We start from the raw sequence: 115,343 nt of genomic DNA on the forward strand, positions 1-115,343 counted from the left end.
TGGTCAGTCGACCCAGGTTGATCTCTTCAACCATCTGACGCATCTTGAGCTCATGCGCCTGAGTACGAAGCAAAAATAAGTGGTCCATCTGCTTAAAGTGATGGTAAACTTATTTTAGGACAAGACACTACTCTGGGTGGAAAGCGTATTTTTCGCATTTAGTCCGGATTTTTGTCGCATTTACTTCGGAAACTGACAGGTATAAAAGGGCGTTACTGCTTTCTATTTATGAAAATGTAAGCAGCATATGATTGAGGCCACCCGTAATACGGATTTGCTGAGTCCTATTCAGCGCATCAACTGCGATCGATTATCTAGCCAAATGGCCCGGCTCCTGAAATATAAAACTGGTATAAGGCGCAGGGTTTAGTCTTTGGAGTTGGCAAGCACCCAACCGCTCGCCCTCGGCGTTTAAACTTACCGCTACCACTATGTTTACTTTCGATTTAGTTGTCAACTTAGCCAGCCTCAGCTTTGATGACATTCGCTATGAGAGCGAAAACTTGCTGAGCTATTTGGGAGCGAATGGACAGATCATTAGCCAGGACTACCAATTCATCCAGGAGGGCAATCAATTAAAAATGCCGGTCATCTGTCCTCAAGCCAATTCATTGGCCACTCACTACAGCCATCCATTTGCCCTTCACTTTCAGCAGCAGTTGCAGGCCAAAACGCAGACCCCTTTGGAAATTCGGCCGACGGGCAGAGCTGCCGATTACTTAACCTATCAGGTTCCTGTTGGCTCGAGTAGTTATATTCTTTATGGGAAGGGATTTTCACCGGTTATATGCGGTGATACTTATCAGCAAATTCCACTTTATCTGTTACCGCCTTTAAATCCGGAGATGAACTCTTATCAGGACCTGAACCTATGGCATTATACCTTTCAGGCTCTTGATGACTTATGGTTGGTCAGTGATTATGGTGAGCGGTTTGCCTTGAGGCAACTTCAACAGATCGGATCACCTTTCTCTAAGCAAGGTCGAAGTTTGTGTCAGCGAATAGAAGAACTCACGGACATACCGACCTATTACTTTTTGGAGAATCGGCGTAGCTGGAGCGAAAAAAAGGATAGAGATCGAAAATGCCCCTTAACAGGCTATAACTGGTTGATTAAAGGCAGTACCTTTAATGACCTCATTAGTTTTAAGTGTGAAGCGTCCCGCCTTGTTTCTCAATTGTCCAGTATGGTGCGAACTCATCACGTTCGCAGCGTGAAGTGATTTCGTATCCGACGATCACAAGCTATTCGTCTGTAGCAAAGGAACTTCATCCCATTGGCGAGACGGGTTTTGCCCTTAAGAAAGCCTGAAACGCCAATCTGGAGAATCGCCGGGATTAACAAAGAGATCTGGCACCGGGCTTGCCCGACTAGCAGTATAGACCAACCCGGCGGCTGCGGTTACACAAAAAAATCGCCCCCGGCCGATCCTACAATAAAGCGAGATGTCGGAATAGCACTGTCAAAGCCGATGTCCGCCATGAAGAGAAAGGAAATTCCAATGCCAAAAGCCACCACATGGGGTATCGACAGATCGAAGGTGTTCCTGGCATCGAGACTAACCCGATGTTCGCCCGTTAGCATTAAGTTATTGAACTCCTGAATTTTCGCGGAGCCATCATAGATGTGGCCATTGCCTAGTACAACATTGTTGTTTCAGCGCGATTTTGCCCGAATGGAAGCAAATTTCTAATCGCACCAGGCAAAGCGGTTAAGCTATGATACAAAACCGATGGTGCATTACAGTGGCTAAAGAAAACCAATGATAAGGTGACCCCGCTCCTGCAGTACAATAAACTGCGTTACGGTGTGAGCGACTAATAAACAGAATCCGTTGATTACAGATGCGGATGCTCAAACGCCGATGCATAAGGAGGACTTATAGCAGCCAGTAAAGGTAAGTCTAACCAGTAAACCAGATAGGCTTAAGCCGCCATCATTCCATCAAACTCATGTACTTCAACCTGATCGAATAGCAGATCAGCAGGCATACGTTTAGGTTTTTTTACACTGACCAAACGGGGAAGCATACATTCCAGAAAGTACAGAAGCGGTGATTGCCCCTCCAGTTGAACCATGCGCACCGTTTCGAACCAGCTAACCGGAATCAACTGAGCCGCTTTCTTAAAGGGATGATGGGGGAAAGTAACAAAGGCCTGCTCCTGATCGGGCGTAATAAAATGAACGTAAATGTGCTGAGGCTTATCGTCGAAGGTGGGATAAGCATATTCGAACAAGCCTGACTGTGGGAAAGTAGTTGGGGTTAGCATCTTTGTTTCTGGCTTAAACCTTTAAGGGTGAAAAATTTAAAAAGAATGATACGTATACAAGTGCGAGTTACGGGAGAAAATCAACGACCAAGCTTCTTTAAGTAGGCAAACAAACAATCGTAAATGGCGGTATAAATCAGCTTGGTCATTGATTTCTATACAAAAATAATCAGGCCTTTATCCTTGCTCTATGATATCCATCAGGCAACTGTATGAGGAAAATCATAGAGCTGTGTTTACCTGGTGCCGTTGCCATCGTTTGCTCCTAACGGTAAACCTAACGAACAGCCTTTACATGTGATATAGCCTGTTCCGAAACGGAAAATCGATACCAATAAAAAGTTTAAACAGCATCCCGTTTATTAAGTAGTTAGCTGCAATTAAGTCTTTTTTGTCATGTTGGTGCAGCTGGACGACCGGTGCGGAAGCAGTCATAAAAGCCTCGATCGACTTTCGGTACCGTTACCTGCTTTGCATTTTTCGATAAAACCCACTCGTTTACACGCCTGGTTTGCTGGCACTTGCTATCAATCAGTCCTATTTAACTCGTAAAACCAATGACAAAAAAAACCGTTATTCGCTCGTTACTGGGCACGACTGCTGTGGCTTTACTACTGGCTATACCCGGTTATACGCCTATTCCACCGGATGAACCTCAACGAGATCGTTCGGCGCAACAGCGGCCCAATATTATTTTTATTATTTCCGACGACCACACCTCTCAGGCCATCAGTGCGTATGGAAGCAAGCTGGCCAAAACCCCCAATATTGACCGGATTGTCCGTGAAGGCGCAATTCTGTATAACAACGTGGTGGCAAACTCCATCTGCGGCCCCAGCCGCGCAACCTTGCTGACTGGTCAATTTTCGCACCGGAACGGCTATAAATTCAATGAGAAAGTATTCGATATTAGCCAGCCGGTATTCACCGAAGAGTTGCAGAAGAACGGTTATCAAACTGCCTGGATTGGCAAAATGCACCTGGGTAGCCTACCACACGGGTTCGACTACCTGAATATACTACCGGGACATGGGAGTTATTATAATTCGGACTTTGTCGATTCCAATAACAAGACAACCCGCCACATGGGCTACGTTACCGACGTTGTAACGAGCTTGTCCACCGACTGGCTTGATCGCCGGGATACCTCGAAACCTTTCTTTCTGGTGGTAGGCCACAAAGCGACCCACCGCGAGTGGTTGCCAGCCACCGAAGATTTGGGCGCTTACGATGATGTTACGTTTCCGTTGCCACCTACGTTCTATGATAACTACGAGGGGCGTACCGCGGCCCAGAAACAGGATATGAGTATCGATAAAACCATGGTGCTGAGCACAGATTTGAAAGTGCATGCCAATTACGACGCCAAAGGGCCCTATTCGTCCTATAACCGGTTCACCCCTGAGCAGAAAAAGCCATTTTACGACTATTACGAGAATAAAGTCAGTAAGGAGTTTGACGAAAAGAAACTGAGTGGCAAGGCTTTGGTCGAATGGAAGTACCAGCGATACATGAAAGATTACCTGTCGGTAGCGAACTCACTCGACCGCAATATTGGCAAACTGCTCGATTACATCGACAAAAGCGGACTAGCCAAAAACACGGTTGTAGTCTATACCTCCGATCAGGGCTTTTATCTGGGCGAACACGGCTGGTTCGATAAGCGGTGGATTTACGAAGAATCGCTAAAAACACCGTTTGTCATTCGGTATCCGGGCGTTATTAAACCCGGCACCCAGGTCCGCAATGTCGTGTCGAATGTCGATTGGGCACCCACGTTGCTCAACCTGACCGGTACCCGTGTTCCGGATTATGTGCAGGGCGAATCGTTCCTACCCCTGCTGACCGGCAACAAAAACACCTGGCGGAATCAGGCGTATTATCACTATTACGAATACCCGCAGCCGCACCATGTGTCGCCCCATTTTGGCTTACGCACGGCTCAGTATACACTGGCTCGGTTTTATGGCCCCGACAATTTCTGGGAACTCTATGACATTCAGAAGGACCCCAACAACCTTAAGAACCTGTACGGTCAGAAAGGATACGAGAAAGTAACGACCCTGCTCAAGAAACAGTTGAAAGAGCAAATCGTCAGGTATAAAGATAACGAAGCCCTGAAGCTGATGGACGAAATTCCGCAGTAACTGTTTCCGTAGCCAACCCGCGGAAAACCATGCAATTGCGGGTATTTCACCTAATACCTTTCAAGAAACAATAACCATAGGCTTCAGCGGACGAGTAAGTTGACTCGTCCGCTGAAGCTTACAATCAGTCTTGATCCGACCAAGGCGAGGGTAATAAGGGTTGGATACGCAGTCCCTTTTATATAGTAATTCCTGGGATGAATCCAGCCTCATGTGTATCCCGTTCCTTTAATTCAGAAGATGGTTGGCTTGGAGTGTAAAAAAACATAAAGCATCAAAGCAGAGTGTAGTTGCCTGTCAACCAGAATCATAAAGTTGTCCTTATAGACGGAAAGCACCTGTAAGTTATATCAGTATATTTACCCAAATACATATAACTAAATTTATATTTTTCGATAACTTGAGACACCGTGCATTTTACGCTAATGCATAGAATACTGGTAGATAAAACTCTTGAAACCAGCACCGATAAGAACCAGTCAACCCTCAAATTCGTATTGTTATTATTTTTTCATAACCTACTAATATACAGTTTTTTAATCAAATTTTAATCAATATTATACGTGTGGCCCTTCGTCAAACGAAGCCCCATCAAATGACGAATTACCAGCTAGTCAATTTATATATACCGCTTAATTAATTCAGATTTTACAAGAAAAAAAAACCTGTAAAATTCCAATTACGAACTAATCACGCACTAAGTATAAGCAACATAAGGGTATTTTATGGTAACTCTATGTACACAAAGTCTATATATAATTTAGTTTAAGTAGTTTTCCTAAGTTAACCGGCAGTATATTTCACTTTACTCACTTTAATCCAGACAAGAGCAGTGAAACATCCAGCACTCTGCTAATGAAATTAAATTTTCCGTTTACTATAAACACCTGGTCCCATGAAAAAAAATTACTTCCTCTTCTGTATCTTATTGCTGCTTCCCTTTTGGGTAAGTAGTCAGAACGTCACGTTCTCCTCAAGTCGGGGACTTTATGAGTCTCCCTTTCAACTCACGCTGTCCACTACATTGGCTGGCGGTACAATACGGTATACGACAGATGGTTCTGCGCCAACCCCCGCCACGGGTACCATCTACGCCGGAGCCATACCCATTACCACCACCAGCGTGGTCCGGGCAGTTGCGTATAATGGTGTAACCAGCACGAAGGTCGCTACGAATTCCTACCTGTTTTTGGCTGATGTATTAAAACAGCCGGCTACGATTAGTGGATGGCCTAACCATACTTATGCGCTTGGCTCCGGCTCGGCCACGGCGGTCCACGATTATCAAATGGACCCGACGGTTGTCAATAACCCGGCTTATAGTACGGCCATAAAAAGCGGTTTGACGTCTATTCCTACGATGTCGCTGGTGCTCAATAAGGATGACTTCTGGGACCTTTATGAAGGCGAGACGTCGCACCCTACTTCGGTAGAAATTTTCTATCCATCCGGTGCAAAGGAGCAGTTCGATTGCGAGCTGGAACCACACAGCCATAACCGGCTCAAACGCTCGCTGAAGCTCAATATAAGTTCGAGTGTTACCAGTAACTTATTGAAGGAGGCTCCGTACAACAATGCCGCTACGACTAACAAGTTCAAGGACACTAAAATTGTACTGCGCAGCGGAAACAACCGGTCCTGGGCCCGTAATTGGAATCCCGACCGGACCTGTTACACTCGTGATGAATGGTACCGGTCATCGCAACAGGTCATTTCAGCAACAGGCGGGCGGGGCACCTTTGTCCATCTGTATGTCAATGGCTTATACTGGGGGCTTTACAATCCCGTAGAGCGCACCGATAACGGCATGCTGTCTACCTATTTTGGCGGTGATTTTGCCGACTGGATGTCACTGGATCACGACGGCATCAGAGATGGCGATCCCACCCGCTTTACGTACCTCACGACTACCCTCGTCAATCAGGACATGACGGTAGCGGCTAATTACGCTAAGCTCAAGGAATACCTGGATGTCGAAAAATTCTGCGATTATTTGATTCTTACCTGGATGATGGGCATGACAGACTGGCCCGGCAACAACTTCCACGGCGGCAACCGAAACAATCCGCCCAGCCCTTTTTTCTACAACGCCTGGGACGCTGAATGGTCTTTCGACGTAACGAATGGCTCCAACGAGGGAGCCTGGGTACATCCGGAATTCAGAAATACAACGACGGGCTCGGCAACCATTGCTAAACTCTGGCATGCAGCCCGAACCAACCGGTCGTTCATGCAACTATTCGCCGACCGGGTGTATAAGCACTGCTTTAACAACGGAGGGCTCACCGATGCGGCTTCCCGGTCTCGCTGGCAGCTTATTAACCAGTACATTAACACCGCAATTATTGCCGAATCGGCCCGCTGGGGAGATGCCCTCAACGACGGAGTAACACGCACCCGCGATACCCACTGGACACCCGAAATAAACCGGGTAGACGGGCTCATGAACGGTAACGTGAACAGGCTCATTAATGCCCTTGTTGCCCAGGGCTACTACCCAACGGTTGATGCGCCGGGTTTTAACCAGGAAGGTGGTAGCATTGCGGCTGGTTTCCAGTTGGCCATGACCAACACGAACCCATCGGGTACGATCTATTATACCACCGATGGCACCGATCCCCAAACAGCCGATGGGAGCGTTGCGGCCAGCGCCAAGACGTATACCGGGCCAGTGGTGCTCAATGCCAATCTGACGATCAAAGCCAGAGTTCAAATGGGTAGTTCCTGGAGTGCGCTACACGAGGCCTCTTTTACAGTACCGGGCTTGATTACGGGCTTGTACATTAATGAATTCATGGCCAGCAACACCAAGAAGCCCGACGAGTTTGGTGAGTTTGACGACTGGATTGAAATTTATAACGCAACGGCTCAGCCGATCAACATCGGGGGTCTTTACATCACCGACGCACTGAACAACCTGACTCAGTGTCAAATCCCCACCACCAATCCGGCGCTGACAACTGTTCCAGCTAACGGATATCTGCTTTTGTGGGCAGATGGACAGCCTAGTCAGGGGCCTTTGCACGTGAACCTTAAGCTAAGTAAAGGCGGAGAAGCCATCGGGTTATCGCAAATGCTGGGCTCCACGCCCACGCTGCTGGACTCGTATACGTTCGGGGCTCAGCAGGACGATGTATCGACGGGTAGATTCCCCGATGGCAGCCCTACATTCAGGACGTTTGTTTCCCCAACGCCAGGGAGCAAAAATATGATCCCTTTCCGGTCTAATCTGTTCATCAATGAGTTCGCTGCCGTGAATCAGACCGGCGGTGCGGACGAAGCCGGAGAGCGCGATGCCTGGCTGGAGATATACAATAATAATAGCGATCCCGTTAACATTGGGGGGATGTACCTTACCAACACCTTCGGCACACCTTCCCTTTGGAAAATACCGACGACCAATGCGGCCCTGACAACCATTCCGGGCAAAGGCTTTCTAAGACTATGGGCCGATAACCAACCGGCTCAAGGTGTCTTGCATCTGGGCTTCAATCTAAGCCCAGCAGGTGGTCAACTGGCCTTAACGGATATTGTTGGCCCCGACGCTTCGCTGGTCGATTCCTTGAGTTATGGCCCCCAAACGGCGGATGTATCGAGAGGAAGGTACCCGGATGGCAGCAAACAGTTCAAGTTTTTTCCGACCCCATCGCCCGGCGCTACCAATACACTTCCTCTGTTATCCGGTATTTTTATCAATGAATTTATGGCCAGCAATTCCAGACTGGCAGACGGGTTTGGTGAATTCGATGACTGGATCGAACTGTATAATAGCGGCACTCAGGCCGTCGATATTGGCGGAATGTATATTACCGACGACCTCACAAAACCGCTAAAGTACCAGATTCCTTCGTCCCAACCGGGTCAAACGACTATTCCTCCGAAAGGCTTCCTGTTGCTTTGGGCCGATGAGCAGCCTGCGCAGGGTGTGCTGCATGTAGGCATTAAACTGAGCGCGGGTGGCGAACAGATTGGTCTCTTCCAGCCAAATGGACTGAATGTAGCCGTCCTGGATTCGCTAACCTTTGGCGCGCAGACGATAGATGTATCGAATGGGCGACAATTGGACGGGGCTACTCCTTTCGTAAGTTTTACCGCTTCTACCCCGAACGCTACCAACAATCCGGTGCCCGTAGGTCCGCAGGTTACGACGTTAACCCTTATTAATGCCGATTCGGATCTGCCAATCCGGGAATTGGTGGCCAATGATGTACTGAATCTGGCAACCCTACCCACCCGCAACCTCAACATCCGGGCCAACACCAACCCTACTACGGTGGGCAGTGTTAAGCTCAGTCTTAGCGGTAGTCAGAACCAGAACGTCACTGAGACCGTCGCCCCTTACTCCCTGTTCGGCGATGTGGCGGGTAACTTTAACGCCTGGGTGCCGCCGGTAGGCAGCTACACCCTGACAGCCACCCCCTACACCGGCCCGGCAGCGACCGGCACAGCAGGTACCCCGCTCACGATGAGCTTCTCCGTAGTTGACCAAACGCCAATAACACCCGGTCAGCTAGCACTCGTCAGTTTTAGTTTGATGAACGCCGACACCGAGCAGGAAATTAAACTACTCACGCCCGATGAACAGCTTAACCTGGCAACCCTACCTACCCGCAACCTCAACATCCGGGCCAACACCAACCCCGCTACGGTGGGCAGTGTTAAGCTCAGTCTTAGCGGTAGTCAGAACCAGAATGTCACTGAGACCGTCGCCCCTTACTCCCTGTTCGGCGATGTGGCGGGCAACTTTAACGCCTGGGTGCCGCCGGTAGGCAGCTACACCCTGACAGCCACCCCCTACACCGGTGCTGGAGGCACCGGCACGGCAGGCACTCCGCTCACGATGAGCTTCTCCGTAGTTGACCAAACGCCAACAACGCCCGGTCAGCTAACACTCGTCAGTTTTAGTTTGATGAACGCCGACACCGAGCAGGAAATTAAACTACTCACGCCCGATGAACAGCTTAACCTGGCGACCTTGCCCACCCGCAACCTCAACATCCGGGCCAACACCAACCCCGCTACGGTGGGCAGCGTTAAGTTCAGTCTTAGCGGTAGTCAGAACCAGAACGTCACTGAGACCGTCGCCCCCTATGCCCTGTTCGGCGATGTGGCGGGCAACTTTAACGCCTGGGTGCCGCCGGTAGGCAGCTATACCCTGACAGCCACCCCCTATACCGGCCCGGCAGCGACCGGCACGGCAGGCACTCCGCTCACGATGAGCTTCTCCGTAGTTGACCAAACGCCAACAACGCCCGGTCAGCTAACACTCGTCAGTTTTAGTTTGATGAACGCCGACACCGAGCAGGAAATTAAACTACTCACGCCCGATGAACAGCTTAACCTGGCGACCTTGCCCACCCGCAACCTCAACATCCGGGCCAACACCAACCCCGCTACGGTGGGCAGCGTTAAGTTCAGTCTTAGCGGTAGTCAGAACCAGAACGTCACTGAGACCGTCGCCCCCTATGCCCTGTTCGGCGATGTGGCGGGCAACTTTAACGCCTGGGTGCCGCAGGTAGGCAGCTATACCCTGACAGCCACCCCCTACACCGGTGCTGGAGGCACCGGCACAGCAGGCACTCCACTCACGATGAGCTTTTCGGTTGCGGACCAGGCTCCAACAGGACGTTTAGCCGCAGTGGGTCAGGAACTCTCGCAGGATATACAGGTCAGGTACTACCCGAATCCTTTTTCAGAATCGTTTACTGTGCTATTGCTGGGTCAGTCATCGGCTAAAGTACCCCTGCTTATTTATGATGCGTACGGTCGTGTGGTCTTGCAAAAGGAAGATACCGACTCCGAGCAGGTGCTTCGTCTGAGCAGCGGTTTTGCACCCGGTTTATACCTGCTGCAGGTAGGAACAGGGGCGCGGGCCAAACGCTATAAACTGATCAAAACCCAGTAAAGAGTAACCTGTTAATACCTGTACCAGGAATAGCGTTTGACAGATAGCCCGAGAGATTGTTCCGTCAAAAAAGTTTTTTCTGAACGGTTCGTCTCGCTATCTGTCAAACGCTTTCCGTAGTAGTCGGAATCTGCCGATCTGCTTTTTTATTCGCTCTTTAGAATTTTTGCCGGGTTACTCTTCGCGGCCTTTATCGTCTGCGATCCGATCATAACAAAGGCGATTAACAAGACCACCAGCAGGCCCACGAACAACTCAATAAACCGCACAGGCGTGTGATACGGAAACCGGGCGAGTACAACATTCTCGAAGAATAGATATGTGACAGGCAGTGCGAGGAATGCTGCTAGCGAAAGCTGTACGAGAAAACCGCGGCTCAACAAGTAGATCAAATTGGCCGGGCTTGCGCCCATCACTTTGCGGATGCTGATTTCTTTTAGTCTTGTCTGGGTGGTAAATACCACCATGCCGAACAAGCCCATCGATGCGATCGAAATGGCGAGAAAGGAAAGGAAACCAACAATCTTGATCATAGCGGAAAATTCGCTGTAGGCGTCTTCAATTTCCTGTTCATAGAATTTAGCCTGAAAAGGATGCACTCGATCGATTTTCTTCCATACAGCTTCGATCCGGGCTCTGGTTGCCAACAGGTCTTTGCTTTGTATTTTGGCGTTGATGATAGCCCTGTCTTCCGGTGTCCAGAACATGAAGGCTACGGGCTCAATGAGGTTGTCGACCTTGCCATAGTGAAAGTCTTTTATGACACCAACAATGGTCATCCGGCGGGTTCCGTGGAAGCTTGTGAAGGTGATCTCCTCCCCGATGGCTTTCTGGGGGTCATTGGTGCCAATGTTAAACCGTTTTAAGACTTGCTGGTTCACGATCACTTCGGTGGCGGCTGCGGTTGTTGTGGGCCGTGCCTTGAAATTACCCCCGGCTATGAGTTTGTATTCATGCAGAGGCAGGTAGTTCTCATCGACGTGGTTGGTCAGGACCAGCGCAGAATCGCGTGACTCCCTGTATTTCATATAGCCACCCCAGGCATTCCCAACGCTGGTGATTATCAGCGACCGTGACAGTCCCGTCACTTCCGGTATCGCGCTAAGTTCCTTAAGAAGCACATCGGGTTTGTTCCCCTGCATATTGATGTTCAGGATGTTTTCCGTGTTGAATCCCAAATCGAAGGCCAGTATGTTTTTGTATTGCACATAGCCAACGGCAGTTGTTGTAATAAAGAGCAGCGTGAGTGTGTATTGAATGACCACCAGAGAGCGTCGGAGCGCTCCGTATCTAAATGATTTCACCGATCGCCCTCCCGGACCGGACACGTTGCGTAGCGCATTAATTGCACTGATTTTCGAGAAGTATAAGGCGGGCATGAAGCCGGCAATCACCCCAACAGTGACTGAAAAGACGACAAAAGCTACCACCATCGAGGGCGTGAGCTCGAGCTTCACCATGCGCTGCATCTCCGGAGCCAGGTTGATCAGCAACGGCCGAAGGAAGAGAAAGATAACACAGGAAAGAACGAGGGCGGCCAGTGAAATCATGACGGCCTCCACTAAAAACTGGTGCCATACCTGACTTTTTTCGGCACCAATCGCTTTCCGAAGGCCTACTTCCTTGAAGCGACGTATGGCGCGTGCCATTGAAAGATTGGCGTAATTGAAACAGGCCGACAGGATCACAACGAGCGCAAGCCCGCCGAGCAGCCAAAGCACAACTGGAGGCATGTGAGGGCCAACAGAACCGGAACCACCCTCAGAACGACGCAACGTTTCTCCCACCACGATCTTGTGTAATGGAAGAAGTTCAAGTTCAATTTTCGTATCTTCTTTAGCAAGATTTTCTTCGCTGGCCAGGGCGTTGAGCTGCAACTGGATAGACGCCATATCCGCATCTTCCGGTAACAGGAGGTATACGTAGTTGGACGACATGCTTGTCCAGTTTTCGAAATTCCGGTCGTTCCGGTTGAGTTGTGCCGCTGTCGAGAGCGACACAAGCGCTTCGAAGTTGATGTGCGAAAAGAAGGGAACGTCCTTCATGACACCAGTCACCTGGTACTGGAGGGTATCGAATTTGATCGCTTTGCCGAGCGCCGATTCGTTGCCGAATAGTTTTTGAGCCGCCGTTTCCGTAAGCACAATCGAATAGGGGTCTTTCAAGGCCGTTTCGGGGTTGCCTTCCAGCATCTGAAAAGAAAAAACCCGAAACAGCGACGGTTCCGCCCAGAAGCCTTTGATAGGGAGGATTTTGTCGTCAACCCTGGCATCCTGCGAAAAGTCGGTGCGGAGAATAGCCACTTCCTCAATGCCGTTCACTTTCTGCCGGATCAGCTTTCCGGTCTTTATCGATGTTGTTGCGAACTTGCCTGTAGAAGGTGATCGACTTTGTTGACGATTAGCCGTCAGTACATTGGTAATGCGATAGATGCGTTCACCATTTTTGTGAAACCTGTCGTACGAATGCAGGTCGAGCACAAACGCGATCAGCAGTAACCCAACGGACATGCTAATGGCAAGGCCTATTATATTGATGAACGAGAACAGCTTGTTGCGCAGTAAATTACGTCTCGATGTTTTGATGTAGCTTCCAATCATGATCCAGTTAGTAGAAAGGGTTACAGACGATGGTCTTCGTACCGTATGCCTGCAAGAGAGACTCACAGTACCTATACTGTAAATCAATTTCCTACGCTGCGGCTCGATGAATTAGACATTCCTCCCGACGTATTCGCTTTAAATGCCTAAGTGACCTGAAGCAAAAGTACCGGGCTGCTATACGTAATGTGAAAAAATGGGATGAATTGACCTAAAAATGGGACGAAGAGCCGAAAGTGTCCCGCTGTGTGATCATGCAATTAAGTTACCTGACGTAACCTTACCTAACCAAGGCAGGTTACGCCAGGCAATTTGATTAAGCAGGCTGGGAACGCTTGCTGGTCATGCGTGCAGAAGCGGCTTGCTGCATCATGGTAATCATGGTATCCTGTTCGAGTTTATGTGTTCCTCCAACCTGTTGTACCATTTTCGGCAATTTGATCTGGCTGGCCTTGCCGATCGAGCCGTTCTGGCCCGTCACGAAAGGAGCCATCTGGTAGTTGTTAAAGAGATCTGTTGTTCCCCAATCGTGGGCCTGTGCAACGCCCATGACGCTGGCTGGGTCTACTTCCCACCAATTGCCTTGCCCATCGATATTCCGCAACCAGTCGGTCTTCACATCACTCTGACCAACACTGTTACAGGCAATAACATAGCCAAAGTCTCCGGAACCGAACTCAAAGCTGGTCGAGTGACTGGGCAGCCAGCCCCCTTTGGCTCCTCTAAAGTTACCGGCCGCAAGAATAGGCTGTGACCCATCGACCTGGCTCCCCCAATCGAACCCGTGGTAGCCGTGGACCTGCGCATCGGGATCCGGGTTGGTGTTGGTCTGGGTTGCCTTGATAGTTTGCTCAAACCACTGCTTTAACGTCGTTTCAGAGAAGACGGCATTGGGGTTGCGTACGCCAAGGGCAGACAGTAACCGGGCTATGTCGGTAACAGCGGCAGAAAGCCCTCCGCAACCGTCAAAAACTTCATAGTTATCACCCCCGTACTGCTGGGGAACCAGGGGGTGGTCATCGGACATCGAACTTTTCGTGAACCAGAGTGAGGGCGGGTAATCATTGTATTTGCCGGGTTGATCCGCTTTTGGAGTCGGATCAAGGTTGACGACGTGGTACCGGGCTTCATCCAGAGCCTGAGCAGTCTGCAAACTGCGCGAGCCCCGCACACGAGTGATCTGCAAAGGTGTCAGAACCAGTTTGGTCAATGCGTCTTCAAACGTATTGGTATTGGCCAGTGCCGCAACAACCTGACTCAACATGAAATAATCCACGTTACCATAGTTCACGTTTGTTGTATCGCCGGGGTCTTTTTTACCTAACTTCTGGGCGGCAATAAACGACGCGAGCTGGGCCGGTTTGCCAGGCAACGGGCTCTTGAACGCTGCCGCAGCCTCCTGATGCCACCAAAGCCACCCCTGATTGATAGACGATATACTTTCCAGCAAATGCCGGATGGTGATGTCCTTAAACCGATCGTCGGCAGGTGCTTTGCCATCCGGTGTTTTCAGATTCAGGACGGCCTGCATGGTTGTATCCAGCGAGAAACTACTTCCATTGGGTAACTTGGTCCCCAGTTGAATCAGGCGATAAATAGCGGCTGCAACAAAGAGTTTGGAAACACTCGCCTGACGAAACAAGGTAGTTTCTTTGTGGATCGGGTAACCAGGTTCGGCCAAGGTGTAGCCTCGCGCGTACACTAATCGTGTTCCTTTTGTAATAGCTAATGAACATCCCCGCATAGCGTGATCCTTCATGAACTTAAGCACAGCGTCGTCAATGCCTTTTACCGTCGGCGATCCCTGAATCGTTGTCGTCACGGTAGGTACCCGTTCAATAGGTTGTTCGCGATCGGCGAAAATGGCGGAGTAACGGACATTGGAACCACTACCTTCCGCAGTTACGCAGATGGGGCACCGTCCGGCCGCTACCTGCTGGTTAAACTCCTGTTGGTACCCATCTCCGGTCAGGTTAGTCCGCGAAGCCCAGCTCCCTACCACATTGTCAACAAATAAGCCGAAAAACCGGCTACCGGGGGCCATTGCGACCACAGTGGGACGGGCACCCTGAGCAGTGATGGCGTTAAAGATTGCCTGTCGGGTAGGCAGATCGCTTAGACGGCTGGCGGCTTCGATGTTCCAGGCAAGCCTTGCGGTATTGCGGTGCCATACGGTCACGATCTGTGTATTGGCGGGGATACCATAAGCATCCATCCAAACCGGATAGTAGCCGTCGCGCCAAAAATCGTAATGTAGGTTTAGTAACTGATCGCCCGTTCCTAAGATGCCGTATCGAACAATCGGTTTTTCGGACATGGGCCGAAAGGAAGCCGCAAATACCGGATTGTCAACGGTACCGGTAGCCGTTACCAGATACGCCCCCAGCCCTTGCTTCCACATGGAATCAATCGTTTCGGAAAACTGCGTTTTGTTCATGGTAAAGAACTGCCGGTCGGTATGAACAGCCGGTCGCTTAACCATTACGGCCGCAAAAAGAGGGTTGTTGGCATCGCCATAAATACATAACGACGAGGTGCGGTAGCCAGCTGCAGCCGCTTTGTCGGTTTCTGACTTGTGGTTGTTCAGGTCACGACCATGCCAGGCAATGAAATCAAAAGCCATAAAGAGAAAAGGTAAGGAATTGATGAGTAACTGAAAATAGTAAGTCCATCAAGGTAATCATTACCTTTCTCCGGCGTAAACACCTGTTCGATTGCGGTCATGCTCTTTATTAACCGGTCGTGCCGGTGCCGGGTTGAGCAAATCCGCTACCTATGACTCGCCCTATCAAGTTACGAACGGCCATCTATCCCTTCATAAACCGCACGAGTCCAACCTCCAGCAACATGAACGCGAGTGCTGCTATGAGAAAATACTTCCATAGACTTTTGCCCAGATTTTCCTGTTCAAGTACCTGAACAAAATCACCGTCCTGTATGCTATCGAATATTTCGACGTTCGATTGGCTGGCAAAAACTTTACGCAGTTCGTCAGCCGAGTAAAAACTCATCGTCGACTCCTGATTGCCGTGATTAAAGGCTAGTAATCGTTCAGTTTTGTCATTCAGGCGCAGTTCATAGTAACCCGCTTCAACCTCCTGGCCAGCCGCTAGCTCGTTGCTTTTTGGCATTTCGAGCTGAAGTTGATTACCAACGATCCGCTGTATCGGAATAATTTCCAGCTTATCATGTTTCAGTTTATAAACAGCTTTTTCGGATGGATTGCTAACCGAAATAGTAACCAAATTATCGTCGAACGAGTAGGCCGTACGTTGAGCCCGGACGCTCAGGGCCGCCATTTTATACATAATTGGCACGAATAAGGCGTGTTCAGCCAGATTCCCATACGTCGAGGCTAATGGACTGGCCAGCATATAGACATTTCCCTGCCGGGAGGTTGTTCCGCCACTTAACTTTGTTTGGGTAAGTAATGGGCTTCCATCACGCAGACTCAGCAACCGCTGTCCTGAACTCCACCGCCAAACGGGCGCAGCCGTGGGCATGTTCAATGGCTCAGACTGATAACTCTGCTGGAAAACATCCTGAAAAAATGGATTGCGTCGATCGGGATCAGCCACAGGAAGTGTCGTTGGTGTGGTGCCCGGTGCACCGGCTACCTGAACTGTACCAACTCCCAGCGCCTGTAAAAAAGGATTGTATGTAGTACTGTTAGGATTAGCAGGAGGAATGATAGCCAAGCTTCCACCCTGCCGTACAAAACGCTCCAGTTCCGTACGCAGCGTACCATTTACGTCCGCCACCCCTTCCAGCACAACCAGATCCGTTTCCTTCAACTGGCCGACGTCAAAATTTTGTACGCTGAAACTCTGCCGGATAAACAAACTGTCGTTCGAATAAACGGCATTGATGTAGTCCGATGTTCGATCTGCCGGTCCTGACTTCTGCTCATACAGATGTAATATCCGTACGGCTGGAGACGCTTCGATAACGAAGAAATACTGATTGTCGAACGTGATCGGGTAATCTTCAAAAACAATACGCCCCCGGTGATACCCTTTTGATGTTACATTGAAATTGAGCGCAACCGTTGCCGATCCATCAGGTGCCAGCGTCGCCGTGGCGGTCGACGTCTGCGTATCATCAAGATATAGGCGTACGGGTAAATTTTTGACGTTTTCCCGGCCAGCGTTGTTCAATTTTACATTCAGGCTGTTATTCTGCATCTCCCGAATAAACGGTGTACTGAGCCAGACCGAGTCGACATACACGTTCTTGGTAGGCTGTGCATCGAGCGGTACAATGAACAGTCGGTCGGTCGTGTCAATTTTCAGTTTGGATAAATCCCCCGCAGTGCTTTTTTGAAAGTCGGAAAACCAGAACAACTGGTTACGACCACCGGGATTAAGGGAACTGAGCAAGTTACGCTGCCGTCGATAAACGGTTTCGAGGTTACGTGGTGTATGCGCAAATCGAATAGATGTTACGCGGTCGCGAACGGCCTCGGCGGTTCCGGCCTGCTGTTCAGCCACGGAAAAATCGTTGGTTAGTAGCTGGAGTGATGTCGCATTCCTGAATAACGTCAGCAACTCATCCAGTTTACTTATGGCAATATCGAGGTATCGCTTCGTATTGCGTTCATTCTGCATACTGAATGAATTATCGACATATAAGCTTGTTACGCCCTGACGCGACAGACCTAACTTATTTTTACTGGGAATAAATGGTTGTGCAAACGCCAGCACCAGACAGGCCAGGAACAGACAACGGCAGGCCAGGATGAGCCAGTGCTTCAACCGTCGAAACGACTTCGTTTCTGTTTGAACTGTACGCAGCAAGGCCACATTCGAGAAGAAAACCCGCCTTGTCCGTCTAAAATTAAACAGGTGAATGGCAATCGGGACGGAGACCGACAACAAACCAAGCAGAAAAGAAGGATAGAGAAAATTCATTCAGGGTATTTGCGGGGCAGTTTTCTTAATAACGGCCTTATACGGCCCTTTCGTTTCTTCAGTCCCTAAGTTAGTCAGGGATTATGACTTCATAAAATGCCGTTTTCGATTGTAAAATATCAGTATAAGTAATAGAGCCGCTTTCCCCATATATTGTTGAGAAATTGGAAACGGGTGTATGGCCCACCACCTGCTGCAACCCCATCAGGAAATCAACAGACGTTTCGGTACGGTCCGCCCAAATCGGCCCTCCATAAGCATTCGCCCCCCCCCGTTTCGGTCCAACTTCAAAAAGCAGGTTTCGAAAAGGCATTTCATGTCTGTGAGCTTCATTCAATAATCCGGCCAGATTACAAGCCGATGTACATTCATTTGACCTGCTACCTGTTTTTACAAGAAAATGCGCCAGCCATTTTTTGGTTACGCCAGCGTGCGAGAACAGATAATCCCTTTCCTGGTGAGCAATTTGGAAGAAGCTGGCATTCATCCTAAACAATGAACTTAATTGAGGCTGCGCCCGCTCTCGAAAGCCAGAACATCGATAATGTGGAAAATGCAGGTATTGCGCATCGTGGTTACCAAGTAGTAAAACAACCTTATCTGGGTTTTGGTGTTTGAGCCAGATAAGGTCAAGAAGATTTCCGTAGATCGTCTCGTCATCAAAGACATGACTATCGGTGTAATCGCCAAGGAAAATAACCCGATCATATTGGTCAATGTTAGCTTCCTTCCATACTGATCGCCCGTGAAGATCACTAATGGTGAGTAATTTCATACAATTGATTTCAGGTTGAAAAGGTACAAAAAAGCCCTAACAGGAAACCTGTCAGGGCTAATAACTAACCAAGATTTTAATTGAATTTAAGCGATTGGGATTACTGAGACTAGTTCCTGAATATTACTTAAATCCGGTTAAAATTAAAGTGTGCGCTTCACTTCTTTCAATTCGAAGCTTTCGATCACGTCACCAACTTCGATGTCGTTGAAGTTTCTAATACTCAGACCACATTCGTAGCCGAACTTCACTTCACTAACATCTTCCTTGAAACGCTTCAGTGCGCTGATTTCACCTGTATGCACGACAATGAAATCGCGGATGATTCGAATTTTGTTGTTCCGCTTAATATTTCCTTCGGTCACGTAACAACCTGCTACCGTACCCACTTTACTAATCTTGAAGACATCACGAACCTCAATATTACCAACGATAACTTCTTCTACAGTTGGTGCAAGCAGCCCTTCCATAGCGTCTTTAACTTCGTTGATCGCATCGTAGATGATGGAGTAGAGACGAATCTCAATTTGCTCCTGTTCCGCTAACTTCCGGGCACTTGCCGATGGTCTCACCTGGAAACCAACGATAACCGCATCCGAAGCCGATGCCAGCAGAACGTCCGATTCGGAGATCTGACCAACGGCCTTGTGAATGATATTCACTTGAACCTCCTCTGTAGAGAGATTTAACAGCGAATCTGACAAGGCTTCTACTGAACCATCTACGTCACCTTTCACAATCACGTTCAACTCTTTGAAGGTACCGATTGCTTTCCGGCGACCGATTTCTTCGAGAGTAATGTGTTTACGGGTACGTAATGTCTGCTCACGCAGCAATTGCTCCCGTTTGTTTGCAATTTCGCGGGCCTCACGGTCCGTTTCCATTACATTGAACTTGTCACCAGCTTGTGGTGCACCAGGCAGACCTAAAATCTGTACCGGTGTTGATGGGCCAGCCTCTTTGATTCGTTCACCACGGTCATTCGTCATTGCCCGGATGCGACCGTAATGGGCACCCACCAGCATGATATCACCCTGATGCAGTGTACCATTCTCGACCAGTACCGTAGAAACATAGCCACGGCCTTTATCAAGAGACGCTTCAATAACCGTACCCAATGCCCGGCGCGATGGGTTGGCTTTCAGTTCAAGCAGCTCGGCTTCGAGCAGTACTTTTTCGAGCAGATCGTCAACGCCCATTCCCGATTTAGACGAAATTTCCTGTGCCTGGTATTTACCACCCCATTCTTCAACGAGCATGTTCATAGCGGCCAGTTCAGTCCGAATCTTCTCGGAATCAGCACCCGGTTTGTCTACCTTCGAGAAAGCAAAGACAATCGGTACACCAGCTACCTGAGCATGATTGATAGCCTCACGCGTTTGGGGCATGATGCTGTCGTCGGCAGCAATTACGATAATAACAACGTCCGTTACCTTTGCTCCCCGTGCACGCATGGCCGTAAAGGCTTCGTGACCCGGTGTATCCAGGAACGTAATCATCCGATCGTCGCTGTGTTTAACACTATAAGCACCAATGTGCTGTGTAATACCACCAGCTTCACCTGCCGCAACCTTAGCACGACGGATGTAGTCAAGTAACGATGTTTTACCATGGTCAACGTGACCCATAATGGTCACAATTGGTGCCCTTGGCTGTAAATCGTCCGGTGCATCAACTTCCACATCAATACCAGCCTCGGTTTCATCTTCAGCCGATATAAATTGGACATCGTAGCCAAATTCGTCGGCAATAACCGTAATCGCTTCAGCGTCTAACCGTTGGTTGATCGATACGAACATACCCAAGTTCAAACAAACCGAGATAACTTCATTGATCGACACGTCCATCAGCGAGGCCAGGTCATTGGCTGATACAAATTCGGTAACCTTCAGAATTTTTGCTTCCAGTTCCTCCTGTTCGTTCAGCAAACGACGATCTTCTTCGCGCTGGCTCCGGCGATCACGTCGACGGTCGGCACCACGGTTTGGCGTGTTACCCCGCATCCGGGCGTTCGTCTGCTGAATAGCCTTTTGAACGTCGGCCTGAGTTGGCGCTTCACGACGACCACTACCGCCACGGTTGGCATTATTGCCAGTTCCACCGCGATTGGCATTGCCGCTGCCACCTCGATTTGCGTTGTTGCTGCCACCACCCGAACGGTTATTGGCATTGGTATTTGTATTTGACTGTCCAGATCGGTTGGCATTATTAGTACCTCCCTGATTCTGACCAGTGCCACCCGCACGGTTAGCTGGTGCTGCCGTACGATCGTTTTGACCTTGCCCCTGCGGACGATTACCATCACGTGGCGTAGCTTCTCGCTGACCGTTTACCTGATTGCGGTCGCCTTGTGGACGATCGCCCTGGGCACGATTTGCGGGACCGCGGTCGCCCTCACGCGGAGGCCGGTTGCCGCCCTGACCCTGTGGTTGCCCACTAGCCTGGTTTGGCTGGTTAGGATTGCTTCCTCCCTCGCGACCACCACGAATGCGCTTACGTTTTCCTTTCTTGTCGGCGTTATTGTTACCACCCTGACGCGGGTTATTAACTGGCAACTCAATCTTACCCAGAATTTTCAATCCGCCTAACTGGTGGCTACCAGCCGCCCGGATTGTTTCCGTAGACGCGTCTGGTTCGTCAGCAGAAGCAGCCGGTGCTGGTTTAACGGGCTGGGCTTCCTGTTTCGGTGGATTAGCCTGATTAGCTGGCCGGTTTTCCTTTTGTTTCTCTTTAAAAGCGGGCTTAGAGGCTTCCACAGGAGTTGAAACGGGTGTGGGCGCTGGTTGTTGTGGTGCAACTACCGGAGCCACTGGCGCAGTTTGAACAGGCGCAGGCTTAGGTTCAACTGCAACTGGTTTAGGGGCTTCTACTGGTGCAGTATCTTCCTTAACAACTGCAACTGGCGGTGCCGTAACCACAGGGGCGGATGCCGGGGTTGGTTTTACCTCAGCAGGCGGTGCCTGTACTGCTTTAGGCACTTCAGCAACAGGCGGTGCAGGTTGTGCAACAACAGGTTTGGGCGCTTCTACAGAAGCAGGCACCGATGCACGTTCTTCCGGCTGTTTTGATTCAACCGGCGGAGCTGCAACAGGCTTGGCAACTTGTGGCTCCGGGGCTTTCGCCTGTGGAACAGGCTGGGGCTGCGGAGTTGAAGGCTTTGCGTTCAAATCAATTTTACCCAGTACTTTCAGGCCTGGCAAACCGGTCTGAGCGGTTTGTGGTGCTGGCTCCACCGGAGCTGTCTTGGGTAAATCAGCCGGAGCTGACTCTGGTTTGTTTTCAACAATCGGACGTCTCGCGTCATCACGACGGTACAGAACGACATCCTCCTCCTGACGACGCGGTGGCTCGGCGGCTACAACCGGCGGTTCAGCCCGGCGAGTTCCGTTCAGGAGTTCCGTAGATTTATACTCCTTCGCTAACACCTCCAACTGTTCTGTGTTGATTTTGGTGTTAGGATTAATCTCAACCTTAAACCCTTTGGCAGACAGACTACTCGCAACAGAGGAAAGCCCTTTGTTGAGAATTTTTGCCACTTGGCTCAGGCGCATTGACTTTTCTTCTGCCATACTTCGGTTTATATTCGGCAAATTTAATAGGTGTTGGTAAGGTATGAACACCAGTTCCAACAATAAAAATCCCTCATTCTTATAATGAAGAGTGAAAAGTTGAGAATGAGTGCTAAAAGATCCTTAAAGCCCTTCTCATTCTTACCATTCACCACACGGGTAACCCCGTCTTCATTACTTACTTATTCAAACTCTTGTTTCAGGATATTCAAAATTTCTTCGACGGTATCTTCTTCAAGATCTGTCCGGCGAACCAGTTCCTCTTTGTTCAGGGCCAGTACGCTTTTAGCCGTATCCAGACCTACTTTCCGAAGTTCCTGAATCATCCACTCGTCAATCTCATCCGAGAACTCCATCAGGTCGACGTCTTCATCGTCTTCCTGACCTTCGTTGTCCCGGAATACGTCGATTTCCATGTCTACCAACCGTCCGGCAAGCTTAATGTTCTGACCACCTTTACCAATGGCCAGCGAAACCTGATCTGGTTTCAAGAAAACAGATACGCGTTTGGTTTCCCGGTCAATCTGCATTGAGCTGATTTTAGCCGGACTCAATGCCCGACTGATGAGCAGTTCAAGATTCTCCGTGTAATTGATAACGTCGATGTTCTCGTTACCCAGTTCACGTACGATACCATGGATCCGCGACCCTTTCATACCTACGCAGGCACCAACGGGGTCAATCCGGTCGTCGTACGATTCAACGGCAACTTTTGCCCGTTCGCCCGGCTCCCGCACAATTTTACGAATGGATATCAGGCCATCGTATATTTCGGGCACTTCAATCTCAAACAGGCGCTCTAAAAAGACAGGCGACGTACGTGACAGCACAATTTTAGGCGTGCCGTTCAGCATATCCACCCGGCTGATAACCGCTTTGACCGGCTCGCCCTTGCGATACCGATCCTTGGAAATCTGCTCGGTGCGGGGCAAGCTCAATTCGTTGCTCTCTCCATCGACCAGAATAATTTCGTGCTTCAGCAACTGATACACTTCCGCAGTCACCAAATCACCAACCTGGTCTTTATACTTCTGATAAAGGAGTTCTTTCTCCATGTCCTTTATCTTCTGGATGAGTGTTTGGCGGGCGGTTTGAACTACCCGACGACCAAAATCATCCAGCTTTACTTCTTCGGCAACCTGTTCGCCTACCTCAAAGTCGTCCTGAATTTTACGAGCTTCGGCCAGGGGGATTTTATCATAATCCCAAATGTCTTCCGAATTATCATCAACAATTTCGCGCGTCCGCCACATTTCGAGATCACCACTTTCAGCGTTGATGATCACGTCGAAATTTTCGTCGGTACCATATTTCTTGCGAATCATGGTCCGAAAAACATCTTCCAGAATAGCGATCATGGTAGGCCGATCAATGTTCTTCGACCGGGCAAAATCAGCAAACGATTCAATTAATAGTCCACTGGTCATTTTCGTGTTTTGTCAATAGTCGACAGTCGATGTTAGTAATCGTTCGTGAATGTACGTCCAACTATCGGCCAGCAACCTTATTTAAATGATACTTCCACTTGCGCTTTTTTTATCTGCCCGAACGAAATCGGCGTTGGGCCAACGGGTGGAACGTCGGCAGATAATTCAGCTTCCTTTTTCTTTTTACTCTTCGATTTTTTTTCGGCTTCCACATCCAGCACAATATGCTCTTCGGCTACCGATTCCAACACCCCTTTCCGGATGGCCCCATCGGTGAGTGTTACGATCAGTTGACGGCCCACATTGCGGATAAACTGACGTGGAAAAGTCAATGGATAATCAACGCCGGGGGATGAAACCTCCAGCGTAAAAGGCGAATCTCCGAAAAAATTCATTTCGTCCATCTGCCCTCCCAGCCTACGGCTAATATCGGCGCAGTCATCGATCGTGATGCCTGCATCGCTATCCAACAGAATCGTGACCTTCAGTCGGCCACCTTGCCTCCCAGCTACCTGAATATCAACGATATAGAACTGATCGTTTTTTAGGTACGGCTGTAGCAGTTCAGTGATTTTCGCTTTGTCGTCCATAAGGTATGGCTAACAAAAAAGGGAGTGCGACTCCCTTTTTTGATCAATGCCATATAGTTTTTGTGCCACAAAGATAATGCATTTATGCGTCCATCGCAAGCCCCTGTGTGGGCTCAATTGCAGGCATTACGGTCATTATACCTTATTTTTGACGCCAAAAGAGAATTCCCCTCGCTCAACAACGACGCCATGACGCTAAGAATACGGGTTGGACAGATCATCGCCTATTTTTTTCGGTCGTTGCTTTGGTCATTTAATTTACTACTGGTTCTATACACCTGCCTGGGTTATTGGCTCCTGTATAGTTTGCCAACTGAGCATTGGTCGGCCAGCATGATCATGATTAGCTTACCGGTTGTCTGGGTATTGAACCTTGTCGCCGTTTTTTGCTGGCTCACCTCACGTCCCTGGCGAAGCTGGCTTTCGGGAATTGTGCTGATCATTGGTTTGGCTTTATTCGGATCGCGCACCTTTGTCTGGCATACGCCGGTTGAACTAACCAGTAAGGGCAAACCGATAAAAGTATTCAGCTATAATGTTCAATCGTTTGATCTGAACGACACCTGGTCATTTTATACAAGTTCGCCCCGCGTTCGCCGAACGGATAACTATGTGTTGCGCTACGATGCGCCCATTAAATGCTTCCAGGAGTTTTACAATTCCACGTCGATACCCGATTATAACGTTGTGCTTCGGTTTAAAAAGGCCGGGTACCGTTATTCTGTGTTATTGTATCCGGAGAATGCATTAGTACCCGAAGGTGATGTGGGAGCCGCTATTTTTTCTATCTACCCAATTATTGACTCAGGGCGAGAACCATTTGGAGGGTCAAACGGAGTCGTTTGGGCAAACATCAAAATAGGAAATGATACCATCCGTATCATTAATGTTCACCTTCGCTCAATGGGTATCCGCGTTGGCAAGGTTCTGAAGCAAAAAGAGATTAAAGGTGTAAAGCGCGAAACGCATGGGGTGCTTAAGGCGCTGCATAATGGCTTTACGGATCGCAGAGAGGAAGTATATAAAGTCATCGATTATATCCGGGAAAGCCCTTATCCCGTTATCGTCACCGGCGACCATAACGATACCCCGTATAGTGTCGTTTACGAACGGCTGCGCCGGGTGTTGCCAAACAGTTTTGAAGATGCAGGTCGTGGTTTTGGGTTTACCTACAACCGTCTGCCGGGCTTTATCCGGATCGATCACCAGTTTCATGACCCGAAACTGCCGGTCCTGAACTTTGAAACCCTCAATTACATCGGGTATTCGGACCACTACCCAATCGTGGGAACGTATTTGATTAAGTAATTAGGAGACAGGAGATAGAAGTGAGGAGGGCTGACGATTGCTTTTTTACTGACGCGTCAGCCCTCCTCACTTCTACCTCCTGTCTCCTCGCTACTACTAAGGATGGGCATTTACCCAGGACTCTCCATCGGTAAAGACTTCTTTTTTCCAGATGGGCACCGTTTGTTTAATAGTGTCGATGATGTAGCGGCAGGCCTCAAAGGCGGCCGCTCGATGAGCCGTAGCTACTCCAATTAAGACAGCAATCTCACCGATTTGCAGGGTCCCTTTTCGGTGAATGATCGTGTAGCGAAGTATAGGCCATTGCTCCTGAGCAGTATCAGCAATCTTTTGCATTTCGCTAATGGCCATGCGATCGTAAGCTTCGTATTCGAGCCGGTCTACCGGGCGCTCCTGGGTGTTATCCCGCACTACGCCAAGAAAAAAGTCAATGGCTCCTGCCTGTTCCGACTGAAGAAACTGGAGAGCAGCCGGAACGTCAATAGGGTCTGAAGTAAGGGCAATCATAAACGGATAAGCAAAGAGATTAACCTCCGCTAACGGGAGGAATTAGGGCCACTTCGTCGTGCTGAGTCAGGATTTGTTCAGGTTCGGCATATTCACCGTTAACTGCAATCAACAATGAACGTATGCCCGCTAAAGCAGGATACTCCCGATGTATTTGGGTAAGCAAGTCGCCAACACTAGCCCCCTCAGACAAAGGTACCGACACCGCTGACTGGCCTGTCAAATCGCGGGTGATCCCAAATAAAAGCACCGAAACTGATGAATTCATACGCGTGCGTAATGCAGTAAAAAAGCAATTATCTGACCGAAGAACGCAGTATGGTCTACCTGAAGTTCGTCGGCTACTAATAAAAAAACGGCATCACTACGCCTGAGTAGGATGCCGTTCAACTACTATGTGTTTCACTTATTTCGAGTTATCTAATTTGCGCTCCGCTTTCTTCATCTTACGATCAGCTTTGTTGAGCGCCTTATTAGTCCCGTCTTTAACGTCATCTTTTGTGTTTTTAGCCGCTGTCGAAATTTTATCTCCGGCCTTATCGGCTTCACGGCCTACCTTCCGGCCAGCAGCTTTAGTTGTTTCTTTAGCTTGGTGAGCCGTTTCTTTCGCATTCTGTTTTGTATCCTGGGCGGACACAACGGCTGCTGAGAAAAGGAAGGCAACAGCCAGTGTCATGAGCTTTTTCATCGTTGCTGAGTTTAAATTTTTTCCAGAGAACGTGGCAATGGCGCCAATTGTTTGGTAGAAACTCAGCTTACTGATAAACTTTAATCTTTGTGTTTAAAGACCTTCACCTGGTATACATAGTCCTGCATCCGCTTAATCTGCTGTTTGCGAGACAGGTTAGCTAATGTGTTGCGCCGGTTCAACTTCAGCGGCTGCCCTTTGAGGGAATCGACTGGAATATTGTTGAGTGCTTCGAGCAGATAGTTGGTCTTCACGGCAAAGCTAACCCCTTCTGATGTTGTCTGCTTACCGCTGATAATACCGATGACGTTACCTTTCTCATCGAGGAGCGGCCCGCCGGAATTACCCGGATTCACGCCAATCGCTACCTGATAGGCCGTAGAATCGCCCCGGTAGCCCGTACCCGAACTCAGGTAGCCTTCGCCGTAAACAATCTCTTCGCGCGGGTATCCAAGCGTGTACACCCGCTCACCCAAGTCAGATGGACGAGCATCGAAACTATAAGGAACCGTTGGCATCGTCCGGAAGGCATTATCGTCGCAAAGCTGAAGGAAGGCCAGATCATGCTGCTGATCGGTATACACAACTCTGGCTTTATAAACTTCGCCTTTGGCGCTTTGTACATATACCGAATCGGCATCCCGAACGATGTGGTTGTTCGTAACAAAATATCCATCGCCCGTTAGCAGAAAGCCGGAACCAGCCACTTGGGCGGGGTTGGTACTCAGCCCGCGGCCACGCCCGTTATAATCGTTTAGCAACCTCCGCTGCGACGATTTAACGGCCTGGATTTCTTTGCTCAGCAAACTGTACTGCTGTTCCTGTTTATGGCTCTGCTGGTAGGTTTGATAGAGGAATATAGAACCGAAGGTTGTGATAATGGCAGCTGATGCCGCTACAGCCAACGTTGTTCGGTACATCTGCCAGAGCGACCGAATCGGTCCGGTCGATTCTGACCGGTATGATTTGGCATCCTGACGCATAGCGTTCATATCAGCCCCTGCCTGAATGGCCTGAAGCTGTTGCTTAAACCGAACCCGCTCACCGTACGCCAGTAAGATGTTTTCAATATCTTTTTCTTCGTTCGTGTCCATTGCTGTAAACCGACCTCCTCATCGGCAAAACCTTAATTGATCGCCAACTCCGGAAAGTTGGCACTTATGACTTATATTCTGAAAAGAATAACCGCTTTAGCCGCATCAGGCATTTGTACTTCTGCGTCTTGGCGTTATCGGTGTTCGTGTACCCAAACTTTTCAGTAATCTCCTGCATGCTTAGGTGCTGAATATAAAAATCGTCCAGCAGGGTTCGACAGGGTTCACCGAGCCGGGTGAGCGAATCAGCCATCAAATCGAATTGCCGGTCGCGTTCTTCATGTACCGACAGATCTTCATCAATCTGCCCCGCAACAAATTCATCTGAAGCGGGGGTTTCTACATCGCGCACCATAAAGCGGCTGCGTTGGGCTAGCTGCTTCAGCCATAATCGGCGACCAACGGAATAGAGATACGTTTTGAGCTGGCAATGCAATTCCAGCGAACCATTCCTCACCTTCTCATACAACACGATCAGTGCTTCCTGATAGATATCCTTCGCATCGTCTTCGCTCCCACTATTTGTGGTTACGAAGTGGAGTACCATTGGGAAATACCGTCGATACAAATGCGTCAATGCGTCATCGGTGCCCTCGGCCAACCCCACCAGCAACTCTTCATCAGTTAATATGGGCGACCTACTTTCCTTCATTGAGCTGAGTCATTACTTAATACTGAAACGCCGAAGACGTAACCCAAAAAAAATAAAAAAAATAATGGGTTACCTTTTTCTCTATCGGGTATTAACGTTGACATTAATTATTAATCACTAAACAAAAACATTCCCAAAACTATGAAAGCAATCACGAAATCTGCCTTCTTTTTCATGGCTATGATCGCCCTGGCTACGTCTTGCAGCTCGAAGAAAACCGAAACGACCGAAACCACTACGACTACCACTGCTGATTCATCTTCGATGATGGCTACGGATTCGACCATGGCTACGGATTCGGCTTCGACGATGTCTGCTGATAGCGCGAAGTAATTTTTGCTAAGGCACAACTGCCGGTAAACCTTACCGACATCGCTATAAACGGTATAGGAGCCCTCTGACGGATCAGGGGGCTCTTATTTTTGCCCCGTATCAGCGTGTTATACCAGTACCCCTTTCAACGAATTCATTTCGCTGGTTGGTGCCGCCTTGTCGTACAAAATATTATATACAGCATTCGTGATGGGCATCTCCACCGCATACCGACGGTTAATTTCATAAATACTTTTTACCGCATAGTATCCCTCGGCAATCATATTCATTTCTGCCTGCGCCGACTGAATAGTATATCCCCGTCCAATCAGTGTACCAAATGTACGATTTCGACTAAAGGGAGAGTAGGCGGTCACCAGCAAATCGCCCAGGTAAGCCGACCCGCTCAAGTCCCGGTGTTTAGGGTATACAGCATCTACGAACCGTTTTATTTCCTGCATGGCGTTCGAAACCAGTACCGCCTGAAAATTATCGCCATAGCCCAGCCCTCTTGTAATACCGCAGGCTAAAGCAATGATGTTCTTCATCACAGCACTGTATTCAATACCGTATAGATCATCAACTGGGGTTGTCTGCACAAAGCGACACCGCAGTAAGTCGGCAACCGATTGGGCACAAACGGGGTTCTGTGAAGCAATTGTCAGGTACGAATGTTTTTCGAGGGCTACTTCTTCGGCATGGCAGGGTCCCGCTATCACCGAAATCCGTTCCATTGGAACTCCATACTGTTCACTAACCCAGTCGGTAACGAGTTGATTTGCGCCCGGCACCATGCCTTTTATAGCCGATACGACCGATTTCCCTTTAAAATGTTCTGATTTTAAGCCGGTCAGCGCATCGCTGATGAAAGCAGCCGGTACAGCCAGTATGATGTAGTCGCTGTCTTTAAATGAATCTCTGATCTTGGTACAGACTTTTACTTTACGGGTGTTGATCTGCACATCGCTGAGGTAACTTGGGTTATGACCAAACTTTTTAATGTGATCGGCATCAGACGTTTTGCGAAGCCACCATTTGACATTGACATTATTTTCGGAGAGGATTTTCACGAGAGCGGTTGCCCAACTGCCCCCGCCTACCATCGTCACCCGAACGGGTTGCGTTACTTTCATGGGGTAAAGTAAGGAAGAAAGCCGGAAAGGACACAAATCAACGCCTACAAGGTTTCTGAATGGGCTTGTAAGGCTTACTCTAAATTGGCCGGATACCAGTTCGCAGATCTAGTGGTGTCAAAACGGTTATGTCTTTACCAAACAACAACAGGGCTTCCAGCCTCCGGTTGATGTCGACAAATAGTTCAATGTCCAATACCTCACTTAAAAAGCATCTTTAAACCCGCAGCCATGACGGATTCGTAGAAGATGGTTTGAAACTTTCCAGACTATAAGGCTTCAAGTTAACAAAAACGCCCGGCGATAAGACCAGGCGTAATTTGATGCCGACTAAATAGCCGTGATGTATGATTTAAGCGGGCGACTTACCAGCCGAGTTACATTAGTCCGCTTTCTCCTCTTCTTTCTTTTTATTCTTATTGGGGTCGCGCTTGATGACCAGTTCGCCGTCTTTAAGCTTTTTGGAGACGGCGATGAATGGCCCTGAAATGATCTGCTCACCCGGTTTCAAACCTGATACAACTTCAATGTTCTCGAAGTCGCTGATACCGGTTTTCACTTCCCGTTGCGTAGCCTTACCCCCTACATTGACAAAGACAATCTCTTTGGGCTTGTCTTTCTTTTCAATTTGGGTTGCTGGTTTTTCATCGACAGTCCCATTAGAATTGTCTGCAAGCTTTTCTGTATCGATGGCGGAAGAGTCGGCCGCACGCGTTGTGACGGCCGCAATCGGAACGGCCAGTACACCCGACTTCCGGTCGGTTATGATTTCCACCGAGGCTGTCATTCCGGGTTTAAAAGGATACCCTTTCTTATCCTTTTCGGCCAGTAGATCGGCGTATGAATTGTTCAGTATCTTCACTTTTATCTCGAATTCCGTAACCGCATCGGCGGAGAGGGAAGCAGCCGCACCGGACGCACTCGTTAGGCCGTTGGCGGTATTGGCAATCTCATAAACTACCCCTTTAAATTTCCGTCCGGCAGTCGTGTAGGAATCGACTTCAATATCAGCCGTATCACCAAGGTTCACGCGGACAATATCATTTTCGTTGACATTGACCCGTACTTCCATGTTTTGCAGGTTCGCAATCCGCATAATTTCGGTACCTGCCATTTGCGAGGTACCTACCACGCGCTCGCCCAACTCGATGTTCAGTTTAGAAACTGTGCCATTCACCGGGCAATAGATGCTTGTCTTACGGAGGTTTTCGTTGGCATCGCGCAGGCTGGCTTCCGCACTTTGGATGTTAAACTGCGATGCGCGAACGTTGGCATTAGCAGCCTCAACTTCCTGCTTGGCCACGTTATAGTTCGCTTCGCTGGTTTCCAGATCGGCAGCCGATATTACTTTATCTGAAAATAATTTTTTGTTACGCTCATAGTCCGATTTCGCCCGGATCAGTCGTGCGCTCGATTGAGCTACCGACGCCTTTGATTGCTCTAACTGCGCCCGGCTCTGGTTGACAGCAGCCCGTGCCCGTGCCAGCAGCGACTCGTAGTTGTCGGGCCGGATCCGACACAAAAGCTGACCCGCCTTAACAGGGTCGCCTTCGTTCACGTACAAGCCAATGATTTCGCCCGATACGTCGGGACTGATTTTCACTTCTACCTGTGGCTGTACACGACCAGACGCGCTCACCCGCTCGGTAATATCAAGCCGTTTAACCGTGGCAAAATCGACCTCTGTCGACTTCGGTTTACCAATCATTCCCGTTTGTTTTGCGGCTACTAAACCACCGACGAGCAGGACAACCAGTCCGCCTAATATCCACCAAATTCGACTCGATTTCTTCTTCATGACTTATGAATTAGTGAATGAGTAAATGAGTGAGCGGCTTGTGCAAGTTCACCCATTCACTAATTCACTAACTTAATTAAAACTAAGCGGTTTGTTCTGATAGTAATCCAAAATTTTCGTCCGGAACACGTAATCGTACTTTGCCTGTACCAGACTGGCCCTTGCCCGGTCCAGATTCGTTTTGGCGATGCTATAATCTGTTGCGTTGATAGCGCCTGCATTTAATCGGCTTTCAGCGACCTGAAACGCCTTTTCCAGCGAAGCAACCTGCGCCTGTGTTGCCCGGTACCGATTAGCCCCGGCTTTTACCTGCGTATAGGCAGTTTCGATCTGCTGACGCAGCGTCAGACGGGTGTTCAGAGCTGTTAATTCGGCGGTCTGCTGCTGAATTTTAGCCGTTGTAATTCGGTTTCGCGACAAATTTCCCTGAAAGATTGGTACCCGCAGGAACAGCGAAACAGACTGGCTAAAGTTATTGCTTAACTGAGTACCATAAGAAATGCCGGTGCGGTCATAACCGGGCACTGAGGTATTAATTGGTATCTGAGTTCCGGTAACGGGGTCAGTAACAAAACCAATAGTTTGTTGCGTTGACTGGCCATTAGGAATAGCCGTTTTAGCTGCACTGGAATAAATAGTACTCAGGTTCCCATTTAATGATAGGGTCGGGTACAGCCCGCCTTTAGCCACCTGTACTCCTAAATTGGCGCTTTTAACCCGTAAGTCAGCTCCTTTAATTTCAGGCAGATTTACAGAAGCCACATCATAAAGCTGCTGTACCGTGGCGGTATAAGGGTCTAAACCGGGATCGGGAACGACAATTGGCTCTACCTCAAAATCCTGATTGATCGGGACATTCATGGCTTGTAGCAAAGCAACTTTGGCCAGATCAAGGGTATTCTGGGCGTTTATGATCTCCAGTTCGTTACTGGCTAACGTAGCCCGTAGTTCAAACAGGTTGGCTTCCGGAGCAGAACCCGCATTGACCAGTCGTTGCGTACGTTCGAGTTGCGCCCGCGTTACATCAGCCTGGCGTTGCGCCACCGCCAGTTGCTCTGTGCCCGTCAGCACGTTCAGGTAGTTTTGAGCAATGGTTAGCGAGACATTATTTTGAGTAGCATTTAACTCCTGCTGCCCCGCCTGAAGGGCCAGTTCATTTTGCCTGACTGTGCTGCGCAATACGCCACCGTTGTAAAGCGTTGCTGACGAGTTAAGCTGAAAACTGCTGGAGTTGATCGTTTGCTGGACGAATTCGTTGGATTGAGGGTTAATACTGCGCCCCCCGTTTAACGATTGGTTACCTTGAAAAACGGCGGTGGGCAATTGGTTTAGCCGCGCCTGATGCAATTGCAACTCACTATTGGCAATCGTTAACCGCCCCTGCCGAATCTGAATGTTGTTCTGCTGGGCAATATCAATGCATTGCTGTAGATTAACCCGGGCCGGTGCCGTTACGCCCGTACCCGGCGATACGGCCGAGCCTGTACTCTGTGCGTATGTTGCCGACAAATTTGCCGTTACTAATAGGGCTACTACAACCCGCATCTGTTTCCACGCCACTTGCATACACATACTATTTGATGGTTCAATGTTACAAACTTACCTTCGGCGCGGCTATCGTTTTAGGATAAACGGCGCAAACTAAGCATGTTTCTGGTTTATAATTCGGATATACTTCACGAAAGCGATTTTCGCCTTTCGGTAAACGACCGCGCTTTTAGTTATGGCGACGGAATTTTCGAAACAATTCGGTACGAATCGAACCGGGTCTGGTTCTGGAGCGACCACTTCGCCCGGCTTGCTGCGGGCATGGCTGCATTACACCTAACGCCCCCGAAAAATTTCACGGCGGATGCGCTTCATCATACGCTGTTGCGGCTTCTTGATGCCAACGAGCTCGCCAATCAACCCGCCCGGATTAAGCTTCAGGTCTGGCGACAGCCGGGTGGATTGTATACACCCGCAACAAATAACGTAAACGTCCTGCTATCGGCCAGACGAGGTAACCCATTCTTAGTTTCGGAAAAAGCGCAAACCGGCATGTACGACGAATTTCGATTAGCGCCCACCCCACTTTCGGCCTATAAAACCCTGAACGCGCTTCCTTACGTATTGGCGGGTTTGTATAAAGAGCAGCACACACTCGACGACGTGCTGCTGCTCGATATGGACGGCCACGTAGCCGAGTGTCTGGCATCCACCTTGTTCTGGTACGCCGACGATGCACTCTATACACCAGCTCTGCAAACGGGTTGCATTGATGGAATTATCCGCCGACAACTCCTTCGCCTTGCGCCAGCAATGGGAATTCCTGTTTATGAAGGCCTGTACAAGCCGGACGTACTTCAACGGGCGGAGGCCGTGTTCTGTGCCAATGTTATGGGGATTCAATGGTTGAATCAGGTAAACAACTATACCATAAAGGCAACTGTTGATGTTCGACACCGACTCACTACCTTATTGGACCAGCTTCACATCTGAAGGCTCCAGCCAACCGTCTTTCAGTCTAATCACCCGCGACCCGTATTCGGCGTTCAGTTCGGAATGTGTGACCTGTACGATGGTTACACCATCTTTCTGGTTCAGTTCGCGAAAAAGTTCCATAATATCACGGGCCTGGTCGGAGTGCAGATTACCCGTTGGTTCATCGGCGAAGATAACGGCTGGTTCTGTAGCCAGTGCCCGGGCAATACCTACCAACTGCTGCTGTCCGCCCGATAACTGTGACGGAAATAAGTCTTTCCGGGCAACGATGTTGAACCGGTCGAGCAGTTCGGCCACACGGCTTCTACGCTCCGATCCACTCAGACCTTTGTACAGCAATGGCGTTTCGATGTTTTCATACACGGTTAATTCATCGATCAGGTGGTACGCCTGAAACACAAAGCCAATCTGCGTTCGGTGAAGTTCCGTTCGTTTTTTCTCGGAAAGCTTTTGAACCGGCTGGTCGTCGAGCAGGTATTCACCTTCGGAGGGTTCTTCCAGCAAACCCAAAATATGCAACAGCGTTGATTTGCCGGAACCCGACGGCCCCATGATGGACACAAACTCCCCCTGGGCAATTTCCAGGCTGATATTTCGTAACACATACACCCGACCGAAGCCCGCGGGGTAGTATTTAGAGACGTTGTTAAGTTGAATCATAATTGGTTACTTTTGAAAAGGTTTTTTCACCCTGGCTAATTCGTTATTTCATGGATAATCTCCGAAGAATTGATTCGTCTGTTCATGATAATCGGGACGTTTATGCTCCCTTATACCATCAGCTGCTATACTTCCTGATCTGGATTTGACTTCTTTTCTCAAGTGGCTCAAGTGACGTGCCAGAATCACAAGCAACTAACTGACAATTACTTACCAATAAATACATCAACTACAACGTCCGCTTACGGACAAAGATACCGTTGAAACCGGACACCTGCTTTTGTTCATGATGCAACGAAACTGCCCTTTTTAACATCTTCCTCTAAATCTAAAACCATTCTTCCTATGAAAGCAATCGCTTTAGTCGTTTTCATGTTCACGGTGGGTATGCACGCCACCACTTCCGATTGGAAAAAAGAGCGTACAGTTTCAAATTTTAAAGGGGTAAGCGTCAACAGTGGCATTGATGTGTTTCTGACCCAGGGCAATTCAGAAAAATTGGTCCTTGAGGTAAAAGGGTATGATGAAGACCAGGTTATTTCCAGAGTAAAGAACGGCGTTCTGGAACTCAATATCGACAGGAAAGGCCTGAACTGGAATATAGGTAATAACAAATACGTAAAGGCTTACCTGACCTTCAAGCAGTTAGATAATTTACAGGCGGGTGGCGGCTCGGATATCACAGGTCAGGGAACGCTGGTCTTCAACGATTTAAACCTCGAAGCATCTGGTGGGGCCGATGTTAAGCTGACGCTCAAAGCCGATGAACTTAACGTCGAAGCCTCAGGCGGAGCCGATGCCACCCTGCAAGGCTCGGCTCGGACACTTAATGCCAGTGGGTCCGGTGGGTCGGACCTGGATGCCCGTAAACTCTCGGTCGAGGTGTGCAATGCCAATTCATCGGGCGGATCGGATGTGTACGTTAACGCCAGCAAAGAGTTAACGATGAAAGCATCGGGCGGATCGGATATTTACTACTCAGGCTCCGCCAAAGTAGTGGCCAGCAGCAAATCGGGCGGGTCGGATATTACGCGCAGAGATTAAAAACAGCGAAAGAGTGAAAGAGCGAAAGAGCGAAACGGTAACTTTGTAAACGAATTCGCTCTTTCACTCTTTCACCCTTTCACCATTTTGACACCTACAATCGGTATCCTCGGCGGTGGCCAGCTTGGCCTGATGCTTCTGCAAGCCGCCATTGACTGGAATCTCCGCGTTCATATTCTCGACCCCGATGCCGAAGCCCCCTGTCGGCATTTATGTACCCGGTTTACGCAGGGCTCCCTGACTGATTACGATACGGTTTACCAGTTCGGGCAGGCGGTTGACGTGCTAACCATTGAAATTGAGCGGGTGAATGTAGACGCCCTCGAAGCACTCGAACGGGAAGGCAAGAAGGTTTTCCCCCAGCCCTCCGTCATTCGCGTTATTCAGGACAAGCGTCTCCAGAAGCAGTTTTACCGCGATCATAACTTACCTACCGCCGATTTCATCCTGACCGAAAACCGGGCCGATGTTGCCTTGGCGGAAATACATCAGCCCGACATCTTACCCGCTTTTCACAAATTGGGCCGGGATGGATACGATGGTCGCGGTGTTCAGCGAATAGCTTCGGTAGCCGATGTGGGTAAAGCTTTCGATGCGCCGGGCGTGCTGGAAAAAGCGGTTGATTTCGAGAAAGAACTAGCCGTTATCGTTGCCCGTAACGAACGGGGCGAGGTGCAGACCTTTCCAACGGTTGAAATGGTCTTCCATCCGGAACTCAATCTGGTTGAATACCTGTTCGCCCCCGCCGAAATCTCGGAAGCAATTGACCGGAAAGCTCAGGACATTGCCCGTCGAACTGCCGATGCTTTCGGGATTGTTGGCTTGCTGGCCGTTGAGCTATTTCTGGATAAGCTCGGCAATGTATTGATTAACGAAGTGGCGCCACGCCCGCACAACAGTGGGCACCATACCATCCGGGCTAATGTTACGTCGCAGTTCGAGCAGCATTGGCGGGCCATCCTCAATTACCCGATGGGCGATACCAGCATTTACCAGCCAGCCGCCATGGTGAATCTGCTGGGTGAAGATGGCCACACGGGCCCGGCCGTCTACGAAGGGTTGGAGAACTTACTGTCTATGCCCGGCGTATTTCCCTTTTTCTACGGCAAAGCCATCACCAAGCCTTTTCGTAAAATGGGCCATGTAACGGTCATGGACGATTCGCTGGATGCCCTCCGGGAAAAAGTAGCCGACGTTCAGAAAGGTATTCGGGTGATTTCTTAAGTGCCTGACTGCCCGGCAAACTTTTGTGCCGGGCAGTCAGACGATCAATTAAGCTACTACATTTTCCAGCGTACCAATTCCATCAATCGTAATCTTAACCTCATCGCCCGATTGGAGCGTGAAGCTATCGGGCGGAACAATACCCGTGCCGGTCATCAGGAAACAGCCGAACGAAAACGAGCATTCGCGGTAGAGGAACGAAACCAGTTCGGTATGCTGCCGCTTCATCTGATTAATGGCAATGTTGTTGACGAAAGCCGTTTGCCCGTCCCTGAGAATTTCCAGTTGTATCTGTGTCTCGGGTGAGATTGGCGTTTCGGGCACGTACAGGCACGGTCCGAGAGCCGCGCTGCCATCGTAACTTTTGGCCTGGGGCAGGTATAAAGGATTCTCCCCTTCTATGCTTCTGGAACTCATGTCGTTGCCGCAGGTGTAACCCACAATCTTGCCCGACGAGGTAATGAAGAGTGTCAGCTCCGGCTCGGGCACGTTCCAGGTTGAATCGGCACGGATGCGGACTTGCTGGCCCGGCCCCATTACGCGCTCGGGTGTCGATTTGAAAAACAGTTCGGGCCGTTCGGCATCATACACGCGGTCGTAAAAATTATCGCCACCCGATTTTTTCGACTCCTCCATCCGGGCATCCCGACTGCGTAGGTACGTAACGCCCGAAGCCCATACTTCCTGCCGACCGATGGGTGCCAGTAATCCGTTTTTTGTCCAGCTCTCGAATTCGTCCGTTGGTGGGGCTACAGCGGTGAGTGTAGTCAGGAATTCGTGGAGATCATCCCGATTGATTAGTTCGTCCCAGTTATCGACGGGAACGGAATAAAATTGATTGTCTAATTCAACGACGATGCCGAAGCGGGTTTTGTAGAGTTTCATAGAGGACAAACTAAGCGGTAATTGGTCGATAAACCGACCTATTTATCCTTTAAAGGTGTTATATTGGATAGTTTACTGTGAATCTGAAATGTTGCAAAAGACAAGGGGTATTGCCCTCAGTTATATTCGTTACCGCGAAACGTCCATTATTGCCCGCGTGTACACCGAGGATTTCGGTCTGCAAAGCTACATTGTCAATAGTGTGCGAACAGCCCGGAGCAAGAACAATAAAATTGCTCTGTTTCAACCACTAACCTTGCTGGAGATGGTCGTGTATTACAAAAGCGACCGCGATCTGACACGTCTTTCGGAAGTAAAAACGAACTACCCTTTTCAGAGCCTCCCCTTCGAAGTAGGCAAATCCACCATTGCCATGTTCGTGACAGAGATGTTGAATAAGGTGCTGAAAGAAGAGGCAGGCAGCCCTGTTTTATTTCGCTTTCTGGTGGAGTCGGTGGTTTTTCTGGAAGAAGCCACAACGAACTACGAAAACTTCCACCTCGCATTTCTGTTAAAGCTTTCCTTCTTTCTGGGGTTTGGACCTGAATCTGCCCGCGAATTTGAAGATCAACTGCGAGAGAACTCCTACCCTTTCCTACCCGACGAGGAGATGGATACGGCACTGAATAGTATGCTTCGGCAGCCATTTGGCACACCTATCAAATTAAGCCGCGCTGCCCGCAACGAACTGGCGGATGCGCTGGTCTCGTACTACCATATTCACATCGACTCCCTCGGCGAGGTAAAGTCATTGCCAGTACTGCGGGAAGTGTTTGGGTAATGGGCTTCGTAATACCGACCGGTATAGTCGGTATTACAAAGCCTCTACACTTTACGCTTCAGCTCAAAATGTTGGCCCAGATAAACCCGGCGCACCTGTTCGTCGTTGGCTAGCTCCTCGGCGGTCCCCTGCTTGAGAATTTTACCTTCGAATAGCAGATAGGCCCGGTCGGTTATGGAGAGCGTTTCGTTTACGTTGTGGTCGGTGATCAGAATGCCGATGTTGCGGTGTTTGAGTTTGGCAACGATGCTTTGAATGTCCTCTACCGCAATGGGATCGACACCGGCAAAGGGCTCGTCAAGCAGAATAAATTTGGGATCGACGGCAAGCGCACGGGCAATTTCGGTACGTCGGCGTTCGCCCCCGGACAGTACTTTACCTTTGCTCTTTCGAACATGTGTCAGGCTAAACTCTTCAAGCAGTTCTTCTACTTTTTCCTTTTGCTTCGCTTTGGACAAGTCGGTCATCTCAAGAACGGCCAGTACGTTCTCTTCTACCGATAAATCCCGAAATACGGAGGCTTCCTGCGCCAGATACCCCAGGCCGAGCCGAGCCCGTTTGTACATGGGCAGGTTAGTCACGTCCAGATCGTCGATGAATACTTTCCCGCTGTTCGGCTTTACTAACCCCACGGCCATGTAAAACGAGGTTGTTTTGCCAGCACCATTTGGTCCGAGAAGGCCAACGATTTCGCCCGTTTCTACTTGGTACGATACGTTGTTGTTGACCAACCGGGAGCCGTATTTTTTGATTAAATTTTCTGTTCTGAGAATCATGTGAAGGCGTTCACTAAACCATCGGGCTAAACAGCTACAGCTGTCAGCAACGATTACAAAGTTCGCGGTAATCCAGCCCACTGCCAACTATTTTTAACCTGAGCAGGCGACCACACCGGTTTATTAACAAAATTTATGGAAAAAGGGAGCCTTACACTTTTATATCCTTCAGCATCAATTGCAGAGATACATTCCCATTGAAATGATTCTGATCGACCTGGTAACAAATAGAGAAGGGCTTACCGGGGCGGATCAGGTCGGCCAGGTGCGCCATTCCGAAGCCAATAGCCGTGAACGTTAACCCCGATCGGCGAGCGGCCGTATCGCCCTGACGCACGTTTATCTTGAGGTGTTTCTCCTTCATGATGATCGGCTCACTCACCAGGTACACGTCCTCCGTCATGAAGGTTGGCTGTAGGTTATGCGGACCAAATGGCCCCATCTGCCGGACGATCCGGTAAAGCTTGTCGCTTATTTCGCTAAAGTCAAGCGGCAGATCTATGTCGATCAGCGGAGTGAGATGTTCTTCTTTTATCCGACTGGCAACGACTTCTTCAAACTTTTTACGGAAGGCGTCGATATTTTCCACCGACATAGTCATTCCGGCGGCAAACGTGTGCCCACCAAACTGCTCCAGCAAATCGGCGCATTCCTCAATTGCTTCGTAAACATCGAAACCCGGCACCGACCGCGCCGACCCGGCGGCTTTATCGTTCGACTGCGTCAGGATGATGGTGGGCCGGTGAAAATGCTCGATGCAACGCGAGGCAACAATGCCGATCACCCCTTTGTGCCAGGTGGCGTCGAACAGAACCGTACTCTTGGCTTGCCGCAGACGTTCATTGCTGCGGATCATTTCCAGCGCCTGTTCGGTCATGCTGCTGTCAAACTCACGTCGGCTATTGTTGTGTTTGTTGATCGCCATCGCGAACTCATCGGCCTCCTCTTCCGATTCGGCCAGCAGCAGTTGAACGGCGGCTTTGGCATGTTGAATTCGTCCGGCGGCATTGATGCGAGGGCCTAAGCCAAATACCAGGTTGGTGATATCCAGCTCACGTGAGAACCCGGCTATTTTGATCAGGGCTTTCAAGCCGGTGCGGGGCGATGCGTTGAGGTGTTTAAGGCCGTAATAAGCCAGCACCCGGTTTTCGCCCGTGAGCGGTACAATATCCGACGCAATGCTTACGGCCACCAAATCAAGGCTTGGGTACAGGTCGTTCAGGTCAATCCCTTTATGAAGGCAAAAGGCCTGCAGCAGTTTAAATCCTACACCACAACCACTCAGTTCTTTATAAGGATACGGGCAATCGTCGCGTTTCGGGTCAAGTACGGCGGCAGCGTCGGGAATTTCATCGCCGGGGCGGTGGTGATCACAAATGATAAAATCGACGCCGAGTGCCTTCGCTTCGGCAACCCGATCAATGGATTTGATGCCACAATCGAGGGCAATAATCAGGGAAAACCCATTTTCGGCCGCCCATTGAATACCTTGCTTCGAAATACCATACCCTTCTTTGTAGCGATCGGGAATGTAATAATCGATGGCCGAATGATAACTTTTCAGGAATCCGTAGACAAGTGCCACGGAGGTTGTCCCATCAACATCGTAATCGCCATAGACCAGAATTTTCTCCTGTCGTTCGGGAAGCATGGCCATTTGCAGGCGCGTAATGGCCTTGTCCATGTCCTTCATCTGGAACGGATTGTGCAGATGATTTATCTCCGGTCGAAAGAACGTCCGAGCTTCTTCGTAGGTTTGCACACCCCGCTGAACCAAAAGTGCCGCCAAAAATGGACTTACACCCAGCGAATTGGTTAATGTTTCAATAGCCAACCGCTGCTCCGACGAATCGGGCAAAGGTTTTGTAATCCATCGTTTGGAAGCGGGGGGTGGTTGGGCTATCATAATTGCAAGATAAATCCGTTTTTAGAAAAACACTCAATGTATGCTCTATTTGCTTTTGATTTTCCGTTTCCTTTTACCCAGTTCGGCAACACCGGATACGCCCAAAAAAACGAACTTAACCATTGAAGTACATAACGTTCGTGTGTTGACCGGTGCCGTTTATGTAGCTATTTTCAGGCCCGGAAAAGATTTTCCGGAGGGGAAACCAATCGAGGGCAAAAAAGTCGATGCAACGCATGAGCGTGTACAAACCACATTCTCGGTTGAGCCGGGATCGTATGCCATTGCGGTCTATCACGATGAAAATGGCAACGGTAAAATGGACAAACGAATGTTTGGCATCCCGAAAGAACCGTATGGATTCAGTAATGATTTTCGTCCTAAATTATCGGCACCAAAGTTCAGCGACTGCCAGTTCAGCGTTGGCGACAACGGGAAAACGATTCGTATCAAACTAGATCGAATTTCGGGCTAACGATCTTATTATCAGAAGCTTCGTCATGAAAGAGATTGTCGTACGGCAGGCATAAATTGTTAATTCGACATTAATGCTGCAAAACCCGCTGGTTGGATCAGTTTTTTTCGTACTTTTGTCCGGCAAATAACACCACCTGTTTATTTGCTATGAGCTTAGATACCAGTAAATTTCTTTACGAGGCTCTCACCTACGACGACGTACTGCTGTTACCTGCCTATTCGGAGGTACTTCCACGCGATACGCAAACCGTTTCCCAACTCACCCGCAACATTCGGCTAAACGTTCCACTCATCTCGGCGGCTATGGACACCGTTACGGAGTCGGCATTAGCGATTGCAATGGCGCAGGAGGGCGGTATCGGTATTATCCACAAGAACATGAGCATTGAGGCTCAGGCCGACCAGGTTCGGAAAGTCAAGCGCTCAGAAAGTGGGATGATCATTGATCCCATTACACTTCTTGAAACGGCTACTTTAGGCGACGCGCACAAGATTATGCGCGAGTTTAAAATTGGCGGTATCCCGGTCATTGATGAGTCGGGAAAGCTGGTTGGCATTTTGACCAATCGCGACCTTCGGTTTCAGCACGACATGAGCAAGCCTGTTACGGCTGTCATGACGCAAAAAAACCTCATCACCGCACGGGAAGGCTTAACACTCGAAGAAGCGGAGACGATCCTCCAGCAGCACCGTATTGAGAAACTGCCGATCGTTAACGATACCTATCAGTTAGTTGGACTGATCACGTACAAAGACATCCTGAAGAAGAAAAGCCATCCCAACGCCTGCAAAGACGAACTGGGCCGCTTACGCGTAGGTGCTGCCGTGGGGGTTACACCCGACCTGCACCGGCGAATTGAAGCGCTTGTAAAGGCTGGCGTAGACGTGATCAGTGTCGATACGGCGCACGGCCATTCAAAGGGTGTTCTGGACGCCGTTCGAGGCATTAAAGAGCAGTTTCCCAAACTACAGGTTATTGCCGGAAACGTAGCCACCGGCGAAGGAGCTAAAGCCCTGGCCGATGCTGGTGCCGACGCCGTAAAAGTGGGCGTAGGACCGGGCAGTATCTGCACAACCCGCATCATTGCCGGTATTGGCATGCCGCAGTTAACGGCTGTTTATGAATCGGCCAAAGCCTTACAGGGCACGGGCGTACCGGTCATTGCCGATGGCGGTATCCGTTTCTCGGGCGATATTACCAAAGCCATTGCCGGGGGTGCCAGCACCGTTATGATTGGCTCCCTGCTGGCAGGTACCGAAGAGGCTCCCGGTGAAGTTGTACTCTATGAAGGGCGCCGGTTCAAGACGTACCGGGGTATGGGATCCGTAGAAGCCATGGAAGATGGCTCGAAAGACCGTTATTTCCAGGATGCTGAAGATGATATCAAGAAACTGGTACCTGAAGGTATCGTTGGCCGGGTTCCCATAAAAGGCAAAGTCTCGGAGATTATCTACCAGATGGTTGGCGGACTGAAAGCTGGCATGGGCTATTGCGGTGCCATTGATGTACCAACGCTGCAACAGGCTAAATTTGTTAAAATTACAACAGCCGGTTCACGCGAAAGCCACCCCCACGATATTCAGATTCAGAAAGAAGCACCGAATTACTCGGCACGATGAAGAAAAATATAGGCTGTATGCTCAGGACGTATTGAAAACGAAATATGTCTATAGCATACAGCCTATTACACTATTTGGATTGCGAAAGCATGGGCAGACAGGATCTCCGCGGCAGCATAAAATCGATTCTACAGGGTCAATAGCGCCCAAGACAATTACTGCTCGCTTATTCCTGCCAACTTACTAAGGGCCACGTAGAACTACCAGTAGCCGGAGAAAGCAATAACTCCTGCCATTGGCTTTCCAGTTGCTGAAAAGGCGTTGATATAGTTCGTCCGTCAAATGCATCGATGGGAAGCGATGTATGATGTCCGTGGTCAATAAGTTCGGCTTTGCTAACGTGTTTGTTTGATAAGCATAACGAGCTCAAAACATCAAGAGAGTACTCCATAGTAGAAAACCACCATGAATGCTCTCGTTCATTACCTAGTAGATCAATTGTGGTGAAACGTAATACCATATTTTAGTTATTAGGGAAAGTACGGAATTAAATACGGAGTGGCTGGCAAAAATATAAAATATCATCTACATATACTCTATGTGAACAATATTTTTTAATATTAAATTAAAATTCTCATTTATGGGTAATTACTACTATATTAGTTATAATTAATGAAAAAATTTAAATACTATTTCCTTTATATCTTTAAGCGAGATATTCTTTTGTGTATAAAATAATAGGGGCTAATATTATTTGTCACTTAAAGTAATTTTTTTCTGTATTACTGGGTAGGGTCTATATAAAAAACGGCACTGTTGGTTCCATGCGTGGTTAGATTGATTTCACGAATACCAATTTGCAGAGTATCAATTGAAAATCCAACCGTATCCTGCTTCATCTGATAAAAAGTTGACGGAGAGAGAAGCACTAACAGATTGCCGCGCTGTACTACTTTTTCGACGTGATAATGACCGCAAACCACCGTCATATGGCAAGGTAAGTCACGAACGAGTTCTACGAATTGTTCACTCTGCCGAAAAGGGTATTTCCGATCCATAAACCGTACATCAGCCGGAAGTGGCGGATGATGCATGAACACAAGTATATTCGTATCGCGCAGGGCCGAAAGATAATCCCTGAACCAGGTCCACTGCCGGTCTGACAGTTCTCCATTCGATGAATCAAGGAACAAAACGGGACGCCCTTCGAGCGGTAGCGCATAATACAATTCGCCCTCGTGCAAGTCATGCTTTTTGTTGAACACTTCGGCCAGCATCGTCGAGTTATCGTGATTTCCAGAAATCACATAATACGGAAATGGTAGCTCATCAATCTGTTTCTTCACCCATTGGTAGATGGATAAGTCGCCGGTGGCGTTGCAGAAATCTCCACCTAATACCAAACAGTCAGGTTTTAATTCGGATAAAGCGGCCAGTGCTTTCAGGAAATTTTGCCGGACATTTACTCCTTCCGGAAGTTCACCTTCAGCACCCAGATGCATGTCGGTCAGAAAAACTATACGCATAACTTAATAAAAAAAGAGTCTTCAAGACGTGTACGCTATGAAAATACTGCAGGCTTGGCCAGTGGAATAGTTTATACCACCTTCTTGGCTTCATTCCAGTATACGTCCATCTCGGCTAGTGTCAGACTGCTAAGTCCTCTTCCAGTGGCACGGGCCTGTTCTTCCATGTACTGAAAGCGTTTGATGAATTTTTTGTTGGTGCGTTCCAGGGCTGTCTCAGGATTTATATCGATGAAACGGGCGTAGTTGACAAGCGAGAAAAGTAAGTCGCCAAACTCGCTTTCGGCCCGTTGCTGATCAATTACTGTTCCGGACTCCGCGTTAAATTCATCTTTAAACTCCTGCATCTCCTCCTCAACCTTTTGCCATACCTGTTCTTTTTCGTCCCAGTCAAACCCGGCCCCTCTGGCTTTCTCCTGGATACGCATGGCTTTTACCAGGGCCGGTAATGAACCTGGTACGCCACCCAGCACCGACTTATTCCCTTCTTTTAATTTAAGCTGCTCCCAGTTGGCTTTCACCTGTTCCTCGTTTTCGGCAATGACTGTCTGGCCATTGGCATCCGGGTAAATGTGCGGGTGGCGACTGATGAGCTTTTCACAAACGCCGTTTAGCACATCGGCTATATCAAAGCGATCCGACGATTCAGCAGGTGCTTCGGAAGCAATTTTAGCGTAGAAAACCAGGTGTAGCTGTATATCTCCTATTTCTTTCCGGATCTCGGGCAAATCATTTTCCAGGATGGCGTCGGAGAGTTCGTAGGTTTCTTCGATGGTTAAGTGGCGCAGACTTTCCAGCGTTTGCTTACGGTCCCAGGGGCACTGTTCCCGCAACTCGTCCATGATGGTCAGGAGTCGATCAAATGCCATTAGCTGCTCCTGACGTCGGGGGGGTAATTCTTGAAATTGCTTCATTCGTAAGACACCTGTAGGATCGTATGGACCCCACAGGTTTATCGAAAACTGTCTTTTGTGATAAACCTTCTGAAAAGATAGGTGTATGACACTTCTTTTCAATAGAAAGGACACAAAAAAACATTTAAAGCTTGATCAGTCGTTTTACCTGCCGACCATTATCGGTTTGAAGGCTGTAGAAGTAATGCCCGGCGGTGAGGTTGGCTCCGCGCACCGTTACGCTGTAGCTGCCACGATCAAAATGCCCATCGCGAATGATACTAACCTCCCGCCCTGTCAGGTCGTATAGGGCCAGACGAGCCGAGCCAGCCTGCTCAATGGTAAACTGAATTTCAGTACTTTCAACAAATGGGTTGGGTGTATTCTGACCCAGACTAATCGAGCCTTCGGCCAGTTCCATAGTCCGTATCTGGCGAAAAATGGGCAGAGTCTCAAACTCGCGGCCCAGAATAGATTGTGTTGTACCGGCATCGACGCCGAGGTGGTCGCGGAGAACACTGGCGTACACTTGTCGAAAGTCGTTAGTAAACTTCAGATCGCCGTTACTGTCTAGATCACTCAGAACAGGAGCATCTCCAACAATACCCCCTCGTACGGGTTCACCAACTACAAAAAGAGGAGCGGCCGTACCATGGTCGGTACCGTTGGTGCCATTCTGATTGACACGCCGACCAAATTCCGAGAACGTCATAACCGTGACCCGATTGGCCAGGTTTTGTTTTCTTAAGTCTTTTATGAATGTTGCTACGGCATCAGCCACGGTTTTCAGCAGGTTGGCATGCTGGCCCGTCGTTACATTGCTGGTCACGACTTGATTGGCATGTGTATCGAACCCACCAATTGTCGTTAAATAAACCGGCGTTGTGAGTCCTCCGGCAATTAAATCGGCGACTATGGCCAATTGCTTACCAAGGCTTGTACCTGGATAAGTAACCGTGTTTTTACCAATACTGGCTTTCTTCTTGATGATACCCGCATACTGAATCGATTGGTTGGCAATCTCTTGCAAAAACTTAAGCTCTTCGCCCGCAACGGTATCGGGGGTCGATTGAGTTTCCATACTGCTTCCCTGCACTAACTGATAAAACGCATCGGGAGAGTCGAATACCGTCCCCATTGAGCCAATCTGGCTTTGCAACAGCATCGACTCCACCGATCCCAGTTGGATAGCCATTGGCTGTTCGGGCAGCTTAGCCGGGTAATCAGGAAACTTATGCGTTAGATACCGCCCTATCCAGCCATCGAATCCATAGGTGTTCGCATCAGAACCCGACAACCAGATATCACTTGACCGAAAGTGCGATCTGTTAGGCGACTGATAACCGACATTCTCAACAATTGTCAGTTGAGCATTATCATACAATTCCCGAAAGGCGCTCATTGCCGGATTAAGACCCAGCTGGCTCGTTAGGGGCAATACTTTTGCTTTTGGGATAGCAATTGCAGGTCGATTTTGATAATAGAGTGGATTTTCAAATGGCACAACCGTATTTAGTCCATCATTGCCCCCCTGTAGCTGGACAAGTACCAAGATATTTCCGTTGGTATCAGCCTTATCGAAGATGAATGGGCTATGCGCATATGATCGTACGGGTATTCCCTGCATGCCAAAGGCAGCGCCCCCTGTTAGCAAGCTAAGTTGGCGTAGAAAATCTTTGCGATTCATTAGGTCATTGAGTAAATGGTTGGTGTACTAACCGGGCTTTTCTCAAACCTCTCCTTTTAGGTGAGTTGGTATTCGGGTAGGCGCATCAATGCTTTTAAAAATTTCTGAATACGAACATCGGCCATTGGTGTATTCGTTGACCAGTTGGCAGCAATAGTTCCGTCCAGAAGCGTATCCAGTAAAAGCTTTTCTTTGGTGGGATTGGGCGCTAGCTGAAGCAACCCACTAACCACATCTTTCACAAAAAGCGTGGCATTTTCCGCACTCTGGTAGCTACGGGCATAGTCTAGGGGAACAACTCTGAACGTAAGATTCTGTCCATTGCTTTTTCGTCCATTGACCACCGAGTCAGAGTAACTGCTACGTGCGAGGTAGGTAGTCGAGCTAATCCAGTTACGCTGACCCGGCCAACCCGCTACATTAGGCGGAAAGAACATGTATTGCTGGAGGGTACGGGACGTATCAGCAACGTACGTGAAATCAGGGTTGGTTATATCCAGGAATTTCAATGTACCTACAGCCAGTTCGATCGGATTCTTGATCTTCGACCCCCGATAGTCGGGTTTGAAAAATTCATCGGAGGTCAACATAAACTGAAGTACCGACCGAATACTATAGTTGGATGTACGAAAAACAGCTGCCATTTGCCTGACAAACGACTCATTAGACTTATAGAACACAAATTCCTTATAGAGTTTTCGACAAATAAACTCCGCAGCCGCATCCTTAGTCAAGATTATATCGACAATATCACCGTAAGTGAAATTGCCCGTTTTACCCAGAAAGGTTTTGTTTTGGCTTGCAAAATTATTCTTGGAAAACACAGCATTAAGTCCATTCACCGACCAACCCGTCAACGCCAGAGCGGCTTGCTTGATATCCGTCTCTGTATAATTGCCAATGCCCAGCGTAAACAACTCCAACAGTTCCCGAGCGTAGTTTTCGTTGGGTGCGTTTTTATTGTTCTGCCGTCCGTCGAGATAAATGAGCATGGCAGGGTTGATGGTCACCTCTTTGGTAAACTGCCGAAAATCGCCAAACGCATACTTCCGAAAAAGTGCATTTTGCTGGTACATATGCTGAGGGTAACTCACTTTATCCCGATCCGATACAAAGTGGTTATGCCAGAAAAGCACCATTTTTTCCCGCATTGATACGCCTTCGTTTAGCGTTTGCGTAAACCACCAATTGGTTAACTCCGTGTAGCGAGCCGAATCCACCGTTCCATTATTAGAAATTGGCGTTTCAGTTACCCAACTATCGGGAGCCTCAGGTTGTGGTCTATCGGCTAAGAGTTCCTTATCTACAAAATCGACAACTGACGTATAAGAAAGAGCTTTTTTCAAGTCGTCGCGTGTGTAGCCGAACAAACAGCGAGCAAGTAGATGTCGAGCAGCATCTATATTCCAGGTGGCCATTGTTTACTTGGTGTTTCTTTAAGATAGAAGTCAGAAATAACTATTTTACGAAACAGCACTTGAGTAAACTAGTATACTATTTTTCGTAAATAGTTTCTTAAATCTATTCAATAATTGATACCAAGGCTCATCCTCTCCCATTAGAGTAGTAGAACTTATGCAACGGTCTACACTACTTAATCTATTGAATTTTAGTACATTAGATATTCCATTACCAGACGATTGCCTAAAAGGTCCGGCCGTACTGAACTGTAAAAAATAATTTAGCCTGACCTATGGAAAGGCAGTTAGTATTTTTGCTTACTTTGCGAAACAAAGTACTTTAAGACATGCAAATTTCAACTCCTTCTTTTCTTCGCCCAAGAATGATTTCATCACGAGACGCCCGGCCCGGAAGGGGTCAGTTAGCGCTGGTACTTTTGACCCTGACAGGGTTAAGTTTGGTTACTGTGCGAGGGTTATTGACGGGCAACTGGTGGTTCTTCGTTATGCTGTTGTGGAATCTGGCGCTGGCGTGGTTTCCACTGGGTGTGGTGCTGGTGCTGCGGGACTTACGCACAGCAGGTTTTCGGAGTTACTGGCTATTAGGGACGGGCTTAGCGGGCTGGCTGGCTTTTTTACCCAATGCCCCTTACATTATTACCGACCTGTTTCATATCCGCCACGTCGACCAGCCTCTGCTTTGGTTCGACACCATGACGCTGTTTGTTTTTGCGTTCACAGGCTTACTGGTGGGGCTTTACTCCATCCTGATTGTCCATCGGATACTTCGGCCAGTGGCGGGCAATCTGTTGAGCTGGGGGTTGATCGGTATTAGTCAGATCTTATCCGGATTCGGTATCTATCTGGGCCGTGTTGGCCGGTGGAACAGTTGGAACGTGCTCACTAGTCCATCAGCCTTAATTCGCGCCATTACAAATGCCTACCACGACCATCTTAGTCTGAAACTGACCATTGCATACGGCTTCGTACTTTTTATTTTTTATGTGGCATTCCATTTGTACGTTGAACAGGAGCGTGATTCAACCTCCTATCAATAAGTCATTTCATAACCGGACTTAATGAACTCTTACCGGATTGCCTAAACATCGAACCTTAGTTTAGCACTGTTTTCGATGAGTGCCCCATTCAACATACCCAAGTGCGCCTATTTTAACGATACCTTTGTTCTATGATTGATTTCCGTAAAGTATTTCGGAGCTTTCGGTTTGCCGGGCAGGGTATCCTGGATTTGTTTCGCTTCGAGAACAATGCTAGAGTGCATCTGGTAGTAGCGGTCATAGTGGCCATTGCCGGTCTTTTTCTATCCTTAAGCCGGATCGAGTGGGCTATTATTGTCACCCAGATTGGTCTGGTCTGGGCCGCAGAAGCCTTCAATACAGCCATCGAAAAACTGTGTGATTTCGTATCGCCGGGCATACATCCACAAATTAAGGCGATTAAAGATCTCTCATCGGGCGCAGTGCTGATCCTAACCATCACGGCGATACTAGCGGGTCTATTTATTCTGGGCGGTCATTTGCTCGCCTTATTTTTCTCCTAATACCTACAATTTGCTCAATCGTTTATTCATTCGTCTTTCCTATATCCTATGTACGAATCGCGCGAACACCTGCAAACGCTGACGGAGATCCGCAGCCTGATGGAACGGTCATCTAAATTTCTGTCACTAAGTGGCTTGTCGGGCGTTTCGGCGGGGCTGATTGCACTCGCAGGAGCCTTTTTTGTTTCGATACGACTGGACACAAGCCTACTGGCTGCTTTTCAGGCCGACAGCAAAGACAACTACCACATCAACATGACCCAGCCGGATGTCCGGCAGTTTCTGGTGACAGCAGCGCTTGTTATTCTGGCACTAGCGCTTCTATCGGGAACGTACTTCACCGTTCGTCAGGCTCGGCGACAAGGGCAAACCGTCTGGAATCAATCGTCGCAACGCCTTTTATGGGCGCTGCTTGTTCCGTTAGCAACGGGTGGCGTGTTTTGCCTGGCGTTGCTACAGTACAATTTGATCTGGCTGGCGTTTCCGGTAACCCTCATTTTTTATGGCCTTGCCCTGCTCAATGGCAGTAAATACACCCTGCGCGATGTGGAGTCGCTGGCTTACTGCGAAATCGGGTTGGGCCTGGTGTCCCTTTTCTGGCCGGGTTATAACTTACTGACCTGGACAATTGGCTTTGGCGTACTGCACATTGTCTATGGCTTGGCCATGTATTACAAATACGAACGAACCCTCACCGCATGAAGACAGACTTGCTGGCACAGTTTAACAAAGCCTTTGAAAGCAAAGCGCGGCTAAGCATCATGTCGGTCCTTGTAGTTAATGAGTCGATGAGTTTCAACTCGCTTAAAGAGTTACTAGGGCTGACCGATGGCAACCTGGCTACGCACCTGCGAGCCCTGGAAGAATCCGGTTATGTAGCAGTGCAAAAACAGTTTATCGGGCGAAAGCCAAATACGACCTACTCGGCCACACAGGCCGGTCAGCAGGCGTTTTCTGACCACCTGAATGCCCTGGAAGCATTTATCAAAAATTTATAAGAACCCCGCACAAGATCCAGCTATCCAGTTCTTCCAAACCGTCTCCCTCTACTGGTACGCAATTAGACATGGATAAACCACTTAATTCCGGGCGCGACATAAGTGCCACGAATCCGGCGATTCAGTTATCAGGCTGGTATGCAGGTATTGGGTTGGTTTTCGGCGTACGTGTTCGTTCAACAACGGCCTCTTCCCCTTTAACGGTCCGTCTCATAAAAAACGCCAAGTGGACATCCAATTGGCGTTTTTTATGAAACAGGGTTAAACAAACGTGCTTATTTTATCGTAAAATCAGAATCTTTCAGGCCTTTATTGATTTTGACGTTATCGACCGTCATCGTCATGGGTCCTCTTGGCGATTGCTGAAGGATGGTCATTGGAATTTTGATGCCGTTTACATCTTTGTAATCACTATAATTCATGGTCGATTTCATTTCACCCTGGGGCGATTTTGCCGTTGTGACGGCCTGCACTTTTAGCCCGGTCGTAGTATCGAAGTTGTCCGTCCAGGTAGTAGCTCCATCTGCTGTCGTGTGGCTAAGTTTGTAGGTGTCTTTGCCATCCACTTTTTCGGTCCCGATCAAGGTTGTTTTCACGCCATTTTCGGCATAGTGCAATTCTGGAAACAGAACGTTCATCATGGTCATTTGCTTAGCAGGATCGCCCTCCAGGGTACGGCTTCCCTGCATACCACCCATGGTAATTTTGGTTCCATCGCCGGTTTGCTTCATTACTTCCATTCCATTGGCGTTGATCACCATGGAGAACATATTAGGCAATTTCTGCTTGCGGGTAATCATAATAGCGCCCATCTGCCCTTCGCTGGACATGCTGGTAGTCATATCAGTCACTTTCATAAGCGCATCCTTGCCGCCAATGGCTGTAATGTATTTGTCGACCACTTCCTCGGCCGTTGGTGTTGACTGAGCACTTACCGACTGCCAGGTCAAAGCAACCAAAGCAGCTACCCAAACTAACTTTTTCATATTTTTTCAGTGAATATTTATGATCGCGGGCACTAGTTAACCTATAATTCAATAACCTCCAATCAGGATTTGATAAACGGTTAACGCAGTAGGGCGAAACCGGCCAAATAGACCAGGGCACCCGATACATAGCCCACCAGCGCCAGCCAGCTTATTTTACGTAAATACCAGCCAAAAGCAAGTTTCTCCATGCCCATGACGGCCACGCCCGCTGCCGATCCGATTACCAATAAACTCCCCCCCGTACCCGCGCAATAAGCCAGAAACGTCCACAATTTAGCGTCGGCCGGGTAACTCTGCATATCATACATCCCCATGGCAGCGGCTACAATTGGCACGTTATCGACTACTGCCGATACCACGCCGATCAACAGGACAATTACATCTGCATTGCCAACTGCCCGGTTCAGGGAAGCCGCCAGCGACTGCAATACCCCCGTTGCTTCCAGGGAGCCCACGGCCAGCAGTATACCCAGAAAGAAAAGAATACTGGACGTATCAATTCGGCTAAGTGCATAAGCCGCCGTGAATTTCTTGCGCTCGGCTTCATCTTTCTCACTGTGGAGTACTTCGGAGGCTACCCAGATTCCTCCCAGCACTAACATCATTCCCATGTAGGGTGGCAGATGGGTTACCGTTTTGAAGATGGGCACGAACAACATCCCCCCCAGCCCAATAGCCAGCATAGTTCGCCGTTCGCGCCGGGCTGTGGGTGTTATATAGGGACGACTGATGCCTATCTCTCCCCGTGCAGGTTTGTTTTCTGATGAAGATTTGTGAAATCGTGTCAACAGAGCCAGTGGAACCAGTAATGAAACCAGACTCGGTAACAGCATAGCACTAATGATATGGGTTGAGGTTATCTGCCCGCCAATCCAGAGCATGGTCGTTGTTACATCGCCAATGGGCGACCAGGCACCACCCGCATTGGCGGCAATTATAATCATACCGGCCATCACGCGCCGATCCTCCGGGTTTTTGATAAGCTTGCGAACAACCGACACCATTACGATGGACGTGGTAAGGTTATCCAGTAAGGCCGACAAAAAAAATGCGAGCAGGCTGATGATCCAAAGCAGCGTTTTTATATTACGACTGGCAATACGATCGGTTATGAGCGTAAATCCATCATGTACATCGATCAATTCCACTACGGTCATGGCTCCCAGCAGAAAGAACAGAATTTCGGCGGTATCGGACAGGTGGTGTTTCAGCTGTTCGCCAATGAGGTCGATGTGTGGATCGAGTAATGCATAGGCGGCCCAGCAGGCAACACCGGTAATCAGTGCTGTGGCGGTTTTATTGATTTTTATGGGATGTTCGAGGGTAATCAATACATACCCGATAACAAAGAGAAGGGAAAGTAGTAGCGTCATATAGTACTAGTGTCGGTTAAGCCGATTCAATTTTTACGGAGTTGAGCTATTTTGTCTGTTCTTGGTGTTACCTTGTTGTGAACGCTGGTCAATCTATGTTTGTCATCCGTATCGCTTCGCTTGGCCCCGATGGAATGGCTCTATTTCCGTTTATCCTGGTCAAACACCCCAAACCTGGTCCTGTTCTGTTAAACCACGAGCGAATTCACCTGCGCCAGCAGGCCGAATTGGGCATTGTCCCGTTCTATGTGTGGTATTTTCTCGAATACCTCATCCGCCGACTTCAGTATCGACATCATTATTGGGCCTACCGGAACATAAGTTTCGAGCGGGAAGCGTTCGCCAACGAAGATAACCTTCAGTATTTGAAGTCCCGGCGGTGGTGGTCTTTCTGGGCCTATCTAGAACGGGACACCCGCTAAGCTACCTTTACCTGGCTGATTTTACCGGCTTGTAGGAAAGCACCCCCACCATGACAACCAGTGAGGATAAGACAACTACAATAGTAGGAATACCTTCTCTGAATCCCTGTAGTCGTAGATTCTCCGGAATATTCAGGTACAGTAAAACGGTTATTAATCCCCTGGGGGCAATCCATAACAACGGACTCGATGTACCCCAATACGTAAGCCGGAGGGTAACCCAACGCCAAACGAGAATGATCGTGATGAACAGCGCACTCACAATCAGGGCATCAATATCGACCAGTTCGGAGGGGATAGCCGCGTAGCCCAAGATCAGGTAAAAGAATGTACGCACCACGAACGAACCCTCAGCGGTCAGATTTTTGAGCTGATCGAGTTCTTTTTCAAACAAGTCGTTTTTCAGGATCAGGCTTAGTCGTCCCCGTATGAACAGTTCCGTATTATTTAGAAAAAGGCCGAAAATCAGAATCAGCAGTAACGACGACAGGTGATTGATTTCAGCCAGGGCGTACACCAAGAACAGTACGGAGATGATAGGCAGAAATTTAATCCGATGGTTAATTCGGCCAATCAAATACAATAGTAAGAAGCAGCACAGCAGCGAGATAAGCGCCATTACCAGGGTGTCGCGTGTGAAAAGCCACACTGCACCCAATACAGAGCCCTGGCTTAACACCAGGAAGTTATAGCCCATAATGCCCAGAATACTGGCAAAGGCCGATTCGTGAATGGCGTACTCCCGCTGGTCGGTCGAGAGTTGCTCCACGTTTTGAACCGTCACGGTACTACTGATGATCGAAAAGGGCAGAGCGGCAATCAGGCAATGATAAAAGGAATCGTTCAGTAGCAAATAGAGCGTTCCGGCCATCAACAGCGTTCCCCCGGCAATGGCCAGCAAAGACGCCAGCAGGGTTCGTCGTAGAACGCTTAGCCGATCCGCATTGAGTTCAATGTCAAGCCCCCCTTCCAGTACAATCAGAATTAGGCCAAGCGTACCGAGTGTTGGCAGGATGGCATTGACATAAGGAACCTGAACATCGAAGTAGGCCGTTGCCTGCCTTGTCAGCATTCCAAGCAACAGCAGCAACAAAACAGAAGGTGTTTTGAAACGGCTGCTGAATAAATCAAAAGCGTAGGAAATTAATACCGATAAACTCAGGACTATAATTAGAATCGATGAATCCATGCGGCAAGTTAACTGATTGCGTTTATTTCAGACCATGAACCTGCGTCTGTCGGTTGCCGCTCCCGCTACTTTTTAGCGTAATAATACAAATTTACTGAAGCCGCATTTGCTTTTTCACTGATGGTAAAAAAGCCTTTGGCGTCTTTGTCAAAGCAAACGGCTTCCCCCTGAGGCTCCAGCCGAATAGCCAACGATCGCCGGGTACCATACTGCATGGCATCGGCAATACTCTGCCCGGCATCCCGCTTCCAGTAATAAATAGTCGTGTATGTTCTAAGCAGTATTTCCCGTCCATCGGGCGAAATGGAGGCACCGGTAACGTAATTCGGCAATCCCCCGCCGAAGGAAGGCAATTCACCAAAATCCTGGGCCGTAATCAGGCTATTGGTACTTTGCGGATAAGCCAGCCCGTACAGATGTACTTTTTCTTCCCGTTTGGTAATGATGTATATGTCTTTGGTTTGTGGATCCACAAACATCGCTTCGGCATCGCGCGGCCCCAGCGGATACCGGAAGTCGATACGCCCGATGTCACCAACGGCAATGGGCGTCTGTAGATTTGCTGGCTCCGGTATGCGGTAAATCTGGCAAGTTTCGTACTGGTTGTTGTTATCGCCAATGTCGGCAATATACAGGTAGTTTGTACCATCCTTTGGTCCTGGTCCGATGGACAGTTCCTCCCAATCCCGATTCTGAATAGACGGCACGGAAATTTTCCCTTTTACGGTTCCATCGTACCCTAACAGGGCTAGTTCGGCGGGGCTTCCGCTGTCCTGCTCAATCCAGAGATTACCCGGCTGGCTTCGGCTGTCGACCATCCCGGAGGCTTCATCAATTTGGCCTGGTGCTACAGGGGCGGCTGTTGGATCTGATGTAAAATTGACATCATAAACACTTGGGACACTGAGTTTACACGCAGTGGCGGCCAGCCCTAAAACCAGCAAAATGAAAGTACGCATGAAGTTTTCCGGTTGATTCAGTTGCCAAAGTAACGAACAGAATCCCAAAAATGATTAGCGCATTAATCGGAATCGTCTAACCGGTAGATTGAAAAGGTGAAGTACACACGCTGCCCTTCCAGGGTATCTGCCCGACTCAGAAGTAGATATGACAGTGAAATAGGATGAATTTTACCGCTGAAAAATCGAGAAAGAAGTTGAATGCACCGTACTTAAACAGGCAAAAGGATTCGAAACGTAGCCCCATGCCCCGGTCGTCCTTCAGCGAAGATATGTCCTTGGTGATTATCGATAACTTTCTGCACAATGGCCAGTCCGATGCCTGTTCCCTGGTATTCACTACGCCCGTGAAGACGCTGAAACACCTGAAAAATCCGCTCGGCCTGGTGCTGATCAAACCCGATTCCATTATCCGTTACCTCGATAAGGTGAAATGATCGATTGGCATCGGAAGGAAGCAGCGAAGGAGCGATCAACTCCTGTCCATAAAGCTGCCGGGAGTTGATCCGGATGACAGGCAACTCATCTGCGTTATCCAGTCGCGTAAATTTGAGTGCGTTGCTAAACAGATTTTGAAAAAGTTGCCGCAGTTGAGCAGCATCCCCCCAAATAGTGGGCAACGGTTCTACTTGTATACTCGCTTTCTTTTCAGCAATGGCCGTCTCCAGATCAACAAGCACATCAGTTACTACTTGATTCAGATTCACCTGCCCAACAGTTTCCTGCTTTGTTACAATGCGGGAATAGGCCAGCACATCTTTGATCAGAACCTGCATCCGGGCAGCCGCCGACTGCATACGATTGATCATATCGGCACCCTCCATACCGATAACCGGGGCAAACTGCGACTGTATAATATCGCCGAACGCCTGAATTTTACGTAGCGGTTCCTGCAAATCGTGACTGGCTACGTAAGCGAACTGTTCTAAATTTTTGTTCGACCGCTGCAACTCAACTACCGAGTTCTCTAATTCCTGCTGAAGTCGTTTCAGGGGGGTGTAGTCGCCAAATGTTACCAGTACATCATCATGCAGCTTAGTGGTCATAATATCCAGCCACACATCGATCCCAGACCCAAAGTAATGAAAATCAAACCGCTGGGCTTCGCCAGTGCTGTATGTGTGGTAATAGCGTTCAAATAGACCATTCGTTTTATAGTCAGGAAAGTAAGTACTCCCCAGCGCACCAATTACAGCTTCCGACTCCTGCCCAACGTAGGATGCGAGCTGGCGATTAGCCAACCTGAACCGGAAGTCAGTTACTTCATCGGCCAGGTTCCGAACGGGGGTGAACAGGAAAATCCCGGTTTGGCAAGTGTCGATTACCGTTTGCAATTCAGTGGCCGAGGTCTCCAGCCGCTGCTGTAACTTTTTGAGTTCGGTATAATCTGAGAAAGTAACTAACACATCCTGACCCAGTTTCAGCACCGTATAGCTTTCCCAGAAATCATTTGTTTCCGTTTCGTAGTGAAAGTTAAAATGCTGCGAACGACCGGTTTCGAAAATAGCAACGTACCGCATAAACAGGCCGTTGGTCATGTACGCCGGAAACCATCGGCTAACCAGCTCGCCCATCATGGCTTCCGGCTCCTGACCTACGTAACTGGCAACCATTTGATTGGCCGTCCGAAACCGAAAATCAGCAATTTCACCATGGTCATCAAAGACGGGGTTGATCAGAAATATAGCAACCTGAGCCGAGTCAATAACCGTCCGGAGTTCGGCAGCCGACTTTTCAATGAGGATAGCCGCTCGTTTGGCGGCCGTTACATCGGTAAACGTAACTACAAACCCATCGCCGAGCTTTTGGGCCGATATGTCGAGCCAGAAGTCCAGTCCGTCATGGTCATAATAAACCTCTGTATATCCGGGTTCGCCGGTTTCGGTCGTTCGTTTATACAGATCGAACAGGCCACTCTCAACATTGCCCGGAAAGATCGCCAGCAGGGTGTTCCCAATCATCTCCTCCTGGCTTTTGCTCAGCATGCCTATCGAACTTTGGTTAGCCACCAGAAATCGGAAATCGACGATTGTATTTGTGTCATCCCGAATAGCTTCAAACGCTATAACACCGCTGTTTGAGCTATCCAGCACACTATTCAGCAGTGCTGCCTGCCGCCCGGCGTCCATGGCCGTTTGTTCAAGGATTTGCTGGGTCTGCTTCAGAGACGTGTAATCAGTAAATGTAACCAGCAGGTCCTGACCAAACTTGATCACTTTTATATCGAACCAGACATTCAAATCATCGACAGCATAGTTAAATTCAAATCGCTTCTTTTGCCCAGTTTCAAACGTGTGTCGGTAGCGATCGAAGAGGCCCGTTTGCCGATAGTTTTTAAACCAGTCCGACACGATGCTTCCCGTTAGCACATCGGGCGTTTGCCCAACGAGTCCCGCCACCACACGATTAATGGTTTTAAAGCGGAAATCAATCAAATCGCCCTCCGGATTCAGAACCGGACTGATCACAAAAATCCCTGTCTGTGCTACATCAATAACGGCCTGTAAATTAGCTGCCGACTCAACAATAGCCTGTTCGGCAAGCCGGGCTTTGGTCAGGTTGGTTACGGTGAGTAAGAGCCCGTCTCCATGTTTGACGGCAGAAACATCGAACCAGTTGTTGAGTCCATCCTGATCATAAAAATGTTCGCCCCGATAGGGTTCGCCGGTTTCAACAACTGTTTGATAGATAGCGAACAATCCTGCTTCCTGGATGCCGGGGAATAAATCGAGAAATGTCCGTTGACATAACATCTCGACCGTATGCCCCAGCAAGGGGGTGGCAGCGGAGTTAGCGTGGGTAATCCGAAAATCAGAAATTGACTCATCCGTATCCCGAATAGCTTCCAGCACAAGGATAGCCTCGTGCGATGCGTTCAGAATCCCCTCCAGCAACGATCGTTGGCGTTCCGTTTCCAGAGCCGTTTCTTTCTGCTCAGTAATGTTATTGCCCATGACCACAACCCCGTCATTCAACTTGGTGATGGACGTGTTGTACCAAACCTTCGCAAATGGATAATGCTGCTCAACCTGAATAGGCTGGCCCGATTCTATTACCTGCTTAAACAAATTGAACTGGCCTGACCGATGCGAATTCGGGTTTATAGTGAGCAGGGTTTTACCAACTACATCAACCCCCGCGTAGGTCAATGCTTCTGCCCGCCCCTGCTTGTTGACCATGATTAACCTAAAGTCCTGAATCTCACTATTCTGGTCGCGGATAGCTTCGTAAACGAAGACTGTACTGAGCGAGGTATTGAGAATGCTATCCAGCAATAATCGCTGGCGTTCCGATTCCAAAACGACTTCTTTAGGGGTGGTAATGACCCGGGCCAGGACTAAAACACCATCACCCGCGCAGGATCGGGTTACACAAAGCCACTGGCTAAGCAACGGATTGAAGTACTCAAACTCCATGGCCTTGCCTGTTTCAACTACCTCGCAAAGCTGATGAAAGGTGTGTTCTGAAAAGTCAGCATTGTCAGCGCTCCCATAACGGACCGACAGACCGATCGTTATTTGATTTTCGGCAGTGAATAGTTCACCTACCCGCGGGTTGACATACTCAATAATGAAGTCAACAATTTGACCAACAGGCACATGCTGAGTCCCGGCTACCAGATTCCCAGTCGTTTTGTCGGGCGCTCGTACAGCACGCATCCAAAATACAGGATCGGGTAGCGTATCGAAAAGCTGAGCGAGGGAAAGTTGCGTTGGTAAATCGGTGAGCATTCTATTCAGTAACGTTGTCCGTACAATCTCAAAAAAAAAGAGTTAGCAAGTTACTTAAATTTACCAGCAAACTAATTCAGTCATGTTTCTTTTAATGCTGGCTTGCAAACTTGCAAATGTCTTTCTGACAGATGCGAGCCAGACCGGCAATTGAGAAGTATTTATGACGAAACATTAGTTTCAGATTTGTTTTTGCTTTACCTCCTGAACAATCTTATAGTGTTGACTTAATCCCTTATGCAAAAGACCTTACCCCGCCTGTTGGTAGCTACGCTGCTGCTTGGCCTCTGCATTAGTTTTATCAGCCGCCCTGCCGCGCGCGGATGGGTGACTATTTTCGACGGCAAGACCCTCAACGGCTGGAAAGTGACCGAGGAGAGCCCGGAGACGTTTAGTGTTCAGGATGGTGCCATCGTTGTGGCCGGACCACGCGCCCACCTCTTTTACGAAGGCCCCGTCAATGACCACAACTTCAAGAATTTCGAATGGAAAGCAAAAGTTAAAACCATGCCCGGTTCTAACTCAGGTATGTTTATTCATACTGTCTATCAACCATCGGGCTGGCCTTCCAAAGGTTACGAAATTCAGGTCAATCAAACCCACACCGACTGGCGCAAAACGGGTAGTGTTTACGGACTTCAGGATGTAAAAGAAGTCTTCGTAAAAGACGACGAATGGTACACCGAACACATTATCGTGCAGGGCAAGAAGGTAATCATTAAAGTTAATGACAAGATCATCAATGATTATACCGAGCCAGACAGCATCAGCACCGGCAAATCAATGAAGAAACTAAGCTCCGGTACCATTGCCTTACAGGGCCACGATCCCAAAAGCAAAGTATTTTACAAGGACATCCAGATTAAAGTATTACCCGATTAACTAAAAAGAGACATGGGGGAAAAGGGTCTGATTGGTCTCTTTTCCCCCATGTCTCTTTTTTTTCTTACCTGAACTGTTGAATACTGTACGTATTCTGCTGAAGCTGGGCCGGATTTTTAGCCGCTACAGCAGCACTTACTTCGCCAATACGGGCATTAAGGCTATAGATCTTTCCGTTCATCAACGTATTTGTTGTCGCTTCACTATAGCCTGCGGTGTCTGTTTTTACAATGGCGTAGGTTTTCCACCCGTCCGTACTACGCACCTGCGACACCTGCTTTCGGTTGTTAACGATGTATAGATCATTGTTATACAGAAGCATTCCATCGCCGTTGAGCAAAGACGGTCCCATGATCTTTGACACGATAGCGGGATTTGCCAGATCTACTTTAAATAACGTCCCCTGATTAGCCTTCACCACAATCAGAAACTTATCGGGGTGGTACACAATACCATTCAGTCTGATTCCGTCCCCTCCGGCAAAAAGTGGCGAACTGGCGAAAACAGAGGGCCGGGTGGTATCTGCCGGAACTTTGTAAATGACGGAAGCAAACGAGTCTGTTACATAGGCATTCCCCGCATCATCAAGCGCAACGTCGTTGGCATAATGATCGGCAGTTGGCAGAAGAGCCGCCAAGTTAACCCGACGCACGTTCTGTCCAGACTTTAGGTCATATATAAACAACCCGGCTGTCTTTCGCGTCGTTGCGGGTGTACTTTTCACGGATACACCCTGGTCTCCATTACACACATAAAGCAGATTTCCCTGCACTTTCAGGCCAAGACTACTAATTAATTCGTCATCATTGATAAGATCGCTATACCGCCCGCTGGCGTCTACCGTTCCTATTTTGCCCTGTGTTATGGAGCTGACCAGAAAGCTGCTGAGTTGTGTTGAATAGGTTATACCCTCCGGGTATTGCCGGGTAGCGGAGAATGCTATACGATCGGGAATGACTGGCGCATTGTATACCGGGTCATCTGTATTACAGGCTAGAAGGCAGGCCGTTGTACTCAGCACAGTGCAAATTGAACGAATGTTAAGGAACATAATCAGGATTATCTTTATATCGATAGATTAAACCTAAATCATAAGTTATCCTGAATTGTTTTTCCTGATGAATGCCAGGAGCCAAACTCTTCTAGTGCGCTTTAGTCTGATTTCAACAAAAAACTAAACGGCTTTTTTCGAGTTAACCTAGCATACACAATCGCTCTACGCTTATGACTCACTTCACCACCCTTACCGAAGCCATGGAAGACCTTCGGAATCGCGGCTATACGCATGAATTTGGCCCGAAACATGATTTTCTGGAAGAGAAGAGTACAGAAACCAAGCTGAAGGGGGAGGAATTTAACGTCGATGAATTCCACCGCTTTGAAGGAACATCCGATCCTGGCGATGAAATGACCCTGTACGCCATTACAGCCGCAAACGGTATGAAAGGCGTATTTGTATCAGCACAAGGCACTTACGCCAACGAGGTGTCGCCCGAACTCATGGCAAAATTCAATGTTTCGGATCGGGCCGAGGTGAATACGGATGGCGCTGTTAAGCCAATCGACACCATCGTTGCCGACCAATAAGTCATTTACACGATATTTGCAAGAAAAATCCCGGAAGATGCAAAATTTTTCGGGATTTTTAGTTACCTTTGCGGTCTTTACAAAAAATGCGCCGTTCTTTTTTCGTGCTATAGATTATGAAGTTATCCGAATTCAAATTTGATTTACCCGAGAGTCTTATCGCCAAATACCCGGTTGAGCGGGGTGAATCACGGTTGATGGTTGTTGACCGAAAAGCTAAAACTATTGAACACAAGCAGTTTTCGGATATGCTGAGTTACTTCGGCGATGGCGATGTGATGGTGATCAATAATACAAAAGTTTTTCCGGCCCGGCTATACGGCAATAAAGAAAAAACGGGCGCTAAAATTGAAGTTTTCCTCCTGCGTGAATTGAACCGCGAGATGAAACTCTGGGATGTTCTGGTTGACCCTGCCCGCAAAATCCGCGTTGGCAATAAGCTATATTTTGGTGATAGTGACCTCGTTGCCGAAGTCATTGATAATACAACCTCACGCGGTCGGACAATCCGCTTTCTGTTCGACGGTAACCACGAGGAATTTATGAAAGCCGTGGACGAATTGGGCGAAACACCTATTCCACGCGAAATGAACCGCGAAGCCGAAGATGCTGACCGCGACGCTTACCAAACAGTATTCGCCCAGCATGTGGGTGCTGTTGCGGCTCCTACGGCCGGTTTGCACTTCACCCGGGCCATGATGAAGCGGATGGAGATAAAAGGGATCAATTTTGCGCCGGTTACCTTACACGTCGGATTGGGCACGTTCCGCCAGGTTGACGTGGAAGATCTGACGAAGCACAAAACGGATTCCGAGAACTACCGGATTCCGGAAGACTCTGCTCAGATTGTTAACAAGGCGCTGGATGCCGGTAAGCGGGTTTGTGCCGTTGGTACAACGTCTCTTAAAGCTATCGAGTCGTCTGTTTCGGCCAATAGCCGGCTGAAGCCCGTTGAAGGCTGGACAGACCGGTTTATTTTCCCGCCTTACGATTTTAAAATCGCCAACTCGCTGCTCACGAGCCTTCACCTACCCGAGTCGATCCTGATCATGATGACCAGCGCGTTTGGTGGTCACGAACTCATTAAGGAAGCCTATCAGGTAGCGATTAAAGAGAAATACCGTTTCTTCAGCTATGGTGATGCCATGCTGATTATTTAAGGGATTAGCCCCCCCGGAGCAATTGTTTAGTGGTAAGTAGTAAGTAGTTTTGTCGAGCGAGTTTTTCACGTATGACAGACCCCTTACTACTTACCACTAATTTTTTTGCCATTATCGTTGCCGGTGGCAGTGGCAGCCGCATGAAGTCGGAAGTACCCAAACAGTTCCTGCTCCTCAATGGCAAACCCATTCTCCAGCATACCATCGAGCAGTTTCTGTCGGTTCAGCTCCCCTCGTCAGTGCCCGCAGAGACCGGTGCTCAACCAGTCGCTCAGCGGCCAACGGTTACAATCATTCTGGTACTTCCCGCCCGCGATCTGCCGATCTGGGACAAACTATGTGAAGAACATAATTTTCACCCCGACATTAAGACGGTCATTGGCGGCAACAGCCGGTTTCAATCCGTGCGGAACGGCCTCCAGGCGATTGATGCGCCTACCGGATTAGTGGCGGTTCATGATGGGGTGCGGCCCTTTGTCACGCCAGCGATTATCCAGGCCAGTTTTGAAACGGCTGCCCGTGAGGGTTCCGCCGTGACCTGTGTTCCGGTTAAGGATTCGGTACGGGTTGTTGGAGCCGATGGCAGTAGTCAGGCGGTCAACCGCGCTCAATACCGGTTGGTGCAAACACCCCAGACGTTTCGGCTGGACTTATTTCGGCAGGCTTTTAAAACCGAGGAGCAGGCGTTCTTTACCGACTGTGCCAGCGTCGTGGAATTTGCCGGTTTTCCAATCACGCTGATCGAGGGTGCTTACGAAAATATTAAAATCACCACCCCAGACGACCTCAAATAACACAACCCGGTTCAGTTACTATCCATCACCCTACCCGTTCACCATTCCCAGCTCTCCAATGCGCCATCGACTCCTGCCCGATCAATACGCTACCGGTATTCTGGCCGGCGACCGGTTGGTGCTCAGTCAGGCAATTACATTAATCGAAAGCCGCCGGGCCGACGATCAGGTATTGGCGCAGCAGGTGTTGGAACGGCTTCTTCCGAACACGGGCAAATCAACCCGGATTGGTATAACGGGTGTGCCGGGCGTTGGAAAAAGTACATTTATTGAGTCGTTTGGCACTCATCTAACCAGTCTGGGGCACACACTCGCCGTACTTACTGTCGATCCCACCAGCCAACGGTCAGGCGGCAGTTTGCTGGGCGACAAAACCCGAATGGAAACGCTCTCGATGAATCCCAGGGCTTACATTCGTCCTTCACCGGCGGGCGATTCGCTGGGGGGCGTAGCGCATCGCACCCGCGAAACGATGCTTCTTTGCGAGGCTGCCGGTTTCGACATTATCCTGATCGAGACGGTTGGCGTAGGGCAGTCGGAAACCGTCGTACACGGCATGGTCGACTTCTTTCTGTTGCTCATGCTGGCCGGGGCGGGCGACGAACTACAGGGCATGAAACGCGGCATTATGGAACTGGCCGATGCACTGGCCATCACCAAAGCCGACGGCAATAATCAGACCGCGGCTAACCAGGCCCGCGTCGAGTACCAGAATGCCCTGCACCTGTTTCCGCCTACCGGCACGGGCTGGTTTCCACCGGTATTAACCTGCTCTGCCGCAACGGGCGATGGCATTACGTCAATCTGGCAAACAATACAGGCACATCAGGAATTAACAGCCGAGAACGGACAACGCACCCATCGCCGACAGGAGCAGCAACTAAGTTGGTTTCGGTCTTTGCTGCGGCAACGACTGGAAAGCCGCTTTTACGAGCAGGCTGGCATACGAAGTCAGTTGGTGGTCATTGAAGAGCAAGTTCGGACCGGGACCTTGCTCCCAACTCCGGCTGTTGACAGGTTGCTGCGTTATTCGCCGGATAATCAGTAGGTTTTCGGGTTCCTGCCGCTTACCTACTCATGCTTAGAATTCTCTTCCAGTTTAGCTGTTTGCTATTCCTGTTACCGGCTCATGCACAACGGGATACAGTAGTTCAGATTTCAGCAATGGGTGGCTTACAATACAGCCAGAAGCGCATCATTGTGAAGCCAAATACGTGCCTTACCCTTGTTTTTCATAACAGGGACGACATGGCGCATAATCTGGTTGTCACCCGGCCAAACTCCCGGCTTAGGGTCGTAGAGTTTGCACTGGCCCTAGGCGATAAAGGAGCCAGCCATTATTACGTTCCGGCCATTGACGACGTGCTGGCCCATACTACCAGCGTTGAGCCCGGCAATACTGATTCCGTAACAGTGAAACTGGCCGAAGGCGGATACCCCTTTGTCTGTACCTTCCCGGGTCATGGCTCTATTATGTACGGCATTATTTACGCAATAAAAGACGTAAAGCGGCTGCCTGAACCTGAACAGGACATAAACATTCCCAAGCCTGCCCGAGCGCAGGAAGCAGCCCATCAACAGCATCATACGGTAGCATCCGGGCATCCTTTCCCGGTGACACTCCCGGCTGTTTACCGGACGTTTATGCCCGACTGCGGCCCGGCAGCCATTGCAGTTGGCTTACCGGGGCCTAATGGCGGTCAATCGTATGTGTTTGATGCGGGTGAATGCCGTATCCGCTACGCCTGGTCGGGTGGTTTTGTCGATAACACCGAGCAATGGGAAGGCAAAGGTCAGTTGCTGACAAAGATTGTCGGCGATATCTACTTTCGGGATATGGGCGGATTCCCCTGGCGCGTTGGCAGCGCAATCCCCAAGGCACAGTTCAAAGGCTATAGCCTCATCAATCGGTACCCCGAATTCCGGTATGTTATAAATGGTGTTGAGGTTCGGGAACTGGTTAAACCATTGGCTGGTGGGCGGGGGCTCGTCCGGACGTTTACGTTTGGCCCAACGAAGCAGACACTCACCTTTATCAACAAACCGCAGCCGGGTATTCGTGTACAGTCATCAGTGGGTCATTTTCGGGATGAAACCCTCACCATCCCGCCAGGCACCAGACAAGTAATCTTGACAATGATGTATGCGCTATGATGTATGGAATAGACTATAGGATGTAAAATATGAGCCCCAAGTCGACCTTTTCACTCCTAACTCCCACTACTAACACTTTTTCCACAAACACATGTTTGCTCTTCTCCTGCTCTCTTCGTTGCTCTTTGCGTCTGCTCCTGCCGATACGATATCGGATTATTATGAAGTGGAAACAATTGCGACACCACCAGGTTTGGTCGCCGAAACGGGCGGACTATCGTTCCTGCCAGATGGACGAATGGCGGCTTGTTTTCACCGGGGCGAAGTGATGCTTTACAATCCGAAAACAAAAACATGGAAACGCTTTGCCGATGGTCTCCACGATCCGTTAGGCGTGGTAGCTGTCAGCAATCGGGAACTGCTCGTGATCCAGCGCCCCGAACTCACGCGGCTGACCGATACCAATGGCGATGGGGTTGCGGATCTCTACGAAACCGTTACCGACAACTATGGTATGTCGGGCAATTACCATGAGTTTGCGTTTGGGCCCGTCCGCGATGCGAAAGGCAATCTGTACATCAGTTTGAACACGGGATCAAGCGGGGCCGGCATTCGTGATGAAGTTCGGGGTCGGTATGAACCCCTTGGCCGGCAGGGGCGCATGTACGCCTGTGTTCCGTACCGGGGCTGGGTTCTTCAGATTACGCCAGCTGGAAAAGTGAAGCCTTTTGCCAGTGGTTTTCGCTCCCCAAACGGCATTGGCTTCGATGCCAAAGGCCGCCTGTTCGTGACCGACAACCAGGGCGACTGGCTAGGCACGAGCAAGCTTTATCACGTTGAAGAAGGGAAGTTCTATGGCCACCCCACCAGCCTCGTCTGGCGTCCGGGCTTTCCGGATGTAGACCCGCTGACTTTACCGGTTCGCACGCTCGACAGCCTGCGAACCGTCGAAAGCATTGCATTTCCGCACGAAAGTATGGCCCACTCCCCTACCCAGCTTGTCGTTGATCAAACGGCCGGTAAGTTCGGCCCATTTGCCGGACAGATGTTTGTGGGCGATATGGATTATGCCCATTTGTTACGGATTCTGCCCGATGAGGTAGATGGGCAGGTGCAGGGTTCGTGTATTCCTTTTTTCAGCAAAGCGGGCTCCAATGGAACAGCCATGCGGATTGGCAACAACCGGCTGGCTTTTGCCCCCGATGGAAGCCTGTACCTGGGCCAGACCGACCATGGCTGGCTTGGCTCACGGGGTATTCAGCGGATTCGCTACAAGGGTGGTATTCCCCTAGAAATTATGGCGATGAAGTTGACACCAACCGGCTTTACCCTGACCTTTACGCAGCCGGTCGATGAGGCAACAGCCCGTGAAGTGGCCAATTATAAGCTGCGCAGCTACTATTATGAGTACCATCAGGCCTACGGATCACCACAGATGGATAGTCAACCGGTTTCCGTATCCGGTGTACAGGTATCGGCCGATCGCAGGACGATTTCATTAACCCTGGACAAGTTAACACCCAACCGCATTTATGAATTGACGCTGGGTAACCTGGCTGCCAATAACGGCCGGAAAAAGCTCATGAATCACTTGATTTGCTACACCCTGAACAAGTTGGCAAACTAGCTTGGTGGGATTTACTTTCTGTAAAAACGGAAATGAATCGTTCAAAATTTGGCGTGGATTCCGCTAGTCGGCCAAACTGGTCAGCCACAAAGCCGTCAGGCGCACAAAGGTCGACGGGAGAACTTCTTCCCTGTCGACCTCTGTGCGCCTGACGGCTTTGTAGGTGAATAACGTGCTCAGTGACCTGATATCGATCAGCCCTGACACCCGACTTCATCCCTTTATCGATTACTAGGAATTACCTAATGTCCGGTCAGGTTCGTTGATGCGGGTTGCCGGAATGGATTCTTTATCCGTGTTCGTATTCCAGTCGGCATTGGTAATTTCCACGTCATCGTCAGTCGACATAGGTGCCTGACCCCACGAAGCTCGTTTCGATTCTTCAATCGCTTCACTCGAAATACCATCGTTTTCATCCGATACGGCGGCCGTTGCCTCTGCTTCAGCCACATCGCCCGGTACATCGGTATCGCTACTGCCCGCCACGCGGGATGGCAGGTCGTTATCCAGATTCTTATCGTTTAACTGTGCCAACTCAGGGAGAATACCCATGGTATTGTGCATACCTTGAGCCGCGTACGACTCAGTGCTTTCTTTGCGGGAATTGCTACTTACGCTCATAACGTTGATTAGTTAAGTGTTGAGAATTTAAGAAAAGTTATATCCACCCTATATTAATAGGTAGGCTTGTTATTTAAGTCGGTGCCTGTTTCGGCCACTTCCTCTTCGCGCTGCTGCTGGTCATCATCGCCAGACTGGCGATCATCATCCTGCTCTTTAGCCGCTTGCTGTGCTTTGGGTATGGGTGTTTGATCGGCAGAAGCGTAGTCGTCCGGCCCTTCAGTTGTTACGTCAACCATAGCGGTGTTCGTTTTTGCACTATCCGCTACTGCCGACTCCATACCCTCTTCGGTCACTTCCATGGTGCTGTTGGTAATGTCGCCCATGCGAAGAACACCGTTCTTGCTATCCATATCGGTACTTCCCATACCCCGGATATTGCGACCATCCTGTCCGCCACGTACCTGCTCGCTATCAAGACCGTTTGCCGAATTTTCCTGCTCAAAGGTATTTTTATTATCTGTCCTTACCCGGTCGACATCGGTGTCATCCGTCCCAAATGGGCCTTCTGTTCGGCCATTTATCTGGGCATCATCCCGTTCTACATCCTTTTCGTCTTTCATGGCGTTGAGTCGTCTTATTTAATAGATTAACTTCCTTTATGACAAAAAGTTTATGCGTTTCCCTATCCATTTTGGCGTAACACATGAACAGAAAGTCGGGATACCGGAAAATATATATCTGTACCGTTCAATATACATTTATGGTCCTGTATTCCTAAAAAACCGGTTAATACCCTATATTTCTCCTCTGTAAGTAATAGTTTAAGGAGCCTTTCTTTCCCTGTTTAATCTACTAAATATGAAGATTTTAACGTCATTTGACGGGAGTCACGTATAGGAAGGTTCGTTTAACGTATGAATTTTTAATAGTTGGATAAAGCGTAATGCAGAAAGGGGGGCGACATTGTCGCCCCCCTTTTTTATGCTACGATTAATTACCCATGCATTATTTATCCCACCAAACGCGTGTGTACTGATCATCTTTCCCCTGACGGGCGATTACATCAGCATAGTTTTTAGCGTTCAGGGTCGTTTCTGTCGTTGGGTAAGCCAACCGGCGCGGAATTTCCGTTCCACCGTTCAGGGTGGTAGGTGCTGGTTTCAGGGTTGGGAAACCCGTCCGGCGCCATTCATTCCAAGCTTCTGTTCCCTGGAAGAACAAGGCAATCCAACGCTGATTGCCAATAAGCTCAATGGCTTTAGCATCGGAATAGGCAACGGCTGGCTGAGCAATGTAGGCCGCTAAAGCAGCATCTGTATACGACGTGCCTAACCATTGCTGCATGGATGCTTTAATGGCCGACTCATACAACGCTTTTGCATCACCGGTGATCCAGCCCAACTTAGCAGCTTCTGCCTGCGCAAATAATACCTGCGCATAGGTCATGATGTTAACGGGAGCCGTTTGTGCACTAATGGCAGCTCCTGCCAGGGAATAATCCTGTGCTTTACCTGGTGCCGGGAAAACGCCGTAAGGAGCCCCTATATATTCGCCTTTCAGATTCTTGGCCGCAAAGGCGGTCAAACGAGGATCGTTCACCTGCTTCAGGTAATTAACGAACGTAGTACTCAGAGCGAAATCTTTCCGGTTCGACCGTACATAGTTCGTATAAAGCGGATTTTCATTGTTGGCATCCGCCAGATACTTATACTGTACGTTATCGGCGTTCGACGCCAGTACACCATCAGCCAGAGCGGCTGCAAACTCCGCTTTCCCCTTGGCAGGATCGACTTTCGACAACCGTAATGCAGCAATCAACCGCAGGGAAGCGGCAAATTTCTTCCAGCGGGCAGCGTTGCTGCCCAATATGATGTCGCCACTTACCGCTTTTCCACCATCAAACTGGGCTGCCGCTTCTTTCCACTCTTTAAACAGGTCGTTATAAATATCCTGCTGCTTGTCGAAAGCGGGCGAGAAGTTCTGATTCGCTTTCAATGCCTGCGTGTAAGGCACATCGCCCCAACGGTCAGTAATATACTGAAACACATAGGCCTTCAGAATCCGTGCAATAGCAATCTGGTTCCCATTAGAGCCGTAGCTGGCTGCTAAACCCCGCGTCGTTTCATTGGTATTCTGGTCGATGATGGCCTGAAGATTCACCAGTGGTCCGGAATACAGCCCATTGTAACTGAAGTTAATGGTCTTGTAGCGCGAGTCCTCAATGTACGTAACGTCTGAGAACTGCTGCACATACAAAGCAGGAGCGATGTTAAAGCCACCTGGTCCAACCTGCGCGTTCATTGTTCCTACCGTGCGCTCTGCTCCGGTAATCAAACTAGCGGTGTTGGGATAAAGGGCACTGTTGGGGTTTACGTTTATGTCCCCAAAATCATTACAGGCAAGTGTTGTAGTCAACAGGCCCGTAAAAAGCAAATATTTGTATCCTTTCATTGTTTAGTAAGTCGTTTGTAAGGTCGATAGTACAGTCTGGCTTCGTAATCGATTAAAACTGATCTCATGGGGAAGCCACACCTTTTTCTCATCAACTTAGAGGCCAAATCTAACATTTACGCCGAACGAGCGAACAGGAGGCAGCTGACCACCTTCGTACCAGATCGTCTCTGACTCTGAGATGTCGATACCACCGCCAACGGCGCTATAAATCAACAGCGGATTACGCGCAATCAATGAAATATTTGCCGACTTCAGCCACTTGCCCAGCATTTGCTTAGGCAGGTTATAGCCAAATGCAACTTCACGCAGCTTTACATACGTTTTGTCGTAGATCCAGCGCTCGTTCAGGGCAAACAACCAGCCTTCATATAAATTCTGCGCATCGACACGTGTCGTGTTTTGCTTCCCATCTTCCGTTACGCCGTCCAGCAAAACACCGCCACCCGTAGCCGGATCATCACGCAGTGGCTTGCCCAGTTCGTTTAGACCGGCGGTTTCTGCTGCCAGTCCTGAGCCGGCATTAAACATTTTGGTGGTCGAGAAGAACTTACCGCCAACGACGAAATCGGTATTAACGCGCAGGGTTACGTTTTTGTAACTAAAGGTGTTCAACCAGCCGCCCTTGAACTTCGGCAGTACCGAGCCCAGTTCAACGTTATCCTGTTTGATATAGAGACCGGCATTGGGGCCGCTGCCATAGACCATGTTACGACCGTTGGCATCTTTCTGAATACCCTGTCCTACCAGCGTACCCCAATCGCGGGGGGAGCCATCGGTACCTGTACGGGCGTTCAGGGTGAGGGTACGCCACTGTGGGCCGTCGATCTGGTAGTTGGTTAGGCCATTAGCCAGTTCGATCACCTGCGAGCGGTTGCGATCCGCATTGATGTCGAACTCCCAGTTGAAGCCAGACGCCGACCGGATCGGGTTAGCATAGATGTGCAGCTCCAGACCCGACGTCCGAATCAGTCCAGCATTCACTACGGCGTTCGTGTAACCACTGGTAGCCGCTACCGGTAGCGGAATGATCTGGTTTTTGTTGTCATTCTGATATGCCGTAAATTCTACACCGATCCGGTTGTTCAGGAACTTCAGGTCGATACCGCCTTCGTAAGAAGATGAAAGGCCGGGCTTCAGGCTCGCGTTGGGCAATGTACCCGGTAAGAAAGCGGTTGAACTGTTGCCGTAGGGCAGACCCGCCGTGTATGCCAAAGCCGTTTGATACGGACCAACATCGGTACCCACCTGGGCATAGCCTGCCCGAACTTTAGCGTACGACAACACCTTGCTCTTTGGCAACAGTTCGGTCAGGATAACGCCGGCCGATACCGATGGATACAGATAGGCATTGTTCGCTTTGGGTAACGTCGACGACCAGTCATTACGAACCGAGGCTTCGACAAACACAAAGTCGCGGAAACCAAGACTTACGTTTCCGAATACACTGTTTACCTGACGCTCAAAGAGGTAGTTATTTGCCAAAGGTCGGTTAATAGAAGCGGCAATGTTGTAAAAACCCGGTGCCGACAAGCCGCCCTGCGTAGCCTGGAACAAGCCATCTGTACGGTTATAACGAATATTACCCCCTGCGTTGGCGACTACGGATAAATTTTTAAAGTTCTCGTTATAGTTCACCAATAACTCGTAGTTGTTCTCGCGGGTGTTGGAAGTCAGGGTAGAGAAGCCCCCCAAACCACCTTCATTCAACGTACCAATCGCTACCCGACCCTGCTGATAATAGGCGCTCTGGTCACGGCGTACCGTAGCCGATGCTTTCAGCGCTGGTGTAAACTGGTATGTCAGGCCAATATCGCCAAACAACCTGTCACCGCGGTTCGTGTTGGTATTCTCATACGCCTGTGTGTAAGGGCTATCCCAGTATTTAGGAGCGGGTTCCAGCGGGCCACCAATGTTCCAGCTACGGAACGTTCCGTCCGGGTTTTTGTAGTTACGCAAATCTTCCATACGCAACTGACGCTGAAACCACTGGTTAAACATCCCGATGGTTTGGTTGAATCCATTCAATGTAGCGTTAGTAACCCCGAAAAGATTGTTACTAACCCCCGTTCCACCCGACGAGCCATAGCGGTCAGCTGGCTGATTTTTTGTGCTCGTTGACGTATAGTTGATATTCAGGTTAGCCGTCAGTTTATCGGCAAACTTGATCGAGTTTTTTGTACTCACATAATCCCGCGACTGCGACGAGTTGGGAATGATACCGTTGTTGATGATGTGTGTATACGAGATGCGGCTCTGAAAAGCATCCGTTCCTCGCGAAAAAGCAATATTTGTGTTGTTGCTGATCGGCTTTTCGAAGAAGTCACGTACGTTATTAGGCTGTGGCGAAAATGGCGTTAGCTGACCAAATTCGGGACCTTGCTGCCAAGAGAATGCCGACCGGTGCGGTGAGCCATCCAACCGGGGTCCCCAGCTTTCGTCGGCCGAGTAATCCAGAATTTTCTGACCATTGAACGAAGACCAGGCCGCCGGATGAATAGATGGATCGAACTGGAATGTTTCCCACTCCTGCGAGTACCCGCCACCATATTCGTTTTGGTATTTAGGCAGCAGCGCCACCATATCGAGCGTTGTACTGTGGTTGATGTCCAGACGGGTTTCTCCGGATTTAGCGCGCTTGGTTGTAATGACGATAACGCCCGCCGAAGCCCGGTTACCATACAGTGCAGTTGCCGAAGGACCTTTCAGAACGGTCAGGTTCTCCACATCATCCATGTTCACCTGGCTAATATCCGTCGGTGTACCATCAACTACGTAAAGTGGATCGCCACCCGAAAGAGAGTTAACGCCCCGGATACGAATACTAGGGTTACCAAATTTGGCACCCGACTGGCCGAGTACCTGAACACCGGCAATTTTACCAGCCAGTGCATTTCCTACGTTCTGATCGCGGGCGAAGTTTAGTTTATCGGCTTTCAAGTCCTGAACGGCATAGTTCAGCGCCTTTTTATCGCGGGATATACCCAGGGCGGTGACAACAACCTCCTGAAGCTGGGAGGCATCGGGAGCCAGATTAACACTGATGTTTGTGCGGTTGCCAATGGCAATTTCCTGTGTTGTGAAGCCTATAAAACTAAATACCAGCCTTGAGTTGGCTGGAGCATTGAGCTGAAATGTTCCCTCAGCATTTGTGCTGGTGCCGCGAGACGTTCCTTTTACTGTGATATTGACGCCGGGAAGTACTGAGCCATCTTCCGACGAGGTGACCTTCCCACTAATAGCTACATCCTGAGCCAGCAATGGAAGTGCGAATGAACACAGCATAAACTGTGTCAATAGAAATTTACGCATAGAACATAATTTAAGTTAAGAAGTGAAAATCGAAACTACACTTTGCCCAAAATTATTAAAAATATGTTAAAACAAATAGTTTTAGATGGTCTGTTCACAATTTTCCAGAGAGGTTGTATTACGTTTTTTCAGAATAATATTTTTCTATTTTAGTTTTTTTTAGGAGCAGTCAGTATAAAATCCCCCCTTATTATGAAACGCGATAATTAAATTCTATTAATGCTATTTTAACAACAATCTAAAAACAATTAAAAAAACTCAGTGCATATGGATTTCAGCTTGATAATTATTTTATAAACATTTATTAATCAGCTACTTATACCTAAAAACAAATTTATTCACCCTTGTTTAACGCAGGGATATTTGACCGATAATTTACCCAAATTTCGACTATTAATTGAGTACTTCTCCACACTATTTAAAGCGAGGTTAATTACTATTAATAAAAATATAATTTGGATAGTTTAGATAATAAGAAATTACTACACACTCTTTTTAACCAAAGGGAATATAATAAACCAATTACTCATGTATTAATTAAGTATTTACTGAAATAATTACCAGAGTATATATACTAAATCTTTAAGAAATTTGCCTCACTATTTAGGATATTAAAACAAAATTAAAACACTAACTATTAGCGTTTTAAGTTATGGTATTCTCAATATTCTCAAGGAAATTGTAGATTCTTTTACCCCTTCGTTGGGGCATTTTCTTTTCTTAACTTATTTATCATCAACTTTTATGAAAAAAGCTCTAATAGGAAGCTGTTTTCTGTTGCTGCTATTCTGCCTGCCTGCGCTGGCACAGGAAGTAGCTATAACAGGCCGGGTAACCTCGTCAGATGATGGTTCGGCATTGCCGGGTGTGAGTGTTGTCGTTAAAGGAACGACCCGTGGTACAACAACCGATGCCAACGGTGCTTATCAAATCAACGTTGGGCCCGCTACAACATTGACCTTTTCGTTTGTTGGGTTTAAACCGCAGGATGTGGCCGTGGGTAATCGGACTGCCATCAACATAGTGTTAGCTGCGGATGCCTCTACCCTGAATGAAGTAGTGGTCACGAGCTTCGGTATACGTCGCAACGAACGGGAAATCGGGACATCAGTAACCAAGGTCAACAGCACACTGATCAACCAGGCCGCCCCGGTAAACATTGCGAATGGCTTAACGGGAAAAGTGGCCGGTCTGCAAATCAATTCGGTTAACAATGGTGTGGGTGCCAATCCACGGATCACCATCCGCGGTAACCGATCGTTCCTGGGCAATAATCAGGCGCTTCTGGTGGTCGATGGTGCGCTGACCGATGTTAGCTACCTGTCGGCAATTAACCCCAACGATGTCGAAAGTAGTTCTGTTCTGAAAGGACCCAGCGCGGCAGCACTCTACGGGTCCGACGCAGCAAACGGGGTATTGGTAATTACAACCAAACGAGGTACCCTGAATAATAAGCCCCAGATTTCCTACACCAATAACACCCAGTTAGAAAGTGTATCTTACATGCCGGATCTACAACGCCTGTATGGCTCAAACGGAGGTGAGGGTGCACCTTTTCTGGATGCAAACGGGCAGCGACTCTACGTTCCTTTCGAGAACCAGCAGTTCGGTCCGGCTTATAACGGGTCGATTCAGCCATTAGGCTATGGTGTTCAGATTTTTAATCCGGATGGGTCCATTCGACTCGACACCCTGAAAGTACCTTATTCATCGACAGGTAAGGACCCCCGCCGTGCGTTTTTTAACACGGGCGTTACCCAGCAGCACGATTTAGCCTATCGCGTGGGTGATGGCCAAAACTATTTTGGACTGAGTGTACAGCGCGTCGACCAGAAAGGGATTGTGCCGAACGACAAATACAATCGGACCAACTTCACCGTAAACGGCGGGCGTACAGTTGATCGGTTCACGGCCAATGCCAAGATGCAGTTTACGTACGAAAATACGAACAAAGAGAATGGCGATTTTGGACAGGGCCGCCCCGTTTACTGGAACCTGCTGAACCAACCCGCACATGCGCCACTTACCGACCCACGCATTAAGGACATCAACTCACCGTATGGCGATGTAAATGGTTTCTTTAACGCCTACTACCCAAACCCATGGTGGCAGGTAACCGGCGACAATTCGCGGGCGATTACCAACAAATATTCCATTCAGGGTACAGCCGATGTAGGATATGCGTTCAAGGATTGGCTTAGCGTTACGTATCGGGTGAGTGGTCAGGTTGCCAATTCGCAATCTAAATCTCACCTGGCGGCTGTTTCGTTTAGCAGTTATGCGTTGGGCGACCCCTGGAGTGCCGGCAATATCGCGTCGTCAATAAAGCAGGTAAACGGTAACGTTGGCGATGGCAGTGTTACTTCGACACGTTTTACGGGCGATCTGCTGGTAACAATTGCGCCCACTTTCGGCGACTTCACAACCAAGTTGATCTTAGGTCAGCAGGCGCGGGTTGACAATTCCCGTTTTGTTACAACTGCCGCCACATCGCTGGTAGTGCCAGGCACCTACAATATTGCCAACCGACTGGGTAATGTTGCCGCCAGTGAAGGCTCTTTCCAAAGCCGTCTGCTGGGTTATTTCTACGATTTCACGGCTGGCTTCCGCAATTTTGCCTTCATCAACGCCACCGGGCGGTATGACAACACATCGCTGCTGGCGCCCGGCAACCGGTCTTACTTCTACCCCGGCGTGAATGCCTCGGTTATTCTGACCGAAGCACTTCCCGCTTTAAAAGGTGGCAATGCCTTGACGTATCTTAAACTTCGTGGTGGCATTGCCAGAGCCGGTAACATTAGCGTAGGGCCTTATCAGCTGCAGAATGTCTTTAACCCCGGCAGTGGATTTCCCTTCGGCAGTCAGCCTGGATTCTCACAAAGCACCCAGCAAAACGATCCGAACCTAAAGCCGGAATTTACGACGAACAAAGAGATTGGCGTTGAATTTGGTTTGTTCGACCGGATAAACGCAGAAGTGGTGTACTACTCCATGGAGACGACCAATCAGACGGTTCCCATCCAGGTTTCGCGTGCAACGGGCTTCGGCAGCGCCTTGATCAATACAGGCTCCATGTTGAATAATGGGCTTGAAATCGAATTAAAAACGCTTCGTCCAATTGTAAATACGGGTGGATTCACCTGGAATGTCAATACGAACTTCACTTATATTAATAACAAGGTGACGTCGGTTTATGGCGACCTGGACAAAATCAATATTCCGCTGGGCAGCAGCATCTATAATCCGTATACGCCGGGCGCAGCCTCCAGTGTGTATGCTGCCGTTGGTTATACCTATCCAGCTCTTTACGGAACAGATATCGCCCGAGTGCAGAATACCGATGCCAACGCGGCCTACTATGACCCAACGGGTCAATTTGTCGGTCGCCCGATCATTAATCCGTCAACTGGTTACCCAATTCTGGATGCGAACATCAAGTATCTGGGCAATACCCAACCCAAATACCGGTTTGGCTTCAACAATACCTTTGCGTTCAAGGGGCTGACTTTAAACGCGCTGGTTGAATATCGGGGCGGAAACGTGATCTACAACCAGTTGGGCAACGCCCTTGAATTTACGGGCGCCGGTATCCGCTCAACGTATAACGGTCGGCAAAACTTCGTTTACCCAAATTCGGTGGTAGCCACCACGAATCCCGATGGTTCGAGCACATTTGCCCCCAACTCGACTATATCGACCCGCGACGGCAATCTGGAATTCTGGACGAATTCGGGATATCACAACGCCGTTTCGAGCTATGTAACAAGTGCCGCATTCTGGAAACTTCGTGAAGTGGCACTGAGCTACAATTTCCCGACAAATTTATTCAGCAATATCAAGTTTATCCGGTCGGTGACTATTGGTGTAACGGGCCGTAACCTGCTGATGCTACGTCCGAAGACGAACGTGTTCACCGATCCTGAGTTTTCACTGGATAACAGTAATGCGCAGGGTGCTACGAACGAATACCAGACACCTCCAACCCGCCAGTACGGTTTCCGCCTGAGCGTTGGTTTTTAAGATATACGCTAATCAACAGAAATCATGAACGTCAAAAGACTTACGATTGGGGTAATGGTGGCAACGATGACCATTTTAGCCGGTTGCCAGAAAGACTACCTCGACATCAATAATAATCCTAACCAGGTAACGGCTGCTACGCCGGTACTGGTACTGCCTGCTGCCCTCAGCTCGTCAGGCTCTTATTTCTCGACCAGTTTTACGTTTTTAAACCTGTGGATGGGCTACTGGAACTGGAGTGGTAATTACTCCATCGGCACATCGGATAAAAATTACCAATTTACGACAGGCTTCAATACGGGTATCTGGGACAATGCGTACATCATTCTGAAAAATTACGATTACATCGATAAACAGGGTGCAACGTTGGGTCAACCGCTATTACAGGGTATGGCCAAGATTATGAAGGCCTTACATTTTCAGGTACTCGTAGACACATACGGCAACATTCCATACACACAAGCCCTGCAAGGGTTAGCTACTGCTCAGCCTACATACGACAATGCCACAGCCGTTTATGAAGACCTGTTCAAGCAGATTGATGCGGCACTGACGTTGTTTAATGATGCGGATAAACTAGCAGCACAGGGTGGCACTGTCTTGAATCCGGGGACGAATGACATCATGTTTAAGGGTGACATTGCCAAATGGCGTCGGTTCGCGAATACACTGAAGCTGCGGATGCTGCTACGTCAGTCCGAAAAAGCAGATCGCCAGGCGTTCATTCAGACACAGTTAGCCACGATTAAAGCATCGGGTTATGGCTTTCTGAAAAGTGGCGAAAATGCGGCTGTCAACCCTGGCTATGCAAACTCGGCCGGGCAGCAAAATCCGTTCTACGGAACGTACGGGTATCAGGTAAATGGACAGCCTATTGAGGCCAATAACATTTACCGGGGTAATAAATACGGGATTAATTTTTATCAGAATACCAATGATCCTCGTATTTCCCGGTTCTATAACCCCGTTTCTGGTACCACTTACAATGGCACGTTCTTCGGAACGATAGCGCCTTTGGTCAATAGCCAGGTGTCGAGCATTGGGCCTGGATTGCTGAACAATGTCAGTCAGCCAGCCTACATTCTGACTTCGCACGAGGCCTTCTTCATACAAGCCGAAGCGGCTCAACGCACCTGGATTGACGGTGATCCAAAAGGCCTCTATCAACAGGCGATCACGGAGTCGTTCGTGAACCTGGGCCTGACAACCGCCGATGCTTCGACCTATTATTCACAGACTACTGCCAATGTTGGCTGGGATTCGGCGACCGACAAGATTTCCCTTATTGTCACGCAGAAGTGGGCTTCGCTCAATGGTTGGTCACCGTTCGAAGCCTGGTCGGATTACCGGCGGCTTGGCGTACCGGCAGTCCCTATTTCGCAGGACCCAAGCACCTCGGTCAAGCAGATTCCTGTTCGGTTGCTCTACCCGCAAAGTGAATACAACTACAACAGCGGAGTCGTAAAGACGCAGGGCGATGTAAATCAGTTTACCACAAAGATTTTCTGGGTAAAATAATCCATACACGCTAACTGGATACAGGCGTATCCGGTTAGACTAATCATTGATAATCATGAAAAAACTTTTGTATAGTCTCGTTGTGAGCGGACTGGCGGTCAGCATGACCGGCTGCTTGAACGACGACGAACATTTTACCGATTTTCAGAATGTAGGCGCAGTAGCTGAAATTCCATCATCGGCCTTTTACGGCATTGAAGATAATCAGGGATTACAAATACAGACAGCCCCGACCAACTACAGCTTCGATGTTAATATTGCGTCGCCCAATCCACCTACGCAGGATGTGACGGTTTCGCTCTCAATCGATCAGGCCACGCTGGACGCATATAATAAGGCGAATGAAACAGCGTATACGCTGCTGCCCGCCACGCTGTATCAGGTTTCGTCGCTGACGGCCACTGTCAAAGCTGGTACCCGACTGGCACCGATCAACCTCTCGTTTTTCTCGGGAGTTGACAAAGTACCGGACCCAACGGCGTACAATGATGCCGAGTATGCGTTGCCGCTGAAGATTACCAGTGCCACGAATAACGTTACGGTGAGCAGTAATTTTGGGATAAAAATTATCGTACTGAAAATAAAAAATCAGTACGATGGCGATTATCGATCAGTGGGTACGTTTAATCACCCGACTGCGGGTATCCGGGCTATTAATCGGGATAAAACCTTATCGACGATTAACGGAACGACGGTTCAGACGGAATATGCCGATTTGGGCGATGCGGCTCAGATGTGGTTAAAAGTAAATGCGGATAATACGGTCACGATTACGCCCAAAGGAACTGCCAGTGCCGCTACTGTTCAGTTTGGCGTAAATAAGTATGATCCCGCCACGCACGCATTTACGCTTAGCTACAAATATGCCGGAGCCGGCGGAGATCGGGTAATCAATGAAGTGATTACGCTGAAATAGACTGACGCCGACAATAAAAAAGGCCCGACTACGAATGTAGTCGGGCCTTTTTTATTGTCGGTTATGTTAGTTAACCACCTCAGCAGATACGGCTTCTGTTTTGCTCTGTCCGGTCAGTTCAGCCAGGAGTTCGGCTACATTTACGGTTGCAAAGCTGCTGGCGTAGTCGGCCATGGCGTAGGGTATAATCAACTCGCCATTGTTTACGAGACCACCGCAACTGTACACGACGTTTGGCACGTACCCTTCGCGCTCGTTTTCATCGGGGCTCAAAATAGGTTCGCTGGTACGGCCAATGACTTTACAAGGGTCGTTCAGATCGAGCAGGAATGCGCCAATGGCATACTTCCGCATCGGACCAACGCCATGACTAAGCACCAGCCAACCCGCTTCGGTTTCGATGGGCGACCCGCAGTTGCCCAACTGCACGTACTCCCAATGGAACGTTGGTTTGAGAATGAGTTCTTTTGTCTGCCAGAAATACAGATCATCGGAGTACATGAGATAGATATTTTCGCCGTCCTGACGGGAAATCATGGCGTATCGTCCGTTGATCTTTCGTGGGAACAACGCCATTCCTTTGTTGGACACCTCGGCTCCGTTGAGTGTACTTACGCTGAAATGCGTAAAGTCTTTCGTTTCCAGCAATTGCGGAAATGTAACCCGGCCATTGTAAGCCGTGTAGGTGGCGTAGTACGTTACCTGGCCATCGTCGTCAGTAAACTGCACAAAACGGGCATCTTCAATACCATTCGTTTCGTTGGGCGAGGTTGGAAAAATGCACCGCTCATCGAGACTCTGGTCGTCATCGAAATGAATTTCATAGTTCGATTTTGCCAGAGCCAGCAATCCGCTCGCGATGGTTTCGTATTCGGCATTGTACCGAAACTGCGCCAGTACGCGTTTAATCTGCGCATCGAGTTCAGACAAGGCAAACTCCTCGCCCAGGCCCAGCATCATTTTTTCCTGAATACTGTTTTCCAGCCGCAGTTCATACAATTTACGCTCAAACTGTGCCCGGTTGAAGCGATGGTTCGGGACTATTTCGGGCGATGTTACATAACGGGACGGCTGCCGCAGCACAATTTTGCAGGCCTCGTCGATATACCCCATCCGAAACGAAATAGACGATACGTGGCCTTCGCCCGTCGCCCGCAAACTCAGGATAAACCGTTTATAGCCCGGTGGTACATTGGTCTGATCGGGGTGCCAGATCATGGATGGGTTAAACAAAGCCGCCGATTCGAGCGAGTATTCCATCGTAAAATAGGCGCCCAGCAGCAACCTTCGCTCTTCCGTGAGCGGCTCATCGGTGAGCAGGTGCGCTTTGATCTGTTCAAAACGATTGAGCAGAAAGCGTTCAAGTTTATAATGACGTCCACCAAATTCCCGAATCACTTCATCGAGCTTCTGGGTAGCCTCTTCATCCGTCATACTGCCCACCCTGGCCACAATCTTCAGCGTTCGGGTCGTGCTGCCTAAATCGAAAGGGCGAAACAATACACGGGTGGGGTCTGGCCGGAGAACGATACCCGTACGAATGGCTTTTATACTCATCAGTTTTAAAACGTTAGTAGGTAAGGCAGGTACAAAGCTGTACAAGAGTAAATACCTCATAAACCAATTTTATAAGGTACTTACTCCTGTACAACTTAATCAATTACTAACTTATTATCCCGGCTTATGATTACCCGTTCATTAATGCGGGTACAGGCATACTCACATTGACAGCCTTTGTATCCGGACGCTGCTTCTGGACGGTATACAATTCAGCCAGGGCAAGCAGGTACGACAGCGTCGATTCTGCACCTTGGTTCTGGTTTACCCGGTCGATGTGCAATCCATCACGGCAGCCACCCGTCTGCTGGTCGTATAATGGCAGTCCCAGATCGTTAAACCCTGAGAACCACTTAAATATCCGGATGGCCGTCCGATGCCATTCGTCTTCACCCGTGACCGCAAAAGCAGCCAGACAGGCCGAAACCGTACTCTGGGCTTCGAGAGGCTGCTGATCGAAAAAGGCACGGGGTTGCCCTTTGGTGTAAAAACCGTTGGAGCCAATTGGCTGGAAATGACCGTGTGTCGACGTCTGCAAACTGACCAGCCATTTCAGTGAATTCAGGCCAATATTGGCCAGGTGTACATCGCCCGATCGAATCAGTACGTGAGCCAGTACGGCGTTATCATACGAAAGCGTATTTTCGAACCAAGGCCATTCTTCCGTTGCTGTTTCGGTGTAGCGGAACGTAAGTTTGTCAAGCAACTGACGCTCGATGGTTTTGGCCAGCCGGTCGTCGTTGAATTTCTTCTGATACTCATAGATACCTAGCAGCGCGAAGGCCCACGAGCGGGGCGACGACATCGACACCACCGTTGGCAATACTTTTTCGAACAGGCTCATGGCCCAGGTAACCGTATTGCGGTCGGATGATTGTCCAATGCATGTACCCAAGGCCCAAATAGTACGCCCGGTGCTGTCATCGGAGCCGAACTCTTCGAGCCAGCGCCGGTCATAACTCATGAAGTTACGGAAACGGCGATGTTCGTCAGTGTAAGCATGGTTGATGAACGCGCAGTAATTATCGGCTGCTTTTGCCAGTTTTGGGTCACTCAACCCGGCGGTGTTGATGGTCAGTGCCAGAATAAGTGCACGAGCGTTATCATCTGTGCAATAGCCTTCTTCGTAAAAAGGCAGGTGATGCCGGGCGTGCTGAACAATACCGGTTGAATCGGTCAGACGAAACAGGTGATCGAGACGCAGGGTCGGTAATTTGAAAGCAGCACTGCTGTTGGACCCCATCGTGTATAAAGCTTGGTTGTTGAACGTACTCATGCGCTCCTGGCGAGCGTGGGCAAAGGAACTGGCATAGGCATGAATGGCCCGCTCCCAGATCATCTCACGGCCCATCAGATACGCTTTTTTACGCATCTGGTGGCGCGTTGACTCATCGGTCAGCAGATTAATGATCTCAGTGGCGATAGCATCTGAGTCACCAAAAGGAACTAGAACACCTCGTCCGTCGGCCAGCAGCTCTTCTGCATGCCAGTAGGGCGTTGATACAACTGCTTTTCCGCAGCCAAAGGCATATGAAAGAGTGCCCGATGTAATTTGGGCTGGATTGAGGTAAGGCGTGATGTATATATCGGCGGCTCCCAGGTACTCGAGCAGACCGTCCAGTTCAACGAACTGGTTGTAGAACCGGATGTGATCGCGGACTCCGCAGTCGCTGGCCAGCTTTTTCAGGCTGTCGCGGTAGACTTCTCCTTCGTGCTTAAGCAGATTAGGGTGTGTGGCGCCTAGCACCATATACACCACATTCGGGTACTGCTCAACAATACGGGGCAGCGCCCGAATCACATTTTCGATGCCCTTGTTAGGCGAAAGCAGACCAAACGTCAGTAACGTTTGTTTGCCTTCCATACCAAATTTATCCTTAAAAAAATGGGGATCAACAAAAGGCATATCGGGAATACCATGCGGAATCAGATCAATTTTTTCTTCCGGTATTTCATAGATATTAATCAGAAAGTCGCGGCCCTTTTCCGACATACACACCACCCGGGACGACAAATCGGCAATGCTTTTCAGCACCAGCAATTGATCTTCATTAGGGTCTTTAAGAATGGTATGAAATGTGGTTACAATGGGCATTGTAAGGTTCCGAAGCAGCGTAAGAATATAATTTCCTGCCGAACCTCCGTAAATGCCGTATTCATGTTGAAGGCAGACGACGTCTACATCTTTGGAATTCAGAAATTCGGCAGCTTTGCGGTAGGCAGGCTGATCATGCTGGTAAAAATCGTAGCGAACTTCCGATGGATAGTCGTAGCCCTCCGGTGTATCGTTAACGGATACGACTAAGGCACGGGAATTAGGAATGAATGAGTTATACGATTGGTAGAGATCGGAAGTGAAGGTAGCAATGCCGCATTGGCGGGGAAGGTAGTCACCAATAAACGCTACGTTCTTAGGATTGTGGCCCCATACTGATGCGTCCAAATCACGTTGTTCAGAGTTCCGGTAAGGTAAGTTCCCGGTGCGGTGCGTATGAGTTGTCATGGTTGTTTTGTTAGCGAATTTATAAATACCACAAGGTCTGTTACTATAATCGACTTATAGACTCTTTTGTTTGGATTTACGGAAGGATTTGCACGTCTATTAACGGCTACCTTATTCGCGACAAATTTTTATCCAACTAAAACTTCATTTTACCATACGAATTATGGATTAATGTTGCTACATACGAAAGCAATTTTACATAACCTCAAGTATGTTAATCAACAAAATCAACTACAGTTGTTTAAAATTTTAGTCGATTTCAGCCTGTAACACAATTACTCACATTGACTTTTTTATCTGGCTGGTTTCTACACATACTTCTCTGCTTTACTTACCGGCTGCTGCGTATAGATGTTTAGGTTAACGTATGCCTGTACTATGTCTGTCTTACCTATTCTAATTGTATTCTGCTGACCCAAACGATGAAGCGTTCGTCGTACACCACCGTTTTTACGTACCTTGCAGACTTATTTCGCGTTCATTCAGGTATGATTTGGCACCGTATCGCATCGTTTATAGTAAAAAATAGGATTGCTTTATTAGTTGCTGTGCTCCTGGGCACAGTCTTCATGGGGTATCAGGCCGGCAAGGTCAAGTTATCGTACGAATTGGCCAAGATCCTGCCCGTCACAGACCCCGATTATCAACGTTACGAAGCCTTCAAGTCGCGCTTTGGCCAGGATGGCAGTGTTATGGTACTCGCCATCGAAACCGACAGTATGTACCAGCTTGGTTTCTTCAATGACTGGTATGCGCTGGGGAAGAAAATCCGTCAAATTGAAGGCATTAAAGATGTCGTTTCAAACGCCAATCTCGTCGGCGTCACCCGCGACGATTCGGCACATACGTTCCGCGTTCGTCCGCTTATTTCGGGACCACTCACGACCCAATCCAGTCTCGATAGTCTGAAGACCCGCATTACCAACCTACCCTTTTACCGGGGTCTGGTAACCGATAGTAGTGGTCGGGCGTATCTGATGGCTATTACCTTCGATCAGAAAGTAGTCAACACTAAAAACCGGATTTCGCTTGTCAGGCGCGTCGAAGCCGTTGCAGATTCGTTTGGCCACCAGCACCAGCTGGTCAGTTCACTGGCCTCCCCTTCCGACGGTACGGTACACATGTCGGGGATGCCCTACATTCGAACCGAATTTACGGCCAAGGTTAGTAAAGAAATGTTCCTGTTTCTGGGACTGGCGTTTCTGGTTACGGCCCTGATTCTGTTCTATTTTTTCCGTTCGTTCACCGTTGTGTTGTCGGCGCTGGCAGTGGTGGGCGTAGGTGTAATTTGGGCTACGGGCTACATTGTCCTGTTAGGGTACGATATTACCCTGCTCACGGGCCTGATCCCCCCGTTGATTATTGTCATTGGCGTTCCCAACGTCATTTTCCTGCTTAACCGCTACCACGAGGAACTAAATCGGCACCGAAGTCAGCACGAAGCCCTAATGATCGCAACTGAGAAGGTAGGCGAAACGACTTTCTTCGCAAACATTACCACCAGTATCGGTTTTTTTGTCTTTTACTTCACCGGAAGCCCCCTTCTGGTTCAGTTTGGTCTGGTGTCGGCCTTTGGCATCATGACGACTTATGTGGTATCGCTCATCCTGACGCCTATTATTTTCAGCTACCTCAAAACGCCATCACCCAAACAGCGCGGCCACCTGGAGCGTAAACAGGTGAGTGGTTTCCTGACCTGGGTAGACCATTTGGTACGCACCCGCCGAACAGCCATCTATACGTTCATTGGGGTTTTAACGGGCATATCCATAGTGGGGGCACTCCAGATAAACCCGATTGGCTTCATTGTCGATGACTTACCCAAGAATGACCCTATCTATACAGATTTGAAGTTTATCGAGAGCCGTTTTAAAGGCGTAATGCCTTTTGAGGTCAGCATCGACACCAAACGTGCGGGGCGGGTCCTAACGCCCCAGACCCTGACCAAAATAAAGCTGCTTGAGCGTGAGTTCAACAAATACGGTGAGTTCACGCGGCCCCTTTCGCTGGTCGAAGCGGTTAAGTTTCTGTATCAGGCCTACCGGGGTGGCGACCCAAAATATTATGCACTCCCCGGTGCACTTGAACTCAACCAGCTGGCCAGTTACGCTCCTCAGTTGAAAGGAGCCAAAAACGCGGGCGGAGGGCTGGCGTTCAAAGCCTATCTCGACAGTACCTATCGTTACACCCGCGTGAGTTTCCAGATGCCCGACGTGGGTACGGTGCGCACTACCCAGTTACTAAAGGAGTTACAGCCCAAAGCCGACTCTATTTTCAATATAGATCGGGCAACGGGAAAGCGGGTTGCCGCTAACGAGGAGTACGACGTACATATTACCGGCAACAGTGTCGTCTTTACAAGGGGCAACGACTATTTGCTGAAAAACCTGGCCGAGAGCACAGTACTGGCGATTTTGCTGGTTTCCATAATCCTCATCATCCTCCTGCGCGACGTTCGGCTAAGCCTGATCGCCATATTACCGAGCGTGGTGCCCTTGATTGTGACGGCCGGGATTATGGGGTTCTGCGGGATTCATCTGAAGCCGTCCACGATTCTCATCTTCAGTATTGCCTTTGGTATCTCATCGGATGGCACCATCTATTTCATCACCAAGTACCGGGATGAGTTGCGGAACCAGAAAATGACATTAGACCGGGCCGTTTCGGAAACGATTCGCTACACGGGCATCAGCATGTTCTATACCGCCATGATTCTGTTTGCAGGTTTTGCCATTTTTGCTGCATCGACCTTTCAAGGCACCGTAGCCCTGGGTATTCTGGTATCCATTACCTTGCTGATGGGCATGGCCTCCAACCTGATCCTCCTCCCCGCCTTCCTGCTGACCGTCGACAAACGGAGGAAGAGAAACGATATATGATATAGGATGTATCAACGGTGCACAGGCTACATCAAACTTCTTTCTAAGCTTCTTCAAGCAGGGTGTCGAAAGAGATGAACTGGTTACCGAAACGATGTTTTATCCGCTGGCGAAGGGTATCGGCGTGTAATTCGAGGTAGATTTCGTAATCGGTCCGGGTGCTAAAGTCCAACTGGATCGAAAAGGTTACCCCCCCATTGTCGAGTTCGGTAAGGAGTCGGAGCGTTCGGTAACCAGTTGGCAACTCGGTAGCCATGGCGGCTGGCAGAAAGAAGCGTTTCATCCATCGAAGCCAATCTTCGGCAACTTCTTCGGCCACGCTGTAGGTCGTATTATAGAGTATCATCGTAACCCCACAACCAATATATACGGTAAATTGGTTTGAGTGTTGTCAGAAACCGTCGACCGGCTTCGGTTAAAAGTCCTGATTTGGTTGTTTATTTGCCAAGCAAATCAATTTACCTGTTAAATCAACCAAGTTATGTATTCTGGATTAGTACATGCCCACTCGGGGCTTCGCTGGATAGCTCTTCTCCTACTTTTAGTGGCTGTGATCGTTGCCATTGGCAAATGGCAGGGACGTAGTGGTTATACCGACGGCAATCGTAAACTGTACCTGTTTACCCTCATTGCAGTACACACGCAACTGCTGCTGGGTCTGGTGCTCTTATTCATTAGCCCGAAAGTAAATTTCAGTATGCTGAGTGAGAAACTGTATCGTTTCTACAGTGTCGAGCACACCGCCGGAATGCTCATTGCCATTATACTCGTAACCATTGGCTATTCCCGGTCAAAACGGGCAACGGATGCGGTTACCAAACAACGGCTGATCGGTATTTTTTATGGCTTGGGTTTACTTCTTATTCTGGCGTCTATTCCCTGGCCATTCCGTATCGTTGGAGCAGGCTGGTTCTGAGCCTGAACGATTAGCATCTGTATCAAAAGCGGTTTAATATGAACAGTCCTCAATTGGGTTGTGCGTGTTAAACCGCTTTTCTCATATGAGAAAAGCGGTTTCTCTCTAGTATGAACATAGAGTAAAATAAATTTCACACAATTTTCATATGCCACAAATATCTTACTATCAGTGACTTTTAAAGTTTGGCATAGTCTATTAAGCAGAGAGTGTAGAAAATGCTCCTCAACGGGTAGGTAGAACGTAGAGCTTTTGCTACTTTTATGACATGTGATCCCCCTTTAACCTCAACATTATGACGAAAAAAGTGCTCCTGGCAGTAGTTTATATGGCCTCGTTTGGCCTTGTTAAAGCGCAAACTGTACCCACCGTAACGCAAGATCTTACCGACGTACCCACCGTAACGTCTACTGGAGAAAACTTCTACGACCAGATTCCACTCGTTAAAAATGTAATTAGTTTCGCCAAAGATCACCTTTCCATTCGATACCGTTCGGGTGGCACGACAACAAAAGGGTTTGACTGTTCAGGTTTCACTCGCTTTTGCTATAATAAATTCGGGCTTTCCCTCCCCCACTCCAGTGCCGCTCAAGGCCATATAGGCACGCCTATTGACAAACAATCAGCCCAACCCGGCGATTTGATTCTCTTCAAAGGGCATAGTGCATCCGCAAAACGTATTGGTCATGTTGGTCTGATTACTGAAGTAGTAGGCGACCGTATAAAGTTTATTCACTCTGCCTGGAACGGAGGAGTACGATATGATTACCTGCATGCCAGTTACTATCAGCGCCGTTTTATGGGCATCCGGCGGGTCGTTCACCTACTGGCAGAAAAGTAAATTAGTGGCGTAAGTGAAGTGAGTTTACACACTTACGCCACCAACTCCACTCACTTAACTAAAACGGTACCGGCGCCCTGTCTAACGGCTTCGGCTACTTCATCTGCGTGACAGATAATCACTCTGGAAACACCGTTCTCCAGGGCTTTAAACGCGTTGTCCAACTTCGGAATCATTCCTTTATTAATGGCACCACCAGCCTTGTATTCGGCATAAAGTGCTGGAGTTAACTCGTGGATCACGCTGTTATCATCCTCAGGATCTTTCAGCACGCCTTTCTTCTCAAAGCAATAGACCAGCGTTACCTCGTTATGGCGGGCCATGTCAACAGCAATGGCGGAGGCCATCGTATCGGCATTTGTATTTAACAAGTCTCCTGCACTATTGTACGTGATGGGCGCAAAAACGGGCGTCAGGTTCTGGCGCAGGAAAAACTGGATCTGGCCCGAATCGACTTCCTCAATATCACCTACCATACCATAATCAATATCCTTAACGGGCCGCTTTTTAGCCAGTACCGTTCCGGCATCGGCGCCCGTCATCCCAATCGCATTCACCTCCAGTGCCTGAAGTTTGGCTACAATCTGCTTATTGACCAGTCCCCCATAAACCATCGTCACCACCTCCAGCATGGGCTGGTCAGTAATACGACGCCCCTCAACCATGGTCGTTTGAATCCCCAGTTTCTCCGCAACCTGCGTAGCTACTTTTCCACCACCATGAATGAGAAGTTTGGCCGTGGGTATCCTGGCAAAGGCAGTCAGGAATCGTTTCAGGGCAGCAGCGTCATCAATGACGTTTCCCCCGATTTTTATAACTGTAAGTTTATCCATTATACGTCAGAATTTCCTTTAACACCGCCTGAGCCGACCATTCGCGGTTAGCCGCCTGCTCAATAACCAACGATTGTGGCCCATCCAGTACAGCATCCGCTACTTTCAGGTTGCGCCGAACCGGCAGGCAGTGCATAAACTTACCGTTGTTCGTTAGGTGTAAGTCTTCCATCGTTACCGCCCAGGAGGGGTCTTGTGTCAGAACTTGCCCGTAGTGCGTGTAGGATGACCAGTTTTTTCCGTAAATGAAGTCGGCTCCGGCAAAGGCTTCGCTCTGGTTATAGGTTACGTGGGCATTACCCGCAAATTCGGGAGCCAGTTCGTACCCTTCGGGATGTGTTATGATAAATTCAATATGACCGGCGTTTGCACGGGCGTTCATCCATTCGCAGAAGGAGTTGGCAACCGCCTGCGGTAACGGCTTGAAGTGAGGCAGCCACGTAAGGACTACCTTGGGCCGGGCCACAGTCTTCGCTTCTTCAATGGTGATGCAATCGGCCAGCGACTGAAGGGGGTGGCGCGTAGCCGATTCCAGGTTTACGATGGGTACCTTAGCATACTTCGCAAACTGGTGCATAACCTGCTCCCGGTAGTCTTTCTCGCGATCTTTCAGTTCAGCAAAGGCCCGGATACCAATGATATTGCAGTAGCGGCCCATCACAGCGGCTGCTTCCCGAACGTGCTCGGCTTTATCGCCGTTCATCAGCACACCCTCTTCCATCTCCAGCCCCCAGCTATCCTGCCCAACGTTCATGATCATCACGTTCATGCCGAGGTTCTGGGCTGCTTTCTGCGTGCTTAACCGCGTACGCAAACTGGAATTAAAGAAGATTAGGCCAATCGTTTTGTTTTTACCAAGATGCTGGTCGGCAAATGGATTGGCTTTGGCAGCAAGACCAGATTGGATGAGTGCGTCGATATCCGCGACGTCAGCAAGGGAGAGAAAATTGGTCATTGGTACTCGTTAGGCAATTGATCGTTTCCTTCGATTTAAACTAAACTGTCTGTTTTGTTTCCAGAGCCAGCGCTTCCAGAAACTGGTCGGCCTCATCGACACCAATAGCCAGTGATGGCAGCAATCGGATGATCGTTTTACCCGCCACGCCCGTAAACTGTTTGTGTTCGAACAAAAGTGTTTTCCGCAGTACATCGACCGGATAGTCATACTCGATTCCGATCATCAGTCCCCGTCCCCGCAGTTCTTTATAGCCCCCAACCAGACGGATACCGTCCATGAGATAGTTGCCCATCTTCGTCGCATTTTCCATCAGGCCCTCCTCTTTCATGATGTCCAGCACGGCGATGGCCGCCGTACAAGCCAGGTGATTGCCACCAAAGGTTGTTCCGAGCAAGCCATAACTCGCCTTAAACTTGGGCGAGATGAGAATACCTCCAATCGGAAATCCATTGCCCATACCTTTCGCCATCGAGATAATATCGGCTTCAATACCGCTGAACTGGTGTGAGAAGAACTTCCCCGACCGGCCATACCCGCACTGAACGCCGTCCAGAATGAGTACCGTACCTGTCTCGTCGCACCGTTGGCGGAGTGCCTGAAGAAATTCATCGGTTGCTACCTGTATTCCCCCAACGCCCTGAATACCTTCAATAATTACGGCGCAAGTATCGGTCGCAATACCTGTTCGGGCGGCTTCTACATCATTGTATGGTAGAAACGTAACGTGCTGGTTATAATTGACTGGAGCAACAATTGCCGGATTATCAGTAGCGGCTACGGCACCGGCGGTGCGACCATGAAACGACTTGGTAAACGCTACCACTTTAGTCCGCCCGTTATGAAACGAGGCCAGTTTCAGCGCATTTTCGTTAGCCTCAGCTCCGGAATTGCATAAAAATAAAGCGTAATCCGGATGATCGGACAGAGCGCCCAGTTTATCCGCTAGCTCCTGTTGCAGCGGGATCTTGACCGAGTTAGAGTAGAACGAAATTTTGTTCAGCTGATCGGTCAATGCCTGCACATAGCGCGGGTGCGTGTGCCCAACTGATATGACTGCATGACCACCATAGAGGTCCAGATAACGGGTGCCGTGGGTATCCCAAAGGTAGCTCCCCTTCGCTTTAACGGGCTCAATGTCGTATAGCGGATAAACATTAAACAGCTCTGCCATTCTCTTGACGATATAAACTGATCGGACAACGAATGCTGCCCCTTACGTTCCTATAAATGAGGTGCAAGTTTACGGATAATCGACTTAAAAAGGGCTTAAAACATGAAAAGGAAGCTAAATCAGCTTCCTGCTTAAACTCGATCACGCCAATCCGTTAAAATTGTGCAGCAAACGCCCGAAGAATTTCCGTCGATTTGATTGGTTGCTCAACCATGCTCAAATGGCCGGCCTGTTCAATGGTGGCTAACTTGATTCGGCTGGACAGTTCGGTAAGCTGTGCTGTTTTTTCATAAGGTATAATCTGATCGTCCCGGCCCAGCACGAGCAAAACAGGAAAATTGACATTGCGCAAAACAGTCGTCCGGTCGGGTCGGCCGGCAATGGCCTTCATACCGGCAATAAGCGCTTCGGCAGGCAGATCTTTGAACTGGTTCTCCAGTGCTTCTATCCGTTCCGGTGCATAGGACGGAGCCACCATTTTCGCCATTTGTTTATGAATAAACGGTTGCGTTCCGGTAGTCTGCAACTCCCGAATAACCTGCTGGCGAGCTTGTCGTTTGGCCTCGTCGTCGGCGGTAGCGGTCGAATGGTACAAAACCAGCCCCTGCACCCGATCCGGATGCTTTTCAGCAAAGGCAAGAGCCGTGTAACCGCCCATCGAATGACCTGCCAGAATGACTTTTTGGCCATCGGTCAACGCCAGTTGGTCGTAAAGGGCATCGGCATAAGCCTCAATGGTAGTGAGGTGAGTAAGCCGGGAAAAGTCTGGCTTACTCATCCGAAAGTCCAAAGCCAAATCGGCGTAGATACCCTCCCAAATGGAAGCATCTACGCCGTGGCCATGGATGAGACAAAACAAGGGGGATTGGCTCATTCCAGTTGATAAGAATTACTTATGAATTGATGACGCCAAGCAGAACCAGCACCAGACCAACCACAAAACCGATACCGCCGATTACACCAAGTACGCTGCCACCGCCCAGAATGAGCAACAGCAAACCGACAATACCAATGATGATACCCAGCCGTACGTTGCTGTTCATCGCCTTTGTCTGATCGGGGGCAACATGGTTTTTGATCTTTTTGTCCATTTTCTTGAGCATGGTACGCTCCATCAGGGACATCTTTTTGGTTGAAGCCGCGTTCGTGGCGACAGTTGCTTTCGTCGTTGTCGTTGCCAACATCTCATTTAACCGCTCCATACGTTTTGCCAACTTTTTGTTCGAAGCCAGTTTATTATCATTCCGAACATAAGCGTCGACCTGCTTTACGGCCTCTTTGGTTTGGGCAAGCTGCTCATTAACCGACGCAGCGGGGGCTGCCATAGAAACGGCTACAGGCGATACTTCGGGCTGAGCAACGTCAGCAGGTGTAGAAGCCACAGCCATTTCAGGTTGGGCCGACTTAAAACTTTCACGCGCACTTGGTTGGAAATAAGCCACTGGGCGGCTGCAGGATGATAAAATAGCTGTTCCTAAAAGAGCAGCAAAAAGATGCTTAGACAACGTGTTCATAAAGTATGGTTTAAAAAATGGATGATTGAAATAACATTCCTAACAACTTCAACTGAGTTCGTTTGTTAAGAGATTGACGAAAATTTTGGCTGTGGCTTCCCGGCCCTTATAATAACCCGATCAGCAGGATCACCGCACCGACCAAAACAGCTACCAGACCAATTGTCGATGCCGTACCCGAGGTTAGCACCAGCAGCAGCAATCCAATGATGACCAGCACAGCACCTGCAGCTAGCGTACCCCGGCTCGACATGGTTTGATCAGGATTGGCAGGAGCCAGTTGTTTGCTGATTTTTTTGTTCATCTTCTTGAGCATCATCCGCTCCATCAGATTCATTTTTTTCGGTGCATTGGTTACCTCAGGCGACGCAGTTGCTTTAGCTGATGTAGAAGCCAGCAACGTCCGCACGCGGTTCAGGCGCTTTTGAACTGTTTTGTCAGCACTTAATTTGCTATCATTCCGCACCAGCGCATCGACCTGATCGATTGCGGTGTTGGTCTGCACAACCTGTTGGGCGGGCGTTACTACGGGCTGATTAGAGGTGATGCTTTCAGTAGCGGGAGCAGCCTGTTCAGAAGCAGCCACGGGCGCAGCAGTTGATGAAACCTTTGTAAAATGTTCACGGGCGCTTGGCTGAAAATACGCTACCGGACGGCTGCATGAAGAGAAAATAGCGACTCCTAAAAGCGCAGTGAAAAGATGTTTGGAGAACATACGCATAGTGTATGAATTACATGTGAACGTTTGAGTTATCACACTCATGAACTAGAACGTCTTTCTTTTGTTGGTGAACAGAATAAAAAAAACAAGTTGTCTGATCATCCAGCACCTATTTAACTTTCGTCATCTATTTCAGAGGCTCACGTTGATGGGAGTTATTTACATTTTTCTTATCCGAACCGTTAACTCTTTTTAATCGCCAGAGAGGTGCACAACTAATTGATTATAAACCGTATAAATAAATTAAACTCCACATCAATACACAGCAATCTACGGGCTTTTTAATTATTAAAACTTCATAATTTATTCTATATATTTAATAGATTAATTAAACTAAACGTCAAAAAAATAATTTCTCCAACTGAAACGGCCTGCCCTCAATAATGAGGGCAGGCCGTTTCAGTTAATGCAGTTTCTATAGAAATTAGGCAACGGAACGAAGTTGGTATGTCGAGGATTTGCCAAACTTTTCTCGTGCATATTCCAGGTTAACGGTCAACTCGCTGACGCCCGTTTGGGAAGGCATTTCAAACATGGCATCGGTAATAATGGATTCACAAATTGAGCGTAATCCCCGCGCTCCAAGTCCGTACTGTAATGCCTGATCGACAATATAATTAAGGGCGCTGGCGTCCCAGTGCAGGGTAATGCCCTCCATCTGGAAAAGTTTATTGTATTGTTTTGTAATCGCATTTTTTGGCTCCGTCAGAATCTGCATCAACGCGTCGCGGTCGAGCGGTTCGAGGTGAGTTAATACGGGTAAGCGGCCGATCAATTCGGGAATCAAACCAAACGACTTTAAATCCAGAGCGGAGATATACCGCATTAGATGCCCGCGCTCAAACGTATCATTCAGCCGACGGTCGCCGGAAAAACCAATGGGACGGGTGTTAATCCGCTTGGTAATATGGCGTTCGATACCGTCAAAAGCGCCCCCACAGATGAACAGAATATTTTCGGTATTAAGTGCTATCAGGCGCTGATCGGGGTGTTTGCGCCCGCCCTGAGGGGGCACGTTTACAACCGAACCTTCCAGCAATTTTAGTAAAGCCTGCTGAACACCTTCACCACTCACATCGCGGGTGATACTGGGATTGTCCGACTTACGGGCTATCTTATCGATTTCGTCAATGTAGACAATGCCTCGTTCGGCCGCTTCAACATTATAATCGGCAGCCTGCAACAGGCGCGTCAATATAGTCTCCACATCTTCACCTACGTAGCCTGCCTCTGTGATCACTGTGGCATCGGCAATACAAAACGGCACTTCGAGAATTTTGGCAATCGAACGGGCCAGGTAGGTTTTGCCCGTGCCGGTTTCGCCCACCATGATGATATTCGATTTCTCAATCGTTACATCATCGTTCGTCTTGGGCTGCATCAGGCGCTTATAGTGATTATAAACGGCTACCGTTATTGATTTTTTTGCTTCATCCTGACCAACAACGTATTGATCGAGGTGCCGCTTCATATCAATTGGCTTTATCAGGTTGATATTTAACTCCGTGGGTTCGCTCTTTTTGGGGCGCATTTCTTCCAGCACAACCTGATGCCCTTGTTCAATACAGTAGTTACAGATGTGTGCGTCGATGCCCGATAGGAGCATCATTACTTCATTTTTGCGTCGTCCGCAGAACGAGCAACTGATTTGTGGCATGAACGGTTGCAGAGTAAATTGGCTGGGGTTTAACAGATTATAAAGATGACGATCCGTCTACAAGTATGGTATATTTAAACAGTTCTTTAAACGACTTTGTTAGGCTAATTTCGATAAAAAAGACTCGCCGAGCCAGAGTTAATGAGGAATTACAAAGTTATTGATTGATGGGTAAACGCCCAAGACATATATTTCAACCTTCCCGGTCAAGTCTTAATTGTACTTAAAACGAAGAACGCGAGAATCAGTTGATTTTCGCGTTCTTCGTTTCGATGTAAAAAGCGTATCAGAAATTACTTCTCCCGGCGCAGTACTTCGTCGATCAAGCCGTATTCTTTCGCTTCTTCGGCCCGCATCCATTTGTCACGATCCGAATCTTTCTCGATTTCCTCAACGGTTTTACCGGAGTGATGCGCCAGAATTTCATATAATTCAACGCGCAGTTTAACGATTTCGCGAGCGGTGATCTCGATATCGACCGATTGTCCCTGCGCACCGCCCGATGGCTGGTGAATCATGACACGGGCGTGTGGCAGCGCCGAACGTTTGCCAGCGGCACCACCTGCCAGCAATACAGCACCCATCGACGCAGCCAGGCTGGTGCAAACGGTTGCCACATCCGGCCGAACGTACTGCATGGTGTCGTAGATACCTAAACCGGCGTAGACAGAACCGCCGGGGCTGTTGAGGTACATCAGGATATCCTTTTTAGGATCAGCCGACTCCAGGAAGAGCAGCTGGGCCACAATGATGTTAGCGATGTTGTCGTCAACGGGCAGACCCATAAAAATAATGCGGTCGGCCATAAGGCGCGAGAACACGTCTACTTCGCGGAAGTTCATGGGGCGCTCTTCAATGACCGAACGGGTCATGTTTTCAACGCTATGATTCTGGACAGTGTGCTTCACGTAACCGTCCACCGTCAGGCCGTTAAGACCCATGTGATGCACGGCGAAATTGCGGAATTCTTTTTCGTAATTCATAATTGGGTTTACTTCTTGATTTGAAAACCAAGAACGCTTGGTGTAAGTTCGAGAATTGTTTCGTTACAAAATTGCGTTATCATCACGAAAAACACTGTCAGTTTTGGTTTAGATTTTATCGTTGTTACTTGATATGAGCACTATCTCCAATCGTGGCCCGGCCGAAAAAATACGCTTACAACGGCTACAACGCGGTTTATCGCAGGAAAACATGGCCGATTTACTCAATCTGTCCACAACGGCCTACGGCGATATTGAACGCGGCAAAACTGACCTGACCCTCTCCCGGCTGACCCAAATAGCGAACGTTTTGGCTATTTCACCCCTCGCCCTCCTCACCGACGACGTTGTTTCGGCACAGGTTGTGGAGGAAAAATCCGAGGAACTGGTCAGTCATGAACTGGAGACACTTCGCCTGGTAGTCGAGAAACAACAACTGGAACTGGACAAGCTCCGGCTGGAAGCCGACTACTGGAAACGCAAATACGACGACCGGATTGCCATGGAAGTTCTGCGTTCAATGGGCGTTGAGCAGAAGCGGGAACGGATTGGGTTTTGATATTTTTTCCCTTTACTTTACGAGAAGGGCGTGCCTATTTTGGCCTTGCTCTTATCCTAATTAAACTTCGTAATGAACGAACAAAGTAAAAGTTTCCTCTACAAGTACTTAAACAATGCCTCCCCCACCGGCTTCGAATCGTCGGGGCAGCAGATTTGGCTGGATTACCTCAAACCCTACACCGATGAGTACATTGTCGACACCTATGGCACTGCCGTTGGCGTGATCGGACCGGGCAAAGACTATAAAGTCGTTATTGAAGCCCACTCCGACGAGATCTCCTGGTTCGTCAATTACATCTCTGACGATGGCTACCTGTTCGTCCGCCGAAACGGAGGTTCCGATGCCCTCATTGCGCCGTCGATGCGGGTGAACCTGCATACGAAAAAGGGCGTAGTAGAAGGCGTTTTCGGCTGGCCTGCCATTCACGTTCGCGATCTGGCGAAAGATACGGCTCCCAAAGTCACGGATTTGTTCATCGATGTGGGTGCCGCTACCAAGCAAGAAGTGCTGGACATGGGTATTCACGTTGGTACCGTCTGCACCTTTACCGACGGATTGATGGAGTTGAACGGCCGCTATTACGTTGGACGGGCACTGGATAACCGCATGGGTGGGTTCATGATTGCCGAAGTGGCACGGCTGTTAAAGGAAAATAACATCACCCTGCCGTTTACGCTGTACATCGTCAATGCGGTTCAGGAAGAAATTGGCCTGCGGGGGGCCGAAATGATTGCCCGGCGACTCAAGCCCGATCTGGCCATTTGTACCGACGTAACCCACGACACACAGTCGCCTAAATACGACAAGAAAGAACAGGGTGATCTGAAATGCGGTGGTGGGCCCGTTTTATGTTACGGCCCGGCCGTTCAGAATAATGTACTCGATTTCATGATCGGCGTGGCCGAACAGCAGGGAATTGAATTCCAGCGGCAGGCTGTGAGCCGTTCGACGGGTACAGATACCGACGCTTTTGCCTACGCGACGGAAGGTATTGCCTCCGCCCTGATCTCACTACCGCTCAAGTACATGCACACCACCGTCGAAACGGTGCATATGGACGATGTACAGAGTGTCATCAAACTCATGTACGAAACGTTATTGGCATTGAAGGGTAATGAAGATTTCCGGTATATAAAGTAAAATAAGTACTCAAGTCTAAATAGCTTAGGTCATTTTTTGTCATGCTGAGGCACGAAGCATCTTCGGGAATTGAATTGATGTTGCTACCGAAGATGCTTCATGCCTCAGCATGACAAAAAATCTCAATCGAGAATACGCTAATGTAAATTAGCCGTAGTACTTGGATACAAATGAAAAATGGAGTTAGTCTTTGTGCTAACTCCATTTTTCATTTGTATCTCAAATAAGATTACCCGTTCCGGCGAAAGCCTCCCCCCTGCCCGCGCTGGCCTCCCCCGTTTCGCTCCTGGAACGGATCTCGTGGCGCCGTAACGCCCGCACTGAACCGGCGCAGGTTATACACGAAACTGACCATAAAATAGCGGTTCAGCACACGGCTCCGCACTTCTTCCGTATACGTGTCGGTCACGTTCCGAACAATACTCTGATTCTGGTTCAGCAAATCGAATGCCTGGAAGCGCAGTTCTCCCTGATTCTGCTTGAACAACTGCCGGGCCAGCGTAGCGTTCCAGAGTGTATACGACTGGTTAAAATTAGCCGAGTTGCCACCGTAATGATTGAAGTAAACGTTTGTAGAGAAGGTAAACTTCAGCGGCAATTGGTAGTAGACATCGAGCGTAACCGTCTGATTCAGGAAAGTAGTGTTCTGCTGGGGCTGTAGCGAATACTTCGCCGATTGCCAGTTGATGTTCCCCGACAGGTTCAAGTCCAGTTTCTCCGTAAAGTTCGAACTCAGACCAACCCCCTGACCAATCAGCCAGTTTTTTGCCTGGTTAGACTGGTTGTTGATGAAGCTCGTTCCCTGGTTAAAAGTCATGTTTGTCGAGAGGTTCAGGTTGGTTTTCTGCGCACCCAATTTAAGCGGCCGGCCGAAGACCAACGATCCGTTCACCGTGTAATAGCCATTTGTATTGACGGGAATTGTAGTCTGCGCACCTGATCTGTCGAATACCGTCGAGTTGACAATTTTGTTATCCGTTCGGCTGGCGTTCAGAAAAAGAAACATGTTCCGGAACGTAGCAGCATCGAACTGGTTGTAGTTCAACGACAGCGTGTGGCTATATTCCGGCTGCAAATTGGCGTTACCTAACTGAATGTTAAGCGGGTTCGTGTTATTGGCTACCGGTTGCAACTGATTCACCGACGGCGCATTGATACGGGTTCGGTAGTTGAACCGGAGCCGCCGACTTTTGGCAAAATTGTAGGTCAGCAAGGCATTGGGCAACAAGTTCGAAAACGTTCGATTCAGGTTCGTTTCCCGGCTTAGGTTATCGGAGTTGAGGCTGGCCTGCTGCGCATCCAGACCAAACGCGTAGGTGTATTTCAACCGCCGGGTTTGCCACGTCAATCCACCCCGATTGGTTACGTAGTCGTTCACAAAATTGTTGCTCAGGAATGTATTCAACAGATCGTACTGGTTCGTCAGCCCATTGAAATCATTCACCGCCCGGTTCGACGTATTATGATTATCAGACAGGTTGTAATGAAATTCAAGTGTCTGGCGCATAGACAACGGCTCCGTATAACTCACGTTGATAGTGTTGGTCATCGAATGCGTTTGCTGATCGTTCCGCTGGTTAATGGTCTGTGTAGTAATGCCTGTTAGCGTATCTTTTGTTATAATACCCGACGTCAGGCTAGTCGAAGAGCCGTTGAATTGGTTGACCGATTTGTTAATCCCTTCGTTGTCCTGGTTATTGAACGCGATGTTCCAGTTTACGGAAAAGCTCCGGCCTTTTTTCTGGAATTTGCGAAAAAGCAGCAGTGAGTTATTGCCGTTAAAGCCACTACCGGTTGAGTTATAATTGGTCAGGCTCGAGTTGGCCAGCACGCCTTCGTTGGTAATTGTTCGGGCCTGGCTCTGGTTGCTATACGTCGAATTTTGCCACGACAGATTCGGAATAACCCGGATCGTTGTCATGGAATCAATACGATAATCGAGCCGCAGGTTGGCCCGGTGGTTGGTATTGGTGTTGTCAGAACCGTTGGTCTGGTCGCGGACAAATCCGGCATCGGGGCGCGTAATCACCGTACCGGCGGTACCGCTCGGAATCACGTTTTCCCGGTGACTTTGCTGGTTAGTGAGGGTGTTGGTATTACTGGCGTTGTAGCTGCTGACCACATCAATCTTTTTACCCCAGCCGTCGCGGTAGTTAATACCGGCCGCCCACGATTGGGTGATCGCATTGCTCCCCACCTGACCGGCACCATTCCCGCTGCCGCCACCGGCGCCACCGCGCACCACGTTGCTGCCACCGCCACCGCCCTGCCCTTGTCCGGCTCCGCCAAAGTTATTACCAAGACCCAGATCCGAGGCCGTAAAACCCTGTTGGTTCACATTGTTGGCCATGCCCAGCATGGAAATCTGGCGGCCGTTGTTAAACCGGTTAAAGCTCACCCGACCCGAGTATCTCGCATCGTCGCCCAGTTTTGGCCCGGCACCAATGGTCTGCTGACCAAACGAGCCTTTCCGCTTGTCTTTCTTGGTCGTGATATTGATCGTTTTTTCCCGGTCGCCATCGTCCACACCCGAAAAGGCCGATTGTTCCGAAGCCTGATCGAAGAGTTGTACTTTGTCGATGATGTCGGCGGGAAGGTTTCGGGTCGCCATTTTGGGGTCATTGCCGAAGAAGGGTTTGCCATCCACCAGCACTTTCGTAATAGCCTGGCCCTGCGCTTTCACGTTGCCATCCCGGTCAACTTCTACCCCCGGCAGTTTCTTCAGCAAATCCTCTACCTGCGCATTGGGCCGGGTTTTGAACGAACCGGCGTTAAATTCCAGTGTATCCCCTTTTACAGCGATGGGAGCCCGTTCGCCCTGCACAGATACTTCAGTCAGCGTTTGCGACTGAGCCACCAGGTCAATGGCACCAACATTTGGCGAAGGGTCGGTTTTGGTAACCGCAACCCGACGGGCGCGGCTCCGATAACCCACATACGTAACTAATATGCGATACTGCCCTTCAGCTATTTTCGGGAACGAGAACCGGCCTTCCCCATCGGTAATCCCGAAGTTCACCAGAGAAGAATCCTTGCCCGCTAATAGTGATATCGACGCTTCGAGGAGTGGTTTTCGGGTGAGCGAGTCCACCACCTGCCCGCTAATCGTACCCGGTGACTGTGAAAAGGATTTGATATTAATGAATAATGTACAATGAATACCGATCAACAAAAATCGAGTCAATTGCTTCGCAGTCAATAAGTTCATCATTTTTCATTATACATTTTTCGGTGTACCGTATTCATTACAAACTTAGTTCTGGCCCCGCATGGGCATGTTCTGCATCATCTTCTGGCGAAAATCGGCCATACCTTTCCGGCGTATGTCTTCCATCTCTTCACTCGAAACGGCTTTTGCCCCTTTCGGTGGCTGTACGCTGGCTTCGGCAATGGCTTCCATCGAGACGCCGGTCGCTTTGTAGGATTCGGTGTCCGATTCTATTTGCAACACTACGCCTTTTGGAGGGGTGAGATCGGCAACGGGCGAGTAAGTAAACGGCAAATCTGTGGTGTACCAGATGGTATACGTTTCTTTCCGGCGGGTTGCCGTTGCTTTGTGGCAGGTGTAACCCGCAATCTTTTTCGTTTTATCGGCCGTTGTCCAGTCGGTGGCCGCCGGCATGGGTTTTTCGGAACGGTACGTGTCTGTCACCACACTATCTTTCTTCACCATCAGCACATCAATGCGCTGGCGGTTAGCCAGATCGAGGAAGGTTTGTTGTTCAAATGGTGGGGTCATCCGCATGGTCCGGGGTCGTCCCTCGCGGTTTCCGCCCGTGCCATCCGATGGCCCGTCGCCCATTGTTCGGCGCATCATCATATTCTGCGGCCTGTCACGTTCTTCTTTAGCCATTGTTCCGGCAAATACCAGTTTCTGGGTAAACGAAATGACATCGGGCACACCTTCGGGCGCATCGGGAGCTCCCGGACTTCCGGGCCGAACTTCCTGTCCGTTAATAACCATCCGCATTTGTGAGCGGTCAAACTGACGCATACCTTCGTAGGTGATTTTACCCGAAACCGGCGTCTGGCCGTACAGCGTCGTAACGCATAAACCGGCGGCAAGAAAGGTGAAAATGGATTGTCTCATGGTGAATGAAGGATTCTTTGAGTAAACGTTGCACAAAAATTTCAATTCCTTTTTAAAAGTTTCTTAAAAGCTGTGAAACAGCCGCTGAGTTACCTTTTTCGCTCGCTGAACGTCTGATTTATGACCCCCAAACGCATTATTTCTGTCGTCCCATCTCAAACAGAATTGCTCTTCGAGCTTGGCCTGAATGATGAAATTATTGGTGTTACCAAATTCTGTATTCATCCTGTTGAACAGGTAAAAGCCAAGGTCGTAGTTGGTGGTACCAAGACGCTCGATCTCGATAAAATTCAGGCACTGGAACCGGACTTTATTCTCGCCAACAAAGAGGAAAATACCCGTGAGCAGATTGAATTGCTTCAACAACGGTATCCTGTACATGTTACGGATATGGCAACGGTGCCTGATGCCGTCAGCATGATCCGGGAGGTGGGAACGCTGGTGGGTAAATACCGGGAAGCCCAAACAATGGCTCAGCAAATCGAGACTGGTTTGCTGCCCCCGCTTCCACCCCTGTCTTTGTCCGTCGCTTATCTGATCTGGCGGAAACCATACATGGCAGCGGCCAGTGGTACCTTTATCGATGCCATGCTGACCACAGCAGGTTTCACCAATGCATTTGTCGATAAAAGCCGCTACCCGACAATTTCGCCAGAGGATTTACAAAAAGCACAGCCCGATCTAATCTTCTTATCTTCGGAGCCTTATCCATTTGCCACTAAACACATGGCCGAGTTACAGGTCATTTCTCCCTCGGCGCGGGTGCTGCTGGTCGATGGCGAGGTGTTTTCCTGGTACGGGAGCCGGTTGTTGCGGGCGTCCAACTATTTTAAGAAATTGCATACCGAACTAAGCCGGCATAACGTATGATTACCGACATCTCCCAGCTTGACCCAAACGGCACCTATACCTATGCCGACTACCTGAAGTGGCAGTTTGACGAAAGCATCGAGTTGATAAAAGGCAAATTATATCGAATGTGGCCCGCGCCGAAGCGAAAACATCAGGATGCGTCCGTCAACCTGGAGTTTGCGTTACTAAAGTATTTTGACGACAAGCCATGCAAAGTTTATGATGCTCCTTTCGATGTGCGCTCACCCGTATTAAATGAACGGAAGCCGGATCAGTTATACACGGTTGTTCAACCCGATATTTGTGTCAATTGCGACCTCAGTAAGTTAGATGATGATAGCTGTTTAGAAGCACCAGACCGGGTTATTGAAATTCCCTCTCCGCAGACAGCCAAGAGTGACTTTAACGAACAATTCAACCTCAATGAAGAATCAGGTGTGCGCGAGTACCGGATTATTCAGCCAAAAGAAAAAGCGGTAAACGTTTATGTCCTGTAGAATGAAGCATATGCATTAGTGGATGTGTATGAATCCGGTGAAATCCTCAGTTGTATCTTTCCAGATCTTATTGTTTCTCACGAACGCATTTTCCGATAGATGTTTCCCCGTTCCGATACGCTCTCTGTTGGTTCCATCAACCTCATTCTGTTTGCCGCCCGCCAACAGGGAGCGGATACCGATGCGCTGGCCCGCGTAGTGGGTATCGACCCGACTCAACTCCACAATCCGGACGGACGGCTGCCGATCCGGAAGGTACAGGCCCTCTGGCACGAAGCGGTCACGGTTACCGGCGACCCCGCCCTTTCGCTTAAGCTGGGTGAGATGGTAAACCCGCTGGCCATTGGCGTGCTGGCCTACGTAATGATGCATTGTCAAACGCTCGGGCGAGTTTTCGAGAAGCTTTGCCAATACCAGGATATTGCCTGCGAAGGCATCCGAACAACGGGGCAGCTCATTCCGGCCAATGACAACTCGGGCGCAACGTATAGCCTGTCGCTGCACATAACCAGCCCCGATATCATCTACCTGGATCATACGTTTAACTCCGAATTTTCGGTTTATCTGTCGGTTATTCGTGCCCTGACGGGTCAGCGGCTGACTGCGATTGAGACACGGTTTGCCTACCCACGCCCGGTGGATACCCGTGAACATGAGCGCGCCTTGGGCCCTACAAGCCTTATATTCGATGCCCATGAAACGGCCCTGATTTTCGATGCGTCTCTACTCGATACGCCGGTCCTCAATGCCAACCCCAGCCTGTTTCCGCTGTTCGAGAAACACGCCAGCGATATTTTGAATCAGCTACAAACCCCCTCGCTCAAAAGCCGCGTGAAAGCTGAAATTGTTTCGATGATGAAAGGCGAAGAACCCACATTGGCCAGTATTGCCGACCGGCTGGCAATGGGCATACGAACATTGCAACTTCACCTTAAAGAATCAGATACGTCGTACCAGCAGCTCCTTGATGAAACCCGAAAAGAACTGGCCATCGGCCACTTGCGTGAGCCAAACCTGAGCACGACAGACATTGCCTATTTGCTGGGTTTTGCCGAACCGAGCGTCTTTTTCCGTTCCTTTAAAAAGTGGACGGGCCAAACGCCGGGTGCCTACCGGCTGGCCTATGCCTAACATAATACCATTTAACTAACCTGTATATGAAAAACCGATTTACCCCCATTCTCTTCAGCTTGCTGATTTCCCTATCAGCGCTGGCCCAACAGCACTCCGAGCAGAATCACGATAAATATGTCTGGCCAAAAGATGAACTGGTGAAGAAAAAACTGGCAGGCTGGCAGGATATTAAGTTTGGTCTGCTCATGCACTGGGGCACTTACAGCGAGTGGGGCGTGGTAGAATCGTGGTCGCTCTGTCCCGAAGATGAGGGCTGGTGTGAGCGTAGAGGCCCTTATGCCGCCAACTGGTTTGAGTATAAAAAGGCGTACGAAAACCTGCAAACGACTTTCAATCCAACCAAGTTTAACCCGGAACGCTGGGCCAATGCGGCAAAAGGTGCGGGCATGAAATACGTCGTTTTCACCACCAAACACCACGACGGCTTTTGCATGTTCGACACGAAGCTGACGGATTACAAGATTACCGATAAGAAAACCCCGTTCTCATCGAATCCACGCAGTAACGTCACAAAAGAAATTCTTGGCGCTTTCCGTCAACAGGGTTTTATGGTCGGCACGTATTTTTCCAAACCCGACTGGCATACGGAAGATTATTGGTGGACCTATTTTCCTCCGAAAGATCGCAACGTTAGCTACGACCCTAAGAAATACCCCGACCACTGGAAGAAGTTCAGCGATTTTACGTACAACCAGATCGAAGAGCTGATGACCGGCTACGGCAATGTCGATATTCTGTGGCTCGACGGCGGCTGGGTTCGTCCGGCAAGCACCATCGACTCAACCGTTAGCTGGCAGCGCACCATTCCCTACAGCCAGGACATCAACATGGCGCGTATTGCCGGCATGGCGCGCCAGCATCAGCCGGGCCTTTTGGTTGTCGACCGGACGGTATCGGGAGAGTTCGAGAATTACGTTACACCCGAGCAATCCATCCCCGACCATTACATGCCCATTCCGTGGGAAAGCTGCATTACCATGGGCAATAGCTGGTCGTACATACCCAAAGAGAATTTCAAACCCGCTCGTAAACTGGTACAGACATTGGTAGACATTGTGGCCAAAAACGGGAATCTCCTGCTCAACATCGCTCCCGGCCCCGACGGCGAATGGCACGAGGAAGCGTATCAACGATTGCAGGAGATTGGCAAATGGATAACCGTAAACGGCGAATCCATTTACGGCACTAAACCGCTGGCGCCCTATCGGCAAGGTCAATGGGCCTTTACCTCGAACAGCAAAGCGGTTTATGCCTCTTATCTGCCCAAAGAGTCTGAGCAACAGCTTCCGGCCAGCATTTCGCTGCCGGCGCTATCCGTTGCCTCCAATGCCAAAGTAACCATCCTTGGCGCATCGCAGGCATTGAAGCTAACCAAAACGAAAGACGGCTTTAGCGTTGTCGTTCCCGAGAAGATTCGCCAGCAATTGGCAGGTCAACCCGTTTGGGTGTTTAAAATCGGCTGATCGGGCATCCTGATACTGGCCTACATCGTTTCAAGACTGGTATGTTTAAAACTATCGGCGTATTTCAGGCCGTAGCCTGCCACGCGGTCCATGCTTGAGTGGGCAAAAAGAATAATACCGGCCAGCATCAGATACTGATTACCCAACGCAAGACCAACCAGCCCAATGACAATGCCAAGTCCCTTGTGATGTGCGATGTTGTACAATACCGCGCCAATGGCCGGATTGATCAGGTAGCCGATCATGCTGATGTCCGGGAGCAGAAGCAGCGAAGGAAACCACCACCAGGCGAAATTTAGGCGGGAGAACAGGTAAATAGCGGCCAGGAACTGGATTAATTCTTCGGATTTCAGGAGCGTTTTCATGGACTTGTTCGACGTTTAGTACATGACAAAGGTCCGCTAAAGGCCCGGCGGTGTCGCTGACCAACAACGCAAATCGACTGACGAATCACGAAAAAGTTAAGTAATGTACCGGAGCACATGGCTCCGGTATTTGATCAATACGACCGATACGCCATTTCGTACATCGACTTCTCGTAAGGGCCGAGAAATATCCGGGCATAAATACGGATGATGGCCAGCCCGTCGATGATGAAGCTCAGCGAAGTGAAGAAGGCCAGCACAGCCTGGTTTTCGTGAATATGGGAAAACATCAAATCTTCACCAATGAACGTTGGTGTTATCGGAAAGCCCGACACGCCTAAACAAGCCAGCAGAAACAGGAACGCCAGCCGGGGGTACTTATGCGAATACCCATGAAACTGCTGAAGGTTAAGGCTTTTCTCGGCCGACTTCAGACGACTCAGGCAGACGAATCCAACAATACCCGCTACAAAAACGCCACTCAGGTATAGTAATCCCTGCGACGAGTAGTTGAATTTTTCGTTGAATGAAATGGCCAGAACAACAAAGAAATGATTGAAGATGGTCAACAGCCACGCCATTCGCGCCCGATTTCGTTTCGTAAACGATTTCAGTACCATAACCACTGCCGTAAATGAAAAGGCGATGGGCAGGCAATCCAGCACCGGCTCAGGAACAAGGTTGCGATTGTAAAGGCAGAACAGCCCAATTAAGTAGAACGGCACAAAGACAAACAGGAGCGTATTCAGGGTTATAAAATCAAGCAGGTTACCCACCCATTTTAACGGATTCCATAAGTACCGGTAGAGGAACGAATCTAAATTCCATTCCTTAATGCCAAGCATATAGAACGTATTGGCAAGCTTCTTCGGCAGGAAATCTTCCAGCGACCGCTGCGAAGGATAAAACGTATAAAACTGCTCCCGAATCAGGTAGCTCACGACCGATGGCGACACCAGCAACTGATAGGTCCTCAGAAAAGCATTTCCGGCAAAGTGAAACATGGCCAGACTCTCAAGACCAAGCGCCACCTCAATAAACATCAGCCCGATCTGCGCAATGGACGCATAGGCAATCTGCGCTTTAATAGACGACTGCACCCGCGCGATACCCGTCGAGACAACCGTTGTGATCAAACCCAGGGCTACAATCAGGATGCGTACCGATGTCTGCTGTTCCCAGAATGGATAAGTTCTCAACAACAGAAAAACGCCCAGATGCACAGCCAGCGACCCGTAAAATATGGCGCTGGACGGCGTAGGCCCTTCCATAGCACGGGGAAGCCAGGACGAAAAGGGAAGCTGCGCCGACTTGGCCGCAGCCGACGCCAGAATCATGAGCGATACAAAAACACCGATAAAGCTATGCGTTTGCAGATGCTCGTGTACCAAAGCGTAATCGCCAAGTTTAATAAACGTAATATTTTCGTGCCATAGGTGGTGGCTCATCCACATAGCCAGCAGCAAACCAACGTCGCCGATTCGGTATACCGAAAACACTTTCACGGCATTTTTTACCGGTAAGTACTTGTTCCGGTAGAAGGCAATCAGCAGGAACGAGGTGATGCCCAGAATTTCCCAGCCAATGAACAGCGTCTCGAAATTACCGGCAAAAATGGTGGTGTTGTATCCGGTATAAAAGAAGAGAATCGTCGCAAAAAAACGCTTGTAGCCAGTTTCGCGATGGAGATAGGCCCGGCTGTAAATGGTTACCAGAAACGTAAGAATAGCCCCGACGAACAGGTAAACAGCAGTGATTCTGTCGAAGTAAAAATCGATTAGAAACTCATAATTACCTGAGCTAAGCAACACAATGTCTTTGAGATTAAGCTCCGTTCGACTTGTGATTAGCCAGTAGACCAGGAATCCCATCGACAGCGCAAAGTGCGAACCAACGATAACAAAACAGGTCGAGGAAATAACCTTTTCCTTTTTCTCGGGAATCAATAACAGAAGTAGAAACCCGAGAACAGGCAATAAAATAAAAACTTGAAGAAATGATTCCATGCGTTAATCTTAAGAAAGTAGGTAAACAGGTAGGTCTTCCTGGTGTTTTTCAAGCAGTGGGGCTATGTCTTTAATCGTGTCTACATGATGAATCATGGGCTCGTAGGGTGCAAATGCCCCTTCTTTAAACACGAAGAACTTCTGCGTTTCGGGGTCTACAACCATCAGATGTACCCATTCATTAATGAACCATTCGTAAGTCGCATTCGACTGCTTGATAACGTCCAGCACAACCTGAGGAAACTGTTCGATAATGAAAAACATCCGAACGGGATCATGTACCTCAATCATCTGGCTGGGTAATCCAGGCCGTAAATCGCCATCCATTCCGTTGGCTACCCCAATCAGGCCCATCACGTTGTGGGGCAGTTTGGTTCCGGCTCCCAGTTGCTGATTGTCGACCCTCGAAAAGAAATATTCGAGGTTGATGCCCCCACATACGGGCGCGGCTGCTTTCAGGATATTGAACAGGTATTTGCCATCGGGATCCACGCGGTAATCATACGAGTTCAGGAACGACCGGCGGTCCAGGAACAAGCCTTTTGTGAGCGAACGACGGCCCACAATAGTGAGGGCGTTGGTGGCGTGGTTTAGTTCGGGGCGCGGCTCGAACAACGACACCGAACGCTCCCGAACTCGCTCGTGGATTCGCTTCAGACTGGCGCGACTGTCGATCGACTCAAAACGTCTCGACCGTTCTTTGGCGTTGTAGTCGAGTGCTTTTTCGAAGGTTTTCTTGTTTTGCCTGTGCTTCTCAAGATTCTCGGGTGTAAGAGATGCTTCGTCGAAAAAAGCAATCTCATCGCGGGTGGTATCGTGTAGCGCACCCATAAACTGGGTCGTTTCCGGAATAGGCAGCCCGTTGGCACTCAGTATAGCCCTTACTTTTGGATGATTGGCCATGTACGAGATAGCCCGGGCGTTTACAGAACCCGCCCGGCCCGAACACGCGCCACAGTCGTATGCGGCATAATGCGGGTTATTTACACTGCTGGCACCGTGGCCAACTACGTAGACAACAGAAGCAAAGTCACTGACCATGCCGATGCTTTTCAGTAGCCCCTCAACCCGCACCGCCATTTCATCGACGGAGTAACCAATTTGCAGCCCGTTCTCCTGATCTTCGGGCTTCTGGTTCTCAATCGTGAGCTTCGAAAGATGGTCCATATGCTTAAAGGACGAAGCGGCTGCGGGGGTCATGGTGGGCTTGAAGATGTTCGCAAACAACCGTAGCGCAGCCCAGAAGCCCAACGTTTGAGAAATCAGCCAGCCGCTGTGAAAGGAGTGCGCGTGCTTGTTGAAGTGTACGTCCTGTTGCCGCTTGTTCTTCGAATCAATCTCTTTGATGAGGTGCTTTGGAGAAAGCGGAACCGGACAGATTTTGGTGTAGTATTTCCCTTCTTCGGGCTGAAAAAAACAATCGATACCGAAAAACCCCGGCGTACCAAACGTTTCGCAGGAATGGTCCAGATCCTCCAGATAACGCCGAAAGGAGCACTCCCGATCGTCGATGCAGAACATGGCCTGAAAACTCTTATTGGCAATAACAGACTCATCCCTCTTCTCCAGTTCAAGGCCGGCAATAACCTGATCGTAATAACTCCACTCGAAGGCTTCCTGCCAGATTGCCAGCACATCACTCAACTCCGTATCCGGCACATCGGCGAAGAGCGGAACCGGTGTGTGCGTGAGCCAGCTCCGCATAGGTGTCCAATCGTTTCCCAACTGGTAGTTTATAGCGTCGATTTCCAGGAGTAATTCAAAGACAATCAGGGCGTGAAGGGATATCTTACGCGTATCCAGCAGCGTTTGCGGCAAATCTTCAATTACGGCTACCATTCCCGACCAGCCCGAATGCGCAAACTGCTGATCGAATAGATATTGTTCGTAAAGCGATTCATCTCCAACGAGCTTGTTCAGCAAGGCGTTGAGGCTGCAGTCGCCATGCAGGAAAAGGTCTTTTGCGGCTTTTGTTCTGAACACGCTGGTGAAACTGGTTTCCTCCATCTCGCGCATGGACGATAGAAAATCCTTATCCCGAACCGGGAAGTTCCAGATCGAAATGCCCTGATCGAGGTAGCTGCACAGAATCCGGAACAGCAGCGGGTGAACCAGCGAATCCAGGTCAATATGGTGTTCTTTTTTCCAGTTAGCCCGCAACGAGCCGATTCGGGGCAGAAAAGAGGTTTTATAGGGTTTGTTCAGCACCTTCTGCGACCATTCTGCCGCCAATTCTGTCCCCTTGTGCTGAATGATGATCCGTTGGAGCACGTCTTTCCGGATTCGCTGGGAGGCAAAGAACGACCGGTATTCATTCAGCGAAAGCAGGGTTTTATACCCGAATAACTCAGATGCTTTGTGGAGTGCCTTGTCGAATCGTAAATCCTGAAACGAGTGTAGCGTATTATGATGAACAAAGTCCTTCAACGGCGCCTGAGCGGGTAGATAGTGCCTCAACTCATGAAGCACGTGGTGCTCATCAAAAGTAGAATTGTGTGTTTTCATAGCGAATGAACGAATGCATCGGTGGGCTTCCAATCAGTTAACAGTCACCTGACGTGGCCTGACCAGAACTTAGTAAATGAATGAGCCAATCAACTATTGGCTAAGGTGAACAATACAGTGTGTATATACAGACCAAATAGAGCGATTCATTCCGAAAAGCCCATTGGCACTCGTAAATGTTGTGTATTCAATTTTTCGTACCGGACAAATAGGTTCAGCCGTTGCCATGCAGCAACCAGCGTGTTTGTCGGATTTACGTGAGTAGAAAAGAAAAGCAGAATCGAAAAAGGAGTAGAGAGGAAAAGCGAATTATCATCAGAACTCCCTTTTCCGATTACCAATGATCCAGTCGATACGGCATCGGCTCATGAAGAGCTGTTGAGCAGCCTAAACCCAAAAGTTTACGCTTTTTACGTATAGTCTGTAGCTCTACTAAGTGACCTCTTTCTATTGTGATGTATAAGTTAAGCGGATGAATGGTACTGAGCCAAACTTTTTCATGGCATTTTAATATGGCTCTTGACATTCCGCAAAAGAGTCAATTTTATCTTAGTATAAGTAAATTTTGTTTAATTTATTTTTAATCGCTTTAAGAAGTGTTTAAGCAAGCTTAAAATAGAGACCCTATGTAAGGTTAGTGAGCGCTTGTTATAAAATATATTACCTGATCGCTCACAAAAAGCGGGTGTCCATGTATGAGACGAACTCTATACATGAACACCCGCGAATCAATTCCTATTTATTCACGAAACGTATGGCGAAATCACTGCACCCTTGCCTATAAACGTTAGCTCGCTATTCGGCCAGTAGGCGATTATTTTACCCACTTCAAAGCTCTGCCCCGTAACTGGATCTCCGCTTTAGAGGAAACTTGCTTGGTAAACGTATCGATTTCGCTATCATTCAGTTGTACACCACTGGAGTCCTGCACGACCGCTGCCAACGATTTGTAATGATCCGCGCCTACGACGGCAAAGCTGTTCTGACGGGCGGTCAGTTGAAATAGTCCGTTAACCCCCAGCTTATCCGTTAGTAACCGACTGTTTTGTAACGATACGGCCAGTTGTTCCGGAATGAACTTCCGTATGGTCAAACGTCCGTTAGCGATCTGCAAACTTTCTAAATATGGCATCCGAAGTACCAAACCTGTTGCTAATGGATACCCTATGTCATCATGCGGGTTACGGCTCTCTCCTTCGTAGTCCATCGTAAAGGTGACGAATAACGTATCGCCCTGCTTCCGGGCCTTATAGGAATTTGCCATATTCGGCCATATCATTACCTGAGCTGTATCCTTGACCGGCTCAACAATGATTTCGGCAATTGGGGCGGCTTCAATGACCAGATGCTTCGCTACCGGTAACGCCCGATGCGCGAAGTCCTGATAGGGATCGCTCCAGTCCAGTTTATCGTATTGTTGTTTAAGCAGCACATCGCTCGCCACCATGCCCGACAGGGTGATGATGGCCAATACCGCCAGTAGAATATGACTTGTTTTCATTGCGCGTTCGTTGGGGCGTTTATATAGTCTTCGTAACGGGTTTCAATTTCGCGGAGGTCGATGCCCAGCAAGGTCAGGTTCTTAAAAAATAAAGGCAGATCGTTCTGTAAAAACTGCTCGCGTCGATAGGTTCGGATCCTATCGACGGCGTCGTCGGCGGCAAAGTAGCCGATGCCCCGTTTGTTGGCAATAATCCCCTGCTGATTCAAAAACTCGTACGTTCGCATAACGGTGTTTGGGTTTACTTCCAGATCAGCCGCCAGTTCGCGCACCGACGGAATCTTCTCGTTCGCCGACCAGTGTCCCAGCAGTATCTGCTCACTTACATGCTCGGCGATTTGTAGATAAATGGCTTGTTTGTCTCGAAAATCCATACTTACACCTCCCGTTCTTTAAGTCTGAAATACGCAGTGATGTACAGGATTATAATCGCCATAATACCCACTGCATAGCGGATTTGATCGCCGATGGGCTGTGGAAAGTCGATCAGACGATATAGTTTTTCATTGATCGGCGATGGAACGCCAATGTGGTCAAAAGGACCAGCCATATTACCTTCCCCCAAGTCAATGACACTCCGAATGATCAGCGTGTTTACGATCAATCCGATAAAAAAGAGAAGAAACGTCAAAACCGCCACTAAGGGAAGACTGTACCGTCGCACTACCAGCAGGAAAGCGAGTGCAACCGGATGAAGCAGCAGGGTAAATAGCCATAATTTCGGTGGAATATACCCTTCAAATCTATAGTAGGCGGTCAATGGTTGTGTTCCGGTGGGCCACTCTTTGCTATTGACATATTGAACACCTGCGGCATCTACCAGCCCAAAGAGTAAACCATAAACAACTACAAACCCAACGCCGGAAACCAGCCAGATAAGTACGATTTTCTCCAGTTGAGAGGCAGGCTGCATCAAATACGTCATGGCCCGCTCTTTATGATTCAGCGCTTCTGTCTGTTGCCAAACAAAAATGTACCAGGCAGCCCAGCCAACAAAGAAAAACGGTATAGCACGGTTACGCTCTACAGCCACCGGATTTCCGCTATACATGATAAGCGCAACGGTTATTAAGATAACCAGTAGCAGAGCCAGATTGGTTAGCAACTGCCCCCGGTTATCGATGAAATATTTACGCAATAAGCGACCAAAGCGGCTAATTGAAAATGTCTGGTTCATACGGTTGCGAAAGTTGAGGTAGAAAACAATTGCTGAATACGCGCAGGTTCGGCCTGTACGGTGTTGAAAAGCCGTTCCAGATCCAACCGACTAGGTTCGCCCATGGGGTTTTCCGCCACAATGGCATAGCCCCCAACTGCCCGTTCTGAATACAAAATCACTCTTTTTTTATCCAACTCAGGCACTAGCCCAAACCAGAGCCGGGCTGTGACCTCCTCAACGGTAGCCTTCAACGCAACGGTCATGTGTGAACGCGAACGTTCGGCCAAAATGACAATGGGATCAATTAGGGCTTCGAGGTCGCGTACCTGGTGGGTTGAAATCACGACCGTCCGGTTTTCATTCACGGCCCCGGCCACCAACCGCCGAAACTGGCTCTTCG

At 49.0% G+C, this 115,343-nt stretch carries 90 protein-coding genes (1 of these 90 running past the window's edge); 35 read left to right on the forward strand and 55 right to left on the reverse strand.

Going from position 1 to position 115,343, the window contains the following annotated elements; translation table 11 throughout:
• The first annotated feature begins 431 nt into the window (after nucleotides 1–431).
• Nucleotides 432–1,223 carry a DUF2310 family Zn-ribbon-containing protein gene (locus ACYVJM_RS26785; protein ID WP_461151297.1) on the forward strand — a complete coding sequence of 264 codons (792 nt, stop codon included), beginning with the start codon at nucleotides 432–434 and terminating at the stop codon, nucleotides 1,221–1,223.
• A 179-nt stretch (nucleotides 1,224–1,402) separates the two neighbouring features.
• Here the strand turns inward: ACYVJM_RS26785 and ACYVJM_RS26790 are convergent, their stop codons facing one another.
• The gene (locus ACYVJM_RS26790; RefSeq protein ID WP_461151298.1) at nucleotides 1,403–1,585 is read right to left on the reverse strand and encodes a hypothetical protein; all 183 of its coding nucleotides are present in this window, start codon (nucleotides 1,583–1,585) and stop codon (nucleotides 1,403–1,405) included.
• A gap of 341 nt (nucleotides 1,586–1,926) precedes the next feature.
• Complete coding sequence (locus tag ACYVJM_RS26795; protein ID WP_461151299.1) at nucleotides 1,927–2,271, reverse strand: hypothetical protein; 345 nt, start codon at nucleotides 2,269–2,271, stop codon at nucleotides 1,927–1,929.
• 557 nt (nucleotides 2,272–2,828) lie between these two features.
• On the opposite strand from ACYVJM_RS26795, the gene ACYVJM_RS26800 reads away from it, so the two are divergent.
• The gene (locus ACYVJM_RS26800; protein ID WP_461151300.1) at nucleotides 2,829–4,418 is read left to right on the forward strand and encodes a sulfatase family protein; all 1,590 of its coding nucleotides are present in this window, start codon (nucleotides 2,829–2,831) and stop codon (nucleotides 4,416–4,418) included.
• Nucleotides 4,419–5,313: 895 nt separating this feature from the next.
• The gene (locus ACYVJM_RS26805) at nucleotides 5,314–10,323 is read left to right on the forward strand and encodes a lamin tail domain-containing protein (protein WP_461151301.1); all 5,010 of its coding nucleotides are present in this window, start codon (nucleotides 5,314–5,316) and stop codon (nucleotides 10,321–10,323) included.
• 146 nt (nucleotides 10,324–10,469) lie between these two features.
• On the opposite strand, the gene ACYVJM_RS26810 is transcribed toward ACYVJM_RS26805, so the two are convergent.
• The 7 genes from ACYVJM_RS26810 to ACYVJM_RS26840 form a co-directional block, all read right to left on the reverse strand.
• Complete coding sequence (locus ACYVJM_RS26810) at nucleotides 10,470–12,923, reverse strand: ABC transporter permease (protein WP_461151302.1); 2,454 nt, start codon at nucleotides 12,921–12,923, stop codon at nucleotides 10,470–10,472.
• A 316-nt stretch (nucleotides 12,924–13,239) separates the two neighbouring features.
• Nucleotides 13,240–15,546 (reverse strand): serine hydrolase, encoded by a 2,307-nt coding sequence (locus ACYVJM_RS26815; RefSeq protein WP_461151303.1) that lies wholly within the window; start codon nucleotides 15,544–15,546, stop codon nucleotides 13,240–13,242.
• A 184-nt stretch (nucleotides 15,547–15,730) separates the two neighbouring features.
• A complete protein-coding gene (locus ACYVJM_RS26820; protein WP_461151304.1) occupies nucleotides 15,731–17,833 on the reverse strand; it encodes a BatA domain-containing protein in 2,103 nt (700 codons plus the stop codon).
• Nucleotides 17,834–17,903: 70 nt separating this feature from the next.
• The gene (locus tag ACYVJM_RS26825) at nucleotides 17,904–18,608 is read right to left on the reverse strand and encodes a metallophosphoesterase (protein WP_461151305.1); all 705 of its coding nucleotides are present in this window, start codon (nucleotides 18,606–18,608) and stop codon (nucleotides 17,904–17,906) included.
• Nucleotides 18,609–18,751: 143 nt separating this feature from the next.
• On the reverse strand, nucleotides 18,752–22,177 hold the full coding sequence (gene infB / locus ACYVJM_RS26830) for a translation initiation factor IF-2 (protein WP_461151306.1): 3,426 nt from the start codon (nucleotides 22,175–22,177) through the stop codon (nucleotides 18,752–18,754).
• Nucleotides 22,178–22,359: 182 nt separating this feature from the next.
• On the reverse strand, nucleotides 22,360–23,604 hold the full coding sequence (gene nusA, locus ACYVJM_RS26835; protein ID WP_012925815.1) for a transcription termination factor NusA: 1,245 nt from the start codon (nucleotides 23,602–23,604) through the stop codon (nucleotides 22,360–22,362).
• A 77-nt stretch (nucleotides 23,605–23,681) separates the two neighbouring features.
• Nucleotides 23,682–24,194 carry a ribosome maturation factor RimP gene (locus tag ACYVJM_RS26840; protein WP_461151307.1) on the reverse strand — a complete coding sequence of 171 codons (513 nt, stop codon included), beginning with the start codon at nucleotides 24,192–24,194 and terminating at the stop codon, nucleotides 23,682–23,684.
• A gap of 84 nt (nucleotides 24,195–24,278) precedes the next feature.
• Here ACYVJM_RS26840 and ACYVJM_RS26845 point away from each other — a divergent pair, with 84 nt between their 5' ends.
• Nucleotides 24,279–25,502: an endonuclease/exonuclease/phosphatase family protein gene (locus tag ACYVJM_RS26845; RefSeq protein ID WP_461151308.1), complete on the forward strand. Its 1,224-nt coding sequence runs from the start codon at nucleotides 24,279–24,281 to the stop codon at nucleotides 25,500–25,502.
• 96 nt (nucleotides 25,503–25,598) lie between these two features.
• On the opposite strand, the gene ACYVJM_RS26850 is transcribed toward ACYVJM_RS26845, so the two are convergent.
• From ACYVJM_RS26850 to ACYVJM_RS26870, 5 genes are all read right to left on the reverse strand, one after another.
• Nucleotides 25,599–26,009, reverse strand: a complete 411-nt coding sequence (locus ACYVJM_RS26850; protein ID WP_461151309.1) for a molybdenum cofactor biosynthesis protein MoaE — start codon at nucleotides 26,007–26,009, stop codon at nucleotides 25,599–25,601.
• 19 nt (nucleotides 26,010–26,028) lie between these two features.
• Nucleotides 26,029–26,277 carry a MoaD/ThiS family protein gene (locus tag ACYVJM_RS26855; RefSeq protein ID WP_461151310.1) on the reverse strand — a complete coding sequence of 83 codons (249 nt, stop codon included), beginning with the start codon at nucleotides 26,275–26,277 and terminating at the stop codon, nucleotides 26,029–26,031.
• Between the two features lie 138 nt (nucleotides 26,278–26,415).
• Nucleotides 26,416–26,697 (reverse strand): hypothetical protein, encoded by a 282-nt coding sequence (locus ACYVJM_RS26860; RefSeq protein WP_461151311.1) that lies wholly within the window; start codon nucleotides 26,695–26,697, stop codon nucleotides 26,416–26,418.
• A gap of 80 nt (nucleotides 26,698–26,777) precedes the next feature.
• Entirely contained in the window at nucleotides 26,778–27,791 is a 1,014-nt protein-coding gene (locus ACYVJM_RS26865) for a S1C family serine protease (protein ID WP_461151312.1), read from the reverse strand.
• 64 nt (nucleotides 27,792–27,855) lie between these two features.
• The gene (locus ACYVJM_RS26870) at nucleotides 27,856–28,443 is read right to left on the reverse strand and encodes an RNA polymerase sigma factor (protein ID WP_461151313.1); all 588 of its coding nucleotides are present in this window, start codon (nucleotides 28,441–28,443) and stop codon (nucleotides 27,856–27,858) included.
• Between the two features lie 141 nt (nucleotides 28,444–28,584).
• Between ACYVJM_RS26870 and ACYVJM_RS26875 the strand changes: the two genes are divergently transcribed.
• Nucleotides 28,585–28,776, forward strand: coding sequence for a hypothetical protein (locus ACYVJM_RS26875; RefSeq protein ID WP_297373030.1), 192 nt, complete (start codon nucleotides 28,585–28,587; stop codon nucleotides 28,774–28,776).
• Nucleotides 28,777–28,883: 107 nt separating this feature from the next.
• Here the strand turns inward: ACYVJM_RS26875 and ACYVJM_RS26880 are convergent, their stop codons facing one another.
• The 3 genes from ACYVJM_RS26880 to ACYVJM_RS26890 all read right to left on the reverse strand — a co-directional run bounded on the left by ACYVJM_RS26880 (nucleotide 28,884) and on the right by ACYVJM_RS26890 (nucleotide 33,252).
• Nucleotides 28,884–29,888: an NAD(P)H-dependent glycerol-3-phosphate dehydrogenase gene (locus tag ACYVJM_RS26880; protein ID WP_461151314.1), complete on the reverse strand. Its 1,005-nt coding sequence runs from the start codon at nucleotides 29,886–29,888 to the stop codon at nucleotides 28,884–28,886.
• Nucleotides 29,889–30,270: 382 nt separating this feature from the next.
• On the reverse strand, nucleotides 30,271–31,686 hold the full coding sequence (locus ACYVJM_RS26885) for an efflux RND transporter periplasmic adaptor subunit (RefSeq protein WP_461151315.1): 1,416 nt from the start codon (nucleotides 31,684–31,686) through the stop codon (nucleotides 30,271–30,273).
• 72 nt (nucleotides 31,687–31,758) lie between these two features.
• Complete coding sequence (locus ACYVJM_RS26890) at nucleotides 31,759–33,252, reverse strand: TolC family protein (protein ID WP_461151316.1); 1,494 nt, start codon at nucleotides 33,250–33,252, stop codon at nucleotides 31,759–31,761.
• A gap of 81 nt (nucleotides 33,253–33,333) precedes the next feature.
• Here ACYVJM_RS26890 and ACYVJM_RS26895 point away from each other — a divergent pair, with 81 nt between their 5' ends.
• On the forward strand, nucleotides 33,334–34,167 hold the full coding sequence (locus ACYVJM_RS26895; RefSeq protein ID WP_461151317.1) for an aminotransferase class IV: 834 nt from the start codon (nucleotides 33,334–33,336) through the stop codon (nucleotides 34,165–34,167).
• Here the strand turns inward: ACYVJM_RS26895 and ACYVJM_RS26900 are convergent.
• Nucleotides 34,144–34,830, reverse strand: coding sequence for an ABC transporter ATP-binding protein (locus tag ACYVJM_RS26900; protein WP_461151318.1), 687 nt, complete (start codon nucleotides 34,828–34,830; stop codon nucleotides 34,144–34,146). The two genes, ACYVJM_RS26895 and ACYVJM_RS26900, sit on opposite strands and share 24 nt — an antisense overlap.
• A 345-nt stretch (nucleotides 34,831–35,175) precedes the next feature.
• On the opposite strand from ACYVJM_RS26900, the gene ACYVJM_RS26905 reads away from it, so the two are divergent.
• Nucleotides 35,176–35,874 (forward strand): head GIN domain-containing protein, encoded by a 699-nt coding sequence (locus tag ACYVJM_RS26905; protein ID WP_461151319.1) that lies wholly within the window; start codon nucleotides 35,176–35,178, stop codon nucleotides 35,872–35,874.
• Nucleotides 35,875–35,961: 87 nt separating this feature from the next.
• Nucleotides 35,962–37,098, forward strand: a complete 1,137-nt coding sequence (locus ACYVJM_RS26910) for a 5-(carboxyamino)imidazole ribonucleotide synthase (RefSeq protein WP_461151320.1) — start codon at nucleotides 35,962–35,964, stop codon at nucleotides 37,096–37,098.
• A gap of 48 nt (nucleotides 37,099–37,146) precedes the next feature.
• Here ACYVJM_RS26910 and ACYVJM_RS26915 read toward each other — a convergent pair whose 3' ends face one another.
• Nucleotides 37,147–37,983 carry a fumarylacetoacetate hydrolase family protein gene (locus ACYVJM_RS26915; protein WP_461151321.1) on the reverse strand — a complete coding sequence of 279 codons (837 nt, stop codon included), beginning with the start codon at nucleotides 37,981–37,983 and terminating at the stop codon, nucleotides 37,147–37,149.
• An 88-nt stretch (nucleotides 37,984–38,071) separates the two neighbouring features.
• Between ACYVJM_RS26915 and recO the strand changes: the two genes are divergently transcribed.
• Entirely contained in the window at nucleotides 38,072–38,764 is a 693-nt protein-coding gene (gene recO / locus ACYVJM_RS26920; protein WP_461151322.1) for a DNA repair protein RecO, read from the forward strand.
• A gap of 44 nt (nucleotides 38,765–38,808) precedes the next feature.
• Here the strand turns inward: recO and lptB are convergent, their stop codons facing one another.
• The gene (lptB, locus tag ACYVJM_RS26925) at nucleotides 38,809–39,540 is read right to left on the reverse strand and encodes an LPS export ABC transporter ATP-binding protein (protein WP_461151323.1); all 732 of its coding nucleotides are present in this window, start codon (nucleotides 39,538–39,540) and stop codon (nucleotides 38,809–38,811) included.
• Nucleotides 39,541–39,691: 151 nt separating this feature from the next.
• Entirely contained in the window at nucleotides 39,692–41,446 is a 1,755-nt protein-coding gene (recJ, locus tag ACYVJM_RS26930) for a single-stranded-DNA-specific exonuclease RecJ (RefSeq protein ID WP_461151324.1), read from the reverse strand.
• Nucleotides 41,447–41,486: 40 nt separating this feature from the next.
• On the opposite strand from recJ, the gene ACYVJM_RS26935 reads away from it, so the two are divergent.
• Together ACYVJM_RS26935 and guaB are read left to right on the forward strand one after the other, a co-directional pair.
• Nucleotides 41,487–41,921 (forward strand): DUF2141 domain-containing protein, encoded by a 435-nt coding sequence (locus tag ACYVJM_RS26935; protein WP_461151325.1) that lies wholly within the window; start codon nucleotides 41,487–41,489, stop codon nucleotides 41,919–41,921.
• A gap of 149 nt (nucleotides 41,922–42,070) precedes the next feature.
• Nucleotides 42,071–43,543 carry an IMP dehydrogenase gene (gene guaB, locus ACYVJM_RS26940; RefSeq protein WP_461151326.1) on the forward strand — a complete coding sequence of 491 codons (1,473 nt, stop codon included), beginning with the start codon at nucleotides 42,071–42,073 and terminating at the stop codon, nucleotides 43,541–43,543.
• A gap of 722 nt (nucleotides 43,544–44,265) precedes the next feature.
• Here the strand turns inward: guaB and ACYVJM_RS26945 are convergent.
• The 4 genes from ACYVJM_RS26945 to ACYVJM_RS26960 form a co-directional block, all read right to left on the reverse strand.
• Nucleotides 44,266–45,009, reverse strand: coding sequence for a metallophosphoesterase family protein (locus tag ACYVJM_RS26945; RefSeq protein WP_461151327.1), 744 nt, complete (start codon nucleotides 45,007–45,009; stop codon nucleotides 44,266–44,268).
• Between the two features lie 71 nt (nucleotides 45,010–45,080).
• Nucleotides 45,081–45,923, reverse strand: coding sequence for a nucleoside triphosphate pyrophosphohydrolase (mazG, locus tag ACYVJM_RS26950; protein ID WP_461151328.1), 843 nt, complete (start codon nucleotides 45,921–45,923; stop codon nucleotides 45,081–45,083).
• A gap of 124 nt (nucleotides 45,924–46,047) precedes the next feature.
• Nucleotides 46,048–47,589, reverse strand: a complete 1,542-nt coding sequence (locus ACYVJM_RS26955; protein ID WP_461151329.1) for a DUF1501 domain-containing protein — start codon at nucleotides 47,587–47,589, stop codon at nucleotides 46,048–46,050.
• 56 nt (nucleotides 47,590–47,645) lie between these two features.
• Nucleotides 47,646–49,007, reverse strand: a complete 1,362-nt coding sequence (locus ACYVJM_RS26960) for a DUF1800 domain-containing protein (RefSeq protein WP_461151330.1) — start codon at nucleotides 49,005–49,007, stop codon at nucleotides 47,646–47,648.
• A 365-nt stretch (nucleotides 49,008–49,372) separates the two neighbouring features.
• Here ACYVJM_RS26960 and ACYVJM_RS26965 point away from each other — a divergent pair, with 365 nt between their 5' ends.
• From ACYVJM_RS26965 to ACYVJM_RS26980, 4 genes are all read left to right on the forward strand, one after another.
• Complete coding sequence (locus tag ACYVJM_RS26965) at nucleotides 49,373–50,047, forward strand: DUF1361 domain-containing protein (RefSeq protein WP_461151331.1); 675 nt, start codon at nucleotides 49,373–49,375, stop codon at nucleotides 50,045–50,047.
• A gap of 131 nt (nucleotides 50,048–50,178) precedes the next feature.
• Nucleotides 50,179–50,550, forward strand: a complete 372-nt coding sequence (locus ACYVJM_RS26970) for a diacylglycerol kinase family protein (protein ID WP_461151332.1) — start codon at nucleotides 50,179–50,181, stop codon at nucleotides 50,548–50,550.
• A gap of 48 nt (nucleotides 50,551–50,598) precedes the next feature.
• The gene (locus ACYVJM_RS26975; protein ID WP_461151333.1) at nucleotides 50,599–51,252 is read left to right on the forward strand and encodes a hypothetical protein; all 654 of its coding nucleotides are present in this window, start codon (nucleotides 50,599–50,601) and stop codon (nucleotides 51,250–51,252) included.
• Complete coding sequence (locus ACYVJM_RS26980; RefSeq protein ID WP_461151334.1) at nucleotides 51,249–51,548, forward strand: winged helix-turn-helix domain-containing protein; 300 nt, start codon at nucleotides 51,249–51,251, stop codon at nucleotides 51,546–51,548. Before ACYVJM_RS26975 ends, ACYVJM_RS26980 begins: the two co-directional genes overlap by 4 nt.
• 275 nt (nucleotides 51,549–51,823) lie before the next feature.
• Here ACYVJM_RS26980 and ACYVJM_RS26985 read toward each other — a convergent pair whose 3' ends face one another.
• Both ACYVJM_RS26985 and nhaD read right to left on the reverse strand, forming a co-directional pair.
• Nucleotides 51,824–52,534, reverse strand: a complete 711-nt coding sequence (locus tag ACYVJM_RS26985; RefSeq protein ID WP_461151335.1) for a LolA-like protein — start codon at nucleotides 52,532–52,534, stop codon at nucleotides 51,824–51,826.
• A gap of 80 nt (nucleotides 52,535–52,614) precedes the next feature.
• Nucleotides 52,615–53,910, reverse strand: coding sequence for a sodium:proton antiporter NhaD (nhaD, locus tag ACYVJM_RS26990; protein ID WP_461151336.1), 1,296 nt, complete (start codon nucleotides 53,908–53,910; stop codon nucleotides 52,615–52,617).
• Nucleotides 53,911–54,005: 95 nt separating this feature from the next.
• On the opposite strand from nhaD, the gene ACYVJM_RS26995 reads away from it, so the two are divergent.
• On the forward strand, nucleotides 54,006–54,332 hold the full coding sequence (locus ACYVJM_RS26995) for a hypothetical protein (protein ID WP_461151337.1): 327 nt from the start codon (nucleotides 54,006–54,008) through the stop codon (nucleotides 54,330–54,332).
• Between the two features lie 7 nt (nucleotides 54,333–54,339).
• Here the strand turns inward: ACYVJM_RS26995 and ACYVJM_RS27000 are convergent, their stop codons facing one another.
• The 3 genes from ACYVJM_RS27000 to ACYVJM_RS27010 all read right to left on the reverse strand — a co-directional run bounded on the left by ACYVJM_RS27000 (nucleotide 54,340) and on the right by ACYVJM_RS27010 (nucleotide 60,211).
• On the reverse strand, nucleotides 54,340–55,521 hold the full coding sequence (locus ACYVJM_RS27000) for a sodium:proton exchanger (RefSeq protein WP_461151338.1): 1,182 nt from the start codon (nucleotides 55,519–55,521) through the stop codon (nucleotides 54,340–54,342).
• Between the two features lie 65 nt (nucleotides 55,522–55,586).
• Complete coding sequence (locus tag ACYVJM_RS27005; protein ID WP_461151339.1) at nucleotides 55,587–56,480, reverse strand: PE-PGRS family protein; 894 nt, start codon at nucleotides 56,478–56,480, stop codon at nucleotides 55,587–55,589.
• A gap of 212 nt (nucleotides 56,481–56,692) precedes the next feature.
• Nucleotides 56,693–60,211: a PAS domain-containing protein gene (locus ACYVJM_RS27010; protein ID WP_461151340.1), complete on the reverse strand. Its 3,519-nt coding sequence runs from the start codon at nucleotides 60,209–60,211 to the stop codon at nucleotides 56,693–56,695.
• Nucleotides 60,212–60,448: 237 nt separating this feature from the next.
• Between ACYVJM_RS27010 and ACYVJM_RS27015 the strand changes: the two genes are divergently transcribed.
• A complete protein-coding gene (locus ACYVJM_RS27015) occupies nucleotides 60,449–61,093 on the forward strand; it encodes a 3-keto-disaccharide hydrolase (RefSeq protein WP_461151341.1) in 645 nt (214 codons plus the stop codon).
• 64 nt (nucleotides 61,094–61,157) lie between these two features.
• Here ACYVJM_RS27015 and ACYVJM_RS27020 read toward each other — a convergent pair whose 3' ends face one another.
• Nucleotides 61,158–62,114, reverse strand: coding sequence for a gluconolaconase (locus ACYVJM_RS27020; RefSeq protein WP_461151342.1), 957 nt, complete (start codon nucleotides 62,112–62,114; stop codon nucleotides 61,158–61,160).
• 203 nt (nucleotides 62,115–62,317) lie between these two features.
• Here ACYVJM_RS27020 and ACYVJM_RS27025 point away from each other — a divergent pair, with 203 nt between their 5' ends.
• The 6 genes from ACYVJM_RS27025 to ACYVJM_RS27050 all read left to right on the forward strand — a co-directional run bounded on the left by ACYVJM_RS27025 (nucleotide 62,318) and on the right by ACYVJM_RS27050 (nucleotide 68,355).
• A complete protein-coding gene (locus ACYVJM_RS27025; RefSeq protein ID WP_461151343.1) occupies nucleotides 62,318–62,680 on the forward strand; it encodes a hypothetical protein in 363 nt (120 codons plus the stop codon).
• Between the two features lie 116 nt (nucleotides 62,681–62,796).
• Nucleotides 62,797–63,840: a tRNA preQ1(34) S-adenosylmethionine ribosyltransferase-isomerase QueA gene (queA, locus tag ACYVJM_RS27030; RefSeq protein ID WP_012925777.1), complete on the forward strand. Its 1,044-nt coding sequence runs from the start codon at nucleotides 62,797–62,799 to the stop codon at nucleotides 63,838–63,840.
• Between the two features lie 71 nt (nucleotides 63,841–63,911).
• Nucleotides 63,912–64,634 (forward strand): 2-C-methyl-D-erythritol 4-phosphate cytidylyltransferase, encoded by a 723-nt coding sequence (locus ACYVJM_RS27035; RefSeq protein ID WP_461151344.1) that lies wholly within the window; start codon nucleotides 63,912–63,914, stop codon nucleotides 64,632–64,634.
• Between the two features lie 58 nt (nucleotides 64,635–64,692).
• Nucleotides 64,693–65,682, forward strand: coding sequence for a methylmalonyl Co-A mutase-associated GTPase MeaB (meaB, locus tag ACYVJM_RS27040; protein WP_461151345.1), 990 nt, complete (start codon nucleotides 64,693–64,695; stop codon nucleotides 65,680–65,682).
• Between the two features lie 29 nt (nucleotides 65,683–65,711).
• Nucleotides 65,712–66,788 carry a plastocyanin/azurin family copper-binding protein gene (locus ACYVJM_RS27045; protein WP_461151346.1) on the forward strand — a complete coding sequence of 359 codons (1,077 nt, stop codon included), beginning with the start codon at nucleotides 65,712–65,714 and terminating at the stop codon, nucleotides 66,786–66,788.
• 91 nt (nucleotides 66,789–66,879) lie between these two features.
• Nucleotides 66,880–68,355, forward strand: a complete 1,476-nt coding sequence (locus tag ACYVJM_RS27050) for a PQQ-dependent sugar dehydrogenase (protein WP_461151347.1) — start codon at nucleotides 66,880–66,882, stop codon at nucleotides 68,353–68,355.
• A gap of 231 nt (nucleotides 68,356–68,586) precedes the next feature.
• On the opposite strand, the gene ACYVJM_RS27055 is transcribed toward ACYVJM_RS27050, so the two are convergent.
• From ACYVJM_RS27055 to ACYVJM_RS27070, 4 genes are all read right to left on the reverse strand, one after another.
• Nucleotides 68,587–68,976, reverse strand: coding sequence for a hypothetical protein (locus tag ACYVJM_RS27055; RefSeq protein ID WP_461151348.1), 390 nt, complete (start codon nucleotides 68,974–68,976; stop codon nucleotides 68,587–68,589).
• 53 nt (nucleotides 68,977–69,029) lie between these two features.
• Complete coding sequence (locus ACYVJM_RS27060) at nucleotides 69,030–69,539, reverse strand: hypothetical protein (RefSeq protein ID WP_461151349.1); 510 nt, start codon at nucleotides 69,537–69,539, stop codon at nucleotides 69,030–69,032.
• A 385-nt stretch (nucleotides 69,540–69,924) separates the two neighbouring features.
• Entirely contained in the window at nucleotides 69,925–71,370 is a 1,446-nt protein-coding gene (locus tag ACYVJM_RS27065; protein ID WP_461151350.1) for a SusD/RagB family nutrient-binding outer membrane lipoprotein, read from the reverse strand.
• 96 nt (nucleotides 71,371–71,466) lie between these two features.
• Entirely contained in the window at nucleotides 71,467–74,682 is a 3,216-nt protein-coding gene (locus ACYVJM_RS27070) for a SusC/RagA family TonB-linked outer membrane protein (RefSeq protein WP_461151351.1), read from the reverse strand.
• A gap of 744 nt (nucleotides 74,683–75,426) precedes the next feature.
• Between ACYVJM_RS27070 and ACYVJM_RS27075 the strand changes: the two genes are divergently transcribed.
• Genes ACYVJM_RS27075 through ACYVJM_RS27085 form a run of 3 tightly spaced genes read left to right on the forward strand, consistent with a single transcriptional unit; the run spans nucleotide 75,427 to nucleotide 81,136 of the window.
• Complete coding sequence (locus ACYVJM_RS27075; protein WP_461151352.1) at nucleotides 75,427–78,702, forward strand: SusC/RagA family TonB-linked outer membrane protein; 3,276 nt, start codon at nucleotides 75,427–75,429, stop codon at nucleotides 78,700–78,702.
• 24 nt (nucleotides 78,703–78,726) lie between these two features.
• Nucleotides 78,727–80,220 (forward strand): SusD/RagB family nutrient-binding outer membrane lipoprotein, encoded by a 1,494-nt coding sequence (locus ACYVJM_RS27080; RefSeq protein ID WP_461151353.1) that lies wholly within the window; start codon nucleotides 78,727–78,729, stop codon nucleotides 80,218–80,220.
• Between the two features lie 55 nt (nucleotides 80,221–80,275).
• Nucleotides 80,276–81,136 (forward strand): BT_3987 domain-containing protein, encoded by an 861-nt coding sequence (locus tag ACYVJM_RS27085; protein ID WP_461151354.1) that lies wholly within the window; start codon nucleotides 80,276–80,278, stop codon nucleotides 81,134–81,136.
• A gap of 66 nt (nucleotides 81,137–81,202) precedes the next feature.
• Here ACYVJM_RS27085 and ACYVJM_RS27090 read toward each other — a convergent pair whose 3' ends face one another.
• Together ACYVJM_RS27090 and ACYVJM_RS27095 are read right to left on the reverse strand one after the other, a co-directional pair.
• On the reverse strand, nucleotides 81,203–82,693 hold the full coding sequence (locus tag ACYVJM_RS27090) for a glycoside hydrolase family 130 protein (protein ID WP_461151355.1): 1,491 nt from the start codon (nucleotides 82,691–82,693) through the stop codon (nucleotides 81,203–81,205).
• Nucleotides 82,694–82,823: 130 nt separating this feature from the next.
• Complete coding sequence (locus tag ACYVJM_RS27095; RefSeq protein ID WP_461151356.1) at nucleotides 82,824–85,196, reverse strand: glycosyltransferase family 4 protein; 2,373 nt, start codon at nucleotides 85,194–85,196, stop codon at nucleotides 82,824–82,826.
• A 569-nt stretch (nucleotides 85,197–85,765) separates the two neighbouring features.
• Here ACYVJM_RS27095 and ACYVJM_RS27100 point away from each other — a divergent pair.
• On the forward strand, nucleotides 85,766–88,075 hold the full coding sequence (locus ACYVJM_RS27100) for an efflux RND transporter permease subunit (RefSeq protein WP_461151357.1): 2,310 nt from the start codon (nucleotides 85,766–85,768) through the stop codon (nucleotides 88,073–88,075).
• A gap of 43 nt (nucleotides 88,076–88,118) precedes the next feature.
• Here the strand turns inward: ACYVJM_RS27100 and ACYVJM_RS27105 are convergent, their stop codons facing one another.
• Nucleotides 88,119–88,421: a DUF4286 family protein gene (locus ACYVJM_RS27105; RefSeq protein ID WP_461151358.1), complete on the reverse strand. Its 303-nt coding sequence runs from the start codon at nucleotides 88,419–88,421 to the stop codon at nucleotides 88,119–88,121.
• Between the two features lie 135 nt (nucleotides 88,422–88,556).
• Here ACYVJM_RS27105 and ACYVJM_RS27110 point away from each other — a divergent pair, with 135 nt between their 5' ends.
• Together ACYVJM_RS27110 and ACYVJM_RS27115 are read left to right on the forward strand one after the other, a co-directional pair.
• Nucleotides 88,557–88,991, forward strand: coding sequence for a cytochrome B (locus tag ACYVJM_RS27110; protein WP_461151359.1), 435 nt, complete (start codon nucleotides 88,557–88,559; stop codon nucleotides 88,989–88,991).
• A gap of 295 nt (nucleotides 88,992–89,286) precedes the next feature.
• Nucleotides 89,287–89,832 carry a C40 family peptidase gene (locus ACYVJM_RS27115; RefSeq protein ID WP_461151360.1) on the forward strand — a complete coding sequence of 182 codons (546 nt, stop codon included), beginning with the start codon at nucleotides 89,287–89,289 and terminating at the stop codon, nucleotides 89,830–89,832.
• A gap of 50 nt (nucleotides 89,833–89,882) precedes the next feature.
• On the opposite strand, the gene argB is transcribed toward ACYVJM_RS27115, so the two are convergent.
• From argB to ACYVJM_RS27155, 8 genes are all read right to left on the reverse strand, one after another.
• Nucleotides 89,883–90,665: an acetylglutamate kinase gene (gene argB, locus ACYVJM_RS27120; RefSeq protein WP_461151361.1), complete on the reverse strand. Its 783-nt coding sequence runs from the start codon at nucleotides 90,663–90,665 to the stop codon at nucleotides 89,883–89,885.
• Nucleotides 90,658–91,620, reverse strand: a complete 963-nt coding sequence (locus ACYVJM_RS27125) for an N-acetylornithine carbamoyltransferase (RefSeq protein WP_461151362.1) — start codon at nucleotides 91,618–91,620, stop codon at nucleotides 90,658–90,660. The genes argB and ACYVJM_RS27125 overlap by 8 nt, the downstream gene beginning before the upstream one ends.
• Nucleotides 91,621–91,660: 40 nt before the next feature.
• Nucleotides 91,661–92,794 (reverse strand): aspartate aminotransferase family protein, encoded by a 1,134-nt coding sequence (locus ACYVJM_RS27130; RefSeq protein ID WP_461151363.1) that lies wholly within the window; start codon nucleotides 92,792–92,794, stop codon nucleotides 91,661–91,663.
• A 154-nt stretch (nucleotides 92,795–92,948) separates the two neighbouring features.
• On the reverse strand, nucleotides 92,949–93,668 hold the full coding sequence (locus tag ACYVJM_RS27135; RefSeq protein ID WP_461151364.1) for an alpha/beta fold hydrolase: 720 nt from the start codon (nucleotides 93,666–93,668) through the stop codon (nucleotides 92,949–92,951).
• Between the two features lie 19 nt (nucleotides 93,669–93,687).
• Entirely contained in the window at nucleotides 93,688–94,182 is a 495-nt protein-coding gene (locus ACYVJM_RS27140) for a hypothetical protein (protein WP_461151365.1), read from the reverse strand.
• 232 nt (nucleotides 94,183–94,414) lie between these two features.
• Nucleotides 94,415–95,023: a hypothetical protein gene (locus tag ACYVJM_RS27145; RefSeq protein ID WP_461151366.1), complete on the reverse strand. Its 609-nt coding sequence runs from the start codon at nucleotides 95,021–95,023 to the stop codon at nucleotides 94,415–94,417.
• A gap of 430 nt (nucleotides 95,024–95,453) precedes the next feature.
• Entirely contained in the window at nucleotides 95,454–96,686 is a 1,233-nt protein-coding gene (gene clpX / locus ACYVJM_RS27150) for an ATP-dependent Clp protease ATP-binding subunit ClpX (protein WP_461151367.1), read from the reverse strand.
• 293 nt (nucleotides 96,687–96,979) lie between these two features.
• On the reverse strand, nucleotides 96,980–97,669 hold the full coding sequence (locus ACYVJM_RS27155; protein ID WP_012925745.1) for a ClpP family protease: 690 nt from the start codon (nucleotides 97,667–97,669) through the stop codon (nucleotides 96,980–96,982).
• Nucleotides 97,670–97,802: 133 nt separating this feature from the next.
• Here ACYVJM_RS27155 and ACYVJM_RS27160 point away from each other — a divergent pair, with 133 nt between their 5' ends.
• Both ACYVJM_RS27160 and ACYVJM_RS27165 read left to right on the forward strand, forming a co-directional pair.
• A complete protein-coding gene (locus ACYVJM_RS27160) occupies nucleotides 97,803–98,228 on the forward strand; it encodes a helix-turn-helix domain-containing protein (protein ID WP_297372910.1) in 426 nt (141 codons plus the stop codon).
• Between the two features lie 72 nt (nucleotides 98,229–98,300).
• Nucleotides 98,301–99,371 carry a M42 family metallopeptidase gene (locus tag ACYVJM_RS27165; protein WP_461151368.1) on the forward strand — a complete coding sequence of 357 codons (1,071 nt, stop codon included), beginning with the start codon at nucleotides 98,301–98,303 and terminating at the stop codon, nucleotides 99,369–99,371.
• Between the two features lie 229 nt (nucleotides 99,372–99,600).
• Here the strand turns inward: ACYVJM_RS27165 and ACYVJM_RS27170 are convergent, their stop codons facing one another.
• Complete coding sequence (locus ACYVJM_RS27170; RefSeq protein WP_461151369.1) at nucleotides 99,601–102,582, reverse strand: outer membrane beta-barrel protein; 2,982 nt, start codon at nucleotides 102,580–102,582, stop codon at nucleotides 99,601–99,603.
• A gap of 42 nt (nucleotides 102,583–102,624) precedes the next feature.
• Complete coding sequence (locus ACYVJM_RS27175; RefSeq protein WP_461151370.1) at nucleotides 102,625–103,461, reverse strand: GLPGLI family protein; 837 nt, start codon at nucleotides 103,459–103,461, stop codon at nucleotides 102,625–102,627.
• A gap of 120 nt (nucleotides 103,462–103,581) precedes the next feature.
• Here ACYVJM_RS27175 and ACYVJM_RS27180 point away from each other — a divergent pair, with 120 nt between their 5' ends.
• The 4 genes from ACYVJM_RS27180 (at nucleotide 103,582) to ACYVJM_RS27195 (ending at nucleotide 107,407) form a co-directional block, all read left to right on the forward strand.
• Nucleotides 103,582–104,331, forward strand: coding sequence for an ABC transporter substrate-binding protein (locus tag ACYVJM_RS27180; RefSeq protein WP_461151371.1), 750 nt, complete (start codon nucleotides 103,582–103,584; stop codon nucleotides 104,329–104,331).
• Nucleotides 104,328–104,810 (forward strand): Uma2 family endonuclease, encoded by a 483-nt coding sequence (locus tag ACYVJM_RS27185; protein WP_461151372.1) that lies wholly within the window; start codon nucleotides 104,328–104,330, stop codon nucleotides 104,808–104,810. The genes ACYVJM_RS27180 and ACYVJM_RS27185 overlap by 4 nt, the downstream gene beginning before the upstream one ends.
• A gap of 99 nt (nucleotides 104,811–104,909) precedes the next feature.
• Nucleotides 104,910–105,941, forward strand: coding sequence for an AraC family transcriptional regulator (locus ACYVJM_RS27190; RefSeq protein WP_461151373.1), 1,032 nt, complete (start codon nucleotides 104,910–104,912; stop codon nucleotides 105,939–105,941).
• A 26-nt stretch (nucleotides 105,942–105,967) separates the two neighbouring features.
• Nucleotides 105,968–107,407 (forward strand): alpha-L-fucosidase, encoded by a 1,440-nt coding sequence (locus tag ACYVJM_RS27195; RefSeq protein WP_461151374.1) that lies wholly within the window; start codon nucleotides 105,968–105,970, stop codon nucleotides 107,405–107,407.
• 20 nt (nucleotides 107,408–107,427) lie between these two features.
• Here the strand turns inward: ACYVJM_RS27195 and ACYVJM_RS27200 are convergent, their stop codons facing one another.
• From ACYVJM_RS27200 to ACYVJM_RS27230, 7 genes are all read right to left on the reverse strand, one after another.
• The gene (locus ACYVJM_RS27200) at nucleotides 107,428–107,772 is read right to left on the reverse strand and encodes a DUF4260 domain-containing protein (RefSeq protein ID WP_461151375.1); all 345 of its coding nucleotides are present in this window, start codon (nucleotides 107,770–107,772) and stop codon (nucleotides 107,428–107,430) included.
• A 134-nt stretch (nucleotides 107,773–107,906) separates the two neighbouring features.
• Nucleotides 107,907–109,778, reverse strand: coding sequence for a proton-conducting transporter transmembrane domain-containing protein (locus tag ACYVJM_RS27205; RefSeq protein WP_461151376.1), 1,872 nt, complete (start codon nucleotides 109,776–109,778; stop codon nucleotides 107,907–107,909).
• 9 nt (nucleotides 109,779–109,787) lie between these two features.
• Nucleotides 109,788–112,283 (reverse strand): YbcC family protein, encoded by a 2,496-nt coding sequence (locus tag ACYVJM_RS27210; protein ID WP_461151377.1) that lies wholly within the window; start codon nucleotides 112,281–112,283, stop codon nucleotides 109,788–109,790.
• 814 nt (nucleotides 112,284–113,097) lie between these two features.
• Entirely contained in the window at nucleotides 113,098–113,784 is a 687-nt protein-coding gene (locus ACYVJM_RS27215; protein WP_461151378.1) for a hypothetical protein, read from the reverse strand.
• Nucleotides 113,781–114,158: a GntR family transcriptional regulator gene (locus ACYVJM_RS27220; RefSeq protein WP_461151379.1), complete on the reverse strand. Its 378-nt coding sequence runs from the start codon at nucleotides 114,156–114,158 to the stop codon at nucleotides 113,781–113,783. Before ACYVJM_RS27220 ends, ACYVJM_RS27215 begins: the two co-directional genes overlap by 4 nt.
• Before the next feature lie 2 nt (nucleotides 114,159–114,160).
• Nucleotides 114,161–114,961: a hypothetical protein gene (locus tag ACYVJM_RS27225; RefSeq protein ID WP_461151380.1), complete on the reverse strand. Its 801-nt coding sequence runs from the start codon at nucleotides 114,959–114,961 to the stop codon at nucleotides 114,161–114,163.
• A protein-coding gene (locus ACYVJM_RS27230; protein ID WP_461151381.1) for an ABC transporter ATP-binding protein crosses the window boundary here: on the reverse strand, nucleotides 114,958–115,343 show its end. 484 nt of this gene lie beyond the right edge of the window; the window shows 386 of its 870 coding nt (coding positions 485–870); its start codon lies off the right edge, out of view — the gene reads right to left on this strand; its stop codon occupies nucleotides 114,958–114,960. The genes ACYVJM_RS27225 and ACYVJM_RS27230 overlap by 4 nt, the downstream gene beginning before the upstream one ends.

It is taken from the genome of Spirosoma pulveris (assembly GCF_054781875.1).

Coding starts and splice junctions, on each gene's coding strand:
- ACYVJM_RS27125 (WP_461151362.1), bottom strand. CDS start 91,620: ATGACCAATTTTCTCTCCCTTGCTGACGTCGCGGATATCGACGCACTC.
- ACYVJM_RS27195 (WP_461151374.1), top strand. CDS start 105,968: ATGAAAAACCGATTTACCCCCATTCTCTTCAGCTTGCTGATTTCCCTA.
- ACYVJM_RS27095 (WP_461151356.1), bottom strand. CDS start 85,196: ATGACAACTCATACGCACCGCACCGGGAACTTACCTTACCGGAACTCT.
- infB (WP_461151306.1), bottom strand. CDS start 22,177: ATGGCAGAAGAAAAGTCAATGCGCCTGAGCCAAGTGGCAAAAATTCTC.
- ACYVJM_RS27100 (WP_461151357.1), top strand. CDS start 85,766: ATGGGGTATCAGGCCGGCAAGGTCAAGTTATCGTACGAATTGGCCAAG.
- ACYVJM_RS27010 (WP_461151340.1), bottom strand. CDS start 60,211: ATGCTCACCGATTTACCAACGCAACTTTCCCTCGCTCAGCTTTTCGAT.
- ACYVJM_RS27065 (WP_461151350.1), bottom strand. CDS start 71,370: ATGAAAGGATACAAATATTTGCTTTTTACGGGCCTGTTGACTACAACA.
- ACYVJM_RS27110 (WP_461151359.1), top strand. CDS start 88,557: ATGTATTCTGGATTAGTACATGCCCACTCGGGGCTTCGCTGGATAGCT.
- ACYVJM_RS26840 (WP_461151307.1), bottom strand. CDS start 24,194: ATGGACGACAAAGCGAAAATCACTGAACTGCTACAGCCGTACCTAAAA.
- ACYVJM_RS27025 (WP_461151343.1), top strand. CDS start 62,318: ATGACTCACTTCACCACCCTTACCGAAGCCATGGAAGACCTTCGGAAT.
- ACYVJM_RS26785 (WP_461151297.1), top strand. CDS start 432: ATGTTTACTTTCGATTTAGTTGTCAACTTAGCCAGCCTCAGCTTTGAT.
- ACYVJM_RS27200 (WP_461151375.1), bottom strand. CDS start 107,772: ATGAAAACGCTCCTGAAATCCGAAGAATTAATCCAGTTCCTGGCCGCT.
- ACYVJM_RS26900 (WP_461151318.1), bottom strand. CDS start 34,830: ATGATTCAACTTAACAACGTCTCTAAATACTACCCCGCGGGCTTCGGT.
- clpX (WP_461151367.1), bottom strand. CDS start 96,686: ATGCCACAAATCAGTTGCTCGTTCTGCGGACGACGCAAAAATGAAGTA.
- ACYVJM_RS27210 (WP_461151377.1), bottom strand. CDS start 112,283: ATGAAAACACACAATTCTACTTTTGATGAGCACCACGTGCTTCATGAG.
- nusA (WP_012925815.1), bottom strand. CDS start 23,604: ATGACCAGTGGACTATTAATTGAATCGTTTGCTGATTTTGCCCGGTCG.
- ACYVJM_RS27080 (WP_461151353.1), top strand. CDS start 78,727: ATGAACGTCAAAAGACTTACGATTGGGGTAATGGTGGCAACGATGACC.
- ACYVJM_RS26805 (WP_461151301.1), top strand. CDS start 5,314: ATGAAAAAAAATTACTTCCTCTTCTGTATCTTATTGCTGCTTCCCTTT.
- ACYVJM_RS26980 (WP_461151334.1), top strand. CDS start 51,249: ATGAAGACAGACTTGCTGGCACAGTTTAACAAAGCCTTTGAAAGCAAA.
- ACYVJM_RS26960 (WP_461151330.1), bottom strand. CDS start 49,007: ATGGCCACCTGGAATATAGATGCTGCTCGACATCTACTTGCTCGCTGT.
- ACYVJM_RS26985 (WP_461151335.1), bottom strand. CDS start 52,534: ATGAAAAAGTTAGTTTGGGTAGCTGCTTTGGTTGCTTTGACCTGGCAG.
- mazG (WP_461151328.1), bottom strand. CDS start 45,923: ATGAAGCAATTTCAAGAATTACCCCCCCGACGTCAGGAGCAGCTAATG.
- ACYVJM_RS26845 (WP_461151308.1), top strand. CDS start 24,279: ATGCGTCCATCGCAAGCCCCTGTGTGGGCTCAATTGCAGGCATTACGG.
- ACYVJM_RS27130 (WP_461151363.1), bottom strand. CDS start 92,794: ATGGCAGAGCTGTTTAATGTTTATCCGCTATACGACATTGAGCCCGTT.
- lptB (WP_461151323.1), bottom strand. CDS start 39,540: ATGATTCTCAGAACAGAAAATTTAATCAAAAAATACGGCTCCCGGTTG.
- ACYVJM_RS26860 (WP_461151311.1), bottom strand. CDS start 26,697: ATGAAAAAGCTCATGACACTGGCTGTTGCCTTCCTTTTCTCAGCAGCC.
- ACYVJM_RS26850 (WP_461151309.1), bottom strand. CDS start 26,009: ATGATTGCCCTTACTTCAGACCCTATTGACGTTCCGGCTGCTCTCCAG.
- ACYVJM_RS27085 (WP_461151354.1), top strand. CDS start 80,276: ATGAAAAAACTTTTGTATAGTCTCGTTGTGAGCGGACTGGCGGTCAGC.
- ACYVJM_RS27140 (WP_461151365.1), bottom strand. CDS start 94,182: ATGGCTGTGGCTTCTACACCTGCTGACGTTGCTCAGCCCGAAGTATCG.
- ACYVJM_RS27105 (WP_461151358.1), bottom strand. CDS start 88,421: ATGATACTCTATAATACGACCTACAGCGTGGCCGAAGAAGTTGCCGAA.
- ACYVJM_RS26895 (WP_461151317.1), top strand. CDS start 33,334: ATGTTTCTGGTTTATAATTCGGATATACTTCACGAAAGCGATTTTCGC.
- ACYVJM_RS26795 (WP_461151299.1), bottom strand. CDS start 2,271: ATGCTAACCCCAACTACTTTCCCACAGTCAGGCTTGTTCGAATATGCT.
- ACYVJM_RS26915 (WP_461151321.1), bottom strand. CDS start 37,983: ATGAAACTCTACAAAACCCGCTTCGGCATCGTCGTTGAATTAGACAAT.
- ACYVJM_RS26810 (WP_461151302.1), bottom strand. CDS start 12,923: ATGATTGGAAGCTACATCAAAACATCGAGACGTAATTTACTGCGCAAC.
- ACYVJM_RS27135 (WP_461151364.1), bottom strand. CDS start 93,668: ATGAGCCAATCCCCCTTGTTTTGTCTCATCCATGGCCACGGCGTAGAT.
- ACYVJM_RS27165 (WP_461151368.1), top strand. CDS start 98,301: ATGAACGAACAAAGTAAAAGTTTCCTCTACAAGTACTTAAACAATGCC.
- ACYVJM_RS27145 (WP_461151366.1), bottom strand. CDS start 95,023: ATGTTCTCCAAACATCTTTTCACTGCGCTTTTAGGAGTCGCTATTTTC.
- ACYVJM_RS27060 (WP_461151349.1), bottom strand. CDS start 69,539: ATGAAAGACGAAAAGGATGTAGAACGGGATGATGCCCAGATAAATGGC.
- ACYVJM_RS26875 (WP_297373030.1), top strand. CDS start 28,585: ATGAAAGCAATCACGAAATCTGCCTTCTTTTTCATGGCTATGATCGCC.
- ACYVJM_RS26820 (WP_461151304.1), bottom strand. CDS start 17,833: ATGAATTTTCTCTATCCTTCTTTTCTGCTTGGTTTGTTGTCGGTCTCC.
- ACYVJM_RS27005 (WP_461151339.1), bottom strand. CDS start 56,480: ATGCGTACTTTCATTTTGCTGGTTTTAGGGCTGGCCGCCACTGCGTGT.
- ACYVJM_RS27035 (WP_461151344.1), top strand. CDS start 63,912: ATGACAGACCCCTTACTACTTACCACTAATTTTTTTGCCATTATCGTT.
- ACYVJM_RS26945 (WP_461151327.1), bottom strand. CDS start 45,009: ATGCGTATAGTTTTTCTGACCGACATGCATCTGGGTGCTGAAGGTGAA.
- ACYVJM_RS26800 (WP_461151300.1), top strand. CDS start 2,829: ATGACAAAAAAAACCGTTATTCGCTCGTTACTGGGCACGACTGCTGTG.
- ACYVJM_RS27180 (WP_461151371.1), top strand. CDS start 103,582: ATGACCCCCAAACGCATTATTTCTGTCGTCCCATCTCAAACAGAATTG.
- ACYVJM_RS26870 (WP_461151313.1), bottom strand. CDS start 28,443: ATGAAGGAAAGTAGGTCGCCCATATTAACTGATGAAGAGTTGCTGGTG.
- ACYVJM_RS26880 (WP_461151314.1), bottom strand. CDS start 29,888: ATGAAAGTAACGCAACCCGTTCGGGTGACGATGGTAGGCGGGGGCAGT.
- queA (WP_012925777.1), top strand. CDS start 62,797: ATGAAGTTATCCGAATTCAAATTTGATTTACCCGAGAGTCTTATCGCC.
- ACYVJM_RS27220 (WP_461151379.1), bottom strand. CDS start 114,158: ATGGATTTTCGAGACAAACAAGCCATTTATCTACAAATCGCCGAGCAT.
- nhaD (WP_461151336.1), bottom strand. CDS start 53,910: ATGACGCTACTACTTTCCCTTCTCTTTGTTATCGGGTATGTATTGATT.
- ACYVJM_RS27155 (WP_012925745.1), bottom strand. CDS start 97,669: ATGAATTACGAAAAAGAATTCCGCAATTTCGCCGTGCATCACATGGGT.
- ACYVJM_RS27115 (WP_461151360.1), top strand. CDS start 89,287: ATGACGAAAAAAGTGCTCCTGGCAGTAGTTTATATGGCCTCGTTTGGC.
- meaB (WP_461151345.1), top strand. CDS start 64,693: ATGCGCCATCGACTCCTGCCCGATCAATACGCTACCGGTATTCTGGCC.
- ACYVJM_RS26975 (WP_461151333.1), top strand. CDS start 50,599: ATGTACGAATCGCGCGAACACCTGCAAACGCTGACGGAGATCCGCAGC.
- ACYVJM_RS26825 (WP_461151305.1), bottom strand. CDS start 18,608: ATGAAATTACTCACCATTAGTGATCTTCACGGGCGATCAGTATGGAAG.
- ACYVJM_RS27070 (WP_461151351.1), bottom strand. CDS start 74,682: ATGCGTAAATTTCTATTGACACAGTTTATGCTGTGTTCATTCGCACTT.
- ACYVJM_RS27045 (WP_461151346.1), top strand. CDS start 65,712: ATGCTTAGAATTCTCTTCCAGTTTAGCTGTTTGCTATTCCTGTTACCG.
- ACYVJM_RS26885 (WP_461151315.1), bottom strand. CDS start 31,686: ATGAAGAAGAAATCGAGTCGAATTTGGTGGATATTAGGCGGACTGGTT.
- ACYVJM_RS27075 (WP_461151352.1), top strand. CDS start 75,427: ATGAAAAAAGCTCTAATAGGAAGCTGTTTTCTGTTGCTGCTATTCTGC.
- ACYVJM_RS26790 (WP_461151298.1), bottom strand. CDS start 1,585: ATGCTAACGGGCGAACATCGGGTTAGTCTCGATGCCAGGAACACCTTC.
- ACYVJM_RS26995 (WP_461151337.1), top strand. CDS start 54,006: ATGTTTGTCATCCGTATCGCTTCGCTTGGCCCCGATGGAATGGCTCTA.
- ACYVJM_RS26970 (WP_461151332.1), top strand. CDS start 50,179: ATGATTGATTTCCGTAAAGTATTTCGGAGCTTTCGGTTTGCCGGGCAG.
- ACYVJM_RS27190 (WP_461151373.1), top strand. CDS start 104,910: ATGTTTCCCCGTTCCGATACGCTCTCTGTTGGTTCCATCAACCTCATT.
- ACYVJM_RS26905 (WP_461151319.1), top strand. CDS start 35,176: ATGAAAGCAATCGCTTTAGTCGTTTTCATGTTCACGGTGGGTATGCAC.
- ACYVJM_RS27160 (WP_297372910.1), top strand. CDS start 97,803: ATGAGCACTATCTCCAATCGTGGCCCGGCCGAAAAAATACGCTTACAA.
- recJ (WP_461151324.1), bottom strand. CDS start 41,446: ATGATAGCCCAACCACCCCCCGCTTCCAAACGATGGATTACAAAACCT.
- ACYVJM_RS26935 (WP_461151325.1), top strand. CDS start 41,487: ATGCTCTATTTGCTTTTGATTTTCCGTTTCCTTTTACCCAGTTCGGCA.
- ACYVJM_RS26855 (WP_461151310.1), bottom strand. CDS start 26,277: ATGAATTCATCAGTTTCGGTGCTTTTATTTGGGATCACCCGCGATTTG.
- ACYVJM_RS27015 (WP_461151341.1), top strand. CDS start 60,449: ATGCAAAAGACCTTACCCCGCCTGTTGGTAGCTACGCTGCTGCTTGGC.
- guaB (WP_461151326.1), top strand. CDS start 42,071: ATGAGCTTAGATACCAGTAAATTTCTTTACGAGGCTCTCACCTACGAC.
- ACYVJM_RS27055 (WP_461151348.1), bottom strand. CDS start 68,976: ATGAGCGTAAGTAGCAATTCCCGCAAAGAAAGCACTGAGTCGTACGCG.
- ACYVJM_RS27170 (WP_461151369.1), bottom strand. CDS start 102,582: ATGATGAACTTATTGACTGCGAAGCAATTGACTCGATTTTTGTTGATC.
- ACYVJM_RS27175 (WP_461151370.1), bottom strand. CDS start 103,461: ATGAGACAATCCATTTTCACCTTTCTTGCCGCCGGTTTATGCGTTACG.
- ACYVJM_RS26955 (WP_461151329.1), bottom strand. CDS start 47,589: ATGAATCGCAAAGATTTTCTACGCCAACTTAGCTTGCTAACAGGGGGC.
- recO (WP_461151322.1), top strand. CDS start 38,072: ATGTTGCAAAAGACAAGGGGTATTGCCCTCAGTTATATTCGTTACCGC.
- ACYVJM_RS27050 (WP_461151347.1), top strand. CDS start 66,880: ATGTTTGCTCTTCTCCTGCTCTCTTCGTTGCTCTTTGCGTCTGCTCCT.
- ACYVJM_RS27225 (WP_461151380.1), bottom strand. CDS start 114,961: ATGAACCAGACATTTTCAATTAGCCGCTTTGGTCGCTTATTGCGTAAA.
- ACYVJM_RS27205 (WP_461151376.1), bottom strand. CDS start 109,778: ATGGAATCATTTCTTCAAGTTTTTATTTTATTGCCTGTTCTCGGGTTT.
- ACYVJM_RS27185 (WP_461151372.1), top strand. CDS start 104,328: ATGATTACCGACATCTCCCAGCTTGACCCAAACGGCACCTATACCTAT.
- ACYVJM_RS26965 (WP_461151331.1), top strand. CDS start 49,373: ATGATTTCATCACGAGACGCCCGGCCCGGAAGGGGTCAGTTAGCGCTG.
- ACYVJM_RS26890 (WP_461151316.1), bottom strand. CDS start 33,252: ATGCAAGTGGCGTGGAAACAGATGCGGGTTGTAGTAGCCCTATTAGTA.
- ACYVJM_RS26865 (WP_461151312.1), bottom strand. CDS start 27,791: ATGGACACGAACGAAGAAAAAGATATTGAAAACATCTTACTGGCGTAC.
- ACYVJM_RS26815 (WP_461151303.1), bottom strand. CDS start 15,546: ATGGCTTTTGATTTCATTGCCTGGCATGGTCGTGACCTGAACAACCAC.
- argB (WP_461151361.1), bottom strand. CDS start 90,665: ATGGATAAACTTACAGTTATAAAAATCGGGGGAAACGTCATTGATGAC.
- ACYVJM_RS27000 (WP_461151338.1), bottom strand. CDS start 55,521: ATGGATTCATCGATTCTAATTATAGTCCTGAGTTTATCGGTATTAATT.
- ACYVJM_RS27090 (WP_461151355.1), bottom strand. CDS start 82,693: ATGAGTATAAAAGCCATTCGTACGGGTATCGTTCTCCGGCCAGACCCC.
- ACYVJM_RS27215 (WP_461151378.1), bottom strand. CDS start 113,784: ATGAAAACAAGTCATATTCTACTGGCGGTATTGGCCATCATCACCCTG.